Genomic DNA, 114627 nt, shown 5'->3' on the forward strand with positions numbered 1-114627 from the left:
AAGGCCGAAATCGTGTGGAGCATTTTTCCCGTCCGTGTGGTTCTTTCATCGAGCGAGCGTTTTTGTGAGCGTCCGCTCACAAAAGTCAAACGGATTGGAGTTTTTGGTGTCGGAAAACCTTGAGAATTGGCAACCGCGCCCGCGGCCCGAACGCAAAGTGTTGGAGGGGCGCACTGTCACGCTTGAGCCGCTCAACGCTGAAAAGCACGGCGACGGCTTGTTTGAAGCATCTTCGGTGCCCGACATAGATGGCCGCTTCGCCTGGCTGCCCGACTACCCACCGCAGACCCGTGCCGCCTTCCAGCCTTGGCTGGACAAGGCCGAAGCCAGCGAAGATCCGCTGTTCTTCACCGTCATCGACAAGGCCAGCGGGAAAATTGCCGGGCGCCAGACACTGATGCGCATCGATCCGGCCTATGGCGTGATCGAGATCGGCAACATCTATTGGGGGCCGCTGATCTCGCGCAAGCCGGCGGCGACGGAAGCGCAGTTCCTGTTCACGAAATACATCTTCGACGAGCTTGGCTATCGCCGCTACGAATGGAAATGCAACAACCGCAACGAGCCGTCGAAGCGCGCGGCGGAACGTTTCGGCTTCAAGTTCGAGGGCATTTTCCGCCAGCATCTTGTGGTCAAGGGCGAAAACCGCGATACCGCGTGGTATTCGATCATCGACAAGGAGTGGCCGGCATTGCGCAGAGCCTATGAAGCATGGCTCGATCCGGCCAATTTCGATGGTGACGGCCGACAGAAGCGACGGCTGGAGGATTTCCGCGCCGAGTTCGGCGCGTAGCGGGAGTTCGTGAATGGCGCATACCCATGATCACCGTTCGCAGGGGCACGACCATAGCCACGCCGCCGGTCATGTGCACGGCGCCACCGACAAGAAACGAGTGCTGATCGCGGCCTGTCTGACCGCCGGCTTCATGGTCGTGGAAGCGCTTGGCGGTCTCTTCACCGGATCGCTGGCACTGCTGGCGGATGCCGGCCACATGCTCGCCGATTGTATCGCGCTCGGCCTTGCCTGGTATGCTTTTCATCTGGCCGGCCGGCCGGCCACCGTTCGCCTCACCTATGGTTTCGGCCGGGTCAAGACGCTGGTCGCCTATACCAACGGCATCGCAATCTTCGGCATTGCGCTGTGGATCATCTATGAGGCCTGGGAACGTTTGCTGACGCCCGCGCCCGTGCTCGGCGGGCCGATGCTGGTCGTTGCGATCGCCGGCCTGCTAGTGAATATCGCCTCTTTCCTCGTGCTGCACGGCGGCGACCGCGACAGCCTGAACATGCGCGGCGCCATCCTGCACGTGCTCGGCGATCTGCTTGGCTCGGCGGCAGCGATCATAGCTGCGCTGATCATCCTGGCGACGGGCTGGACGCCTATCGATCCGATCCTGTCCGTCCTTGTCTCGCTGCTGATCCTGTCCACGGCCTGGTCGCTGATGCGCGAAGCAGCCCATGTCCTGCTCGAAGGCGTGCCGGCGAGCCTCGATCGCGACCTGATCGCCAGGGACATAGAGAAGACGGTCAAGGGCGTGCGCGAGGTGCATCACATGCATGTCTGGTCGCTCGACGGGTCAAGCAACATGGCGACCTTGCATGCCTGCCTCAATGATGGCGTCGATGCCCACAAAGCGGTCAGCGCCATCAAGAAACGGCTTGCCGCCGAGCATGGCATTGCCCACGCCACCGTAGAACCGGAATTCGGCCAGTGTGCCGATGGCCATCAGGAGCATGATGGCGAGCACGACCATGCGCACGATGCGGCTCCGCATCATGGCCATTATCACTGACGCCGGGAGTTCCATGGCATTGGTAACGAACTTGATGAATTCCCGCCGAGTCGGGACCACTTGATGGACCGCGACACGCGCAACGCGGCGATAGGCGCCCTCTGGGTGCTGCTGCTGTTCGGCATCGCCGCCTACTATTTGCCAACCGTGATGCTGGCAGTCGGCCGCGTCTCGACCATTCTTGCCGCTGTTGTTGCCGCCATTTTCATGGGGGCCATTTTCGTCGTGTTCTGGTTGCGTGGCTGCAGCCAGCGCAAAAGGGATCATTGATATGCGTGTTTTGATAACCGGCGCGGCAGGTATGGTCGGCCGCAAGCTCATCGCCCGGCTGGCGAAGGACGGGACGCTCAACGGCCGGAAGATCGCCGCGCTCGACCTTCACGACATCGTGCCGCCGCAGGCGCCGGTCCTCGAAGGCGTCGATGTTGCCATCCACACCGGCGATCTTGCTGCGCCGAGCGCGACAGAAAGGTTGGTCGCATCGCGCCCCGACGTGATTTTCCACTTGGCAGGTGTGGTATCGGGCGAGGCGGAAGCCAATTTCGATCTCGGCTACCGCGTCAATCTCGACGGCACCAGGGCGCTGTTCGATGCCATAAGGCTGACCGGGTTTGCACCGCGCATCGTCTTCACCTCGTCGATCGCCGTGTTCGGCGCGCCATTTCCGGACGTTATACCAGACGAATTCCACCCGACACCATTGACCTCCTATGGCACGCAGAAGCTGATGGGCGAAGCGTTCTTGGCCGACTATACGCGGCGCGGCTTCTTCGACGGCGTCGGCATCAGGCTGCCGACCATCTGCGTCAGGCCCGGAAAACCGAACAAGGCCGCCTCGGGCTTCTTCTCCGGTATCATCCGCGAGCCGTTGAGCGGCCAGGAAGCGATATTGCCGGTGCCGCGCTCTGTCTTGCACACCCATGCCAGCCCGCGCTCGGCGGTGAATTTTCTGATCCACGCAGCAGGGATCGACGGCAGCGCCGTCGGCCCGCGTCGCAATCTGACGATGCCCGGCGTCGCCGTCACGGTCGGCGAGCAGATCGAGGCACTGGAACGCATTGCCGGCGCCAACGCGATAAAACTGATCCGCGAGGAGCCCGACGATACGATCTGGGCGATCGTCAAGGGCTGGCCGACGCGATTCGAGGCGCGGCGGTCGAGGGAGCTTGGCTTTGCCGCCGAAGCGAGCTTCGACGAAATCATCCGCGCGCATATCGAGGACGAGCTGGACGGAAAAGTCGCGAGCTAGAGTGCGTCCAGTCGAACGCGCCAAAGCGTCATCCGCCAGCCGTCAGGCTCGCCGAAAGCAGCAGCAGTCCGAACAGGAAGACGAAGGCCGCGCCGCCGATTTCGACGATCGAATGGATGCGATTGCCCATGCGGCCGTCGCCGGCGAAATAGACCGCCCAGTTCTTGGCCGTCACCGCCAGCGTCGCCAGGACCGAGACGGTGATCGCGGTGCCGAGCGCCATGGCCAGCACCGACAGGATGCCCCCGAACCATAGCCCGTTGAGCATGGCAAAACTCAGCACGATCAGCGCGCCCGAGCAGGGCCGGATGCCGACCGCAGCCACCGCCGACCAGGCAGTGCGCCAGTCGAAGCGGTCGCCGGAAAGCAGCGCCGGGTCGGGCGCGTGGGAATGCCCGCATGTCTCGCAGATCTCGCCCGCCGCGTGGTGATGATGATCGTGCCCACCATGGTGATGGTCGTGTGCGCCGTGATCGTGGTCATCATGATCGTGGCCGTCGTGGCCATGCGCGTGAAGCGCATGGGAATGCACCGAATGCGCATGTGCAGAATGGCCTGCGTGCGAATGGCCGGCATGGGCGGCAGAGAGGCTGTAGGCAGGGTTGGCGCCGAACAGGCGAAGGATAGCAGGACCGGCCTTGCGCCACAGAAGCCAGGCGCCGAACAGCGTGACGAAGATATAGCTTACAATTTCGAGGAACCATGCCGCGTCGGTCATTGATATGGCGGTGCCGCGCAGGACGAAATAGGCGAGCATCATCACGAGGATGGCCGTCAGCGCCTGCAGCAGGGCCGAGACGAAGGACAGCATGATGCCGCGCCTGAGCGCAACCTCGTTGGCCACCATGTAGGACGAGATCACCGCCTTGCCGTGACCGGGGCCGGCGGCATGAAAGATGCCATAGGCGAAGGACAGACCGATAAGCAGCCACAGCTTGCTGCCGTCCTCGCGCATCGCCTTCATCGCGCCGGCAAGCGCGCGATAGAATTCCTGCTGGCGCAGATTGATCCACATCAGGACATGAGCGAACGGGCCGGTGGTGGGAGCTATCCCGTCATTGGTGCCGATGCCAAGCGAGCTCTGGGCGTGGGCGGCGCCGAGCAAGTGCGTCAGCACGAGTGCGACGGCCAAAAGGCCGAACGCCAAACGCAGGGACGGTTTCGTCACCGGATTATCCTTCTCGCTGACAGTTCATTTCAAGCTTGGTCGCAAAAATCTTGCTCATATCCGTGCCCGTCGGATCGTTGAAGAAGGCGTCCGTCAGCGTCTTCTGGTTCTCGGCGATCGCCTCGTCGGGGTTCGGACGAACGACCTTGCTCGTGCATGTCGGCGGCATGCCGTCGACCTGCAGATTGGCATCCTCGGTGAAATCGATCGCCGTGTAGAAGGTTGGGTCGTAGACGCCGATATCGATCTTGCCGGCCAGCTTCATCGGCGCCTTCGGTTCGGATTCGAACAGGATGATGAGTTGGTCGTTGTCGAAATTGGCCATCAACTGCGGCGGTGGGTTCATCGCCTCGTCCTTGCCGTCGACGGTGACGAGCTGGAAGTAATTGAACTCCGCCAGCGAAGCATGGACGGTGTCGGCGACTTCCTTCAACTCCTTGTCGTCGAGTTTCAGGTCGGAATTCTTGTCGAATTCCATCATCACTGTGCTCGAAAACAAATCGTCGAAGCGCCAGAGATGGCGCAACGCCTTCACACTTTGGTGATCCGGGCTGAGAACCACTTCGAGGCGGGCCTCGGCGAAGACGTGGGGATGCACTTCGGCCGGCACGACCATGGCAAATGTCGTCGCCATGGCCGAAGCCATCATGATTGCTTGCCGTTTCAGATGCATTCTCGGTCGCGATTCCATCGACTTCGGTAAATATCGAGAGTTACCAGAAAGGGGGCGAAAATGGGACCGCGAGGCGGCTGAAAGGCTCATGCGCTGTCATTCGTCTTGAACCACTGCACCAGGAAGTCGACAAAGACGCGAACCTTGGCAGGCAGATAGCGTCGGTGCGGATAGACGGCGAAGATGCCGCTACCCGAAAGGATGCGGTCGTCCAGCACAGTCACCAGCCGGCCGCTTTCGATATCAGGCGCGGCGATGAAATCCGGCAGGATGGTAAATCCCAACCCAGCCACGGCAGCGGCCCTTGCGGCCATCGGACTGTTGACCTCGATCGGACCGGAGACCGAAACGATCACCGTGTCGCCGCTGTCGCCCTTGAACGGCCAGTTGGTCATCCAGCGGCCATTTGTATCAATGATGCAGGGCATGCGGCCAAGGTCCTGCGGCCGCACCGGCATGCCGTGCTTGGCAATCAGCTCGGGAGATGCGCAGAGCCGCACCGAAAACGGCGCTAGCCGCCTCGCGATCAGCGAGGAGTTTTCCAACCGCGAAATGCGCACGGCGAGATCGAACCCTTCCTCGACCAGATCGACGAAGCGGTCGTCGAGATGAATGTCGAGCACGATGTCGGGGTGCTGCTTGGCGAAGTCGATCAGCGACTGTCCGATCGGTGCGTCGGCAAATGTGCGCGGCGCTGAAAGCTTGATCCTGCCGCGCACGTCGCCTGAGGATTCGCGCACCGCATCGGCGAGGCTGTCGACCTCCCGCACGATTTCGGAGGCGCGGCGGTAATAGGTGTGGCCAGCCTCTGTCATCGAAAACTGCCGCGTGGTGCGGTTGAGCAGAAGTGCGCCGAGCTCGTCCTCCAACTCGCGCACATATTTGGACAGCAGCGCCTTGGAGCGGCCGATCTTGCGCGCCGCCGCCGAAAAACCTTCGGCCTCGACCACGTCGATGAAGGCGCGCATGCGGGTCAGCGTATCCATGTCATGCGCTCCCCATGGTGTTCGCTCCTTGGTTGGCTGAAAGGATGCGCGCGGCAAGCGTCAGCAACTGCCGGTCGCTGTTCTTTGGTCCGAGCAGCGACAGGCCGAATGGAGCGCCGTCGACTTTACCGAGCGGCAGGGTGATCTGCGGAAAGCCTGACAGGCCGGAAAGACACAATAGTCTCAGCGCGCGTTCGCGGTACGTCTGTAGATCGTCAAAGGAATTGGCCTTGAGCGGGGCGGCGCCCGGCACGGTCGGCAGCACAAGAACGCCGTCCTCGCCAAGACACTCGGCGAGTTCGAGGCGGAAGGCGTCGCGGCGCTGCGTTTCATGTCGCGCCGTCGCGGCGTCGATGGTTGCGCCATGCTCGAAGCGTTCCTTGACGCCGGGGCCCAGCATCCGGTTTTCCTGCGAGATCCAGGCACCATGATTTTGCCAGGCCTCGTATCCCTGCAGCTTGCGGAAGCACCAGTAGAGATCGTCGGTGGAATGCGAGAGCGGGCCGGTGGTCTGCGGCGCGCCGATCACCGAAGAGACATGCCGGATCATGCCGCGATATGCATCGGCTTCCCGCGGGCCGAGCACGAGCCCGTCCAGCGCATCGAGCGCGAGGGGGCGCTGTAGTTCACGACGGTGCAGATCGTCGCCGAGCAGTACTGCGCCAACCTTGTCATAGGTGGCCATATCCTTGGCAAACCACCCGAACGTGTCGAGGGAAGGGGCCAGCGGCATGGTGCCATCGAGCGAAACGCGGTCATGCGTGATCCTAAGGCCGATCAGACCGCAGAAACTTGCCGGCGCGCGGATCGAGCCGCCGGTGTCGGATCCGGTGGCGATGTCGGCCAACCCGCCGGCGACCGCCGAGGCGGATCCGGACGACGAGCCGCCGGTGATGCGGTCGGGTGCGGCCGGATTGACCGGCGAGGGGAAATGCGCGTTCAGCCCCATCAGCGAAAAGGCGAACTCGTCGGTTTGCGTCTTGGCGACGAAGCGCGCGCCAGAATCAAGCAGCGCCTGGACGGCAGGTGCTGTTGCCGTGGCGGGCGAGGCCTCGCGCTGTCTCTGCGGATTGCCGCAGCCGGTGCGGTAGCCGGCCACGTCGAAGATGTCCTTGACGGCCAGCCGCAGGCCGGCAAGCGGGCCTGATTGCCTATTGGCACCATGTATCTGCCCAAGAACTGGGATCTGGTCGAGGTCGAGAAAAGCGTTCAAAGGGCCGCGAGTGCCTGTCATGCGTTCAATATCCGGATACAGTCTGTCCAACATTGTTCGTCGCTGGAAATTTTACAACCTTGCCTGTCGATTTTTATTGATTGTGAAATCCTTCGACCTTATATCGCGTTTGCCCAAAGTCGCACGTGCCTGTGGGTGTCCGCCGATCCTCAAAATGGTGAGGGATATCGGTAAGGTAACTGGAGCCAACCCCTCCAGTCGGTTTAGTGGCCAACCACCAAACCGAGGACACCTTGAAGCAACGACGGTGCGGGCCTTTCTGGTGTTCTGCCGGTCGTCCAAAGACCGGGGTTACTGAAGAGGCACACCTTCATTGCCGGCAGTGCGGACGGGTCTCCCATCCAAGCCAAGGCAGACAAAGCGAACCGAGGCCGGGCAAGGCCAAGGTTTACCGCCGCGAGACGGCGCTTCATGGTTTCGGGGTCTCCACCGGCTGGTTCCATGGATTTTCGTCCCGCCTTTGTCCACCGCGTGTTCGCGAGGCCGAGAGCCCGCGTCCCGCAGCCTTTGTGCGCGCCGAAAGGCGCTGATGGAGATACCCCGATGGCTACCCAGCGCATCCTTGACTTCCTCGCCACCCGACGTCCGAACGGCCCCTGCCTCGTCGTCGATCTCGATGTCGTGCGCGACAATTTCCGCGCCTTCGAGAAGGCGCTTCCCGATTCCAAAATCTACTACGCGGTGAAAGCAAACCCGGCGCCGGAAATCCTGCGCCTTCTTGCTGCGATGGGCTCGTCCTTCGACACCGCTTCCGTTGCCGAAGTCGAGATGGCGATGGACGCCGGTGCGCCGGCGGACCGCATCTCCTTCGGCAACACCATCAAGAAGGAGCGCGACATCCAGCGCGCCTTTCAGCTCGGCATCCGGCTGTTCGCGGTGGACTGCGTCGAGGAGGTCGAGAAGATCGCTCGCGTTGCACCCGGCGCCCGGGTGTTCTGCCGCGTGCTGACCGACGGCGAAGGCGCCGAATGGCCGCTGTCCCGCAAGTTCGGCTGCGTGCCTGATATGGCGGTCGACGTGCTGCGCCATGCCAGGACGCTCGGCCTCGACGCCTATGGCGTGTCGTTTCATGTCGGCTCGCAGCAGACTGATCTGACCGCCTGGGACCGCGCGCTCGGCGATGCCAAAAAGGTATTCGCGTCGCTCGCCGAGGAAGGCATCGTGCTCAAGATGGTCAATATGGGCGGCGGCTTCCCGACCCGTTACCTCAGGGATGTGCCGGTGGCACAGGCCTACGGCCAGGCGATCTTCTCGGCGCTGCGCAAGCATTTCGGCAACGCGCTGCCCGAGACCATCATCGAGCCGGGCCGCGGCATGGTCGGCAATGCCGGCGTCATCAAGTCGGAAGTCGTGCTGATCTCGAAGAAGGCCGACAACGACAATGTGCGCTGGGTGTTCCTCGACATCGGCAAGTTCGGCGGTCTCGCCGAGACGATGGACGAGGCGATCCGCTACCCGATCGTCACCGCGCATGACGGCACCGAGACCGCACCTTGCGTGCTCGCCGGCCCGACCTGCGATTCGGCCGACGTGATGTACGAGAAGACGCCATATCCGCTGCCGCTGTCGCTGACCATCGGTGACGAGGTGCTGATCGAGGGCACCGGCGCCTACACCACGACCTACGCCTCGGTCGCGTTCAACGGCTTCGAGCCTCTCCGATCCTACGTGATCTGACGGTTCGAAAGAGCCGCTCAGATCATCCCAGGTGGGCGCCTGTCGCCCGTCCGGGCTCGCCTGTGGAACAATCCGCTCGTGAAGGATCGCGGAAATGGACGTTGTAGATTTCATTGTTGAAGACGCTGCGCGCGGAATCTCCCCCCTTGAGGGGGAGATGGCCGGCAGGCCAGAGGGGGTCGGTTCGGCTGACGCGACCTCTCTTGGACCGCACGGCGTCGGCGCTTCACGCGCGGCGACCCCCTCTGTCGCCTTTGGCGACATCTCCCCCTCGAGGAGGGAGATTGCTGGCGCTTTTGCCATCGTCGCCGAAACCGCTGCCGACGTTCCGGCGCGCGAGGCTTTGCTCGATCGCGCCATGGGGCCGAAGCGCAGGAAGAAATCATCGGAAAAGCTACGGCGTGGCCGCCGGCCTTCGGAAGGCCTGGCCTTTGTCGCGCGCGACGCTTCGGGCGCTGTCACCGGCACGGTGCGGCTATGGGATGTCGTGCTGGGCGAAGTCGGTCGGGCAGCCCTTCTGCTTGGCCCGCTCGCAGTCGATCCGACAATCAAGAACGCCGGCATCGGCTCGGCGCTGATGCGCCATGCGATCGCCGAAGCCGCGCGTCTCGGTCACGCTGCGGTCCTCCTGGTCGGCGACGCGCCCTATTATGAACGCTTCGGGTTCTCGGCGGAGAATACCGGTTCGCTCGCCATGCCGGGCCCTTATGAACGGCACCGGTTGCTGGCCCTCGAACTGGTGGAAGGCGCGCTCGCCGACGCGCAGGGCACGCTGAAGGCGGCAGGGCGCAAGCTGAAGGCGCAGCGGCTGCCACTCGCTGCCTGACGGATCGGAAACAAGCCGCCGCCCGACGGGCGGCGTCTTCTTTTTAGCCCGGATTGGTGTGGATCAGCCGATCAACTGGCTCAATGCCATGGCGACGCTCATGTCGCCTTCGACCTTTATCTTGCCGGACATGAACGCCATGGTCGGGTTGAGATCGCCTGCGATCAGCGACTCCAGATCATCAAGCGAAAGCTTAATGGTGCAATCGGCCGGCGCGTCGGTGGTCGACACATCAGCGCCGTCGATGACGATGACACCGTCACCGCCGGTATCGAACTTCACGGAACGGTCGAACCCGGCACTCGCCACGCGCGCACTGATCTTGTCGGCAATTTCCTGAACGCCCATGGCCGTTCTCCTCGTCTCGTTGCGTTTGTCGCACATTGTACTGGGGCACATCGATCTGGCCGAAATCGCGCCTTGTGCATTTCGCGATCACGGTCGCTGGCGCATATAGCTTTGGGTTGACGTTTACGTCAACGCGGTTTGCCGAGATGGAGATGGGTTTTATCGCCGCAGCGTAGCCGGCCGTCCACGCTACCTGTGGCGGCCGGTGTTGCGGTTGCCATGCGATGTCGCCCAGCGTATCAGGCCCACTCCCCATGAATTTTCGGCGAGCCGCTCCGGTGCTTTCCAGAAACGACCCAAAAGTCTATGCCCGCCGGCTTCGCGCGGTGCTGATCAGATCGCTGCCGCTGCTCGAAGCGCGCGGCATCGTCGTCGTCATTCTGGCCGGCTTGGTCGGCGTAATGGCTGGCGCGCTGGTCACGGGAATGAGCCAGCTGGTATTATACCTGCACGAACTGCTGTTCGGCGTTCAGCCCGGCGGGCGGCTTTCTGCTATGTTTTCGCTGCAGAAGCCGGTACAGGCGCTGATACCGGCGATCGGCGGTATCCTGCTCGGGCTGACGGTGATCTGGCTGCGAGTGCGAAAGTTCCGCACCCCTGTCGATCCGATCGAAGCCAACGCGCTCTATGGCGGGCGCATGTCGCTGACCGACACCTTCATCATTGCCGGACAGACGATGATTTCGAGCGGCTTCGGAGCGTCAGTCGGGCTGGAGGCCGGCTACACGCAGGTCGGTTCCGGCCTGGCGTCGCGGCTGGCGCAGTTCTTCAGGCTGCGCCGCAATGATGTCCGCATCCTGGTTGGCTGTGGTGCGGCCGGCGCGATCGCCGCTGCCTTCGACGCGCCATTGACCGGGGCGTTCTACGGCTTCGAGCTGGTCATCGGCATCTACTCGGTCGCCAATGTCGCGCCTGTCATGACCGCCGCAATCTGCGCTTCGCTGACCGCCGAGGTCTTTGGCGGCGTTCCGTTTCCGCTGGAGCTCTCCGGTCTGCCGGAGCTCACCGCCAGCCAGTATTTGCCGTTCCTGCTGCTGGGGCTCCTGGGCGGCGGCGCTTCCATAGCGGTCATGCATCTGGTGACACTGGTCGAACGCGGCTTCGCGCGATTGTCGATCGATGCCTCTCTGCGCCCCTTCATCGGCGGCTGCATCGTCGGGCTCCTGGGGTTGATTACGCCGCAGGTCCTGTCCAGCGGCCACGGCGCGCTGCATCGCGAATTCGCGATGAACTACGGGCTGGCCGTGGTCACCAGCGTTTTCCTGCTCAAGCTGGCGGCGTCGGCCGTCTCGCTCGGCTCGGGCTTCCGCGGCGGATTGTTCTTCGCATCGCTGTTTCTTGGTGCTCTGCTCGGCAAGATGTTCGCCGAGGTCATGGCCGTCGTCTCGCCTGCGACCGGCATCGATCCCGCGGTCGCGGCTGTCGTCGGCATGACGTCACTTGCCGTCGGCGTCGTCGGCGGCCCGTTGACGATGACGTTCCTGGCGCTGGAATCGACCCGCGACCTGACACTCACCGGAGTGGTGCTGGCGGCCTCGATCATGGCGGCGATCCTGGTGCGCGAAACCTTCGGCTATTCTTTCTCGACATGGCGTTTCCACCTGCGCGGCGAGACGATCCGCAGCGCGCATGATGTCGGCTGGATGCGCAGCCTGACGGTCGGAAGCATGATGCGAAAGGATGTCCGTACCATCGATGCCTCTGCGACGCTTGCGACATTCCGCAAGGAGGTGCCGCTTGGTTCGGCCCAGCGCGTCATCGCGGTGGATGCGGGCCAGCGCTATATGGGCGTGCTGATCGTCGCCGAGCTGCACAGCGATCTATCCGACGGCGAGACGCCAGTGCTGTCGCTCGCCAGGTTCAAAGACGCCGTGCTGGTGCCAACCATGAACGTGCAGTCGGCCGCCGAGACCTTCCAACGCGCCGGCGCCGAGGAACTGGCGGTCGTGGAGGATTTCACCGACCGCGTCGTCGTCGGGCTGCTGACCGAAGGCCATTTGATGCGGCGCTATGCCGAGGAGCTCGACAAGGCAAGGCGGGATCTGTCGGGCGAGGGCTAGGACGGGCCGAGCGGCATGCCTGGGCTGTCACGTCGTGAACAACACGATGATGATCGCAGATGTGACGGTCGGTAGCCGTCGTACCAAAGTCTGGAGCTCTAGCGGACATTCCTCCGGTGGCTTGTTTGCCCAAACCGGCAATCAGGGCAGCTATGGCCACCAATCAGGGCAGTTATGGTTTGCGTCATTTAAACAGACGAGGACATTGGCCAAGCCTGTCCCTAGCGTGGGCTTGGCCTCATGCGCTCGGAAGTGATGCAAACGGGACCATGACGGCAGATTTCAAAGAGCGGTCATCTCACGCGGCGACCGCACGTTCAGGGGACGGTGGATGGCCCGTATTCGGGAGGCGAGGATCGAGACCCCCCTGATGGCGCTACAATCGGGGATGTTCAGTGATGAAAATTAAAAGTCTGATCAAGCGTGCCGAGAAGGTCGATAGAGCGTTCAAGGAGCTCGAAGCCGATTTGGCGGATGCGTTCGATGAGTGTCTCAACCTGGACGACCAGTCGTCGGTCGAGGCCGGCCCGCTTGAGAATCTCGCGGCAAAAAATGACAACTCTCAGTCTGACGGTACGGACGAGACCGCACGGCGGCTGACTTCCCATGCACAGACCCGATTGGCTGCATTAAACGCGGTCGATGGGCTCTTCGACGATGCCCGGGAGTATCTGGACGAGATCAACACGAAATTGTCGGAGATCGCGACCTCGCATCATCTGACAGGCGAATTCCTGAAGCTGCTTCACGGGGACATTCTTCGCGCCAACGAACTGGAACTGGCAAATGTCAACCTGACAACGCAGCAAAGAGTGCTGTCGGAGCAGCTCCATGATGCGACCAAAAGGCAGCGCGAGCGCGAAAGCGCCGTCGAGACCCTGCAGCAGCGCGAGACGAGCCTGGTCGAGGACAAGGAGGCACTTCGCGGCGCGCTGGCTGCAGCGAGGCTGGAACTCGTCGTGGCAGGCAATGCGAGCGCAGAACGCGAAGCCGAGTTCGGCGATCTCGTCAAGACGCTTTCGGCCAGAACGGCCGAGGTCAACAGATGCTCACGCGAGAACGAGATACTGCGGGAAAAACATATCAGCCTTTCTATCGACCTCGACAAGGCGCAGAAACGGGAAGCTGAGGCGCGGCACAGGCTGGATGAACTCTCGGCGATTCATGCCAGTGATGCCACGCGACTTTCGGAACTGCTGGCTGCGCTCGGCAAGAGCGAGAAAGAGGAAATGCGGTTGCAGAAATCGCTCGATGTCGCGCAAGCGAAGCTGTCGGAAATGACGGAAGCGGCCCGCCTCGTGGAGGGTGACAGGGAAGCGGAGCGTGCACGTAGTTTCGCCGAGATCGGCGGCCTGCGCTCTGAAATCCGCAATCTCCAATCGCGATTGGAGATTGCATCGAACGAGAACAGTCAAGCCGCCAGCGAGATCGCCAAGCTCAAGGCTCAATGGGCTGACGCTGTGACCGAAAAGCAAATTGCGGAGGAAAGGTTGTCTGCTCTCAGAAAGGAGCACGAAAACGACAAGATGAATCTTTCTACGGTGAGCGCGAATTTTTCGCAGCTTTCCCTGCAGCAGGCATCGGAACAGATACAGTTCGATGTCCAGAGGCAGGAGTGCGAAGATCTGCGAGCCGAAGTCGCGTTGCTCGATGCCCGGGTCAAGGAGCTGTTGCCCTATGAGCGCCTCCACAAGGTCACAAACGCCAGACCGCATGAAGACAGCGTGGTCGAGCTCACCGGCGTCGTGGCGGAGAAGGCCCGCGCCACAAGCCGGCGGCGCGTTCGCACGAGCCTGCGCGCCGCATCCTGACGCGCAGGGTGGGCTGCCCACATAAGGCGGTTCATCGACTCACGGAAACGCCGGACCGGCCTATCTCTTGTTTATACGTAATTCCCCGGGCAAAGCGCAAAGCGCTTTTCCCTGAAAAACCGTTTCACATTTTTCCTGGAATTGCTCAGTGCTCGATCGGTCCTTTGGGCATGACGATTGCCGTGCCGGCGGTTGTCGGACGCTCGATCATGCGGCGGACGCGCGGCGGCTCGTCACCGCTATGGAGCGCCCGTATGCGCTCGCCGATGACCGCGTCGGCATGGGTGGCCCGCTTATTGTGGCGGATGTATTCGAGCCATGTCGGCGTGTGATAGTGCTCGATCCATATTGCGGGATTCTCGAGATCGCGCGCCAGCGTCCAGTTGCGGGCGCCGTCACGGCGTCGGATGCGGCCGCGTTCGGCCATGGTGGCTAGGAATTCGGGCACGTCCTCCTCGCGGATGATATACTCGATCATGATGGCGATGGGGCCGCTGCGCGGCTTGAGGTCGAGCCCAAGATGCGGCTCCTTGAAGCGATTGAGTGGATCGAGGTTGAGCATTGCCTGCTGCGGCAAGGGCAGCAAGAGGCCGATGGCGCCGCCTGCCAGCATCGCCACGCTTGCCGCGATCAGCGCGGTTTCGGCGCCATGCGCGTCGGCGACGACACCCCAGATCCAACTGCCGAGCGCGATGCCGCCGAAGGTTGCCGTCTGATAGACCGAGAGCACCCGGCCGACCACCCAGCGCGGCGTCGACATCTGCACCGTGACGTTGAAATGCGACAGCGCGAGCACCCAGCAGGCGCCGCCGATGAGCAGTCCGAGCGAGGTCTGCCAGGCTTGGTCGCTGACGGCGGCATTGAAGGCGCAGAGCGCGAAGCCGCCGAATGCCATGCGCACCATCGTCTCGCTGGACAGGATCTGCCTCAGCCGGACGCTGATCAGCGCGCCGCCGACGGCGCCGATACCGAAAGCACCGAGCATGATGCCGTAGGTCAAGGCGTCGCCCTTGACGACATCGCGCGCCACCAGCGGCAGCAGCGCCAGAACCGCGCCGGCGCTGAAGCCGAAAGCCGCACCCCTGACCAGCACCTTGCCGATATTGGGCGACATGGCGACGTAGCGCAGGCCGGCGCCCATCGCCGCGCCCAGCGTCTCGCGCGGCAGTGTCGAGGCCGGCAAGTCCGGCTTCCAGCGGGCCAGCACGATGATGAGACCGACATAGCTCAATGCGTTGGCGGCAAAGGCCGCGGCGGCACCCGCAGCGGCAACGATGATGCCGCCGATCGCCGGTCCGACGCTGCGCGTCAAGTTGAAGCCCAAGGAGTTGAGCGCGACGGCCGCAGGCAGCTTGGCGCGCGGAACCATGTCGCCGACCGACGCCTGCCACGACGGGTTGTTGAGCGCCGTGCCGCTGTCGATCAGGAAGGTGAAGGCGAGCAGCGTCCACGGCGTTATCAAGCCAAGGTAGGTGAACACTGTCAGCAGAACCGAGACGACCAGCATGAAGATCTGGGCAATCAGCATGACCTTGCGCCGGTTGAAGCTGTCGGCGATCGCACCGGCAACCAGCGCAAACAGCATGATCGGCAAGGTGGTCGAAGCCTGGACCAGCGCAACCTGGTAGGGCGAGGTGGCGATGGTGGTCATCATCCAGGCGGCGCCGACGCCCTGGATCAGACCACCGAAATTCGAAACCAGACTGGCAGACCATACAGCGCGAAAAATGCCATGCCGGAACGGCGCCAGCGCCGAGACGCGCTCGCTGTCCGGCTCGTCGTCGATCATGGATGCTTCCCCGACTTCAAATGCCGCCTTCTTCCAGAATCGATGCCCTCATTCCATTCTTTCAAAGTAATGCATGACTTGGCAAAGGGCGAACGCCTTTTCAAAGAAGATCATGGTCCAACAACAGGATAGCGGACGCTGGAACAAGTCAGCGGCCATCCTTGCAGGCAGCGTGAAGCGCTTCGGTGAGGTGGCCGACGCTGGGCCTGCCGATGTGAGGACGCAGGAAAAGTTCCATGCCGATCAGCCACAACCTGGACCGTTCATCGCGCCTCGCTGCGGCGTCAATGCAGCGGTCTGCGTTCTGGGCTGCGCGCCGAGCACTGGTGCGCCCGTTTAGTGGGCCTGGTGCCGGCTTACTGCTTGTCTTCGAATCCGGTCAGCACGCCGACGGCGTTGATGCCGATTTCCTCGACGGCATAGCCGCCTTCCATGACGAACAGCGTCGGCAGGCCAAGCTTGGCGATGCGGCGGCCGATCTTGGGATAGTCGGTGCTTTTCAGCTTGAACTTGCTGATCGGGTCCTTCTCGAACGTGTCGACGCCGAGCGAAACGACGACGACATCGGGAGCGTAAGCCGCAAGTTTCGATCCGGCGTCTTCCAGCGAAGCATTCCAGGCGTCCCATGAGGTGCCGAACGGCATCGGATAATTGACATTGAAGCCCTCGCCGGGCCCGGCACCGCGCTCGTCGGCATGGCCAAGGAAGAACGGATACTCGGTCATCGGGTCGCCATGCAGGTTCAGCACCTGCACGTCGTCGCGGCTGTAGAAGATCTCCTGGGTGCCGTTGCCATGGTGGTAGTCGACATCGAGAATCGAGACGCGCTTGGCGCCCTGGTCGCGGAACCATTGCGCGGCAACGGCGGCGTTGTTGATGTAGCAATAGCCACCCATGAAGGAAGCGCCGGCGTGATGGCCTGGCGGACGGCAGAGCGCGAAGGCGGAGGTCTCGCCGCCCTTGACCAGCGCGGCCGCGGTCAGCGCCACGTCATAGGACGACTTGATCGCATCCCAGGTGCCTTCGACGAAGGTGGCGCCACCGTCGAAGGAGTAAAAGCCAAGCAGCGCGTCGATGGTTCTGGGGCGCACATCACCTCGTAGGCCACGCGTCGGCCAAGTGAAGGGGATGGCCGAGCCCGCCCGGCCGGACGCCTCCCAGAGCGGCCACACGGTTGGCAGGAAATCGATGTAGTCGCTGGTGTGCACCTTCCTGGCGGCAGCGAGATCGTGAGTGTCGGGTGGCAGGATCGGGCCGAGCTTTTCGCTCTCCAACCTCGCCTTGATGAACTCGGCGCGCGAGGGCTTCTCGAAGGCCGGCACGATGGCGCCTGAAATGAGTTCGAAATTGCCGGCATGACCGGCGTGGAGAGGGGAGAAAACAGTCTTCATCTTGCGGGCCCGGTTCGCTCTTCGAGTTGCGTATTGTCATTGACGGACTGCTTTGTGACAGAGAGTTTCAGCGCCGCCAAGAGGCATTCCAGACCGTTGTTGAGAGTGGCAGCGGACGGCTTGCCAGACGCCAATACTCTGTTAGCCTAGGCTCAAACGGGAGAAAATTATGCCGCCATCGGCCGATCTGATCGTCGAGAACGCCAGCATATTGACGATGGATCCCGATACTCCCCGCGCCGAAGCCATAGCCGTCAAGGATGGCGAAATCATTGCGATCGCAGATCGCGCAACCGTGCTCAAGCACAAAGGCCCCGGTACGCGTGTCATCGATGCCGGCGGCGGCTCCGTTGTGCCAGGCTTTATTGAAGCGCATATGCATCTCTTCGGCGGCGCGGCCGAGCTCGACCATCTCCAGCTGATGGGCGTCCACGGTTTCGAGGCGCTTTGCGACGCTGTGCGCCATTATGCCGCAAAGCGGCCGGACCTGCCCATCCTGCAGGCGCAAGGCGCCGACTACACCATCCTGTCGGCGGCCGAGCGGGTCAGCCGCCATCACCTCGATCGTATCCTGCCGGACCGGCCCTTCGTCATGGCGGCGCCGGACCACCACACAATGTGGGCCAACACCAAGGCATTGGAATTGGCCGGACTGCTTAGAGGCAAGCAGCTTGGCCCGGGCAACGAGATCGTCATGGGCGACGATGGGCTGGCCAGTGGCGAATTGCGCGAGGGCGAGGCTTTCGGGCCGTTGATCGGGTTGGCCGGCGAGGATCGCGTGCGGCTCGGTTTGGCCACCGGCGGTGAGCCGGACCCAAAGCCGACGCCGGCGGAGCAAGCTTCGGACCGGGCGATCATGCGCCGCGGACTGGAATGGTGTGCCAGGCACGGCATCACATCGATCCAGAACATGGACGGCAATTTGCACCAACTCGAACTCCTGTCCGAGATTGAGGCCGAAGGTGGCTTGCTGTGCCGCGTGCAGGTGCCGTTCCATTACAAGAACTTCATGACGCTCGACATGCTCAAAAAGGCGTCGGCGATGTCAGAGCGCTACAAGGGCGAATGGCTGTCGTCGGGCATGGTCAAAGTGTTCTATGACGGCGTGCTCGATTCATGGACGGCGGTGATGGTCGAGCCTTATGCAGACCGTCCGGATTGGGTGGGCGAGCCGCTTTTTACCCCGCAGCAATTCATCGATCTTGCCGTGGCCGTCGACAGGCGCGGACTGCAGATGGCGGTGCACTCGATCGGCGACGGCGCTGTGCGCGCCGTGCTCGACGGCTACGAGGCGGCACAGAAACAAAACGGCAAGCGCGACAGCCGGCATCGGGTCGAGCACATCGAGGTGGTCACCGCCGCCGACGTGCCGCGCTTCGCCAAACTTGGCGTCATCGCCTCGATGCAGCCGCCGCATCCGCCGGGCAGCATGGGCTTGCCGCTGGAGCCGACGGTATCGCGCATCGGACGCGCCCGCTGGCCGTTGAGCTATGCGTGGCGGACGCTGAAGAATGCCGGCGCGCGCGTCGTCTTCGCTTCCGACTGGCCGGTATCGCCGATCGATCCGATCCTGGGCATTCAGGCGGCAGTGCTGCGCAAACCATGGGCAGACGGCGATCCCGACCAAAGCTTCTCGCTGCACGAATCGCTCGCAGGCTACACGGTGGAAGGCGCCTATGCAGAGTTCATGGAGCATCGCAAAGGCCGCCTGAAGCCAGGCTATATGGCCGATCTCGTGGTGCTCTCGGCGGATATCGAGGCGACCGCACCGGAAGCGCTGCATACAGTGCGGCCGGTGACGACGATCTGCGGCGGCAAGATCACTTATCAGGCATGACGGTGGCATAGTAATTGCGTTCTGAATCGACATTCAGATGTACGCTTGCCAAGCTGCGCACCGTGTGCTGACAATCGAGTGGGAACTGGATCCGCCATAGAAGCGGACACAAGAATGGGGTAATCGTGCCGGAACAACCGGGTAAAAGTGCAATTGAAATTCGTGGCGTCCGCAAGGTATTCGGTACCGGGGAGTCACAGGTCGCCGCTCTCGACACGGTTTCGGTGTCGATCCGCGAAAACGAGTTCTTCACGCTACTTGGTCCATCCGGCTGCGGGAAGACGACGCTTTTGAGGCTGATTGCCGGCTTCGACTTTCCGAGCGCCGGCGAGATACTGCTGCATGGCCAGGACATCGCCCCGCTGCCGCCATTCAAGCGGCCGGTCAACACCGTGTTCCAGAACTATGCGTTGTTCCCCCATATGACGGTGGCCGAGAACATCGGCTTCGGCCTCGAAATGCTCGGCAAGCCCAAAGCCGAAGTGAAGGCGCGGGTCGCCGAGATGCTGAAGCTGGTCAAGATGGAAGCACTCAGCGGCCGCCGCACCAGCCAGATATCGGGCGGCCAGCAGCAGCGCGTGGCGCTGGCCCGGGCGCTGGCGCCGCAGCCGAAGGTGCTGCTGCTCGACGAGCCGCTGTCGGCGCTCGACTTCAAGCTGCGCAAGGAGATGCAGATCGAGCTGAAGCGGCTGCAGCACGAGACCGGCATCACCTTCATCTTCGTCACCCACGACCAGGAAGAAGCGCTGACCATGTCGGACCGCATCGCGGTGATGTCGTCGGGCAAGATCCTGCAGGTCGGCACGCCTTGGGACATCTATGACAAGCCGGCGGAGCGCTTCGTCGCCGATTTCATCGGCGAGACCAATTTCCTGACCGCGGCCATAACAGGCATGGCCAACGGCAAGGCACGAGCAACGCTCAAATCCGGCGCGATGATCGACGCGACCGTGGCTGAGGGCTTTCAGCCGAAGGACAACGCCACCGTTGTGGTCAGGCCGGAACATGCCAAGCTGACCAACGGCAAGGGCGACCTGTCGGGCACGGTCGAAAACATCGTCTATTTCGGCACCGACACGCATATCCATGTTCGCCTGGATAGCAGCGAGGCCTTCACTGTGCGCCAGCAGAACACGCGCAGCGCAGGCTGCGGTTTCGAACGGGGAGACAAGGTCGGCATTTCGATCGGCAACGATGCCGCACAAGTGCTGAGGGACTGATGGCGAGCGCGGAAGAAGTCGCCAAGGACGCCGAACGCAGAGATATCCGCGATCGCTGGCTTCTGTCAGCGCCGGCACTGATCATCATCTTTCTGGCGGCAACCGGCCCGCTGCTGATCGTCGTGATCTACTCGTTCCTGACGCCGGGGCCTTATGGCGACGTGGTGTGGAAATTCTCCACCGACGGCTGGCTGTCGGTGGTGATGCAGCGCGACATCTTCGACGACACTCTGGCCTTCGCCGACGCGCATCTGTCCATCTTCTGGCGCTCGGCCAAGCTGTCGTTTATGACAACGATCTTCACGCTGCTCTTTGGCTTCCCGACCGCCTATTTCATCGCCACCCGGCCCGCGCGGCAGCGCGAGATCTGGCTGTTCCTGATCACCATCCCCTTCTGGACCAATCTGCTGATCCGCACCTTCGCCATCCAGGAGGTGATCCGCAACGAGGGCATCGTCAATACGGTGCTCATCAAGCTCGGCATCATCAGCCAGCCGATCCAGATGATGTTTACCGATTTCGCGCTGATGGTCGGCATGACCTATGTCTATCTGCCGCTGATGGTGCTGCCGCTCTATGCCAGCATGGAAAAGATCGACTTCCGGCTGGTCGAGGCGGGTTACGACCTCTACGCCAACCGCTTCCAGGTGCTGAGGCGGGTCATCATCCCGCTGGTCAAGCCTGGCATCATCGCCGGATCGATCCTGGTCTTCATCCCGGCGCTGGGCGCCTATGTCACCCCGCGCGTGCTCGGCGGGTCGAAGAATATGATGCTCGGCAATCTGATCGAGCTGCAGTTCGGGCAAGGCCGTAACTGGCCGCTCGGCTCGGCGCTGTCGATCTCGCTGATGGCGATCGTGATGGTCGCGCTGCTCTTCTATGTCCGCTCCGCTGGGCGTCAGGGCGGCACGCATGGGTAGCCGCTTCGACATCCGCCGGCAGACCGGCTTCACGGCCATCGCGATGATCTGCTTCTTCGCGCTCTACCTGCCGATCGTCACGGTTGTCGTCTATGCCTTCAACGCGGGCAGTTCGATCGCGATCTGGGAAGGCGTGTCGCTGCGCTGGTTCTACCAGGCCTGGAACAACAACCAGGTTGTCGACGCCTCGATCCGGTCGCTGCAGATTGCTTCAGTCGCGGCGACTATTGCGACGATCGTCGCCACCATGGCCGCGCTTGCTACGACCCGGACGAAGCCATATCCCGGCCTCGGCTTCAAATACGCCTTCATCAACCAGCCGCTGATGGTGCCGGAAATCGTCACCGCGGTGGCGCTGCTGATCTTCTTTTCGCGCATCAAGATCTGGACCGGCTATTCGGGGTTGGGCTACCTGATGGCCGCGCATACGGCCTTTTGCATCCCCTTTGCCTATCTGCCGATCCGGGCGCGGCTCGAGAACATGGATCTCACGTTGGAGATCGCTGCGGCCGACCTGTACGCGACACCCTGGAAGGCTTTTCGGCGCGTCACCTTTCCGCTGCTCTGGCCAGGCATCCTTGCCGGATTGATGCTGGCCTTCGTCATCTCGCTGGATGATGTCGTCATCACGGAGTTCGTCAAGTCCGGCGGCCAAGATACGTTGCCGACTTACATGCTCGGCCAGTTCCGGCGCGTTATCACACCGGAAATCAACGCGATTTCGACGGTGTTCCTGCTGATCTCGATCTTGATCGTCACCGTCTTCTTTTTCATCAGCAGGAAAAAGGATCAGGAATGATATCAGCTGTAACAGGAGAGAAACGATGAAGTGGAAACTGGCCGCGACGGCGCTCGGCGCCGCGCTCCTCGCCTCGGCGGGTATTGCCCGCGCCGATGGCGAACTCAACATCTACAATTGGGGCAATTACACCAGCCCCGATCTCATCAAGAAATTCGAGGAAAAATTCAAGGTCAAGGTGACCGTCACCGACTACGATTCCAACGACACGGCGCTCGCCAAGATCAGGCAGGGCGGCAGCGGCTTCGACATCGTGGTGCCCTCGGCGAGCTTCGTGCCGATCTGGATCGAGGAAGGGCTGCTCCTGGAAACGGAGCCCAACAAGATGGAGAACTTCAAGAACATGGACCCGAAATGGGTCGATGTTCCCTTCGATCCAGGCCGCAAATACACCGTGCCATGGCAATGGGGTACAACCGGCGTCACGGTCAATACTTCCGTCTACAAAGGTGACCCCAACACCTCGGCCATCTTCATGGATCCGCCCCAGGAATTGGTCGGCAAGGTCAATGTCGTGCCCGAAATGGCCGATGTCATGCATCTCGCCATCAGATATGTCGGCGGTGAGCCCTGCACCGGCGACAAGGAGGTGCTGAAGAAGGTGCGGGATGCACTGATGGCAGCCAAGCCGAAATGGATTTCCATGGACTACGGTTCTGTCGAGAAGTTCTCCAAGGGCGACTTCGCGGCCGGCGTCGACTGGAACGGTGCCTCCTTCCGGGCCCGCTTGCAGAACAAAGACATCGTCTATGGCTATCCAAAGGAGGGTTTTCCGATCTGGATGGACAACGTCGCGGTGCTGAAGGACGCCAAGAACGTAGAAAACGCCAAGCTGTTCCAGAACTTCATCATGGAGCCCGAGAACGCAGCGCTGATCTCGTCTTTCGCGCGCTATGCCAACGGCATCAAGGGATCGGAAGCCTTCATGCCTGAGGACATGAAGACGGCGCCGGAGGTCAACATCCCCGCCGAGTTCGCTGACAAGGGCAAATTCATGCTGAGCTGCGCACCCGACGTCCAGGCGCTCTACACCAGGATATGGACCGAGCTGCAGAAGTAATCGCAGCATCGTGGGACCCGGCGGGAAGCGCCGCCGGGTCTTCAAAGCAAAAACCTTCGACAAGACCCGACGTCCGGCCTGTGGCTGGACGCAGCTGGAGTTCGCCTGGAATGACCGATCTCGATCTTTGCTACATGCCGGCAAGCGAGGCGCTCAAGCGCTTTAAGGCGAAGAAGCTCTCACCGGTCGAGTTGATGGAAGCGGTCATCGGGCGCGCCGAGGCGACGAAGGACAAGATCAACGCTTTCACCAACACGCATTTCGACGAGGCGATGGCGCTTGCCAAGAAAGCCGAGGCGAAATACGCCAAAGGTAAGAAGACCGGCCCTCTGGAGGGGCTGCCCGTAGGCATCAAGGATGAAAGCTATATCAAGGGCAGGCCGACCACCGGCGGCTCGCTGATCATGAAGAACTTTGTAGCCGATACCACCTCGACCATGAACGAACGTATTATCGAGGCTGGCGGCATCGTCCATGCACGCACGGCGACGCCGGAATTCTCCTGTGCGGCCTATACCTGGTCGAGGCTGTGGGGCGTCACCCGCAATCCGTGGAACCCCCAGTTCACGCCCGGCGGCTCGTCGGGCGGCTCGGCCGCCTCGCTCGCCTCCGGCACATCGTCGATCGCCACCGGTTCCGATATTGGGGGTTCGATCCGCATTCCGGCATCGGCCTGCGGCGTCGTCGGTTACAAGCCGCCCTATGGCCGCAATCCGGACGACCCGCCGTTCAATCTCGACTTTTATTGCCACACCGGGCCGCTGGCGCGGACGGTCGAGGACGCGATCCTGCTGCAAAATGTCATGACCGGCCCCAGTCCGCTCGACATAGCCTCGCTCCGGCCAAAGCTGACGCTGCCGACCAAATTCAAGCCGATCAAGGGCTGGAAGATCGGCTATTCGATGGATCTCGGCGGCTTCGAGGTCGATCCGGAAGTGGTGAAGAACACCAAGAAAGCGCTCGACGTGTTCCGCTCACTGGGTGCCGAGGTCGAGGAGGTCGATTTCGGCTGGGGACCGGAGGTCCTGGAGGCCGGGCTCGCCTATTTGAACCATTTGTTCGGCGCGTTCCTGTCGAAACTGCTGCCCGACCATGCTGACGAGATGACGACCTATGCCCGCAAATTCGCCGAGGAGGGAGCGGGTTCCAAGGCGACCGATTTCGTCGCCAGCCTCGAGGTGGCCGGCCGCATGTACATGACGCTTGGGCCGCTCCTCGAAAAATACAATGTGCTGATCTGCCCGACCACGGCGCTGCCGTCAGTCCCGGCCGAGCATGACCAGTCGAAGGACGAAATCAGGATCAACGGCAAGCTGGTCAATCCCTCGCTTGGCTGGGTGATGACGACGCCGTTCAATATGATGAGCCGCTGTCCGGTGCTGTCAATTCCATCCGGCCACGCGAAGAACGGCGTGCCGACCGGCATCCAGATCATCGGCCGCACCTACAGCGACGAAGATGTGTTCCGCGCCGGTATGGCCTATGAAAAAGCAGTTGGTGGCTGGTACGGACAAAAGGCGCGTCGGCCGAAACTATGATGGCACGACCGCACTGAGAGCAGAAACCGTCGGGACACCGCGGGCGACACTTCCCGGAGCATGCAATGACATCCTACCGCAATAGCGAACCGGTGCCGCCGATCATGCAGGGCTCGCCGCCCAACATGGTGCCGCCGAGGCTCGACTGGGACAGGGGCCCCTGGAACCGGTGGGCGTTCCAGCACATCCGCGAAATTCTGCCGACCGTCGAGGTCTGGCGCGGCAATGGTCATCGCCGCCGGCTCGATCGGGCCGACGTCGATCTCGATGCGCTGCGGGTGGGCGACAGCACAGGTCAGCCGACGACGCTGGACGGGCTGCTTGACGAAACCTATACGGACGGGTTCCTCGTGCTCAAGGACGGTAAGATCGCCTATGAGCGCTATTTCAACGGCATGACCGACCGCACGCTGCATCTATCGCAGTCGATGGCGAAATCGGTCACGGCTTCGGTGTTCGGCATACTGGTCGGGCGCGGCCTGATCGAACCGGCCTTGCCGGTGACGACCTATCTGCCGGAGCTTGGCGCCACCGCCTGGGCCGGCGCCAGCGTGCAGCATGTGCTGGATATGACGACAGGCGTGCGTTTTTCCGAGGAATATACCGACCGCTATTCCGATATCGGCCAGGTCGATGTCGCCAGCGGCTGGAAACCGGTGCCGCCGGGCAGCGATCCGACCTTCGAGTGGCCGTCGCATATGTTCGAATTGATCCTGGGGCTGAAGGAGACTAGCCGGCCGCATGGTGCCGCGTTCGAATACCGTTCGATCGAGACCGACGTGCTTGCCTTCATCATGGAGCGGGTAAGCGGCAAGCGGCTGGCGCAACTGGTTTCGGAGGAACTCTGGCAAAAGCTCGGGGCGGATGAAAGTGCCTGCTTCACCGTTGACAGCGCCGGCTACGCCATCGCCGATGGCGGCTTCAATGCCACGCTGCGCGACTATGGCCGTTTCGCCCAACTGATCCTCGACAATGGCGCCGGCGTGATGCCGGCCGACTGGATCGAGGCGACGCGCAGCGGCAGGCATGGACCGGACTTCAATCCCAGCCTGCCGGAAGGCAGCTACCGCAACCAATTCTGGATCGAGGACCCGCGTTCACGCGCGCTGATGTGCCGGGGCGTGTTCGGGCAGCTGATCCATATCGACTGGGACACGAGGATGGTCGTGGTGAAGCTTTCGAGCTACCCGGATTTCACCGACATCGCCTATTCGGTGGCGACGATGAAAGCCGTCCACGCCATCGCCGCCGCGCTGGCCTAAGTTTCAAGAAAATCGGAAGGAAAGGCCATGGCCGGCAAGACCGCATTCGAGACCAGATATGGTTTTGCCCGCAACCAGGTGCTGCTGGGCAACTGGCGCCAAAGCCCGTTCAGCCGGTGGTCGTTCCAGAACGTCGGAGAATTGGTGCCGAGCACCAGCGTGGCCGCAGCGCCAGGTAGCAGCGAGGCGCCGGCACAGCACCTTAGCTGGCTGGTTGGCGAGAAGATCGCTCTGGCTGGCGGTCCGGAGACGGTCGCGGCCTTTCTCACGCGCTCCGACACCGACGCGCTGACGATCATGAAGGCCGGCAAAATCGTCGGCGACTGGTTTGCACCGCATATGGAGTTCGGCGCTCGCCACATCATCTTCTCAATCAGCAAGTCGTTGACCGCCATCCTGGCCGGCACATTGGAAGGCGAAGGAGTTTTCGATCTGCAGACATCGGTGACCAAATACATCTCCGAGGCCGCCGGCTCGGCCTATGGCGACGCCAGCGTGCGGCATGTGCTCGACATGACCGTCAGCCTCGATTTTGAAGAAGCCTATCTCGATCCGGAGAGCGCCTTTGCCCGTTACCGTCGCGCGACGCTGTGGAACCCGGATGGCGGCAGCGAGGGCCTGGCTGCCTTCCTCATGACCTTGCAGCGTCTGGCCGAGCCGCACGGTCAAACGTTCCGTTACCGCTCGCCCAATTCCGACCTGCTTGGCATTCTGCTAGAGCGCGCGTCGGGCCAGCGCTTCGCCGAGCTGATGCAGGAGAAACTATGGCAACCGCTCGGGGCGGGCAGTGAAGCGTCGGTGACGGTCGACAGGGAAGGCACGGCGCGTACGGCCGGCGGCATTTCGGTGACGCCGCGCGACCTGGCGCGGATTGGGGAGATGATGCGGCAGGGCGGCATGGCCAATGGCCGGCGCATCGTGCCGGAAGCCTGGGTGCGCGACACTGTCAGCACAGGCGGAGACACTGAGGCCTGGCAGCGTGGCACGATGGCTTTCCTCTTCCCGCAAGGCCGCTACCGAAACAAATGGTATCAGACCGGAGCGGCAAGCGGAGCCTTCTGCGGCATCGGAATCCACGGCCAGTGGCTCTATGTCAATCCGACGGCCGAGGTCGTGATCGCAAAAATGTCGTCGCAGCCGGAGCCGGTCGACGAGCCGCTCGATGTCGATACGGTCGCTTTCTTCGAAGCACTGAGCCGGATGGTCTGATCCGATCCAGGCAACCCGCAGCACTGCAGCTTTCCTGTGGACCTGTCGGCGTGATCGAGAACGATGCGGTTGGCGGAGCGACGCCCTGCGCCTATGGTCGCCGCTCTTTTCGATAAGGACAACAGGAACGATATGGCATCCGACATCAAGCGCATCTCAGTAATCATAGCAGCCGAGATCGCCGCCCGGCCCGAACAGGCCGCGGCCGCGATCGGGTTGCTGGACGAAGGCGCGACAGTGCCGTTTGTTGCGCGCTATCGCAAGGAGGTCACCGACGGTCTGGACGACACACAGTTGCGCCTGCTTGCCGAGCGGCTCGCCTATCTGCGTGAACTCGATGCACGCCGCGACACCATCCTCGGTTCGATCCGTGAACAGGGTAAGCTGACCGAAGAGCTCGAAACCAAGATCGCGGCGGCCGCCACCAAGGCGGAACTCGAAGACATCTATCTGCCCTATAAGCCGAAGCGTCGGACCAAGGCGGAGATCGCGCGAGAGCGTGGCCTGGGACCTCTGGCCGAGGCCATCCTTGCCGACCGCGCGGCTGTGCCCGGCGAACTGGCGTTGGCCTATGTCGGCGGCGAGGTGGCCTATACCAAGGCGGCGCTTGAAGGCGCGCGCGACATCCTGTCAGAACAGTTCGCCGAGAATGCCGACCTGGTCGGCAGACTGCGGACATACATGAAGGAACGTGCCTTCATGCGGTCACGCGTCGTCGACGGCAAGCAGGAGGCCGGCGCGAAATTCTCGGACTATTTCGACCATGTCGAGCGCTGGGCCAACGTGCCGAGCCATCGCGCGCTGGCGATGCTGCGCGGCCGCAACGAAGAGGTGCTGTCGCTCGACATCGAAGTCGATGCCGACGATGCGTCGCCGGTGAAGCCGGTCGAACGGATGATTGCCGACGCCTACGCAATCGGCCGCCAGTTGCCGGGAGACCGCTGGTTGATGGAGGTGGCGAGCTGGACCTGGCGCATAAAGCTGTCGCTGCACCTGACACTCGATTTGATGCGCGATCTGCGCGAGCGGGCGGAGGAGGAGGCGATCCACGTCTTCGCCCGCAATCTGAAGGATTTGCTGCTCGCTGCCCCGGCCGGCTCGCGGGCCACGATGGGACTCGATCCCGGCATCCGCACCGGCGTCAAGGTGGCCGTGGTGGACGGCACCGGCAAGCTGTTGGCGACGACGACGGTCTACCCGTTTCCACCAAGGAACGATGTGCGTGGCACGCAGGCCGAACTGGCGAAGCTCATCCGTCTGCACAAGGTCGAGCTGATTTCGATCGGCAACGGTACCGGCAGCCGCGAAACCGAAAGGCTGGTCGCTGACATGCTGGCCGACATGCCGGCCGAATCCGGGCCGAAGCCGCTCAAGGTGATCGTCAGCGAGGCGGGCGCCTCGGTCTATTCGGCTTCAGCGACCGCGGCGGCCGAGTTTCCCGGCCTCGACGTGTCGCTGCGAGGCGCGGTGTCGATCGCGCGGCGGCTGCAGGATCCGCTGGCCGAACTGGTCAAGATCGAACCGAAGTCGATCGGCGTCGGCCAGTATCAGCATGACGTCGATCAATACCGGCTCGGCCGTTCGCTGGAAGCGGTGGTCGAGGACGCGGTCAATGCCGTCGGCGTCGACCTCAACACCGCCTCGGCGCCGCTGCTGGCGCGGGTTTCGGGCCTTGGCGCATCGCTGGCCGAGGCGATCATTGCGCATCGCGATGCGACCGGCCCCTTCTCCAGCCGTCGAGACCTGCTGAAGGTGGCTCGGCTCGGACCGCGCGCGTTCGAGCAATGTGCCGGCTTCCTGCGCATCCCGAACGGCAGCGAACCGCTCGATGCCTCGGCCGTGCATCCGGAAGCCTATGGTGTGGCCAAGAAGATCGTCGCCGCCTGTGGGCGGGACCTCCGCTCGCTGATGGGCGACAGTGCGGCACTGAAGGCGCTCGATCCGCGTGTCTTCGTCGACGAGCGGTTCGGCCTGCCGACTGTGCGCGATATCCTGGCGGAGCTGGAAAAGCCCGGCCGCGATCCGCGGCCCGGTTTCAAGACCGCGACCTTCGCTGATGGCGTCGACGACATCAAGGATTTGAAGCCGGGGATGCTGCTGGAAGGCACCGTCACCAATGTCGCCGCGTTCGGCGCCTTCGTCGACATCGGCGTACACCAGGACGGATTGGTGCATGTCTCACAACTGGCCGACCGTTTCGTCAAGGACGCGCATGAGGTGGTGAAAGCCGGCGATGTGGTCAAGGTGCGTGTCGTCGAGGTCGACATCAAGCGCAAGCGCATCGGCCTGTCGATGCGTAGGGATGGTGACGGCGGTACACCGAAACCGCGCGACAATGGCAGCAGACCGGTGCCGCGCGCGCCGGCGCCGCAGCGTCAGCCGGAGCGCCCGGCAGGGCAGGGTGCATTCGGCGCCGCGTTGGCGGATGCGTTGAAGCGGAAATAACTACTTCTCCGGCAGTACATGGCCCAGCAGCCAGTCGCGAAAACTGGCGACCGGCGGATGGCCACGCTTGTCGTGCGGCACGACGAGATAGTAGGCGCTGCGGCTCTGCATCGGCCGGCCCGGAGCCGGCACGAGCTGGCCGCGCTGTAGCTCGCCTGCGATCAGGATCTGCGGCAATAGCGCCACGCCGAGCCCGGCCATGCAGGCCTGGGCGGCGGTGCCGAATTGTTCGAACTGCATGCCCGGTCCGGTCGGCGCGCTCAGGCCCTGATGCTCGAACCATTCGGTCCAGGCGCCGGGGCGGGTCGCCATATGCAGCAGCGGCAAGCGGCCGATATCGGCCGGCGTGGCAATGGCGCGGCCGGCCAGAAATTCGGGCGAGACCACCGGCGCCACAGTCTCGCGGACCAGCAGTGTCGAGTCGGCATCCGGCCAGTCTGGCAGGCCGTAATGGATCGCCGCGTCGAGCCTCTCGCGGGTGAAGTCGAAGCGGCCGATGCGAGTGACGAAGTTGATCGTGATATCAGGGTTGTTTTCGACGAAATCTGGGATCAGCGGCATCAGCCAGCGCGTGCCGAAGGTTGGCAGTATGGCCAGGTTCAAGATGCCAATATGCCGATTACTCATCAATCCGAGTGCAGCGTCACGCAACTGGCCAAGGGCGGCGCGCACTGCTTCGGCATAAATCTCGCCTGCCGTCGACAGCCGGACATTACGGCTGTCGCGTTCGAACAGCCGGCGGCCGAATTGGTCTTCCAAGAGCCTGATCTGCCGGCTCACGGCGCCCTGGGTCAGATCGAGCTCCTGCGCGGCGGCGGTAAAGCTGCCCAGCCGGGCCACGGCCTCGAAGGCGGCAAGGGCGCTAATACCAGGTAAGAGGCGGCGCTGGACACTCATGATCCATTACTAACGCTCATTGATTGGCGACGCAATTTCGTTTGATTTTTTTGAGACGGCGGCCGATAAGCCGGGCACTTCAAGATTTGTAGGGACCGAGAGACATGGCCGCCGAGAAGAACGCTTTCGTCTGGAACGATCCTTTCCTGATCGAGGACCAGCTTTCCGAGGACGAGCGCATGGTGCGCGATGGTGCGGCGGCGTTTGCCGCCGACAAGCTCGCTCCCAGGATCGAGGAAGCCTATCTCGAGGAAAAGACCGACGCCGGGATCTTTCGCGAGATGGGCGAGGCCGGGCTGCTCGGCATCACCATTCCGGAGGAATATGGCGGGCTCGGCGCCAACTACGTCACTTACGGGTTGGTGGCGCGCGAAGTCGAGCGCATCGATTCCGGGTATCGCTCGATGATGAGCGTGCAGTCGTCGCTGGTGATGTATCCGATCCATGCCTATGGCTCGGAAGCTCAGCGCAAGAAATATCTGCCGAAGCTCGCCAGCGGCGAATGGATCGGCTGCTTCGGCCTGACCGAGCCGGATGCCGGTTCCGACCCGGGCGGCATGAAGACGCGCGCCGAGAAGACCGCGAACGGCTATAAGATTTCCGGCTCGAAGATGTGGATTTCCAACGCGCCGATCGCAGACGTGTTCGTCGTCTGGGCGAAGTCGGCTGCACATGACAATGAGATCCGCGGCTTCGTGCTGGAAAAGGGCATGAAGGGCCTGTCGGCGCCGAAGATCGGCGGCAAGCTGTCGCTGCGAGCATCGATCACCGGCGAAGTGGTGATGGAAGGCGTCGAGGTCGGCGAAGACGCGCTGCTGCCCAATGTGTCAGGCTTGAAGGGGCCGTTCGGTTGCCTCAACCGCGCGCGCTACGGCATCTCCTGGGGTGCGATGGGCGCGGCGGAAGATTGCTGGCACCGAGCTCGCCAATATGGCCTCGATCGCAAGCAGTTCGGCAAGCCGCTGGCCGGCACGCAGCTGTTCCAGAAGAAGCTAGCCGACATGCAGACCGAGATCGCGCTTGGCCTACAGGGCAGCTTACGCGTCGGGCGGCTGATGGATGAAGGCAAGATGGCGCCGGAGATGATCTCGATCGTCAAGCGCAACAATTGCGGCAAGGCGCTCGACATTGCCCGCCAGGCTCGCGACATGCATGGCGGCAATGGCATCCAGATCGGTTATCATGTGATGCGCCACGCGCAGAACCTGGAGACTGTGAATACCTACGAGGGTACGCATGACGTGCATGCGCTTATCCTCGGGCGGGCGCAGACCGGCTTGCAGGCGTTTTTCTAGGCGACGTCGGACCGTTCGACACTGCTTAAATTAGGTGCACCGCAACATCTGCTTGGAGAATGCCCGCCAGATGTGTCAGGGTTCGGCGAATTCGTTTGAAACGCCGACTTTCGGGGTCCCATGGCAATTCTGGCAGCCGTATACCACCTGACCCATTACAAATATGACCGGCCGGTCGTCCTTGGCCCTCAGATCATCAGGCTGCAGCCGGCGCCGCATTCCCGCACCAAAGTTTTGAGCCATTCGCTGAAGGTCGAGCCGGCGAACCATTTCGTCAATCTGCAGCAGGATCCCTATGGCAATTTCCTCGCCCGCTTCGTGTTTCCGGAGCCGGTGAGCGAACTGAAGATCGAGGTCGACCTCGTCGCCGACATGACGGTCTATAATCCGTTCGATTTCTTCGTCGAGCCGTCGGCCGAAACGTTTCCCTTCGAATATCCGGAAGAGATCAGCGCCGATCTCGCCATCTACCGGACGCCGGAACCGGCTGGACCGCTGCTGGCGACGTTCCTGCAAACCATCGATCGCCACCCAACCAATACCGTCAATTTCGTCGTCGATCTCAATGCGCGCCTGCAGCGCGAGATCGCCTATATCGTGCGCATGGAAACCGGCGTCTTTTCGCCGGAGGAGACGCTTGCTGCCAAGAACGGTTCGTGCCGCGATACGAGCTGGCTGCTGGTGCAGATCCTGAGGAACCTCGGCCTCGCCGCGCGCTTCGTCTCGGGCTATCTGATCCAGCTCAAGCCCGATCTCGTTGCGCTCGATGGGCCGCCGGGGACCGCTGTCGACTTCACCGATCTGCATGCCTGGTGCGAGGTCTATCTTCCCGGCGCCGGCTGGATCGGCTTCGACCCGACTTCCGGCCTGCTCACCGGCGAAAGCCATGTGCCGCTGGCGGCGACGCCGCATTTCCGCAATGCAGCACCGATTTCCGGCATGGCAAGCTTCGCCAATGTCGAGTTCGGCTTCGACATGCGGGTCGATCGCATCGCCGAGCACCCGCGCATCACCAAGCCATTCTCGGATGAAAGCTGGCAGGCGCTTGACGCGTTGGGCAATCAGGTCGATGCCGCGCTCGAAGCCGGCGATGTCAGGCTGACCATGGGTGGCGAGCCGACCTTCGTGTCGATCGACGATTTCGAGGCGGAGGAATGGAATACCGCAGCCGTCGGACCGACAAAGCGCGAAAAGGCCGATGCGCTGATCCGCCGGTTGCGTGAGCGTTTCGCGCCGGGCGGCTTCCTGCATTATGGTCAGGGCAAGTGGTATCCGGGCGAGAGCTTGCCGCGCTGGACGTTCTCGCTCTACTGGCGTACCGACGGCGAGCCGGTGTGGAGCGACCCATCGCTGATCGCACGAGAAAACAGTGAAGCAGATGTTGGACCGAAGCAGGCTGAAAGCCTGCTCGCGGCAATTGCCGATGAACTCGGCATCGACCAGACCATGGTCAGCGAAGCCTATGAGGACCCGGCCGAGTGGCTGCTCAAGGAAGGCAAGCTGCCGGAGAATGTCGATCCGTCGAATTCGAAGCTGGAGGACCCCGAGGAGCGCAGCCGCATGGCGCGGGTGTTCGAGCGCGGCCTGACCAAGCCGTCGGGCTATGTACTGCCTGTCCAGCGCTGGAACAGCCAGGCGTCCGGACCGCGCTGGCGTTCGGAGAAATGGAAGACGCGGCGCGGCAGGCTGTTCCTGGTGCCGGGCGATTCGCCGGTCGGCTACCGCCTGCCGCTCGGTACGCTGCCCCATGTGCCGCCGGCGCAGTTTCCCTATATCGCGCCGGTCGACCCATCGCTGCCGCGTGGACCATTGCCGGCGCGCGAGGCGATCTTGTCGGGAGCTGCTGCTGTGCCAGGGCCTGCTCCGGCCGAACTTGAAGGCGCGGACGAAATGGCACGGCGCCAGCAGCCGGCTTCCTTCACCGCCGTGACCGGCCAGCAGGATCGTGTCGAACAGAAAATAACCGAGATCGGCGGCGCGGTGCGCACCGCGCTGTCGGTCGAGCCGCGCGACGGACGACTGTGCGTGTTCATGCCGCCAGTCGAGGCGCTGGAAGACTATCTCGAACTGGTCGCTGCGGCGGAGAACGCGGCAAAGGCTATCGGCCTGCCGGTGCATATCGAAGGCTACGGGCCGCCGCACGATCCCCGCCTCAACGTCATCAGGGTGGCTCCGGATCCCGGCGTCATTGAGGTGAACATCCATCCGGCTGCGAACTGGCTGGACTGCGTGGCGACGACCACAGCGATCTACGAAGAAGCGCGGCAAACACGGCTTGGCGCCGACAAATTCATGATCGACGGCCGCCACACCGGCACCGGCGGCGGCAATCATGTCGTCGTCGGCGGCGCGACGCCCAACGACAGCCCGTTCCTGCGCCGCCCCGATCTGCTGAAGAGCCTTGTGCTGCAATGGCAGCGCCGTCCGTCGCTGTCCTATCTGTTCTCGGGCCTGTTCATCGGCCCGACCAGCCAGGCGCCGCGCTTCGACGAGGCGCGCCACGATTCGCTCTACGAACTCGAGATCGCGATGGCGCAGGTGCCACATCCGGACAGCGGCAGCGCGCCGTTGCCGTGGCTGGTCGACCGGCTGTTTCGTAATCTTCTGACCGACGTAACGGGGAACACCCACCGTTCGGAAATCTGCATCGACAAGCTGTTTTCGCCGGACGGACCGACCGGCCGGCTGGGGCTAGTCGAATTCCGCGGCTTTGAGATGCCGCCCAATGCACGCATGAGCCTGGCGCAGCAATTGCTGGTGCGCGCCATAATTGCGCGCGCCTGGAAGAACCCGCTCGATGGCCGCTTCGTGCGCTGGGGTACGTCGCTGCATGACCGGTTCATGCTGCCGCACTATGTCTGGGCTGATTTTCTCGACGTGCTGGACGACCTCAAACTGAACGGCTTTGAATTCCGTCCCGGATGGTTCGACGCGCAGCTCGAATTCCGCTTCCCGTTCTGCGGCGAGGTCCAGCATGCCGGCATCAAGCTGGAGTTGCGGCAAGCGCTGGAGCCGTGGCATGTCATGGGCGAGCAGGGCGCCATCGGCGGCACCGTGCGCTTTGTCGATTCCTCGGTCGAGCGGCTGCAGGTGAAGACCGAAGGGCTCAACCCGGAGCGTCACGCCGTCGTCTGCAACGGCCGCATCGTGCCGATGAAGGTGACCGACACCAGAGAGATCGCGGTGGCGGGCGTCCGCTTCAAGGCCTGGCAGCCGGCATCGGGCCTGCATCCAGCGCTGCCGGTCAACACGCCGCTGGTCTTCGACATCTATGATCGGTGGTCGGGCCGGGCGATCGGCGGCTGCGTCTACCATGTCGCGCATCCCGGTGGGCGCAGTTACGACACCTTTCCGGTCAACGGCAACGAAGCGGAGGCGCGACGGCTTGCGCGTTTCGAGCCGCGCGGGCATACGCCGTCCGGCTACGTGCTGCGCGACGAACAACCCTCTGAAGATTTCCCTATGACCCTTGACCTCAGGCGGCCCGCAAGATTCTGATCAGTGATGGCAAAGGGGAATCAAAAACAAGTTCGCGGCAAGCCGCAAACTCATAGTCTGCTGGAGCACTACCAGCCGATCGACGGCATCGTCGACGAGATGGTCGATGCCTCGGGCAATCCCCGTCCAGTCTGGAAGGACTTCATTGAGGCACTGGAAGAACTTGGGCCTGAAAAGCTCGCCCAGCGCTTCGCCCGCGCCGACCAGTATCTGCGCGATGCCGGCGTCTACTACCGCGTCTACGACAAGGCCGGCGCCAATGAGCGCGAATGGCCGCTGGCGCATGTGCCGCTGCTGATCGAGGAGCAGGAATGGGCCGCGATCAGTGCCGGCCTGGTTCAGCGGGCCGAGCTGTTCGAGGAGACGATCGCCGATATCTACGGGCCGAACCGTCTGGTCGAGAAAGGCATCCTGCCGGCCGGGCTGATCGCGGCCAGCCCGGAATATTTGCGGCCGGTCGTCGGCACCAGACCGGCCAGCGGCCATTTCCTGCATTTCTGCGCTTTCGAGCTCGGCCGTGGACCGGACGGCCGCTGGTGGGTGCTGGGTGACCGCACGCAGGCGCCGTCGGGTGCCGGCTTCGCGCTGGAAAACCGCGTCGCCACCACGCGTGCGCTGTCCGACATCTATGGCGAGATGCACGTCCATCGTCTGGCCGGCTTCTTCCGCCGCTTTCGCGACGCGCTGATCGGCATGGCGAAGGAGAATGACGGCCGCGTCGCCATCCTGACGCCCGGACCGCTCAACGAAACCTATTACGAACACGCCTATATCGCGCGCTATCTCGGCATCATGCTGCTTGAAGGCGAGGACCTGGCCGTCTCCGGCGGCCGGCTCATGGTGCGCACCGTTTCGGGGTTGATGCCCGTCAGCGTGCTCTGGCGACGGCTCGACGCCGCCTTCGCCGACCCGCTCGAGCTCAGGCCGGAGTCGCAGATCGGCACACCAGGGCTGGTCGAAGCGATCCGCCAGGGAGCCGTTTCGGCCGTCAATGCACTTGGCTCCGGGCTAATGGAAACGCGGGCGATGTCCGCCTTCTTGCCGAAGATTTCGCGCGAATTGCGCAACGAGGAACTTCTGCTGCCGAGCGTCGCGACATGGTGGTGCGGGCGGGGCACGGACCGTGACCATGTGCTGGCTAACCTCGACCGCATGGTGATCGGTCCGGCGCTGTCGACGCGGCTTGCCTTCGAGGATGACGATTGCACCAAGCTGGGCTCGGCGCTGGTTGCAGGGGAGCGGGCCGAACTGATAGCCCGGATCGAACGAGACGGCGGCGACTTCGTCGGACAGGAAGCGGTGACGCTTTCGACCACGCCGGTCTATGTCGGCGGCTGGCTGGAGCCGCGGCCGGCAAGCCTGCGCGTCTATCTGGCGCGAACGCCGGAAGGCTGGACGGTGATGCCTGGTGGTTTTGCCCGTGTCGGCTTTTCACTCGACCCGACGGCAATCGCCATGCAGCGCGGCGGCCAGGCAGCGGATGTGTGGGTGGTCAGCGACAGACCGGTGGAGCGCGAGACGCTGCTGCCGCAGGAGCATGACAGCTTCACCCGCACCTTGCCGGGCAGCCTGCCTAGCCGCGCGGCCGAAAACCTGACATGGCTCGGCCGCTATATCGAGCGATCCGAAGACACCGTGCGCATCCTGCGCGCCTATCACGTTCGGCTGGCGGAAACTTCCGATCCGGACATGCCCTTGCTTGCCGATGTCAGGGACTATCTCGAACCCTTCGGTATCGACGTCGCGGCGGCGATGCCGCCGGGGCTGATCGGCACGCTGGACAGCGCCGTCTACAGCGCCGGACAGATCCGAGACCGCTTCTCGCCCGATGGCTGGCTGGCGCTGAAGGATCTGTCGAAGACCGTTCATCAATTCGCGGCGACAGTGGCGCCGGGCGACGACGCGACGCGGGCGATGACGGTCATCCTGCGCAAGCTCGCCGGGTTTTCGGGGCTGCTGCATGAGAATATGTACCGCTTCACCGGCTGGCGCTTCCTGGAGATCGGTCGGCGGCTGGAACGTGGCATCCAGATCGCCCGCACGCTCGCCCGGTTGACCGGGGCTGCGGCGCCGGACGGCGCGCTCGACATGATGCTGGAGATCGGCGACAGCGTCATGACCCACCGGCGGCAGTATTCGGTGCAGGCCGGCCGGCGCACGGTGATCGATCTCCTGGTGCTCGATCCGCTCAATCCGCGCTCAATCCTGTTCCAGCTCGAAAGGCTGAAGGCCGAAATCGCACTGTTGCCTTTGGTTGGCGGCGAGGGACATATGTCGCCCGCGGCAAAGGAAATCCTGCAGCTCAACACTGCGATCGCCATCAAGGAACCCTCCGACATGACGGCGAAGGCGCTCGACGATCTCGCCAACGAGATCGGCGGCCTCTACAACAGCCTCGCCAAGGCCTATTTCGGGTGAGCATGCTCTACGACATCAGGCTTCATCTCAGTTACGACTACGATGCGGCAGCCGGCGGCGGCCGCCATCAGGTGCGCGTGCTGCCGCCGACGCTACCAGGCGTGCAGCGCGTGATCGCCGCTTCGCTGTCCTTCGCGCCGGCGCCGAGCGAACGTTCGGATTTTTCCGATTTCTTTGGCAACAGCGTCACGTCGATTGCCTTTCGCGATGCCCATGATGGGCTCGACATCAAGATGAGCGCGCGCGTCGCGGTCTCGCGGCCGGAGCCTGGGCTTGACGTATCGCCCGACATTCACCGGCTGAGGAAGGAGCTCGACGCGGTGCGGTCGTTGTCGCCTGATACACCGCATCACTTTCTGTCCGACAGCGACCATGCAGGTGTTGACGCCGCTATCTCCGCCTATGCGCGCGGCAGTGCCGGCAGTTCGACAGTCGGCACGGCCATGGACTTGTGCAACCGCATTCATCGCGATTTCACCTATGACGGCAAGGCGACCACTGTTCGGACCAGAGCGAGCGACGCTTTCATCCTGAGGCGGGGCGTCTGCCAGGATTTTTCGCACATCATGATCGCCGGCCTGCGCGGCCTAGGCATCCCCGCCGGCTATGTCAGCGGGTTCCTGCGTACCATTCCGCCGCGCGGAAAACCGCGGCTGGAAGGGGCCGATGCCATGCATGCCTGGGTCAAGGTGTGGTGCGGGCGCGATACCGGATGGCAGGAATTCGATCCGACCAACGGCATGCGGGCAAGCAACGACCACATCACCGTCGGCCACGGTCGTGACTATTCCGATGTAGCACCGATCGTCGGCGTGCTGAAGACGACCGGCGGGCAGGTCGGCGAGCAGGCAGTCGACGTCATTCCGGTCGCGCTGGAAAAGGCATGACGGCCAGCAATCGATTTATAGGCGCCGAATGTAGGCAGAAGACGGCTCGTCGAACGCGCACGCGGTGAGCCCGGCATCATTCTGAAAGCCTTCGCGGAACCAGCGGCGGGTCCGGCGCTTATCTACGGGAAAATTTCCTCGTGGAGAGAACATGCTGGACAAATCCGGGTCGCCGTCCGGCCGATTGGCTGCCGGGAAGGTCTTACCAAAGAACGGGGCGCCGAAAAACGGGTCGCAGGCCTCTGCCGATCGAGCCTCGCTTACCTACATCACTGATACCGAGCCCGGTATTCGTCGTCTGAGGGCTGGCAGGGGATTTTCATACAAAGGACCTGGCGGGCAGGGCGTCGACGAGGACACTATGGCCCGCATCAAGCGGCTCGCCATTCCGCCGGCGTGGACGGATGTGTGGATCTCGCCGAATGCTGACGGTCACATCCAGGCGACAGGCCGTGACCAGCGCGGACGCAAGCAATATCGCTACCATACGCTGTGGGCGGAGGAGCGTGACGGCGTCAAATATTCGAGCCTGGTTGCCTTTGCAGAAAGCCTGCCTGAGCTGCGACGCCAAATCGATGCCGATCTTCGCCGTCACGGCCTGCCGCTGGAGCGGGTCGTCGCCGCTGTGGTCTGGCTGCTCGACAACACGATGATCCGCGTCGGCAATGCCGCCTACGCTCGCGACAATAACAGCTTTGGGCTGACCACGCTGCGCGACCGCCATGTCGACATCAATGGCTCGAGCCTGCGTTTCGCTTTCAAAGGCAAGTCCGGCAAGGAATGGAAGCTGAAGCTCGTCGATCGCCGGATCGCCGGGATCGTGCGCGGGGCGCAGGACCTGCCGGGCCAGAAGCTGTTTCAATATCTCGACGAGGACGGAAGCAGGCGGCCGATCCGCTCCGACGACGTCAACCGCTATATCAGGGAGACAGCAGGGATCGATTTCAGTTCCAAGCATTTCCGAACCTGGGGCGGCACCATCCATGCTGCGTCATTGTTTGCGCAAACCGAACGACCCGAAAGCCGGGCACAACAGAAGCGGGTGATGAACGGCGTCATCGACAAGGTCGCCGAGCGGCTGGGCAACACCCGCGCCATCTGCCGCAAATGCTACATCCATCCGCAAGTTTTCGATGCCTGGTCCGAAGGACGGCTGCTCAGCGAAATAGCGGATGCGAACAGGCGGAAACGATCGATACCCGGCCTCGATGACGAAGAGGCCCTCGTACTCAGATGGCTGAAGGCGCAGGAGAGCTGAACCGAACGGAGCAGCCGCGGCATCCGTGCAGGACGTAATTTTTTGTCGACGTGATGTCGGAATAGGTCCTAGTGTTTCGTCCTTTGACAGAGAAAAAGGACGACCCATGCTCTACGCGATCCTGTGCTATGCCTCCGAAGACGTCGTCTGCTCCTGGAGCAAGGAGCAAGATGACGCTGTTATGGAAAAACTCCTGGGTGTGCAGGAAAAATACGCTCAGGCGGGCCGGCTCGGCCCGGTAGCGCGGCTGCTGCCGACAACCGCTGCGACAACGCTGAGAAAGGTCAAGGGCGAAGCGGTCGTCATCGATGGACCATTTGCCGAAACCAAGGAACAGTTCCTCGGCTTCTACACGCTCGAATGCGCAGATCTCGACGAGGCCGTCGACTTTGCGCGCGAACTCTCCGACGTCAACCCGAGCGGCGGCTCATACGAGATACGGCCGGTTTCGCTCTTCAATCCTGCCAAGGTTTCCGCATGACCGACCTTACCTGGATCAGCACGGCGATCAGCACCGCCCGCCCCCAGGCGATGGGCGCGCTGCTGCGCTACTTCCGCGATCTCGATGCGGCGGAGGAAGCCTTCCAGGACGCTTGCCTGCGAGCCCTGAAGAACTGGCCGACAAACGGCCCGCCGCGCGATCCGGCAGCCTGGCTGATCTTCGTTGGCCGCAACAGCGGCATCGACGCGGTGCGCAAGCGTGCCAAGCAGGCGCCGCTGCCGGAAGAGGACCAGATCTCCGATCTTGAAGATGCCGAGACCGATATCGCCGAGCGGCTGGACGGCGCGCATTACCGCGACGACATATTGCGGCTGCTGTTCATCTGCTGCCATCCCGATCTGCCGGCGACGCAGCAGATCGCCGTGGCATTGCGCATCGTCTCCGGCCTGAGCGTCAAGCAGATCGCTCGCGCCTTTCTCGTCGGTGAAAGCGCCATGGAGCAGCGCATCACCCGTGCCAAGGCGCGCATCGCCGACGCCGGCGTGCCATTCGAGACACCAGGTGCGGTCGAACGCTCCGAACGGCTCGCCGCGGTCGCCGCCATGGTCTATCTGATCTTCAACGAAGGCTATTCGACCAACAGTGGCGAGGCGCCGGCCCGCGCGCCGCTCTGCGAAGAGGCGATCCGGCTGGCCCGGCTGCTGCTCAGGCTGTTCCAGACCGAGCCGGAGATCATGGGTCTGACGGCGCTCTTGCTTCTCCAGCATGCGCGTGCGCCGGCGCGTTTCGACGAGAACGGCGAGATCGTGCTGCTCGAGGACCAGGATCGCAGCCTGTGGAGCCGCAAGATGATCGACGAGGGGCTGGCGCTGGTCGACAAGGCATTGCGCCACCAGAAGCCTGGTCCCTACCAGGTGCAGGCGGCGATCGCCGCCCTGCATGCGCGGGCGGCAAAACCCGAGGATACGGACTGGACCGAGATCGACCTGCTCTACAGCCTGCTCGAACAGATGCAGCCGTCACCGGTGGTGACGCTCAATCGCGCGGTTGCAGTCGCCAAGGTGCGCGGGCCGGAAGCGGCGCTTGCCATGATCGAGCCGCTGGAGCAAAGGCTTTCCGGCTATTTCCATTTTTTCGGCCTCAAGGGCGGCCTGCTGATGCAGCTTGGTCGCGGCGAGGAGGCGCGCGTCGCCTTCGACCGCGCCATCGCGCTTGCCAACACGGCCGCCGAGGCCGCCCATATCCGCATGCATATCGACCGGTTGATGAAGGAAGGCGCCGCGCGGGGAACCGCGCAGACAGCGCACTAAACGACTGGTTCAACGGTCCGACTTCGGCTTAGACCATGCCGGGGTGGCGATTTTTTCCCGAAACGAGTAATGCCACGCCATGACAATGCCTGAGGTGCCGTAGGCGCGGGCAGACGTGGCGCATGGTTTGACCGACGCCATATCATGGTGACGGGATCTGAAAGGGACAAAAATGACGATTGCGAAGGAAACGGCCGGGCTTCTGGAGAAACTGGGCGTCGCCGGGGACGCGCTTTCGGGCGGCGATCTTATCGTGCGCAGCCCGGTGACCGGCGAACAGATCGCGGCGCTGAAGACGATCTCGCCGACCGATGCAGCGAAGACCATTGACAAGGCCCACACAGCCTTCCAGGCGTGGCGTCTGGTGCCGGGGCCGAAACGCGGCGAACTGGTACGGCTGCTCGGCGAGGAATTGCGCGCACACAAGGCCGAACTTGGCCGGCTGGTGTCGATCGAAGTCGGCAAAATCCCGTCCGAAGGGCTCGGCGAAGTGCAGGAGATGATCGACATCTGCGATTTCGCCGTTGGCCTCTCCCGGCAATTGTACGGCCTGACCATCGCCACCGAGCGTCCCGGTCACCGCATGATGGAAACCTGGCATCCGCTGGGCGTCGTCGGCGTCATCTCGGCCTTCAATTTCCCGGTGGCGGTGTGGTCGTGGAACGCAGCACTGGCGCTGGTCTGCGGCGACGCGGTGGTGTGGAAGCCATCGGAAAAGACGCCGCTGACGGCGCTCGCCTGCGAGGCAATCTTCAGGCGCGCGGCAAAGCGTTTCGGCGATGCTCCGGAAGGGTTGACGTCGGTGTTGATCGGCGACCGCGCCGTCGGCGAGGTCCTCGTCGACCATCCGAAGGTGCCGCTGGTTTCGGCCACCGGCTCGACCCGCATGGGCAGGGATGTCGGTCCGCGGCTGGCGAAGCGATTTGCCCGCGCCGTGCTGGAACTCGGCGGCAACAATGCCGGCATCGTCTGCCCGACGGCAGATCTCGACATGGCCTTGCGCGCCATCGCCTTCGGTGCCATGGGCACGGCCGGCCAGCGCTGCACGACGCTGCGGCGCCTGTTCGTGCATGAGAGCATCTATGATGCCTTGGTTCCGCGCCTGAAGAAGGCCTATGAAAGCGTCTCGGTCGGCAATCCGCTCGAGACATCAGCGCTGGTCGGACCGTTGATCGACAAGGCTGCCTTCGACAATATGCAGAAGGCGTTGCAAGAGGCGACCTCGCACGGCGGCAAGGTGACCGGCGGCACGCGAGTCGAGAACGGCCATCCCGACGCCTATTATGTGCACCCTGCATTGGTCGAAATGCAAAGCCAAGTCTCGCCGGTGACGGAAGAGACCTTCGCGCCGATCCTCTATGTGATGAAGTACTCGGATTTCGACGCCGTGCTCGACGAGCACAACGCGGTCGGAGCGGGCCTGTCGTCGTCGATCTTCACCCGTGACCTGCAGGAATCCGAGCGCTTCCTCGGCGTCGACGGGTCCGACTGCGGTATCGCCAACGTCAACATCGGCACCTCGGGGGCCGAGATCGGCGGCGCCTTTGGTGGCGAGAAGGAAACCGGCGGCGGCCGTGAGTCGGGCTCCGATGCCTGGAAGGCTTACATGCGGCGCGCCACAAACACGGTGAACTATTCGAAGGCGCTGCCGCTCGCCCAAGGCGTGTCCTTCGACATCGACTGAGAACGCCGATCGTGGTGGTCGCAATGGCCGCCACGATCGCCATGCTGCTCTCTATTCAGGGGCTTCTGGAGTGCGAAAGCAATTCTGGAAGGCCGCATCGATGATCGCGAGCTTCACGGCCTGGGCGGTCATGTATTCCTGATAGAAATGGTTCGACACCCACATGACCGAATGGCCTCGCTGACCCAGCCAGCCGATGCTGCAGAGATTTTCGGCGTCGCGCAATTTGCGTGAAAGATGGGTCCGGGAAAGCTTGAGCCAGTTTGCGAAGTCTCCGATCGAGACGATGCCGGTCGGAATTCGATCGAGGCCGGCATGGTCGGGATCGACGCCGGATATGAGCCAATCCATGACGACGCCACCATTGTTAAGCCAGGTGAACAAGGAAAAGGTATGTTTCGGCTCGCGCACGGCGTGGGACGAAAGCAGGCCATCCGCCACCAATGGCTGCAATTGGGCAAGCCCGTCCGGCCTCGCGGCGAATGTAGTCAGTCGACTTCCGCCGTCGAGACTGTCCAGCGTCGCAAGATGGGCCATGACCCAACCAGCCACGGCTTCCTGCGTGGTCACTGTCGGCAACAAGGGGCGGCTACGCCCGTCCCTGCTCGGCAGATGCTGGACGAATTTATAGTGCAACATCTCCTTGATGAAGGCATCGGCGGTGTTGCGGCTGGCCACCGAATGCCGTCCTATCATGTCGATGAAACGGGCGGCCGTCAGCCCCGTACGGTGGTCATTTGCGTGCAGCCTGAAGTGCAAAGCAAGACCGATGTGGGCCATCAGCCAGCGCTGCTGCGTGGCGAATACGGAAGCCAGCCGCGGGTTCAATTCATAGGCCTGAAGCAGTGCCTGCGATTGAGCTCGGACAAAGCGATGCAATGCCGGACGGCCGGCGATGTATTCCAAGTTTAGCGCCACCCTCGCCGAACCCCATCAAGCCTTCCAATGGCGAAACACCAACGCCTTCAGCCTTCACGGCCATGTCCAGAGGCTGGCGGATAACTGCCATATCGCGCAAAAAGTTGCCAACCATTATGGCTGTCACGCTAAAACTGAAACGAGGGCCATGACGATAGAATTGGCGCGTGTGGCTCTATGGAGTGGTTGATGTGGCCCACCACATGTCGTTGAAACGTCACTTGCGCCGACCCATATAGGTATCGCGTCGGATGTTTTCCTCCCATTGCGTCCGGCGCGTTCCCCTCTGGAGGTTTTGAACCTTCATGCTTGGCCGGACTTTAACAGTCCGGCCTTTTTTCTATCGCCCTGTGAAGCTGCGCGACGGCGAGCGAGCTGTAGAACCGCCGTGGTCAGAGCATCCACGGCCAAGCAGGCCGCGGAGCTGACCAGCGCACGGACGCCCAACCGCATAACCAATTTTGCCACGCTCGATAGCGGCCTAGGCGTAGGGGTCGGCAACGGTTAGCTGCCATTTCATCAGGAAATCCACTAGGCTCTCTTAGTTTGCGAGACGGCGAGAGAGGCCTGACCGGAAAAGATGCCCGATATAAAACAAATGAGATTGCTCGGCATCGTGGCAGCGACGGCGATTGGTTTGTATGTCTGCTATCTCTTGGCGTTGCCGTTTTTGCCCGCATTGACCTGGGCGCTGGTGTTGGCGATTATCTTGTACCCGGCTCATCGGCGGGTCGAGCAAAGGCTCAGGAATAAAAACCTGGCCGCGCTGATATCGGTGAGCGTCGCGGCTGTGGCGGTCGGCCTGCCGCTCATCTTCATTGCACAGCAGCTTGTTGGCGAGGCGGTAAACGGCGCTACCTACATGGAGGGAGTTATCCGGGGTTGGAACACGGATGCCTTCCTGTCGGGCTATCCCAGGCTATCGGCCGTTGCCCAGTGGGTCGAGAACCAACTCGATCCGGCCGGCACGGTCGCCGCGTTTGTACAATGGCTGACGGGACAAAGCACATCGCTGTTGCGCGGCTCGATCAATCAGGCCGTGATGTTCGCGCTGACGTTCTATCTGCTGTTCTATTTTCTGCGGGACCGCGAACCCGTGCTACGGGGAATCGAGGGTCTCTCGCCGCTGCGTGCAGCGGAGACGGCATATATACTGTCCCGCCTTGCAGAGACGGTGCATGCGATCCTGATTGGCACCGTGCTTGTCGCCGCCGTGCAGGGAACGCTGGGCGGCCTGATGTTCTGGTGGCTGGGCCTGCCCACTCCGGTCTTCTGGGGCCTGGTAATGGGACTTCTTGCCATCGTGCCAGTGCTCGGCGCATTCGTGATCTGGGTGCCGGCAGCGATCTATCTCGCCCTGGAAGGGGCTTGGGTGAGCGCGGCGATACTGACGATCTGGGGTGGCGTCATCGTCGCCGGCATCGACAATCTGCTCTATCCGATGCTTGTCGGGAGCCGCCTGCGGCTCCACACAGTGGTGGCCTTTATCGGCGCCGTCGGTGGCATCGTCCTTTTTGGAGCATCCGGGCTCGTACTTGGCCCTGCGGTGATAGCTGTCACCATTAGCCTCATTGACATCCTCAAGAAGCGATTGAACGACAAACCCGAGGCGGAACCGGCGTCAAAGCGCGACACGAAGTCATCACATCAGTCCGGAGCCGCGCCCAGTCGTGAGTAGGCACCGCCGCGCGCGACCAGCTCATCATGCGGACCTTGTTCGACGATGCCCGTTTCGGCGACCACGACGATACGATCGGCGTTGCGGATCGTCGCCAGCCGATGCGCGATCACCAGTGTTGTTCGGCCCTGCGCAAGCTCTGCCAGCGACTGCTGGATCTCCCGCTCGGTCTGCGTGTCGAGTGCCGACGTCGCCTCGTCCAGGATAAGGATAGTTGGGTTCTTCAGGAACATACGCGCGATTGCCAGGCGCTGCTTCTGACCGCCTGACAGTTTTACGCCACGCTCGCCAATGATCGTATCGAGGCCTTCCGGCAGGGAAGTGATAAGTTCGTGGAGGCGCGCGCGGCGCGCGGCCTCGACGATCTCGCTCTCGACCGCGTCCAGCCGGCCATAGGCGATGTTCTCGCGGATTGTGCCGCCAAACAGGAACACGTCCTGCTGCACGATACCGATCTGGCCGCGCAACGAGGCCAGCGTTATGTCGCGGATATCCAAACCGTCGATTGTGATGGCGCCGCTGTCGACTTCGTAAAAACGCGGCAGCAGCGAGCACAAAGTCGTCTTGCCGGCCCCGGACGGCCCGACGAAGGCGATGGCCTCTCCTGCTGTTATGTCAAGATTGATGTTGTTCAAAACCGGCCGTTCGCCGCTATAGCCGAAGGTGACATCGCGGTAGCTGATGTCACCTCGGAGCGTCGGTGCATCAACAGCGCCAGGCCGATCCGCGATGTCGGGCTCAGTGTCGAGGAGAGCCGTATAGCGGCGGAAACCGGCGATGCCTTTCGGATAGGTTTCGATCACCGAATTGATCTTGTCGATCGGCCGGAAGAACACATTGACCAGGAGCAGGAAGCCAACGAAGCCGCCGCTGGAAAGTTCGCCACGCAGCACGAGATAGCTTCCGGCGATCATTACCACCAGCTGGATCAACCGCATGCTCATATAGCTCAGCGACGTGCTGGCAGCCATGATGCGATAGGCATCGAGTTTGGTCTTGCGGTAGCTGGCGTTGTCACGCGCGAAAAGATTGCGCTCGTGGTCCTCATTGGCGAAAGCCTGCACCACCCGCATGCCGCCGACATTCTCCTCGATGCGAACATTGAAATCGCCGACCCGCCCGTAAAGCGCCTGCCAGTTGCGCGTCATACGCGCGCCATAGCGGCTTGTCACCCAGGCGACCAGCGGCACAATTGCCGCTGTGATCAATGCGAGCTGCGGATTGACCAGGAACATCAGTGCGAAGGCGCCGAGGAAGGTCATGATCGCGATGAACAGGTCTTCGGGACCATGATGGGCGACCTCGCCGATTTCCTCCAGGTCCTTGGTGACGCGGGCGATGAGGTGGCCGGTCTTGTGGTTGTCATAGAAGCGGAACGAGAGCTTCTGCAGGTGATCGAAGCTCTTCCGGCGCATCTCGGTCTCGATGTTGATGCCGAGCATATGACCCCAGTAAACCACGACCGCCATCAGCCCGGTGTTCAACACATAGATGGCAAGCAGGCCAGCCGACGCAGCAAGGATCAGCAGCCACTGCTGGGTCGGCAGCAGTTCGTCGACGAACACCTTGACCGCCATCGGAAACCCGAGTTCCAGCATGCCAGACAGAACCGCGCAGCAGAAATCCAGGATGAACAGACCCTTCCAGGGGCGGTAGTAGGAGAAAAATCTAAGAAGCATTGGAACCGCTTTTCTGGTTCGAAGGTCTGAGCTGCCAGGAGCATGGCTATGCGAGGGTGTCAATTCCGGCATTCTCAAAAACGGCGGCACATAACGCTGCAAGCGGACGACACCGGCGCATCGACCGAACCGGATTGTGCAGGAGAATCGATGTGACGGTCGACGGTGATGACCTGTTCGCGCAGGCAAAGCAGTGCCTGACGGCTTACGGCGCTCTCACCGGACGAACAGGATTGGATCTGGATTCTGGGCCTGAAGACTTGGAAGACCGTATCGCTCGCGAAGGGTGCGGCCACCGTCGAAAATATCCGAACGCTCCAGCAAAGGCATCACATCGTCGATGAAGCTTTGTAGGTCACCGGGCATGGCGGGCGCCATGACGTTGAAACCGTCGGCCGCTCCGCCCTCGAACCATTGCTGCATCGTGTCGGCTATATCGCGGCCATTTCCGACGGCGAGCAGATGACCGCGGCCGGCTGCGAGGCGCATGAGCAATTGTCCCAGCGTCAGCCTGTCCCGCCTTGCGATTTCGACCAGCACGCCGACCCGGCTCTGGCTGGACTGGTTCGGCCGTGTGTTCAACGGGGGCGGTAGCGGCGCATCGAGATCGGCATTGGTTAAATCCTCGCCGAGGAATTCGCCGAGCTTGGCAAGTACGTGATCGGTGACTGTAGAGCCGTTCAGCTCTGCCAGCCGCTCTTCGGCTGCTTGCCTGGTATGAGCGACGATTGACACGATCCCCGGAAAGACAAGGATCGTATCCGGATCGCGCCCGGCGGCGGCTGCTCGTGATTTGATGTCGCGATAGAAATCCTGCGCTTCCGCCAGCGTCGCCTGAACGGTGAACACGATGTCAGCGTAACGAGCGGCGAAGGCACGGCCTGCTTCCGACGAGCCGGCCTGTGCCAGGATCGGCCGACCTTGAGGCGATCGCGGCACGTTGAGCGGGCCAGCGGTGCGCACGAACGGACCGGCGTGATCGACCGACCGCACCTTGTCAGGATCGAAGTATCGCCCAGCGGCCTTGTCCGGCTTTCTCGCATCGGGAGCCCAACTTTCCCAGAGCGCTATGGCTGCGTCGACGACGTCGGTTGCGCGGGCATAGCGTTGGTCATGCTCCGGCATGGCGTCCAGTCCGAAATTACGGGCCTCGAGCACGTTGGACGAGGTGACGATGTTCCAGCCCGCACGGCCTTTGCTGATGTGGTCGAGAGAGGCGAAGCGCCGAGCCAGGTGGAACGGGTGATCGAAGCTGGTCGATGCAGTTCCGATCAGCCCGATCCGGCTGGTGACGGCTGCGAGCGCCGACAGGATGACCAGCGGATCCATGGCGTCGGAAAGATGCCGATCAGCGCCGCTCTGCAAGGCCAGCACGTCGCCGAGGAACAGGGCGTCGAAGCCGGCAGCCTCGGCGCGGCGGGCGATATCGAGCCAATAATCGAGGCTGGTCGAGGCAAGCGGGTCGCTTTCGGGCATGCGCCAACCGGCCTCGTGACTGCCGAGGCCAAAAATCACGGCATTGAGATGCATGCGCCGCGGCAGGCTCATTTCTCGTCGGCCAGGTAGGCGTTGCTGTAATAGGCTGCGAAATCGGGTCGTTCGCCGACCGGGTTTCCATCGCCGTCGCGCAGGATTCCCGCCTTGAACAGGTAGTCGCCAATAGCCTCCATCTTTGCGGGATCGATCGTGCCGATCGCGCCAGTGGGGCTTTGCAGATAGTGGCCGTCGACCAGCGCCTTCAGTGATGACTCGATCAATGGACGGTCGGTCAGCATGTCGCTGTTTGCTGCGATCAGCATCTCAGCCGCTTCTTGCGGATGTTCGACGGCGAAGGCATAGCCGCGCCTGGTCGCGGCGATGAACGCGGATGCCGTGTCCTTGTTCTTCTCGAGGTAGGCTCGGCTCGAGCCAATGAAATTGGTGTGTTGGTCGGGCACGCCGAAATCCGCGTAGCGGAAGGCGCGCTGGGCCTTGCCCTCAAGTTCCGCCTTGATCCCCTCCCAAGTATAGACTTCGAGGGTAAAATCGACTGCGCCATTGGCCAGGGCCTCATAGGCGGAGGTGCCCAGCGTCACTGTCTCGAATTTGCCGTCGCCGCCATCATGGCGGATGACGTTGCCGATCAGCGCATTCTCCCAGGCGCTGCCGAAACCGCCATAGGTCAGGCCGTCCAGGTCCTTGGGGGAGCGTATATCGGCGCGGTCGGCATTGAACACCAGCCTGCCGGTTTCTGTCTGCATGATGGCGTAGGTGGCGACGAGGTCGGCGCCGGCCGTGCGTTGGGTGAACAATCCTATGGATCCCAGTATACCGAAATCGGCCACGCGGTTGGCGATCAGCGTACCGGCCGCTGTGTCGGTGTAGGGCAGGATCTGCACGTCGAGCCCGGCCTCGGCGTAAAAGCCTTTCGCCTGGGCGACATAGAGCCCGACATGATTCGTGTTCGGCGTCCAATCTAGCGCGACGGTGACAGTCTGCTGGGCGCAGACGGACGTGACGGGTCCGAGCCCGACGATCAACGCGGCAGCAATGAAGAGGCGTCTGGAAAGCATGGTTATGTCCTTTGGGCGGGCTGTTGATCGAGAAGAGTGTCGAGGATGTCGGCTTCGATGGCGCTGGCTTCCGGCGAGGCAAGATCCTTGCGCGGGTGCGGAAGAGGTATGGCGATTTCGCGCAGCACGCGGGCAGGGCGGCGGCTCAGCACATAGATGCGGTCGGACAGGAAGACTGCCTCGCGGACATCGTGGGTGATCAGCAGGACGGTCCAGCGGTGCCGGTCCCACATCGTCTGAAGCCAGCGCTGCATGCCGGTGCGCGTGAGGGCATCGAGTGCGCCGAACGGTTCGTCGAGCAACAGCATGGCGCGGTCCTGCACGACGGTGCGCAGCAGCGCGGCGCGTTGGCGCATTCCGCCCGAGAGCTGTGCGGGATACTTATGCTCGAAGCCCGCAAGGCCGAATTCTCCGAAGAGCGGTGCTACTTTGCTGCGGGCCGCCTTGCGGGACATGCCCTGCACTTCAAGACCGAGCGCGGTGTTGTCGATAACCGTGCGCCAAGGCATCAGGGCATCGCGCTGCGGCATGAAGGCAAATGGTCGTCGCGCTTCGGCCAGTGGCCGGCCGTCGAAGTCGACCTCGCCGCCGTAGCCGTCGAGATCGCCCGTCAGCAACCTGAAGATCGTGGATTTACCAGCTCCGGAGGGCCCGAGGATTGAAACGAATTCGCCCGCCTCGACATGCAGGGTGATGCCGGCAAGCACGTCGACATCGCCAAGACTCTTGCTGACTTGGCGCAGCTCCAGCCGCCTGCTCATGGTTTTCGTGCGGTATCGAGCCGCTCCCATGGCATGGCGGCGCGCTGGATCAGCACAGTCGCGGCAAACAGGGCCAGCGTGAGCAAGGCGCTGACCAGCACAGCCGCGAGCACGAGATCGGGCCGGAAATTGTTCTTGGCGTTGAGCATGTAGATGCCGAGCCCTTTGGCCGCACCGGCATATTCCGCGAAGATGGCGCCCACCACTGCATAGGTGATCGAGATGCGCAGTCCGGCAAAGAAATAGGGCAGCGAGGAGGGCAGGCGGGCCAGCAGGAAAATGCGCATGCGCGAAGCGCCCATCGAACTTAGAAGCGCCGAGATATCCCGATCGGTCGATTCATAACCCTGCACCAGCGCGACCAGCATGGGGAAGAAAGTCACGAGCGCGACCAGCATGATCTTCGGTGCCAGCCCGAAGCCGAACCAGAGAACGACCAGCGGGGCGATCGCCACCAGCGGCAGGGTCTGGCTGATGATGAACACCGGGAACAGGGCGCGGCGCAGCAGCTTGAAGAAGTCGATCAGCACCGAAAGGATGAAGGCAACGGCCAGCGAGCAGGCAAAACCTGCCAATGTGGCGCTGATCGTCGGTATGGTGTTGTCGAATAGCGCCTGGCGCTGCTGGATGACCTGGGCGAGGACACGTGAGGGTGTCGGCAAAGTGGTGGGCGAGATGCCCGAGATACGCGCATAGAGCTCCCAAGCCAAGACCAGCATGCCGACCGACAGCAAGGCCGGTCCAATCTTGGCGAACAAGACCGCGATTCGCGGTGCGGCGCGGAAGGGCTGGGACATGCGGGACCTCCGGCGCGAGATATCAGCGCGGGGTCGGGCTGTTGGCCGAGACCGCGATCGTGACATGGCCCTCGAGCGGGCCGACGAAATCGCCGGACATCGGAAAAAGAAAGATCTGTGCGCCAGAAAACATCGCCCGCCTCGCTCCGCTGGTATTATCCAGATCAGCTCTAGGGTTTACGGGCTTGCAGCCCATCTCTCAGCCCCGACGATACGGAGCACCCCTGTGGATGGCGGCAATTAAACAGATAAAGCGTGGGGCTGCAAGTCTGCGTCCAGCGTGAAACCTCAGGTGAGAGTTTGAGGTACCGTCAGGGACATTTGAGCAAAACAGAAAAGCCGGCATCCTGTCGAGATTTGGGAAAAGGCATCGGTCGAGCGGATGTTTTCCGTTCGTCGCCACCATTATCGATGCCGCGCGTTTGATGAATTGTGGAAGCGTGAAGATATAATTGCATACGTTGTAGGCAACGGGTTTCTCTATCGCCAATTGCGACCCGCGCCTCGGAGAGCCAAATGCAAGAATTCATTCTTTTTGCGATCGTGGGGTTTGTAGCCCAAGCTGTAGACGGGGCTCTCGGCATGGCCTATGGGGTGGTTTCCTCGACGACACTACTGGGGTTTGGCGTGTCTCCTGCGCACGCTTCGGCGTCAGTTCACGCGGCTGAGCTGTTTACCACCGCAGCCTCAGGTTCGGCTCATCTCTATCACCGTAACATTGACTGGAAGCTCTTCTGGCGGCTGATGCCATTTGGCGTGCTCGGCGGCGTTCTCGGCGCTTTTGTGCTCACCTCGTTCGAGGGAGCCGTCATGAAGCCATATGTGACCACATATCTTGCGCTTGTCGGAGCTTGGCTCCTGTTCCGTTCATTCCGGCGAATCCCCAGTAACCCGGCCCTGCAGGCGCGGTGCCTCCTCTTGGACTTGGTGGTGGCTTTCTGGATGCCGCAGGCGGTGGCGGATGGGGACCCATCGTAACGACGGGCCTTCTCGGTTTTGGCGGAACGCCCCGCTACGTTATTGGTACGGTAAATGCCAGCGAGTTCCTCATCACGCTCTCGGTGTCTCTGACCTTCTTGTTTGCGCTGCTGACGGGCCATTGGGAAGAGGCAGGAGAGCTGACCGAAAATCTGGTCGCCGTTGCCGGCTTGGTTCTTGGCGGCGTGATCGCAGCGCCGATGGCCGGATTGATGGTGAAGTCGATCGCTGAAAAGACGCTCCTCAGACTCGTTCGAGGTGTCATCATACTGCTGGCAGGCTGGCAAACCGCGGAACTTTTCGAATTGGTGTAAATGTCGTGAGGTTCCAGTTCCCATGACACGCAGACCATCGAGTTCCACGCACTGTCTTCGTTTCTCCGGCGGCCGTGCCGGAGACAAAAACTCACTTCCAAAATGGAACGAAGAGTCCCCTTTGTTGTTTGGCACGCTTGGACAACCGGAGGCCGAGTCTATGAAAAAATTGCTTGCGACAACAGGATTGGCGCTGGCGGTTGCGATGCCTGCAGCGGCTCAGGACACCGCGACCGCGAAAGCCGAATTCGTCAACATGGCCGGCGAGAAGAACGGAACGGCCACGTTGACCGAGACGGCCAAGGGTGTGCTGATAGAGTTGGAGGTAACAGGACTGCCGGCGGGTGAATGGGTGGCGTTCCATGTTCATGAAACCGGAAAGTGCGACCATCAGGCCGGCCATGAGTCGGCAGGCGGGCACTTCAATCCGACCAATGCCGAACATGGGTATCTCACTGAAAAAGGCCCGCACGCAGGCGATATGCCAAACCAGCGGGTCGGCGCCGACGGCGTTTTGCAGGCCCAGGCTTTCAACAGCGTGGTCAAGTTGGATGGTGGAGAAACGGCGATACGAGGCAAGGCATTGATGATCCATGGCGGACAGGACGACTATAAAAGCCAGCCTGCCGGTGATGCCGGAAATCGTCAGGCCTGCGCCGTGATCGAATGAAAAGCCCAACATGAGTAGAAACCTGCCCGACATATGATCTGACCCGCTCTTCAGCCTCGGCGGTCAGGTATGGTACATGGCCGGAGCCTCTGGCATGAGGATAAGCCGGACGCTCGTGCGCCTGAAGAGGATTGACAACGCAGCCATCACGCCGAAATTGGCGCTCATTCTGTGACTGCCGGATGATTGCATGAACGATACTTCTCCCATGGGTGTGCCCTCGACGGGTCTTGCCCAGTCGGCCATTTCTGCCCGCGGCCTCGTCAAAACCTTCGGCAAGCTGCGCGCGGTCGATGGTATCGATCTCGAGGTGCCGCGTGGCATGATTTTCGCTATTCTGGGTCCGAACGGCGCCGGCAAGACAACGCTGATGCGTATGCTCGCGACGCTGTCGCGCCCCGACGCCGGTTCCGCGACCGTGATGGGGCACGACCTCGTGCAGGCCCCGCATGAGGTCCGTGCGGCTATCGCGATGACCGGGCAGTTCGCTTCGCTCGACGAGGATCTGACAGGTCGGGAGAACCTCGTCCTGCTCGCCCGGCTCTGGGGCTTTCGTGGCCGCGCCGCGAAAGCCCGTGCGGACGACCTGCTCGCGGCTTTTGGCTTATCCGAAGCGGCGACGAAGCAGGTGAGGGACTATTCAGGGGGCATGCGAAGGAGGCTCGACATAGCCGCGTCGCTGGTCGTCACGCCGGGCGTGCTGTTCCTCGACGAGCCGACCACAGGCCTCGATCCGAACGCCCGCAAGGATGTCTGGGGCATGATCCGCGGCCTCGCCGAGTCCGGCGTCACCATCCTGCTCACCACGCAATATCTCGAAGAAGCCGATCAACTCGCAGCGCGCATCGCCGTCATCGACCACGGCAGGAAAATCGCCGAGGGTACCAGCCGCGAGTTGAAGGCGGCCACCGGCTCCGGCTTTCTCCATGTCGCGCTCGCCGATGTTGCGCGGCTGGACGAGGCGGCGGCCATCCTGGAGCGACGGCTGGAACATCCCGTCCAACGCAGCGCCGAAGGCGGTGAACTCTCCGTCCTTGCCGGCACGGCGAAGGCCGCCAACGAGGCGCTGGCCGATCTGGTCGCCGGCGGTATCGAGCTGTCGGATTTCTCCATGGGCCAGCCCAGCCTCGAGGAGGTCTTCTTTGCGCTGACGAGCCAGCCGGGCCTGGGTGAAAGCCGCAAGGACGACAACCCATGATCGACACGACATCCTTGCAGCGGCTGCAAAAGGTCGCCCGGCCCAGAGCTCCATCAGCCCTTTCCAACGCACTCGTGTTCGGATGGCGTGCGGTGCTGAAATTCAAGCATGTGCCGGAGCAGCTCTTTGATCTGGTGATGACTCCGATCATGTTCACGCTGCTCTTCACCTTTGTCTTCGGCGGCGCGCTCGCCGGTTCGCCTGGTGAATACCTGCAGTTCTTCCTACCCGGCATCTTGGTTCAGACCGTGGTGTTCAACGCAGTCTATTCGGGAATGGGATTGTCGACCGACCTCGGCAAGGGTTTGTTCGACCGCTTCCGATCGTTGCCGATCTGGTCGCTCTCTCCGTTCGCCGGCCTGATGGTGGGTGACATCCTGCGCCATTTGATTGCCGCATCGATCATTCTCACGATCGGGCTGATCCTCGGCTACCGGCCTGAAGCGGGCATCCTCGGGGTGCTTGCCGCCTTTGCCATGCTGATCGCCATCGGGTTCGGCATGGGCTGGGTATTCATCGTGCTCGGCCTGCTGATCCGCACGCCAACCACGGTGATGACGCTCGGCTTCACCTTCCTGTTCCCTCTCGTCTTTGCCTCCAACATCATGGTCGACCCCGGCACCATGCCGGACTGGCTACGGGCTTTCGTCGACGTCAATCCAGTGTCGCTGATGACGACGGCGCTGCGCGGGCTGATGGGTGGCGGGGCGACACTCAGTCAGGTCGTCCTCGCCCTGATCGCGCCGGCGGCGCTGACCGCGATCCTAGCGCCGACGACACTGTGGCTGTATCTCAGAAGGTGAGGGGGCCGAACGGTCGCGATCCCGATCGCCTGCGCATCGACAATGCGCCCCGGATGGATCTGCGCTTCTTAAAAATCGACGCAAGGCGTGTCCTGCATCTGGCGCTCGATCAGAAGCCAGAACGGCGGTCCCCGGTTTCGGCACCCAACATCGTTCGTTCCTGTGAACCTGCGCGCCTGGGGCGATACCAGCGACTGCTCTGGGCACGGAGGGATCACGGCTCGTTGAGCTCGAACTTCATGGCGCGAAGTGGCAATCGCGCGCGTGAGCCGCGGCCTCATCCTGAGGCCACTCGCTGCAGTGGTGCACGTCACGCAGATAGGGAGCGGCGATAGCTGACGCTGCGAAGTCATCCGGCCGGATGTCGGCGACAAGCAGTGCCTCGGACCTGCTGTCGGCAGTGGCCAGAAGGGTGCCGTCGGGGGCGGCGATCGCCGACAGGCCAGCATAGCAGAAAAGATCGTCGGCGCCGCAGTGGTTCACATAGGCGACGAAAACCTGGTTCTCGAAGGCGCGGACCGGGATCATCTTGCGGGCAATGAGCTCGGCGTGGCCAGTTGCGGGCAGGGCCGTCGGCACCGCGATGAGATGCGCGCCGGCGAGTGCCAGGCGGCGCACGTTTTCGGGAAATTCGACATCGTAGCAGATGAGGATACCGATCCGGAGGCCGCCATACTCGATGATCGAGACCGACGGGTATCCGGCAGTAAAGATGCCGCGTTCGTAGTCGCCGTAGAGGTGCGTCTTGCGGTAGACGATGGGAGGATTCTGGCCATCGACGAAGACGGCGCTGTTGTGGATCTCCTCCTCTGCCATTTCGGCAAAACCGGCAATGATGGCGATCTTCAACTCGCTCGCAACCAGGGCAAGCCGGGTGACAAGATCGCCACCGGGTGTTTGCGCCAGCATGCGCATGTCATCTCCCGCGCCGTAGCCGGGGAGCGCGAGTTCGGGCGCGATCAGAAGACTTGCGCCGGCGGCAGCCGCGGCGCGCGCGGCCTCTTCGATCCGCGCAAGGTTGGCTTCCTGATCGCCGGCCACCGCGCGCGTTTGAATGGCGGCGATACGCATCAGCTCTCGTCCAAAGCGCCCAGCAGCTTGCGCAGATCGCTGAACCTCGCAACGAGCGCGAAGACCAGCGCGGCAATCGCCGCAAAGAACACTGAGACCGAAGCCATGACCGGCGTGTAGCCGTAGCGCAGCGCGTTGAAAATCTTGATGGGCAGCGTTTCCACGGTGAAGCCGACCGTCATGTAGGCCACAATGTATTCGTTGAGAGACAGAACGAAGGCGAAGGCATAGCCGGAAATCAGATAGGGCAAGATCAGCGGCAGCACGACGGTTCGAAGCGCTGTCCGGCTGTTTGCGCCCATGGTCGAAGCCGCCTCCACCAGCGAGCGGTCGATAGCGGAGAAGCCGAGCGACAGCGTGACCAGGGGTAGCGTCACAAAAAAGATCGCGTGGCTGATGACCGCTGTCCATGGCGCGCCGTAGGAGCCGGCCATCGCCCAGAAGGTCAGCATGCCGAGCGCCGTGATGACCGGCGGCAGGATGAAAGGCGCCACGCCGAGAAGACGGAAGATATTCGCCCACGGCGCCATGTGCCGCCAGACAAACCAGGCGAGCGGCAGTGCAACGAGCACGGCGAGCGCAGCGGAAAGCCCTGCCAGCACGAGCGATGCGACGAGAGCTGCCCGCCAGCCCGGATCGGTGAAGATCTCGCCGTACCAGGCGAGCGAGAAGCCCTGAGGCGGGAATGTGAGAGATCGCTGCTCGTTGACGGATACGCCGGCTACAACCGCCAGCGGTGCCGCCAAGAAGACCGCGACCGGGGCGAAGCTGAGCCCGCGCAGGAATTTGCTGGTCATATCGTGGCCTCCTTGCGGCCGCCGATGAGCAGGGTCAGCCCGACCAGCGCCAGCGAGATCAGCACCAGGAACACCGCCATGGCGGCAGCAAATGGCATGTTCGACTGATAGATCGCCTGGTCGGTGATGAGCACCGACAATGTCCAATGCTGCGGCCGGCCGAGGATCTGCGGCAGCAGATAGCAGCCGAGCGCAAAGACGAAAACCATGACCAGCGTGGCGACGATCGTGTTCCGGAGCGCCGGCACGATGATGCCGAGGAAGCCTCGGGCAGGCGAAGCGCCAAGGGTGCGAGCGGCTTCGAGGAGTGTCGGGTCGAGCCTGACCAAGCCGGGGTAGAGAACCAGGATCGTGTAAGGCAGCGCCTGGTACACCATGGCCGTCAGCACGGCGCCGAAGCCGGGCAGCAGCGCCCGCGGTTCGGCCATGAGGCCGGCCGCCACAAGCAGGTTGGTGACGCCCGCCGTACGCGAGAACAAGATCGACCAGGCAAAGCCGGTAATGACCTCGGACAGCGACAGCACCGACAGCAGACAGACGAGCCACACGACCTGCACGCGCCGGGATGTCTGCGTGAGCAGGTAGGTGAAGGGAACGGCGATCACCACGCAGGCGATGGCGACAGTGACGGCCAGCATCAGCGAGAAGCCGAGCACGCCTGCGAAGAACGCGCTGACGAAGCGGGCGTAATTGTCGAAAACGAAATCGGGTGTGTAGAACCCGCCCTGCTGCCGCTGGAAGAAGCTGACGGCGATCATGGTCGAGAAGGGCACCACGAAAAAGACGATGAGCATGATGGCCGGGAAGACCAACGGTGCGCAGTCGGCAACGGTACGGGGCGGCTCGCGTTTCATTGCTTGAGCACCACGCAGCATTCGGCCGGCAGCACGACTCCGACGTCCCCGCCGGCTTCGAAACTGCCGCGCTCGCGCGGCGTCGAGACTGCGACGATGGTCGTCCCGCTCACATCGATGAAGGTCTCTATGGTCCCGCCGAGGTCGCGCACGAAGGTGACCTTCCCGGACATCGCGCCATCGGTGCCTCGTATGAGGCGCACGTCCTCCGGGCGGATCGAGACAAGGCCACTCGCCATTCCGTCCGGCAGCGATAGGCCCGGAATGGTGTGGCCGAGAGCGAGTGTGCGTTTGGCGGCATCAGCCTCGACCTGAAGCAGGTTGGTCGAGCCGATGAAGTCCGCCACGAATGCATCGGCAGGTTTGCGATAGATCTCGAGCGGCGAAGCTATCTGCCGGATCCTGCCGTCGCCCATGACCACGACCAGGTCAGCCATGGTCATGGCCTCGCGCTGGTCATGCGTGACGACGATGGTGGTAATGCCGAGCTTTCGCTGCAGCTGCCGAAGCTCCACCTGCATGGCTTCGCGCAGCTTGGCGTCCAGGGCCGAAAGCGGCTCGTCGAGCAGGAAGAGAGACGGCGACACCGCCAGCGCACGGGCGATCGCCACGCGCTGGCGCTGGCCGCCCGAAAGCTTGGAGACTGATCGGTCGGCGTAGCCGCCAAGGTGGATGGAGGCGAGGAGTTCCTCGACCCGCTGCTTCTGCTCCTGCTTTCCCGCGCCGCGGATGCGCAACGGATAGGCGATGTTCTGGCCGACCGTGAGATGCGGGAACAGCGCCAGCGACTGGAAGACCATGCCGAGATTGCGCTTGTGGGTAGGCATCCGCGTCAAGTCCTCCCCATCGAGACGGATGGTGCCGACGGTCGGCTCCTCAAGGCCTGCGATCATGCGCAGGAGCGTGGTCTTTCCGCAGCCCGACGGTCCGAGTAAGCAAACGAACGTGCCGTGCGGCACATCGAGGTCGACCTCATCTACCGCGGTGACGTTGCCGAACTGCTTCGACAGCTTGTCGAGTTTCAAACCGTTCATGACCAATCCCCGCCTCGCGTGATCATTCCTGTCCTTCCGACCCGCTCTGCGGACCGGAAAAGATGCGTCGTCAGCCGGCGATCAGTTCCGTCCACTTTTGGTTCAGCCAGTCGGATTTCGTCTGATAAAGATCGTAGCGCGGTACCACCGGGTCTATGTCCGACGCCACGGCTGCGAATTCCTTGTCCGTCAGGTCGAGCGTGTCGCGCTTCAATGTCGGCGCGGTGCCGACATTGCGCGACAACAGCGCCTGGGTCGCCGGCCGGCTCATGTAATCGATGAAGACATGGGCCTCATCGACCTTGGTCGATGCGCGCGACAGCACCCAATTGCCGGAGTCCTGGATGCCGCCCTCCTTCGGGAAAGTGGAGCGGACCGGATGGCTGTCGGCGGCGGCAAGGCCGGTGACGTCATGATAATACTGGCCCATCGGGATCTCACCCGACTTCAGCGCCTGCTCGAACTGCGCCTCGTCGCGATACCACAGCCGCACGTTGGGCTTTAGCTCGGCGAGCTTTTCGAAGGCTTTGAGCAGGCCAGCCTCGGTGTCGAGCGCACTGGTGCCGCCCATGAAGGTCTTGGCCGTCACCTCCAGCAGGAAGGAGTTCGTAGCCAGCGCCAAAAGGCCGAGCTTGTCCTTGTTGGCCGGGTCCCAGAGTGCAGCCCAGGAATCGGGCGCTTGCGGGTAGGTGTCGGTGTTGGTCACCAATGTGACGTACCATGCGACTGCCCCGACGCCGGCGATGCGGCCATCCGGGTATTTGGAAATGAAACGGTCGAGCAGGTCGCCGTAATTCGCGATCCTGGACGGGTCGAGCGGCGCCCAAAGCTCGGTCTCCAGTCCCTTCAGGGTGGGCACTTGCGCCATCATCGAAAGGTCGGCCGGGGCTTGTCCTGCCCGGGCGGCCTGCTCCATCTGCACCAGCCAGGCCTCGCCGGTGGGCTCGGCGATCGATTCAACCGCTATGCCGGTGGCCTTGCTGAATTCGGGAAAGATGTTCTTGTCGAACGAATCCTTGAAGTAACCGCCATAGACGCCGACCTTCAGCGATTTCTCCTGGGCACGCAGGACCGCAGGCATGGCCAGCATGCCCGCAGCGGCCAGGCCCAGCCTCAGGACAGAACGCCGGCTGGCGTGATTTGCATAAATATTCATTTTGATTTTCCTCTACAAAGATTATGTTTCTTGTCGCCGTTGTCGCGCCAAATGCCTTCTTTAAGCCCGCCTGCACTCGCGGGTGGGTTGAAAAGCCATCAAGCTCGGAAACTCTTAGGGGCGCGTCTTCGATATCGGGTTCGATTTGCAAGGCGTCAGAAATCCAGTCGTTTTCTGGCGCCACCATTGGCGGTGAGATGTTTCACTGCTTTGTCGGATTTCCACGCCACGGTTTCATTTGTGTCATTCCGTCGGTGAAGTTGGTTCTGAGCATCCGCAGACCCGCCGATCCAAATGAAACCGTCGAAAGCCCGCTGGCGTGATGTGCGCCTCGGCTCTTGATCGCTAAGCGCCGTCTTGCAATGCAGATATTCGCTACGCGACATGCACCGTGCGCTGTCTCGGCTTGATCGCGGTGGCCAGCAGCAAGCCGGCGACGATAAAGGCTGCGCCATCTCGATCTGTTATGGCGTCGGAAGTCCGAGCCAGACGGACCTCATGACCGGGCGTCGGACACGAAACTTTTTTCGATAAAAGCTCGACCCGCTGTCGGGCTGGTAAAGTTCCGTTCGTCCTTAGGGGCGTCAGTTCCGTCAATCTAGAAGGGATAAATGATTATGCCGAACACCGTACGCTTGCACCGCGTTCTGGCTACCAGCCCAGAGAAAGTTTATCGTGCATTCATCGAGGCGGACGCGCTCGCCAAATGGCTGCCACCCAACGGCTTTACCTGCACGGTGCATCACTTCAAGCCAGAAGTGGGCGGCACGTTCAAGATGTCTTTCCGGAATTTCACAACGGGCGAGAGCCATGCGTTTGGCGGCGAATATGTCGAGCTCGTTCCGGGCGAACGCCTGCGCTACACGGACAAATTCGACGATCCCAACTTGCCTGGCGAGATGCAAGTGACCGTGACGTTAAAGAGAGTATCGGTCGGAACCGAGCTCGATGTAACGCAGGCAGGTATACCGGACGTCATTCCGGCCGAGGCTTGTTATCTCGGTTGGCAGGAATCGCTGCGAAACCTGGCAAGGCTGGTTGAGCCTGAGATCAATCAATAGCCGCATCACGATAGCGCGAAGGCCAGGTTCAGATCGTGTCGACAACGACTTGCGCGATCCGTTCCGGGACCTTCAGCCTCGCTGAGGTGTGCACCTGCTATGCCGAGCGATCTTTAGGCCAAAGTCGCATAGGATGCTGCAGACTATATCCGGTTGCGCACCGACATCATCGTGCGGCTGCCGACCAAGGAAGAGGCACGACAGCTCGCGCAATCCGAAACGCAGCCGATCGTGCTTCTGAAAAAGATCGACGTGGACATGAAAGGCACGCCGATCGCCTATTCCGAGACGGTCTGGCCCAGTGAGCGCGTGCAATTCTCGATAGACAACACCAGCCAGCTTTTGAATGTGCTTGCGCAGGCTTCGAACTCTCAAGAGTGAGGCTCTCTTCATCCTGCTCGGCTCGGCAGGGGAGCGGGACGACCAATTTGCCCGTTCAAAAGGTGGTTGGAATCCGACCGGGAGCGGCGTTCACCGGTGGACGTGGCGGTTGCGTCATAAACTGATGATAGCGGTCAGCTGCTCTAGCATCCGCTCTGGGATCAGAACCTGCCGCAGATGATCGCCGGCATCGCATATGCCGTAGAAGACGAGAACGCTCGTCAAAACGCAACGCGATCGGCTCCCTTGAGTTGAAGGATCTCGCGCGCCTCCGTGGGTGTGGCGACCGACAGGCCCAGCCCCTCGACGATGCCTCGCACTTTGACCACCTGCTCCGCATTGGTCTTGGCGAATTGGCCCGGCCCGAGCCATAGCGAGTCTTCCAGCCCGACACGGACGTTTCCTCCCATCGCAGCCGCCTGCGCCGCAATGCGCATCTGGTTCGCGCCCGCCCCCAACACCGACCACGAATAGGCATCGCCAAACAGCCGGTCGGCGGTTCGCTTCATGTGCATCACGTCCTCCGGGTGAGGACCTATTCCGCCGAGGATGCCGAACACGCTCTGCACGAAGAAAGGCGGTTTGACGATGTCCCGGTCGACGAAATGCGCAAGCGTGTAGAGGTGGCCGATGTCGTAGCATTCGACCTCGAAGCGCGTGCCGTTTTCGGCGCAGGTGGTCAGGATGTGCTCGATGTCCGCAAAAGTGTTCTTGAAGATGCGATCGCGCGAGCCTTCGAGATATGGCCGCTCCCAGTCGTGCTTGAATTCCGTGAAGCGATTCAACATGGGGTAGAGACCGAAGTTCATCGAGCCCATGTTGAGCGAAGCTACCTCCGGCTTGAAAGTGACGACAGGCTTCATGCGTTCCTGGATGGTCATGGTGGCCGCACCGCCGGTTGTGATGTTGACGACGCAGTCCGAGCGCTGCTTGATCACTTTCAGGAACGGCTCGAAGGCCTCCGGCGACTGGTCCGGTCGGCCGTTCTCGGGGTTACGCGCATGCAGGTGGACAATTGCCGCACCGGCATTCGCCGCACCGATGGCAGCGTCTGCGATCTCCTGTGCGGTCACCGGGATATGCGGCGACATCGACGGGGTGTGGATCGAGCCGGTCACGGCACAGGTGATGATCACTTTCCGAGTAGTCACGATGCTCTCTCCTGTCAGTGCATTGCAGTGACTGCGTCAGGCGCCCTTGGCGCCCACCGCAGAAATGTCCGAATAGGCCTTTTGTCCGGCCTGCCGCATGAACCCCTGGTCCGACGCTACGATAAAGGTCGTTGCGCCCATAGCGTGAAAGCGCGTCGCGTCTTCCGCGTTGGCCACCATCATCGCGACCGGCTTGCCGACTTTCCTGGCTGCCGCGATGATCCTCTCGCAGGTCGCCATGATCTGGGGTGCGTCCATGGCCTCAGCGCCGAGTGCCACCGTGAGGTCGCCACGTCCGATAAAAACACCGTCGAGACCGTCCGTCGCGACGATCGCATCGATCTCATCGAGCGCCTCGGGGTCTTCGATCATGGCAATGAAGGTGACAGCAGCGTCCTGAGCCTCGACATGCGGCCAGACGCCGGTCGCGCCGAAGTTGCCCGGCCGCTGTCCATCGGCCTGACGAGAAAAATCAAGTGGCCGATCGGACTGGGCGTTCTCGATGACGACGCAATCGAGATCCTTTATTGGACCGGCACGATCAGCCCTGTCGTGCATACCAATACCGTTCTGCGCAAACGCGCAGATCTGTTCAAGTCCGCAATGGGCCGCGCCTACATGGCCTTCTGTGATGACGAAGAACGAGAACGGCACATCGTTCGCATCCGGAAGAGCTTTTCCATGGAGTTTGGCGCCAAGGAAGAGCTGGCGTTTCGGAACCGCCTGGACCGTGTCCGGCGCGCAGGCTACGCCGTGCGTGACCCGCGCACTGAACCGCTTCGAATGACGACTCTCGGAGTTCCCATCATAGAAAGGGACAAGGTCGCGGCAGTGATGTCCGTATCATTCTTCAAGTCGTCGGTGGACCCCGGCAAGATCAAAGAAAATGTGCTGGCCCCCCTTCTCGATACGCGGACCAACATCGAGCATGCGCTGGATTTCATCCGCAATCGTGCCGGTCTGGATGCTTCGGTGCATCGCGAATATTCCGTTGCGCTGTAGCCAGGCCAACTTCACTTGCTTTCAAGGACCGGGTTGGTCGGCGGCGTGCCGCCTTCGAACCACGGCTCGAAACGCCGATAAGTGACTTTCCAGCCCCGTGGGGTGTTGACGAGCCGATCGGTCATGTAGGCGATCTGGATAGGAGGGTGCGTCGGGAGCACAGGTTTGCCATCCGCGGCGTACAGCATCAGTACCCAATGGCAGAGCGCCGTGTCGGGACCGCCGTCGAACATCGCCTGGAAATTTTGCACCGAATGGACAACCGTGCGAGCGCCCCGATCTTCCCGCCACTTGTAGAATGCGCGAATTTTCTCACGCCCTTCATAGGTCGTCGCCGACCCCGCGAATGTCGCATCCTCGGTGTAGTAGTCCGGTGCGTTTCGTCCCCAGTTCGTGTCGACGTCATGCCAGTAATCGACGATTAGCGCGTAGAGCACTTGCGTCAATTCAAGGCGCGCTTTCTCGATTTGCATGCTCCTGCCTTTTGAATCACGTCCGCGGCCGGGCTGGCCCCCGGTCGTTGCCAACATTTGTCCTGGAGACGAAGGGTTGGAACCTCCCTTTCCCCGGCTCGTCCTGGAATCTGCGATGCAGCAGTTCGCTGCGCGCCACTCCTTACGCCTGGTATCAGACGCGTCCCGCTCGCGCGGCTGTAACAGCCTTTGTTTTCGGTCCGTGAAATAGCTGTTTCAAGCACGTTGCCGGCACCGGATTGGTTTCGCGTCTGAGGCTCAGCGATAACCTGTCGCCGTTCACCGTCGACCGCGCTCGGACTTCAGCCCGAACGACTGCTCGTGGCGGATATGAGCATCCTGTTGCGCCGATCGTTCAGCATTGAAATTGTTGAGAAATTTACCCGATAGCGCTACCACAGATCCGTGGTAGCTAATCATTTCAACTACTTATTTTGATTTTGGTAGCGGGAGAGGGAAATGCACCCCGACCAAGTAAGCTGTTGATATCACGAGTCTATTCTCGCGACGATAGGTACCAAATGGTACCGGCTTTAGCAACCGGCGGCTCTGCGCCACTCCGATTTCCAGCAGTGAACGCAAGTTGAGAAATCAAACCACTCTGCACTAGCGGACAACCCATCTGCCTGCGGCGTCGAAATTAATCAGATATGCATCGGCATTTGCAAAGCCAACTGAATTGAAGAGTGCGTCCATCGCGGGACGAATGGCCTCGCGGTATGATTCATTGTCGCCAAAGTTATCGATCTGTTGAATTGGAAGCTCCAGGTCACTTCGATCTATCGGCCTTTGATCCTCCAAAAGAGGATCGTCGCGCAACCCGAGAAAAACGCCCCGCACTTCCTGCAGGCTAATCATCAGGGCAAACGGCGGTGATACCTCCAACTCTTCCAACGCGCGAATGTAAAGCGGGATACTCGGAAGCAGCGCTTCTCCGAAAGTCCGCATCGGTATCCGATGCATATGAGGACCACGCTCTCCAGCTCGTCCGTCGCGCGAGATTGGTACTTTCGTTGCCTCAATAATCCCGTTGCGAAAAATCTGTGTGTAACCGAAGCATTGATCCCCGCCGCGAATGTTGGCGAAGCCGTCAAAATTGATCGTCGGGGTATGTCCGGCCGCCCCCATAGGCAAAAGCAAATGATTGTTCTCCAGCGCTCTCACAAGGTCGATTTGTTGTTGGTTCGCAAAAGCCGACAAAGGCACGACGTGCAGCACCAGCCTTCCCAGGTCGTGGGCGAGTGGTACGATACCGTCTTTGGCAGCTAACCGTGCCAAGCGATTATTTCGATAAGCTACTAGTCGGTCTTGAAGGGTGGCGCCTGTGCCAAACAACGCCCGTAACTCTTCCACGCTGGCTTCGTGTGCGCCGACAGAGGTTCTAACAAAAAACCTGTTTGTCCCTTGCAACGTTACGCGGTGTGGGGGATTCCAACTCTTGGGAATGCGAGCGACGAAGACGTGTCCACCTGCTGCGATTGGGACTGCCTTCATTCGAATGCCGATGACACGTGGTTCAAGGCCCGCCCTGATGAGGTTCTCCATTCGTTGAAGTTCCTGATCGGCATCGCCTCCGTAAGGCGATTTGCGGATGGGGAGGCCAGCATTCTCCTCAATACCTATGACTAGATGACCACCGGAGGAGTTTGCGAACGACGACAGGTCTTTGAGCAACTCGCGCCGATCTGCGTCGGCATTTCCGTAAGGGTCGCGTTTGTATTCAATCAAAAGGCCTTCCCGAACTGTATCACGCACCAGTTCATCAAGGTCTGCTTCACTGATCTGATCAAAGTCTGCACGCGCAATCGGCATGGGTTCCCTCGATTTCGTAGGCGCCAGACGCTCAGTCCTACGCTCGTCCCTCTAGTGCTACAACTCCGCATTGCTTATGCTTCCCGGGATTCGCAAAAAGGCTGAGTTCCGATGAAGTCATACGAAGAGCTTTTCACTATTTCAAAGCAGCTGGCTGAGGCCGCTAGCCTCGGCGACGACGACGCGCTGATAGCGCCGTTAGAACTCCTTGATAAGACCGCTAGCGAAGTAGGCCGCTCCTTCTCAGGATCGTGGCTGGGGTATCATTCTCGCGTTTACTACAACGACTTGCAGCCCCCGCCGCCCGGGGCCAATTTCAGCCAAGAGTGGGGTTTGAAAGAACTTTACGGAGGCACACTTGGTTCGAAGGGGAATTGGCGTCAGTTTGATGCCGAAGATGTGAAGGCCAAGATACGCGATATGGCCAAGAATCCTGACCTAAGCCAAGCCCGAGAGGCCGCCGACGCTGCAGCCGCGATATTTGACAATGCAAAATCTGACATTTTGTCAATTCTGGAAACGGAAGCAGATCGCGCGGATGAATTTCTTAGCGTGCAAAAAAAACTGCTCGAACAAATGGGGCCTAGGTCGCCAGTAGAAATCCAACAGATTTGGTCACCCAATGCGCAAATCATGACCCGCGATACGACTGCTCTTGGACAAGGTACGGAGGCTCCGCCTCATATCCAGATCATGTCTGAGGTCAAATCGATTCGTAATGCCTTCGATATTTGCAAGAAGGGATCGACAATAAGCGCAAAACTGGCTTCGCACTTAGAGCGGAGAAGCAAGAAGGCAGTTGAGGCGGCACGAGTGGGTACGAACGTATTTATTGGCCATGGCCGCTCCTTGTTGTGGCGCGAATTAAAGGATTTCGTCCAAGACCGGCTACGCCTGCCCTGGGATGAGTTTAATCGTATCCCCGTTGCTGGCTTCACTAACATCGCCCGTCTTGCCGAGATGCTAGACGCTGCGGCCATTGCGTTTTTGGTGATGACTGCGGAAGACGAAATGGCGGACGGAGAAATGCAAGCCCGGATGAACGTCATTCACGAGGCGGGCCTGTTCCAAGGTCGCCTCGGATTTTCCAAAGCGATTTTGCTGGTGGAAGAAGGGTGTGCAGAGTTCAGCAACGTTCAGGGCCTAGGCCAGATAAGATTCCCGAAGGGGAAGATTGCTGCTTCGTTTGAGGAAATCCGCCGGGTAGTCGAGAGAGAAGGCTTGCTGGATTAGGGCAAAATGGTGCCAACGAGCGATTCTACGAACGATAACCAACCTAGAGCAGTCAAGGTTTCTCGCCCGGCATCGTTCGGCTGATAGAGTCGAGCCGATCGGTTTGTTCCTTGAGTTGGGCAAGCGTCGTATAGCCACGGGTACTCAGCGCCACAATTTCGATAATCATCCAAGCGACCCATTGGCTAAACTGGGCAACGTTTTCCTCCGTTACGTGGTGATGTGCGGCGCTGTGGACAGCTTTTGATCTGACGTCATAAAGTTGGCTGATTTGCTTTTTCAGGGATTTGTACTCCGAGAGGTTCGCATACCGAAAGCCACCATAAACTAGTATGCTGGCAAGTCCCGCCGAAACCGAATACGTTATTTCTTCCTTTTTCAGCGAGAAGAATGCTTCGACACAACTCCAGTATTTAACGATTCTCATGACAAGTGAGGAGTCTCGGTGGGCGTCCGAAAACCAGAAAATGGCTCTCACGATGGCATCTTCGAGTGGAGTTTTCTTCTCTTTTTGTAACATTGCAAACGCTATCTGCACCATTCTAATATCAGCCGATGCGGAAGACAGCTCTGTATCCACGGCAAACGGCTGACCTTTTGCGAATTTGTAGTGCGTTGTAAGACTGTTATCGATTTCGTCCCAAGACATCCACGCCGCTCGTCCCAAGGCGTCTTCCGGCGACATACTTATCCCCATCCGGAAAGCTGTGGCGCCTCCTTCGTATCTGGCTGCCGCCGCAATGGCGATCAGACCAACGGTCAAAGTAGCCTCGTTGGAAAACACCCGCTGAGCCACATTCGGAGTGCCGTGCGCAGACCCGAAGAGCCAAAGATTGCCGAGATTTATCTCCTGGATGGAAGAGATAGCGTCGGATTTGCGCGAAACGCCCATTGTATCTAGCAGAGGTTCTGGGTCTCGCAATATCGACATTGACCCGACTCGAAAGGGCTCATTCTTGTCGAGTGTGAGACCAAAGATTGGAACGATGAAATTATGTTTTCGAATAGTTGGGGTCAGACGATCCACTATGGCGTCCAGAACTTCACGGCCATTCTCTGGCCGAAGGCGATCCGAGAACCAATGTTCGACCGCTGCCTTCCATGCGCTCCAGATACTAGAGAATTCCGCTTTGCCGGAAAAAGTGTCTCGTTTGTCGAGCAGCTCGACGACGCTGATGAAATTCTTGAGCCCAATATCAGTTAAATACGCATACTTATTCTTGCCAAACTTTACCTCACGAGCAAGAGTCTTATCCTTCGGAATTTCGGCAAAAGAGGCAGGAACGGTAAAAGACTTCTTGTTGAATAAGGCATTCGCGTGGGAAAATAGGGTTCTTAGCTCCTTAGCCGTGAGGTCCCTCATTGATGCATGCCTGACGTCGTCAGTGAACGGTATCGTCTTAATGTCCTGGCGACCGATGTTGCGTGCCAGTTCCCGCCCCCGTAGGCCAGTATAAGACGTTCGTTCAGGAGCTTACACATGGATCTGATTGAGATGCCCTCTCTGTCATGAAGAGCGAGTTGCGGACCAATTTGCAAGGCGAAAAGATCGGCCTGTCCGGCGTATTTCGCTGCGAGCGAAGCAGCATTTTTGCCAAGTTTGGTTCCGCGAGCCTTCGATGCAGCGAGCGCATCCTTGGTTCGTTGGCTTATGCGGCGCGCTTCCTCCTCAGCCATTGCCGCGTATACGTGAAGCATGAACCTGTCGGCTTGTGGCATGTCCAGCGCAATGAAGTTGACACCTGATTCCATGAGGCCGGAAACGAAGAAAACGTTTCGGGCGAGGCGGTCGAGCTTCGCGATCAGTAGAGTTGCCTTGTGCTTTCGGCCATATGCGAGGGCATGGCCTAATTCAGGTCGGTTCGATTTCCGTCCGCTTTCAATTTCGACAAACTCTCGCGCCATTTCGCCGCCGTGACGGTCGATGAAATCGCGGACGGCGAAACGTTGGGCCTCTAGCCCCAATCCGCTTTCCCCCTGCTTGGCCGTCGAAACCCGGAAATAAGCTACGAATGTGTTATGTTGCTTGTCGGTGGCGGTTCCCATCCGATGCTCCCGTTAGAATCGATTATAAGAAGCCCGTATCACGCAAACGAACGTTTGCTTGTGTACAGATAATCACATTTTTGAGTATGTATAGGCTTCTGCTCTCCTATTTGATGCGCGAAGAGCCAATAGGCTTAAATCGACAAAGGTGACACTAACAGATTGATATTAAAGGATGAACTTGGCTGTCCGTGATTTATCCACACTCACAGAAGGCATATAAAGGGCAAAAATTGGAATTTCCTTTTGTTTACAACTGCTTATTTCTCAATCTGTTATGCTGTTGGGCTCTATAGCGATGATCGAGTGCATAAGGTGCATCTTTGAAACCGCAACCTAACAAATTGGTGGCAGATGGCGGATAAAGACGCGAGCGAGCGCATATTGGAGTTGCTTTGGAAGCATCTTGATGCTGTCCGAACGGATAAGCCCCTTTCAAGAGCTGAGATTGGAATTCTTTTACTGCTTCACCATGAAGCGGAGCGCCCCGGGGATTTCGTTACATTGAAAATAGCGGACATCGCAAAAAGGCTTGGCCGCACTAGCCCCGTCACGGTTCAGAAGGCGATTGGTTCGCTATCGGAACGTGGATTGCTACAAAGGGAGGGCTTCCGGGGAAAGCCTTACAAATTCAGAATACGCCTGCCCCGCGAACCTATGCGGCGGGTGCGGCGGATCAAGGTCAAAGGCCAATCCTAAACTGAGATATTCAGGAAACTGAGCATCCATGCCTCGCGCGCGTGCACGTATTCCTTATATGGTTCGAACAGGACTAGACGCTCTGCCCACATCATAAATATGACTATGTAGAGTGGAATTATGTATACGGCCAAATTCTCATGGAGAGAGCGAAGCGAGTGAAATGAGAATTTGGGGTGGATAGACCTCGCTGCGCTCCCGGAGGCCAGCGGACTTCTGAAATTGTCTTTCCGAAAAACCTGCCCAATATTTTCCGACATCAGGAGGATAGGGGGGTAGGTCCGCGATTTGCGATGAAATATTGGACTTCACAACTGAGGCTTCTAAACCCGACCATTCGGAACGACTGAGGTCGACTCCAAGCAGACCGATCGCTTCTCGCTATGCCCCGCCGATGGCGAAGTCGCCGTTAGGTGGACGCATAAACTTGACTGGTCGAGCGGATCAGATACCTTTCCATCTGTGCCTTGAGAAGAAGCGGCGCCAGGCATTGAGGACAGCCGCACCATAACCGACGACGGGTTTAGGTCCCTTACGTTGATGATAAGAAGAACCAGCGCCAGCTCAGAGCTGGCCATGCTGCAGAAACACTCCTCGAAAAGAAACCGGCTGTCACCCGTAGCGGCGTGACCGCGAATCTATGGAGAAAGTTATGCGGTTTGCATTGGTGAATGACGAGCGGCGCGAGGCCTCGCCTGGATTGGTAGGTTACTGTCAGGGTTGCTCGCAGGAGATGGTAGCAAAGTGCGGCACGCAGAGGGTGTGGCATTGGGCGCATCACGGCAACAGGAACTGCGATCCTTGGTGGGAGCCGGAAACCCCTTGGCACCGTGGGTGGAAAGACCAATTTCCTTCGGAACGGCAGGAAATTATCAGGCACGATGAGAAAGGTGAGAAGCACATCGCGGATGTGATGACCGAAAATGGTCTTGTCATTGAATTCCAGCACTCGCATTTGCCTTTGCAAGAGAAAGGTGCACGCGAAGGCTTTTATCGAAACATGGTTTGGGTCGTGGACGGGGCACGGCTAAAAGGAGACCACCCCCGATTTCTCAAAGGTGGCAGGCTTTTTAGCCCCACGTTTCTGAAGGGCGTTTTCACCATACGTAATCCAGGGGACTTTTTCCCAGTTGCTTGGCTTAGCTGCACTATGCCGGTGTTCTTTGACTTTGGGGTCGCCGTGAAATCGGACGATGCATCGGCTGCAAATGGTGAGACACTCTGGTGCCTGTTGCCCGGACGCGCGGAGGAGCACGCAGTGATAGTGGCAGTCTCACAGGCCAGCTTCCTGGACGCGGCTCGGAAGTGGGCCTGGATCGTTCCTGTTCGAGCAGTAATGGAAACGGTGGCCGCCAGGTTAAGGCAGGAACGGGCGCTTGCCGAGCGCGAAGCTCGGCTCTGGGCCTATGCACAACCTCCGTTCCGGAAACGAAGGTCGCGGTCGTTCCGTGGGCCCCGGCGATCGAGATACTAACCGCGTGCTGGAACTGACGCCCGAAGGCATCCACACCTATGGCTATACCGAATATGTCGAGCGAATGGGCAGGAGGCGCCGAGGTTGAATCCCGTTCGCAAGCTGCGCCGGGAAGCGCAAGTGGCGAAACCCTCGACTATGGGCCATTTCCGGTCCCGTGGGCACGCGTTTCAAGGTCGGGTGGTGTGCAGATGCCCTTGGGGCCCTTTGCGGCCGTTGGCGGGCGCTGAAATGGCCGTGGGCGCTGATTTGTCCTCGGCTTAGGCGGAAGGTCACTTGGCCCCCGTGAGGAATTCTAGCGAAAGGCCAGGGTATTGAACCTTCGAAATATGCTCGAAAAGGACATCGATGCTCGGACCGTTTCCGTATCGCTGGTCCATTGACTTCCGTTTCTGCCATCCGTTGATCGCTTCGCGAAATTCGACGGGCACGTTCGCGGCGCGCAAGGCGTCGTTGAAGTTGTTCCGCAAGCTATGGAACACCTGGCGTCGCGATTCCCAGATACCGGCGGCCTTGAGATTGGTCCGAAACCGTTTCGAGTAGACATCCGAAGGTTTCTCGCCCGCGCCGGCCGTCGCTTCAGGAAACACTCTGCCTTCCGCTCGCTTATCGAGCCATTCAAAAAATCCGCTTTGTTCGAAGATCGGATGAAGCGGAATGTTCCGAATAGCGCTTTTGCTTTTGACGCGCTTTCTGACGCCTTCCGAGTAGTCGCCGTGCTCCTGGTCAGTGACATGCACATATCTCACGCCGGTTTCTGTTATGCCGAAATCCGCTTTCTCAAGCTGCAAGATTTCGTTCATGCGCATTCCCGTCCAGAGCGAGATAATTGGTGCCCAATATCGATGACGCTTGATGATATTTGGTCCTGGCTTGTGGCAACCATGTTTGTCGTCAACGCAACCTTTGAATAGCGGTAGCGCAAAAAGTCGATTGAGTTCGACGATTGAAAACGTCTCGTACGTGGCTTCCTTCGAAAGATGCTTCTTACGTTGCTCGCGCGGGACGGGTATGGCTATCCCCAACCACGGATTGCTGGTTAGCCACTGCTCATTCAGGGCAAAATCGAATACGAACTTGATGACCTGCAGATGCTTTTGGGCTTCAATCCATCTGTTGGCGGGTGCGCCGGTAGCCTCCTCGTGCCGAGCGGCTGCGTCGGCCAAGCTGCAGCCTTTGTGGTGCTGTGTAGCATGCGATGGAATGCGAGGCAGAAAATCGGCGACCTTTCTGGCGTCGTCGCGGTTAATCATGTCCAACTCGAAGTTCGTTCCCAACAGCTCTTCCAGAACCCGGAAGGGAAGTCGATATTGGGCGGCGCGTGACTTCGTGACCATCCCTTCCCGCTGCGCCATGAAAGCGGATTTCAGATCGGCGAGAGTCTTGCCGCTGACTGCAGAACGCGGATGTCGCGGCTGCACGATATAGCCGCTTGGTGCGTCCAACGCGCAATAATCGATTCTAGGCGGGGAGCCGGTTGCCCATGACCGATAGCGACGATTGGCGAGCGCCAAATCGGCCCGCTCAATCAAACGGCAAAAACACTGAAAGCCGGGATGCTTCGTTAGTTCGTCCGGCCATCCAGACGCATTCAGTTGGTCTGCCTTCGACCGCGATAGCACGCCGTGTTCAACCAGCAATTCAAGTGCGCGGGGGTCCGTGGTGCGCGTTGTCCCGGACGCTTCTCTCATTGCCTGCTGGCAATCTTCTGCCGCTGCGTCCAATAATTCGTTGTAGTCGGGGTCTTCGGGGTCGAGCAAATAGGCACCTGTTTGCTGGTTCTCTTGATCGCGCTTATTGAAATACCAAAGGCCAATTTGCTGTGCCCGCGTCGTGTCGAGATTGAGGGCCGATGGTTCATTGACAGCGCCGCGGTCGCCGTGCGCGTAAAGGTCTTCCAACTTCCGCAATTCGGTATTGGTCCTAACCGCAAAGAGGCCAGCACGCTCCTTAGCTGTCTTTGCGTCAGAGTGAGATATGCGCTCAATCCAAGCCGTCTTCCCCGCAAGGCGGACAAGGTGCTTCGGGACGTTGCGTTTGAGCTTCTGTTCGGAGCCGGTGCCGACGAGGTATAGGGGTTTCGCCATGTCTTCCATTCCTCGCAGTGTACCGGCAAAAGGTACCGGGGGCGAGAACGGAATCTTTTTGAAATCAATCGCTTATAATCAGATCAATCCCTTAGGGTGGGATTGGTAGCGGGAGAGGGACTTGAACCCCCGACCCCAGGATTATGATTCCCGTGCTCTAACCAACTGAGCTACCCCGCCAGGGCGGCGAAGGCCCGAAATCCGCCTTAAATCAGAAGGCATGTCGAAGCGTTCGCCAAGGTCGGGCGGATATAAGGTTGGGAGGCCAAGCCTGTCAAGCATCGATGCAGCCGGCATATTCTATCGCTTCGGGCCGGATACCGGAATCGATTTCGGAAAGCACGATGCGAAGGTTCAAAGTCGTGAGGCGCGAATCTTTGTGCGTCCAAGCGGACGCGGGTCGCTCCAATTGCCGAAAAGCTTTGCCGGGCAGGAATTTGAGCTGAAATGCCGGGGTTGAGTTCGGCGGAGTGCGCCGCTATGTCTCGGCCACGAAATTCTAGAGTTGGAATTGATGAAACCGCGCATTGCAGTCCTCGGTTGCGGATACTGGGGCAGCAACCACATCCGCACCCTCAAGGCGCTCGGCGCGCTATATGCGGTTTCGGACGTCAACCCCGCCCGCGCCGAAGGCTTCGCCAGTGAGCAGGATTGCCTGGCGATCGAGCCGGAGGCGCTGTTTGCTCGAAAAGACATCGACGCGATCGTCATGGCGCTGCCGCCGCAGTTCCATGCCGATATGGCGGTGAAGGCAGTCAAGGGCGGCAAGGACGTGCTTGTAGAAAAGCCGATCGCGCTGACGGTGGCGGATGCCGAGCGTTCGGTGAAGGCGGCGGCCGACAATGGCCGCGTCTTCATGGTCGGCCATGTGCTGCGCTTTCATCCAGCCTTCGAGACGTTGAAGGCGCTGATCGACAATGGCGAGCTCGGCGAAGTGCGCTATATCCATTCGCATCGGCTCGGGCTCGGCAAGTTCCACACCGAGAACGACGCGCTGTGGGACCTGGCGCCGCACGATCTGTCGATGATTCTCGCCATCACCGGTACGGAACCGATCGAGGTGCGCGGCGAGGGGGCAGCGCTCCTCGACAATCTCAGCGATTTCGCACATCTGCATATGCGCTTTCCCAATGGCCTACGCAGCCATCTCTTCGCGTCGCGGCTCAATCCTTACCGGGAGCGGCGGCTGACCGTGGTCGGCACCAAGGCGATGGCGGTGTTCGACGATGTCGAGCCGTGGGAACGCAAGCTCGCCGTCTACCGCCACGCGGTATGGCAAGACAGCGGCCAATGGGCTTTCACCACCAACGAGCCGTCCTATGTGGCGGTGGGCGAGGGCATGCCGCTGACGCGAGAGCTCGAGCATTTCATCCAGTGCATCGAGACGCGGGCAGAACCGCGCACCAGCGGTGAGGAAGCCATCAGGGTGCTGCGCATCCTGACCGCCGGCACGATTACCCACACCGGATCATCTTCCCGAGAGAACAGTGCCGCTGTATTAGAGCCTGGTCCGTCCCGATAGAATCGGGATCGTGGTCTATTCGGCGGGAACCTGCGCCGGCCGGATCGCCAGCCGCGTCAGCATCGCCTCGGCCTCGGCGCCACGCTCGGAACGCTCGATGAAGCCGCCGCCGAAGACGCGGGCCTCGTTGCCATCGTCGGAATAGAGCACGCAGGCCTGGCCGGGCGCGATGCCGGACTCGCCATCGACCAGTTCCACCCAGGTGATGCCGGCATTGTGATGCAGCACGGCTGGGCGCGGCGGGCGTGTCGAGCGGACCTTTGCGAAAAGCTCAAGCCCGGCCGCTGGGATGTCTGACAGTGCAGCGTCGCCCAGCCAATTCATGTCGCGCAAATAGATCTTGTGCGTCTCCAGCGCCTCGCGCGGGCCAACGATGACACGGGCCTGGTCGGCGTCGAGATGGACGACGTAGAGCGGCTCGCCTGAGGCGATGCCGATGCCGCGGCGCTGACCGATCGTGTAACGCAAAATCCCTTCATGGCGGCCGAGCACGCGGCCATCGATATGGACGATGTCGCCAGGATTGGCAGCAGTCGGCTTCAGCTTGGCGATGATGTCGGAATATTTGCCCTGCGGCACGAAGCAGATGTCCTGGCTGTCCTGCTTGGCGGCGACCGTCAGCCCCATTTCCTCGGCGATGGCGCGAACCTGCGGCTTCGACAGGCCGCCGAGCGGAAAGCGTAGATAGTCGATCTGCGCCTGCGTGGTGGCGAACAGGAAATAGCTCTGGTCGCGGTCCGCGTCGACCGGCCGATACAGTGCGCGATGAGCGCCGTTGGCGCCGGAGCGGATATAATGACCGGTGGCCAGCGCATCGGCGCCGAGCTCCTTAGCGGTCGCCAAAAGATCGGCGAATTTCACCGTCTGGTTGCACGAAACGCAAGGGATCGGCGTTTCGCCGGCCACATAGCTCTCGGCGAAGGGGTCGATCACCGCCTTGCGGAAACGCTCCTCATAATTGAGCACATAATGCGGAATGCCGAGCGTCTCGGAGACGCGGCGGGCATCGTCAATGTCCTGGCCGGCACAGCACGAGCCGGCCCGGTGCGTTGCCGCGCCATGGTCGTAGAGCTGCAGCGTGACGCCGACGACATCATAGCCTTCGCGCTTCAGAAGGCCGGCAACGACCGACGAATCGACGCCGCCCGACATGGCGACAACGATGCGGGTGTTTTCGGGACGTCCGGGAAGATCGAGGCTGTTCATGGTTCTTTCGTTCTGCACGGCACCTGAATGACGACGCTTGAATGCCAATGGCAGGAATATAGGTCAAGCTTTCCAGCTGCGCCAGCTTGGCGAACTGGCCGATTTTTTTGAACGGATTCGGCGCCTGTGGGCAGATATGTCAAATGCCGACGAAAAGACTAACGCGGCGTTCATGATCCTTACCTAGCTATTAGGGTCTGCTTAGGCAAATTTTAAAGCTGTGGCGGTAATGTGGTGGGGATTGGGTCTTTGAGTTTTTAGTAGAGAGTACGATGACCGATCTTGTTAGACCGCGAGTCAAATATGTTATCGGGCCGGACGGCAGCCCCCTTACGATTGCCGATCTACCGCCGACGAACACACGCCGCTGGGTTATCCGGCGCAAGGCGGAAGTGGTGGCGGCCGTGCGTGGAGGGCTTTTGAGCCTCGAAGAGGCGTGCCAGCGCTACAAGCTGACCACCGAGGAATTCCTGTCCTGGCAGGCGTCCATCGACGAGTATGGCCTTGCCGGACTGCGCACGACGCGCATCCAGCAATATCGGCATTAAGGCTGGTTCGAGGAAGTCAAACGGCGCGAAAAATCCGCGCCGTTTTGTTTTGCCGGAACGGTTCTCTCTGCTGCCACGGGACGGTAAGCTTCCCCGGTTCGACAATCTTGCCACGTTCCACAACGCCTGCGAGACGACATCCGCTCGACGCGGATGTTTTACGCCCGGCTCTCGACTTGGTGGCATGGCCGACGTTGAGCAAGGCTTACCACCACCCGTCTTGAGCACCTTCAGCGAGCGCTGCGCCTGCGCGCCGCAGGGTGGCCGCGGAACATGAACGGGTATGGCACCGTAAGCCTGGCAACTGCTCGACCAATGAGCGGCGAAATGAGCAACGCCTGATCGCTGGGCGTTGATTGACCTCGAAGGCTTGTTTTCAGCCGATCATGGCGCTGCGGCCGCCGGTTTCGGCGTCGCGGATCTTGGTGTCGCGCGATTCGAGCATTTCCGCTTTGGAAAGCTCCGCTTCGGCTTCGCCGAGCAGTGATTCGGCAACGCTTCGCTGCTGGGCGAGGTCGCTTTGCGAATTTCTGAGGTTGTCACGGCGCAGGCGCGCTGCCTTGGCGAAGGTCGGATAGGCAAAATGGTTGATGTCGGTGATGCCGGCTTTCTTTTCTTCGGCAGTGATCTGAAGCTCCAGTTCGACAGCCATGCGCTCAAATTCAGCGATCATCATGTCGAGTTGCAGCAATTGCCGCCGCTTCTCGTTCACCTGAAACTGCTTCAGCCGAACGAGATTTTCACGTGACTTCATGATTCGGTACTCCTAGAAACGCACACCTGCACATATCGTCCAATCCACCTGGCAAACCGTAGGCTTCACCGTTTCCACCGACTTTACCGGAACTATGGGAAACAAATTCCTAAAGTTTTTTGCCGGCGGTAACCATTCGTTTACGGGCATTGTTAATCATACGGCTCAGGACTTAAGGCCGGGTAAAAATTCCGGCTCTCGACGCGGAAGCACGGCCGGCGAGTCCCTGGAGTCACTTAGTCTGGCTTATTAATGTTTTGCATTAGCGGTTTGGTTCTGTGATTCACTATTAGATTCAACAAGGTGTAGAAAGGGGTTAAAAAATCTGATACCGTCAGCGGCACGGAATTAGGTTTTGTTAACCATTCGATGGCAGCCTCTGCTCAGGCAATCACTGCTCCGGTCCTGGACGGGTCGTGAAATGGTCCGGCAGCAGAAAAGGGGAATGAAATGCGTGTTCTGCTGATAGAAGATGACAGTGCAACCGCACAAAGCATCGAGCTGATGCTGAAATCGGAAAGTTTCAATGTCTATACCACCGATCTTGGCGAAGAAGGTGTCGATCTAGGCAAGCTCTACGACTACGATATCATCCTTCTCGATCTCAATCTTCCTGACATGTCGGGATACGAGGTCTTGAGAACACTCCGCCTTTCGAAAGTTAAGACGCCGATCCTTATCCTCTCCGGAATGGCCGGCATCGAGGACAAGGTGCGCGGCCTCGGCTTCGGCGCAGATGACTACATGACCAAGCCGTTCCACAAGGACGAACTGGTCGCCCGCATCCACGCTATCGTCCGGCGTTCCAAAGGCCATGCCCAGTCGGTCATCACCACCGGCGACCTTGTGGTCAATCTCGATGCCAAGACCGTTGAGGTTGGTGGCCAGCGCGTGCATCTGACCGGCAAGGAATACCAGATGCTGGAGCTGCTCTCGCTGCGCAAAGGCACCACGCTCACCAAGGAAATGTTCCTCAACCACCTTTACGGCGGCATGGACGAACCGGAGCTGAAGATCATCGACGTCTTCATCTGCAAGCTGCGCAAGAAGCTCGACGCCGCTTCCGGCGGTCAGAATTACATCGAGACGGTTTGGGGCCGTGGCTATGTGCTGCGCGAGCCGGAAGATATCCGCGTCAGCGCCTGAACCTCCGATCCGATCATCGACAAAAATCCGGCTCCGGCCGGATTTTGCGTTTATGTCGCAGATAAACCGTTAGGCGAAAAGTCTCTTGATCAATGCTTGGTGCCAATGCAGACGAGAGGCCTATTTCATTCGACTGTGATGGCGTGGGTAAAAATCGTCTGCAAAAATACTTGTCTGTTCTTTTCGATCAGCTTAGCAGCGTCAGGCCGCCGAAAGCACGATTTCCTCCGCGGTCGCGTGGATCGATATCGTCATATTAGCCTCGCGTGCCAGAAGCAGCGTGTAGTAGGGCTGCACCGAATGCGCATCGATCGGTTCCTCAGGCTTGTTGCCGGAATGGAGCTCCAGGAATTTGGGCGGCACGCGAAGCATCGGACCGCTGGCGGCGAGCGCAAAACGTGGTTCGGTGTCTAGGTTCTCAAGCGTGACCGTAAGCTTGCCGCCGCGCGGTATGGCGGCGTTGGCGACCAGAATGAGATTGAGCAGCAGCTTGACCTTGTTCTTGGGCAGCAGTGCTCGGGTTCCGTTCCAGATCAGTTCCGGCTTCTCGTTCTTCAGGAAGGCGATCGCAACCGCCTCGGCGTCCCCGGTGTCGATCATCATGCCGGCAGAACCGGCTGCGCCGAAGGCGATGCGGGCGAATTGCAGGCGCGCCGAAGCGTTTCTGGCGCTCTGGCGAATCAATTTCATGGCGTCTTCGTCGGCGCCGCCTTCATCAAGCAGCTCGAGCCCGTTGTTTATGGCGCCGACCGGCGAAATGATGTCATGGCAGACCCGGCTGCACAAAAGCGCTGCGAGATCGGGTGCTGAAAGGGTGAAAAGCTCGGCCATCGGCGAAAGTCCCTGCAAAATTTCACTAGAAATGGCCGGGCGATCGATGATCACGCCTGTCCATACGAATCACACTCTCTCCCAAGGCCTACTGAATACACAGCGCCTGAGCGTGCAGCAACAAATCCGGAATTGTCGTTATCGAAAATGGTGTGTTCACGCAGGATGCAGATCCTGCACAGGCGACGCGAAACCGGCTCGAAACCAGCCTTCTAACCGCCATCTTCATGTGAGAGCTTAATGGTTGAAAAAGGATTACGGCATAGTTTGCCCATAACAGTCATCCTTAACGGCCGCCAAAGAGCCGCACAGATGCGAGGCGTCGGCGAAAGTGCTCCCTGACGGAGATTGGAAGCATGTTTTCCCGATACTACGACCGGAATTTTTTCCGTGTCATCTCAGACCGGAATTTCTTCCGTGTCATCTCAATGGCAATCGCTCTCATGGGCCTTGTCGTCTTTTCAACCTCGGCCTCGCGGGCGCAGGAATACACCGCTCAGGAGATCGTCGATTCCGGTCATAAATTCTTCGGCGCGACGTCGGGCGGGCTCGCCACCGTCGTCGAGAAGATTTTCGCCTCATATGGCCTGCCCAACGGCTATCTGCTTGGCGAGGAGGGCTCGGGTGCGCTGATCGGTGGCCTGACCTACGGCGAAGGCACGCTCTACACCAAGAATGCCGGTGATCACAAAGTGTTCTGGCAGGGGCCGTCGCTTGGCTGGGATTTTGGCGGCGAGGGCTCGCGGGTGATGATACTGGTCTATAATCTCGACGATGTGACCAGCCTCTACAACCGTTACGGCGGCGTTGCCGGCTCTGCATACCTCGTGGCTGGCGTCGGCTTCAACGTGATGAAGAACAACAATGTGCTGCTGGTTCCGATCCGTACCGGCGTCGGCGCCCGGCTTGGTGTCAATCTGGGCTACCTCAAACTTACCCAGCGGGCCACCTGGAATCCGTTCTGAGCAAGCGGTGCCTCGTCTTCTTGATTGATTCCAAGGCCGACGATCCGAACATCGCTGCGGCAGACCCTTGCCGCAGCACCGGAATTCCGTCATGCGGAGGTGGCACAGTCCCCAACGGTCCATAACGGATAGTCATCTTGGTTCAGTCGGTCCTGTTCTTCGTCCTCGGCTTTCTCTGCGCCGGCTTTCTGGCGCTGATGATTGCCCCGGCCATTTGGCGCCGGGCTGTGACGTTGACACGCAGACGCGTCGAGGGCTCGATGCCGCTGACGCTGGCCGAGATCCAGGCCGAGAAGGATCGCATCCGCGCCGAGTTCGCCATGTCGACGCGCAAGCTTGAGATGAGCGTCAAATCGCTGCGCGAGAAAACGGCCGAACATCTTGTCGAGATCGGCCGCGGCCGCGAGGCACTAAAGGAACTGGCGGTCGAGCGGAAGGATAGGAAACAGGCCCTTTCCGATCTCGAGGCCAAGAGCAAAGAATTTCGGCAGCGCGAGGATCAGTTCCAGCTCTTGTCGGATCGCCTCGCTCAAACCGAGCATGCCCTGGAAAAGCGTGCGCTCGAGCTGAAAAAGCTGGAGCACATGTATGACGACGCCAGCTTTTCTTCCAGCAGCCGCCAGATCGAACTTGTGGCGCGCGAATCCGAACTGCAAAAGCTGGCCGACAACATTTCGCTGCTGCGCGGTCAGCGCAGGGAGGCAGAGAGACGCCAACAGGAGATCGCGGCCGAAAACAAGGCGACGCAAGACGCGCTCAAAGCCGAAAAGAAAAAGACCGGCGAACTGGACAAGAAGGTCGAGCGCCTGCTCGCCACGCTTGCCGATCGCGAGGATAAGCTTGGCCGCTGCGAAAGGGAAATCGCGCGGCTTCGCGAAAAATCGAAAAGCGAACGTGCGGAAAACGCGTCGGCGGTGCGTCTCGTGGCAGCGCAAGGCAGCCAAGCCAATGCGGCCGTCAAGGGCGACGATATCGAAAAAGCCATCGCCAAGCTCGACAGCGATCGGGAGCAGTTGGAGGCCAAACTGATGGCGCTGGCCCGCGAGAACAAGAGGCTGAAAACGGATCTTGCCGCTTCCAAATCCGGAGAGGGCGACGATGCGCGCCGCGCCAGCGCTGCGTTGCGCGACCAGATGAGCGACCTGGCGGCGCAGGTCGTGGCCCTGACGGCAAAGCTCGACGGGCCGGAGTCGCCGATCGCAAAGGTGCTTGCGGCGCCTAGGGAACCGGGGAGCGGTGAACGCAGTCTTGCAGATCGGGTGCGAGCGCTGCAGAAGGCCGAATCGATGCAGGAACCCAGGCAGTGATGCTGCTTTTCTGCGGCTCAGGTCTGGCCCGTCGAAAAATGATGCAAGGCGATGGCTGACGCGGCGGCGACATTCAGGCTGTCGAAGCCTTCTGCCATATCGATTCGCACCGTCCGCAGGCGGGCGAGCAGGCTCTCGGGCAGCCCTTCGCCTTCAGTGCCGAGGTAGAGCGCCAGCCGTTTAGTCCTTTTCACATCGCGAATATCGGTTTGGCCACGCGGCGACAAAGCGAACTGGCCGAAGCCCAACCGGTCGAGCGCCGTGGTGAAGCCGACGGTCTCAGTGAACGAGGCAAAGGGAACCTTCAGCGCGGCACCGACCGAGACCCGGATCGCCTTGCGGTATAACGGATCGCAACAGGTCGCGTCCAGAAACACGGCATCGGCACCGAAGGCGGCGGCGTTGCGAAAGATCGAGCCCATATTGTCATGGTTGGCGATGCCGACCAGCGCGACGACTAACGCGCGCGCAGGCAGGGCGTCAAACAAAGCCTCTGCAGGTTGCGCCTCGCCCTTGCGGCCGATCGCCAATATGCCGCGATGCATGTGAAAGCCGGCAATCCTGTCCATGACCTCGCTGGTAGCCACGTAGACCGGAAGGTCCGTGGGCGCCTCGCGCAGGGTTGCGTCGAGGCCTGCCAGCCGATTTTCGAGCACCAGCACCGATTCGGCCGAAAAGCGTTTGGCCGCGAGCAACATCTCGAGCACCACCTTGCCTTCGGCAACGAAACGGCCCCGCCGGCCGGCAAGATCGCGCTCGCGGATATCGAGATAGGCGGTGACGCGCGGGTCTTGCGGGTCGTCGATACGAATGTGACGCATGCATTCCTCGGCAGACGAAAAGGTCAGCGAGGGAAGGAGAACTTAGGCCGGCCGGTCAAGTCCCGGAGCGACGCAGGCGGTACGTCATTTGCGACAGCTCACCCTCGCCGAAAATCCCGTCTAGCGTCTTGAGAAGTTCGCGCACGGCATCGGATTTGCAGGAATAGTAGATCATCTGCCGATCGCGCCGGGTCTCGACGAGATCGAGCGCCCGCAATTTGGCCAGATGCTGTGACAGCGCGGATTGGCTGAGCAGAACCTTCTCGGCGATAGCGCCGACCGACATTTCGCCGTCGGCTAGATAGTTCATGATCAACAGTCGTTTCTCGTTGCCCATCAGCGTCAGAAACGCAGCCGCTGATTCGGCATTGGCGATTAGCTTTTTCGAGACCATCGATCCCCCATACCTTCCTGCTCATCCGGCGCTATGGGGGCAATAGCGTCTGATTCCATAGACTCACTCGCGAATGTGCGCTGGCGATTCAACGCTACCGGGAAAGGGTAGAACATTTCACTCAAATCTCAAGACTTGCTTTCAATCCGACGCGATTTACTGTCGGGCTGTGTTTTATCCGCCGCTCGGCCGGTCTTTGCCATGTCGACCAGAACATGCCTGAGCTCGCGCGCCGTCCTCAGGGGCTCAGGGAAGAAGACCCGGCAGACATCGTCGCCCAACGCCAGGTCCATGCCGTCGGCGTCGAAGCCGGTGACGACCCAGTCGTCGGCTGCGGCCTTGGCGAAATGGCGCGCATAGACGGCAATTGCGTCGCTATGATCGGCGTTCATGTGGTCAAGAGCGGATTGTTCACTGACGGCAAGTTCTTCGACGATCGACGCGGCCGTGATCAGATCGGTGCGCTCCAGCAAATAGGCCTTGCCAAAGCCGCCGTTGAGACTGGCGCGCTCCGGCTCGAGGTGGAAGATCGAGAAGTCGCCAAGTCCGGCATAGAGTTTCGCCTTGGGGTTGCGGTTGAGATAGCGCCGTTCGGCGCGGGCATGCTCGCCGGATCCGCGCTCAAGCCGCGCTGCCCGACAGACGAGCGTCAACCGCGGGTGCGCCAGCGGGTCGCCCTTACCAGGCTCGCCGACCAGCAGCGAACAGCGCGGATCGGCGAGGATCGCACCGGTATGGGCGGACAGCATCGATACGAGGATCAGCGGCGTGCCGTCGATATCAGTGGCGACACCGACCCTGCTGGCCAGCGGCGAACCGGTGCCTGGCTCGATCACTGCCAGCGCGCCGAAACGGGCGCTGCGGATCAGCGTCTTCGCCAGTCTGATCGCTTCGGCGTCGGTCTCACGGATCACGTCCTTCTTTCGGTCTTCCAAAATGCTCACCGTTTAAGCCGATCTTTCTTCTCCAGTTATCAATCTATCGCACCGGACTTGACAAGGGCCTCGGCCTCGCTTTTCGAAAGGCCGAAGCGTGCCAGCACCGTAGCCGCCGCCTGACGATCGTGATCGGCCGGCATGGCGGCAAGCGTCGGCTGCGAGCGCGAAAAACGCGGCGCAGGGGCAGGGCGATCAAGCACACCTGACGTCACAAAGGCGTTGCGAGCGCGATTGTGCGGATGAGCCCTGGCTTCCTGCAGCGACAGAACCGGTGCGACGCAAGCATCGGTCGCGGCAAAGAGATTGGCCCAGTCGTCCCGTGTCTTCTGCCCGACCCGATCGGCAATGGTGGCGCGCATGTCCGGCCACAACGTTCTGTCGTATTGGCCACTTACAAAACGCTCGTCGAGCGGCAGCAATCTTGCGAATTCGGCGAAGAACCGGGGTTCAAGGCAGCCGACGGCGATATACCGTGCGTCCGCCGTCTCATAGGTGTCGTAAAACGGCGCGCCGGAATCGAGCAGGTTCGCGCCGCGCGTATCACTCCACAGGCCGGCCGCCATCAAGGCGTGAATAGGTGTCGTCAACATCGAAGCACCTTCGGTCATTGCCGCGTCGATCACCTGCCCCTTGGCGGTGCGCGAACGCTCAAACAGGGCGGCCAGCGCGCCGGTAATCAGCATCATGGCGCCGCCGCCATAGTCCGCGACCAGGTTGAGCGGCGGGACTGGCCGGCTTCCTTCCTGGCCGATGGCGTGCAGCACACCCGAATAGGCGAGATAGGTGATGTCGTGGCCGGCACGACCCGATAGCGGTCCATCCTGGCCGAACCCCGTGATGCGACCGTAGATCAGTACCGGGTTTCGCGCCAGTACGGCATCCGGCCCAAGACCAAGCCGCTCCATGACGCCAGGACGAAACCCTTCGACCAGCATGTCGGCCTTTTCGGCAAGGCGCAGCACCAGTTCGGCGCCTTCCCTGCGCTTCAGGTCGATCCGCAGGATGGTGCGGCCGTGACGATCGATGTCGTATTCATCGGATAGCAACAGAAACGACTCGGTCGAACCGGTCCGCTCGATGCGCAGCACCTCGGCTCCCATCTCCGACAGCATCAGGCAGGCCAGCGGCACCGGTCCAATCCCTGCCATTTCGATCACTGTCAGACCGGCGAGCGGGCCGGTCTTCGCCTGCGGGAAGACTTCGGCACTCATGGTCGGGCACTCATGGTCGGGCACTCATGGTCGGCTACTTCGGCGCCATGCGGATGGCGCCGTCGAGGCGGATGGTCTCGCCGTTGAGCATCTGGTTTTCGACGATGTGCAGCGCAAGGGCTGCATATTCGGAAGGCTCGCCGAGACGGGAAGGGAAGGGCACCGCTGCGCCTAGCGAATCCTGCACCTCTTGCGGCATGCCGGCCACCATGGGGGTCTTGAAGATGCCGGGCGCGATGGTGCAGACGCGAATACCCGACCGGGCAAGGTCGCGCGCCACCGGCAGCGTCATGCCGACGACGCCGCCCTTGGAGGCTGAATAGGCCGCCTGGCCGATCTGACCGTCATAGGCAGCGACCGATGCCGTATTGACGATGACGCCGCGCTCGCCGCCCTCCAGCGGCTGAAGCTTGGCGGTCCGGTCGGCGACGAGGCGGATCATGTTGAAGGTGCCGATCAGGTTGACCTCGATTACCTTGCGGTATTGGTCGAGCGGGTGCGGACCGTCCTTGCCGATCGTCTTCATGCCGATGGCGATGCCGGCGCAATTGACCAGGATACGGGGTTCGCCGAGCCTTCTTGCCACTTCCGCTACGCAAACGGCACCGCCGTCGGCGCTGCTCACGTCGCATTGGATGGCGATGCCGCCGATATCGGCCGCAATCTTCGCCGCACGGTCGATGCCGAGGTCGAGGATGGCAACCCCGGCGCCCTTCGCGGCCAGCGCACGCGCCGTCGCCTCGCCGAGGCCGGAGCCACCGCCGGTGACGATCGCAATCTGGCCGTTCGGATTCATGCCAGCGTCCTCCTTCCTGCCGCGCACATGCTACGAAGCCCGACAGGACGGCGCAACAGCATCTGGATGGTCACGCCATCGCAGCGACATGCGCGGCAACTCTTGCCTGATCGGCGTGGCAAACCTCCCCCACCAGCCTTGCCACCGCACCCGGCACGATCTCATGCGATAAAAGCCGGTCGAGATCGACCGGGCGCGGCATGGAGATTTGCCCACGCGGGATTCTCTTGAAGCCGAGCGGGCCGTAATAGGGCTCGTCGCCGACAAGCATCACTGCCGGCATGCCGGCCTTGGCGGCGGCTTCCAGCGCGATCGCGACCAGCCGGCGGCCGATGCCGAGATTCTTGAAGGCCGGCCGCACGGCAAGCGGTCCAAGCATCAGCGCGCGGCCGGCGCCGGCCGCGATACGCGTCATGCGCACCGAGGCGACAACGATATCGCCATCGACGGCCACGAAGGACAGGGTGCGTTCATGCGGGCCGCCCTCACGGATCTTGTAGGCGCCCAGCACGAAACGGCCCGGCCCAAAGGCTTCGTCGTTGATGGCTTCGATTTCGGGGTCATGCGCCGGAGTTTCCGGCAGATATTTCACGTCGGCAAGGCTCATGGTCTTTGCGTTCCGGTATACGGGGAAAGGTTTGCTGCAAACGGCAGCGTTCGCCAGTCAGCGCTTCATTAAGCGCGGGCGCCCTTTCGTCGTCGGTCGAACCGGATCAAAGCAAAGTCGAACATGCGGATTGTCCGCTAGCATCAATCCTCAGCCACTGCAATCGGCCGTTTTCGGGTGCCGTTTCGCCCAAGTGACGGTCTGTTCAGCACATGGCGACTTCGGCAGCGCCGCCTTGCGCCTAAATGGTGAAGAGGACGCAAGGGAGATTTAGTATGGGACTGCTGGTCGACGGTAAATGGCAGGACCGCCGGTACGACACAAAGGACAGCGGCGGCAGGTTCGTGCGGGCGCGGTCGCAATGGCGCGACTGGGTCACGGTCGACGGTGTGCCGGGCGAAGGTCGCAAGCGCGGCTTCAAGGCCGAGCCTGGCCGCTACCATCTCTACGTCTCGCTTGCTTGCCCCTGGGCACACCGGACGCTGATCTTTCGAGCGTTAAAGAAGCTTGAGGATGTGATTTCGGTCTCGGTCGTCCATCATTTCATGGGCGCCAATGGCTGGACATTCCTGGCGGAGGACGGTGCCACCGGCGATACGCTCTACGGCCTCGATTTCCTGCATCAGGTCTACACCAAGGCCGATCTCGCCTATTCCGGCCGCGTGACGGTGCCGGTTCTGTGGGACAGGCGAGAACTAACGATCGTCTCCAACGAGTCCTCCGAGATCATCCGGATGCTCAATTCAGCCTTCGACGAGTGGGGTGATGCCAGCCTCGATTTCTATCCGCCAGCGCTGCGCGGCGAGATCGAAGCGGTCAATGCGCTGGTCTATCCCTCGATCAACAACGGCGTCTACCGCGCCGGCTTTGCCACCACGCAAACGGCCTACGATGAAGCGTTCGGCGAACTGTTTTCTGCGCTCGACCAACTTGAGGGCCGCCTGTCTCGCCAACGCTATCTCGTCGGTGTCCGCATGACCGAGGCCGATTGGCGGCTGTTCACGACGCTGGTCCGCTTCGATCTGGTCTATGTCGGCCATTTCAAGTGCAACCTGCGCCGCGTCGCCGACTATCCCAACCTGTCGAACTATCTGCGCGACCTCTATCAGGTTCCAGGCGTTTCAGGCACGGTGAACCTGCATCACATCAAATCGCATTATTACGGTAGCCACGAGACGATCAACCCGACACGCATCGTGCCGGTCGGACCAGAACTGGACTACGCGGCGTCGCATAATCGAAATCGGTTCAAGAAGGCGGCGTAATCACCAGTAGAGCGAGGGCGGTTCGCCGTCAAAAATCTCGGCAAGCCGCCGCAACGTGGCCGGCGTCGTTCCTTCCGGCAGGCGGTCGAGCGGAAAGAAACCGGCTGCGGCGATCTCGCGGTCCGGCAGCTTCGGCGCCGTTTGATCGTACTGCTCGACCAAGTAGAGGCCGACATGGTCGCGGCGGCTGGCCCGCCGGTTGAAATGCATTGATTTCAGCACCGGCGGCGCGGTCAATGCAATGTTGCCCTCCTCGGAGAGCTCGCGCGCCAGCGCCTCGATCATCGTCTCGCCCAGCTCGACGCCACCGCCTGGAAGCTGCCAGCCCGGTACATAGGTGTGGCGAATGAGGAAGACGGAATTGGACGTGCGGTCATGGATCAAACCGCGCACTCCGAGCGTCATCGGCCTGCGCAGCACGAAATACAGATGAAACAGCCTTGCCCTCAGACCCGGCCAGCCGGTCTGGCGTAAATCTTGCTCGGGATCCGGAGATGTCATCACCCACGAAACCGTGGGTGGAAAGCAGCGCGCGCGTCGCTTATGAAGAGAGGATGTTCAGGCTCGCGCATATTTCCGATATCCATCTGGGACCGCTTCCCGGTGTAACCTATCGCGATCTCGCCTCCAAGCGGGTGGTCGGTTACGTCAACTGGCAACGCAACCGCCGCCGCCACATGCGCGACGCGGTCATCGACACGATCGTCGCCGATATGAAGGCGGGCGCACCAGATCACCTGGCTGTCACCGGCGATCTGGTCAATCTGGCGCTCGACGGCGAGATCGAGATGGGTAAGCACTGGCTGGAAACGCTGGGTTCTCCCGATGATGTGTCGGTGGTTCCGGGAAACCACGACGCCTATGTACCGGGCGCCTTCGACAAGGCTTGCCGGTCGTGGGCGGCGTGGATGACCGGCGACGGCGTCAATACGCCGGTCGATCGCGACGCCTTCCCCTATCTGCGCGTGCGCGGCAACGTCGCGCTGATCGGTGTCACGACGGCACGGGCCACGGCTCCGTTCATGGCCAACGGCTTCTTTCTGGAAGATCAGGCGGAAAGGCTGCGCGAAGTGCTCGACGCCACTGCCAAGCGCGGGCTGTTCCGGGTGATCATGATCCACCATCCGCCGGTGCGCGGCGCCGTTTCGCAGCCCAAGCGACTGTTCGGCATTGCCCGCTTTCACAAGATCGTTCAGCGACACGGAGCCGAGCTTGTGCTGCATGGCCATTCGCACGAGCCGACGCTGTTCTTCATCGGCGGTCGCGGGGCCAAAATTCCGGTGGTCGGCGTCGCCGCCGCAGGGCAGGCGCCTGGCGGCAGGCACCCGGCGGCGCAATATAATCTGTTGGAGATCGACGGCGAAAAGGACAAATGGCGGATCAAGCTGACGCGACGTGGCCTGACCGGGCCGGCCATCCCGCCTTCCGATCTGGAGGTTCTGGAACTTGGCGCGGACGCTATGGCCTAGAGATCGTTCCGTCCCGATGGAATCGGGACGGGCTCGATCTCAGTGTTTGACCAGGATCTTTTCCGAAAACCGCATTCCACTTTTCGCTGCGCGGACCTTCAGTTCAGGATCATGGTCCAAAGCTCAGTCCCATCGCAACGAGGCGGTCCCAGAACAACACGACCGATACAGCCAACCCGACCAGGGCCCCGGCGGCGATCAGGCCGATAGCGGAGAAGAAGGCAGACCAACCCTTGCTGCGTGAGACAGATCGTAGTGGCGGCTCGGCTTCCGGGACCAACGCACGTTTCAGTCCGGCGACAGCCTGCTCGACCCCGCCTTCCATCATTCTCTGCCGTTCGACGACGCGCTCCGCGACGTAGCGCGTCACCTGGTCGGCCACCGGTTTCATCTCGGTCGATTCGGCGAGAACGACGCGCCCGATCCGCGTATCCCTGAGGAAACGATAGGTGCGGCGGTCGCGTCCCATGGCGACATGGCTGACGGCGTCGATCCATAGACGCGGCTGCAGCCCGGACGAGACGGCGAAGTCGAAATTATCCATGTCGGCGGGCACGTCGGCAAAGATGGGCGCGAGTTCGGCAGCAAGCAAATCGAGCCGCATACGATGCGCCTCGCGCATATCGACCACGACGTCGTCGCGGTCGGCGAATGCATTCTTCACGTCGCGGATGGCATCGGACAGTTTTCGCGACTGGTCGATCTGGGTGATGTTCTCGCCTGCATCCTTCATCGGCGTTTGCCTCGCGGGTTTGGTTAACACCGAGTTAACACAGCCGCCGGCAAAATGCACTTGCGAGATCGATAGGCCTATAAGCGGCTTACCGGACGAACCCGGCTCCAACACGCGCTTTGGCAGGGGCGATCAGTTCGCCGCAGCGGCGGAGTTCGGACGAAACGACCTGCTGCGTCGTTTCATATTGCGGCGGACGATCTCGGCGATCAGGCCGGGCGCTTCCTCGACCAGCATATGGCCGGCCTGCAATACATGGTGCAGGTGGAAATGCGCCGGCAGATCATCGGCCTGGGTGAAAGGCAGCACCGCGTCATCCGTCCCCCAGACCACCATTACCGGCATATCAAGCGTCTCGAGCCGCTCGCGCGGGATGACGCCCTGCCGATCGCCTTTGGTCATTGCAGCCGCGATCTCGACAAGTTTCTGCAACTGGCCGGGACGCGCACGCATTTCGCCAAGGACATCCGTGATGCGCTCCGGGGGCAGGCTTTGCGGTCCGGACATGGCTTCGAGGCAAGCACGGATTTCATCTTCGCCGGCAGCGGCGGCATAACGGCGCAACAGCGGTCCATTGATCTCAGTCCCAAAACCGCCCGGCGCCAGAAGCGTCAGCGACGCTATCCTTTCGGGTTCGGCTAATGCCATCAGCACTGCGGCTGCTCCGCCCATCGAATGGCCGACGACATGCACTTTCCTAACCCTGCGTGCGGCGAGGTCTGCAAGAACAGCCCGAGCGGCCGTCTTGGCTGGGCCACCACCGGAGAAATCGAGGGATAGCCCATGGCCCGGAAGATCATAGGCCAGCGTCCGTGAACCAGGCGTTAGTGTCGAAATCACCTCGTGCCAGCCGTCGTGGCAACCGCCGAAGCCATGCAGGAAGACAACCGTCTTCGATCCGGTGCCCCGTTCGGCAGCGTAAAGGGATGAAAACATGGGGGTTTATGATTTTATTGCAGGATTAACAGGGGCGAAATTCCAGATTGTGGCTGGATTGCGCCTTGTCCGAGCCGATGGCCAGTAAAATTTTCGCGATCAGCCGTGTTAGCTCAAAGGGGCTTAGCTGGCATTGCCGAGCCCGGCAGCGCGCAAGGCTTCGACCAGGCGGTCGGTCAGATCGGCGGGATATCTCCTCTCGACAAAGGTCGCGCGCGGATCGGCAGCGAATTTCGGGAATCTGGCAGTCATCTCGTCCACGAGTTGGTGCGCCAGTTGATCGCGGCCGCCTGCTTTCGCGCTGATCAGCCGCGCAGCCAGATAGTGCGATTTCGTCGGCGTCGCTTGCAACGCATCGCTGGCAAGCGCGGCCTTGTTCATATCACCGGCCATGAACTGGCCGACGAAAAGCCCGTAGTCCCACCAGGTCGGATGGGCGCTGGACGTTTCGGCGGCGTGGGCAAGGATCGGTGTTCCTTCCCTGTACCTGCCGGCGAAAATCAAACCATAGGCGTAAGCTGCCGCCATGCTGAGGTCGTAAGGGTTGAGTTCGTAGGCCTTGTGCATCCAGCGGATCGATTCTTCCGAATTGCCGAGGCGGGAGTTGAGATAGCCATAGGCACGATGCGCATAGGGGCTGGTCGGCCCCATCTGCACGGCGCGACGGGCAAGCGACATCGCCTGTTCGATCGTTGCGCCGGCTGGATAGGCGTAGTGATCGGTGGCCGCCTCGAGGTGCAGGGTCGCGAGTTCCGAATAGACGAGCGACGATTTCGCATCCCGATCGACCAGGTTTTCGAGACAGCGATAGGCAGCCTCATGGGTTTTGGGGCCCTGGTCGAGATAGTACTTGTCATTGAGCAGCAGACACTCCGTCAGGCCGGTCTGAAGGCCGCTCTGTTCGATATAGTTGTAGATCGTGCCCGAGGCGGTGACGGCCGAACTCAAAATGCTGGCGACATTGTCCTCGACGGTGGAGGGCGTGCTGTCGGCGGCAGTCAAATTGCGTGACAGCAGGACCCGTCCGGTCGCCATGCTTTGAAGCTCGAGGGTGACGTCGCCTGCCGTTGGTCCCGGCAGAACATCGAATACGAAGCTGATTGCATCGGTGACCGGATCGGGCGGGCCGTCGGCGTCCCGGCCGATGAAGTTGACCGTATCGAAGCCGCTGAGGCCGGCGCGCAGCGATGCCGCTACGCGGGCAGCCTCCGCGCTGTTGGCTTTCACCCCAATGTGGACGAGCGGAAGAGTTTCGATCGGAGCCCATGGCGCTATGCTGCCAGTGGCCACTGCGTTCTCGATCGTCGACGCGGTATCGCTTCCCGCCAGCAAGGCGCCGCCTCCCTGACGAAGGATCAGTACGCTCAACATGGCGATGACCAGCGCGATCGCCAACCAGAAAAACTGGAGATGGCGCATCAGCGAAGGTGCCGGCTCGCGAGCGACAGGCGACATCAACGATGCGGCACGTACGGCCAGGCCCGGCTCTTCGAGCGATGCCGACAAGGTAGCCGCCGCTTCGATGTGTTCCTCCGGCACCGACTCGGCCGGCAAGCGAATGGCGTTGAGCTCATAGGATGGGACATAGCCGCCACGCGGAATGGCGATGCGGATCGGCTCGGCAACACCCTCATTGGCGAAGTAATGCTGCAGAAGCTCGCGCAACCTGCCCGCCTGCACCCGCACGACGGCATCGGTCGACGGATCGAAATCACCGTCCTTGCCGAAAACATCCATCGCAATGGAAAAGCCCTTGAGCTTGTCGGCTTCGCCTGCCTGCTCGCGCTCGACCAGATAGCGAAGCAGTTTACGCGCTCGCTCGGATCGTCCGAACGTCTCGCTGGCTAGCAATCGCTCCAACGTCTCGCGCACTGCGGGGGCGGCAGGCGTGGCATGCTGCAAGTGTCGATCCTTTCGAAGTCGGCACAGGTTGAGACGCAATCATATAACGCCCGCACTGCCATACAAGCATGCATCCATTATGCGATCGCGTACCCCACTGGATAATTCTCCGGTGGTTAATGGTGCGAAAGACCAGAGCAAGACGATACCATCAGGGTTCATCTTGCTCCAGCTGTTAGCTTTCGACAGTTTGCCTAGTCGACCTCTCGGCCGACAATGCGGTTGGCGGCGGAAACCACGGCTTCCAGCGACGCGGCCACGATGTTGGTGTTGATGCCGGCGCCGAACAGCTTGCCGCCGGGATGCTCCATCTCGACATAGGAGATGGCCGAGGCATTCGAGCCGCGCTGCATGGAGTGCTCAGAATAGTCGAGCACCGACATCGGCACGCCGACATGGCGCGACAGCGCGTCGACGAAGCCGTCGATCGGACCGGTTCCGGAACCTGAAATCGTCACCTCCTTGCCGCTGTCGAGGATGACCGCTTCCACCACGCGCCGCCCCTTGACCTCGGTGTCGGGATAGGTGTGGTGGTCGAGGAACTTCAGCCGCCCGCCGGGCTGGTCGACATAGGTGTCGAGAAAGCGCTCGTGGATGCGCTTGGCCGGCACTTCCTTGCCTTCGGCATCGGTGATCGCCTGGATAGCCTGGCTGAATTCGATCTGCAGGTTGCGCGGCAGGTTGAGGCCGTAGTCCGCATGCAGCACATAGGCAATGCCGCCCTTGCCGGATTGCGAGTTGATGCGAATGATCGCCTCGTAGCTGCGCCCGACATCGGCCGGGTCGATCGGCAGATAGGGGACTTCCCAATGCGGCGTGTTGGCCTTGCGCAACGCCTTCATGCCCTTGTTGATGGCGTCCTGGTGCGAGCCCGAAAAGGCCGTGTAGACGAGCTCGCCGACATAGGGATGGCGCTCGGGGATCTTCAGCTGGTTCGAATATTCGTAGACGTCTTTCATCCGGTTGATGTCGGAGCAATCGAGCTCGGGATCGACGCCTTGCGTGTACATGTTGAGCGCCAGCGTGACGATGTCGACATTGCCGGTGCGCTCGCCATTGCCGAACAATGTGCCTTCGACGCGGTCCGCGCCAGCCATCAGGCCGAGTTCGGTGGTGGCGATGCCGGTGCCGCGATCGTTGTGCGGATGCAGCGAAATAAGCAGGTTTTCTCTGATATCGAGGTTGCGGCACATCCATTCGATGCGGTCGGCATAGATGTTGGGTGTCGACATTTCGACCGTGGACGGCAGGTTGATGATCAGCTTGTTTTCCGCCGTGGGCTTCACGATCTCGGTGACGGCATTGCAGATTTCCAGCGCCACTTCGAGCTCGGTGCCGGTAAAGCTTTCCGGCGAATATTCGAAGCGGTAGCCGCCGCCGGCCTTCGCCGCCATGTCGGTGATCATCTTGGCCGCATCGGTGGCGATCCGCTTGATGCCGGCGACGTCCTTCTCGAAGACGACGCGGCGCTGCAATTCGCTGGTCGAATTGTAGAAATGCACGATCGGGTTGGTGGCGCCCTGCAGTGCCTCGAAGGTGCGGGTGATCAGTTCCGGCCGGCACTGCACCAGCACCTGCAACGAGACCTCGGCCGGCACATTGCCTTCTTCGATGCACCAGCGGGCGAAGTCGAAATCGGTCTGCGAGGCCGACGGGAAGCCGATCTCGATTTCCTTGAAGCCCATGTCGAGCAGCAGGGCGAACATGCGCGCCTTGCGCTCGTGACCCATCGGGTCGATCAGCGCCTGGTTGCCGTCGCGCAGGTCGACCGAGCACCAGATCGGCGCCTTGTCGATGACCTTCGACGGCCAAACGCGATCGGTGAGACCAACGGTCGGGTAAGGTTGGTATTTCCGGGCTGCCTCCCGCATGCCCCGGGCTGCCTCTGGCATGCCCCGAGTTGCCTCCGGCATGACCTTTGCGGTCCTGCCCATCTCCCCGCTGCCTGCGCGGATTTCTTCTCGTGCGTTCATTGTCGTCTCTCCCGGCGGCTCGCCGGATCCGCCTTCAGGCGGATTTGGTGCCGAGCGGCGCCTTTACCAGATGTTCATTCGCTTAATTGACTTGCCAAGGAGCATGCGCGTGAGCGGCGGTTCGACCGCCGGGCGCTCCTTTAGCGAACCCGGCGATCGCCGATAAGGCCGAGAAGCAGCAGGGTGGAAGCAAGCGCGCGCACGGTCTCACCGGCAAAGCCGGTCTGACGGGAAGCGACTGATATGGCGCGGTTGGTCATGGCGGTTTTCATACAGGAGCGGCCAAGGAGAGGCAAGTGGGCCGAACGACCTGGGCCGAACGAGTGGCGTTCCTTTAGCCGACACCTTCTTGAGCACTGGACGCCCCCGGCGTGTCAGCAGGCCTTGATTACCCTTTTATTCCCTCAGACTTCGCGCCACCAGCCGCGCAACGCTCGGCCCGATCAGCAGCACGACTAGGAACCGGGCCGATTGCAGCGCCATGACGAAGGAAATGTCGACGTGCTGTGCGGCGGCGGCGATGATCGCGACGCTGTCCATGCCGCCGGGGCTGGTCGCCAGATAGGCGGTAAGCGGATCGATGCCGAGCACATGGCTGATCATGAAACCGAGGCCGCCGCAGAAAGCGATGAGGATGATGATCGAGCCGACGATCTGCGGCAGCGCCCGGGTCGCGTGCCGCAGAATTGCCCTGGTGAAATTCAGGCCGATGGTCCAACCGATCATCGTATAGCCGAGGGCGAGCAGCCAGGGCGGCAACTGCATCGTCACGCCTAGTCCGAGATGCACCGCAGTGCCGAAAATGAAGGTGCCGAGGAAGAAGGGCGACGGCAGCCTGAACAGCTTTCCAACGAGGCTGCCGACGAGCGCCACGCCCAGTGTTGCGGTAAAGGCTGTTGGATCGATCGGCGGGAACCAGACGATGGCCGGAATCTCAATACCTGATGTATCGACCCACATCTTTGCGACAAGCGCCGCAGTCATCGAGACGAAGATGACGCGCAGATATTGCATGAAGGCGACGAGGCGCTGGTCGGCTCCGAAGGCGCCGGCCATCAGCACCATGGCGGTGGCCGCGCCCGGCGATGAGCCCCAGACCGCGGTGGTGCCGGGCAGAATGCGCCAACGGCTGATCAGCCAGCCGAGCAGGCTGGATGCCGCAACGGTCGCTACCACAGTGCCGAGGAACAGCGGCCATTCCTTGTAGAAGATCGGAAAGATATCAGCGGAGATCGAAGCGGCGACAAGGCAGCCGATGATCGCCTGGGCGGCGCCGAACAAAGGACCCGGCACGCGCACAGTGGCGCCGTTGGTGCCGGCCAGGATCGCCGCCAGCATCGGTCCGATCAGCAGCGCTGCCGGCAAGGCGGCGAATTCCAGTGCGCCGGCGAAAAGGATCGAGAAGATCAGCAGGGCCAGCCACTGCCAGACTTTGGGCATCCGCGCCATGCGTTCGACGGTCGGCTGGTCTGGCAAAGTGTCCATATTCGCGTCTTAGACTCATGCAGGAAGAATGCGAAGCCCGCTGCCGGAGAAATCCTACGGCTTGTTCGTCGCGGTTTTGGATTTTGCGACAAGTATCTATCGCATCAGGATTGCGTAAGGGCCTCAGCGTGATCAACTACCTTGCATAAACAGGTAGCATGCTATATACACGCCTCGAAACCGAGACCTGACATGACCGACTCGATCCAAGTGCAGTTGCGAAAAGGCGCCCTTGATCTGTGCGTCCTGGCCGTGCTGTCGCGGGGCGAAAGCTACGGCTATGAAATCGCCAGCACGTTGGTCGCTGCGGTGAGCATGGGCGAAGGCACGATCTATCCTTTGATGCGTCGGATGCAGAACGACGGCCTGGTCGCCACCCGCATCGTCGAGTCGAGCAGCGGGCCGCCCCGCAAATATTACCGGCTCACGCCTCTGGGCCGGACGGCTTTCGAAGCTCATCGCCGCGACTGGCGCGCTTTCTCGGGCGCAGTCGATAAACTTCTTGAGGATCTGCCATGACTAGGGATGCCTTCCTGCGCACGCTTAGATTGGGACTCGCCGGTCTGCCGTCTCAAGAGATCGAGGACATTGTTGGCGACTACGCCGCCCATTTCGCCGAATCCGACGCGTCGGGCCGAAACGAAGCGGAGGTCGCCTCTGCATTGGGCGACCCGGCCAGGCTCGCCCGCGAGTTGCGGGCCGAGGCTGGGCTGCGCCGCTTCGAGGCCCACTGGAGCGTGTCTAACCTGTTGGCGGCCACGGTGGCTTTGGCTGGGCTTGTCATCGTCGACATCCTTTTCCTGCTGCCGCTGCTTATCGCCACGATCGTCATTGCGCTCGGCCTTGCCATTGCGCTTGTCGCCGTCGGTGCGCTCGGCCTCAAGATCATCCTCACAACGCTGCTATTCGACAGCGGCGGCATGTTCACGGCGACCTTGGGACGCCTCTTCATCGGTGCCGGGCTGGTAAGCTGTCTTATGGGCGGCGCCGCTCTGCTGCTGCTGGGGCTGGGCGCGGGCATACGCATACTCGGGCATTACGCGCGGCTGCATTCCCGCCTGGCTCAACCGGGCCATGACCGCGTTTGAGCGTTATTTGTCACCATTTTGAAGGAACCAGACAATGACCGGAAAATTGGCATTCGTCGCGACGGCAGGGCTGATCGGCGCAGTCGTCTTTCTGGTGTTGGGTATCAGGCTTTCCGGGCCAGATTGGGCCAATGCCGGAGGTTGGTGGATTTCGGGGCAGTCCACCTGCGGGCCGGCCACGTCCACCAGACAAGAGGCTATTTTGCCTTTCACCACCGGCGATAGTTTGACCATCGATCTGCCGGCCTCGGTCCGCTACCAGCCGGGGGACAAGGCGGAGGCCGTCGTGAGCGGCGCTCTGCTTGACCATGTGAGGTTTGAAGGCGGCAGGCTCAGCCTGGATTGTGAGCCGGGCTGGTTTGGGTCCCGGCTCGACATCAGCCTGTCCGGACCGGCAATAGCCGACTGGAAAGTGCTCGGCAGCGGCGACCTCACCTTGTCGCAGATCAATCAGCCTGAGCTGCGGCTGACCATCCGGGGAAGCGGCAGTGTCGCCGCCACCGGGGTCGCACAAACTGTCGACCTGGATATCTCCGGTTCGGGCAGCGGGAGGCTCACGGGCCTGATCGCCCAATCCGCACGGATCGAGATTCGCGGCAGCGGCGATGCACAAATTACCGCACAGGCGGATGCGGACGTCTCGATTTACGGCAGCGGTGATGTCGAACTGTACGGGCACCCAACCATGCGGCGTTCGCAGGTAAGAGGCAGCGGCAGCATAGTGCAAGTGCCGTAGCCCCTGGGTGTCAACCGGTTTTGACGGCGGGCAGGCCGAAGCCGCCTACGGGCTGCGTCTCGACTTGAAATTCGAAGCCGGCGATGATCGGCCGCGCCTTGGCGATCGCCGCCTGGACTTCCGGCAGTTGCAGCGACGCCTTGTGACTTGCCTGGTCGGTCCACACCTCGGTCACCCAGATCGCGTCAGCATCGGCCGGATCGGTGGCGATAATGTAGCTCAGGCAGCCCGGCATTGCGCCGGTACTGGCAAGCAGGAGGTCCATCATCGCGTCGCGCTGGCCGCGCGTCGCCCGCATCTTGCCGATCAGACCGTACATTGCCGTTTTCTCCGTTGGCTTGCGTGACAAGTATGCAGGTCGCCGCTCACGGCATCAACTGGCCACCATTCACGTCGATTACCTGGCCGGTGATGTAACCGCTCAACAGAGCGGATGAGAGGAACAGATAGGCGCCAACGCAGTCCTCGGGCGTGCCGGCGCGGCCCTGCGGAATGGTGGCCACCATGCCCTTCATCTGCTCGTCGGTCGAATAGCGCTCATGGAAAGGTGTAGCGATGGTGCCTGGCGCCACCGCGTTGACGCGGATGTTGAAGCCGATCAGCTCCTTGGCCATGCCGCGGGTCACATTGGAGACGAAGGCCTTGGCAGAGCCATAAAGTCCGGCGCCGCCGCCGGCGCCATTGCGCGCGGCGATCGACGAGGTGTTGACGATGAAGCCGCCCTGACGCTTCAGCCATGGCATCGCCTTGCGCGATGCGGTGAGCACGGAGCGGGCGTTGAGGTCCATCACCGCGTCGTAATGCGCCTCGGTCTGCTCGGCATAAGGTACGCGCCCAAGCATGCCGCCGGCATTGTTGACCAGGCCGTCAAGCCGGCCGAAGTGTTGCGCACTGTCCTCGACGACGCGCTCGACATCGGCGGGGATCGAGAAATCGCCCTGGACCGGGAATACCTCGCCGCCGCCGTTGCGGATGGTCCCGGCCAGGTTTTCGGCAGCCGTCCGACTTGAATTATAATGCAACGCGACGCGGCATTTCTGCGCGGCGTAGGCCAGTGCAAGTGCGGCCCCGATGCCGGTCGAAGCGCCGGTGATCAGCACCGCCTTGCCGGCAAGGTCGGGGATGACCAGGGTGGGGGTGACAAGGCTGGTTGTGGTGGCTGGCACGTTTATTCCTCCGGGACTCCGACTAGTTCTTCGTAGGGCCTCGCAGCCCTCGTTCAAGTCCGCAAGGGCTCAGGGTCGCAAATAGGCATAGCCTGGCGCTGCAATTCGGCGAGCTTGACCACGCCGTCTGTCTCGGCGGCATGGAAGCCGTCGAGCAGAACGGTAAGTGCAAGACCAGGTCCGACGACAAGGTCCATCGGTTGAACCCGTTGGCGCAATCCGCTTGCGCTCCTTGAGATTTGTGGCAGGCCACCTTGTCTATGTAGCGAGATGGTATATATCTTTGCCATATATCACCGAGGAGATTGGTACGATGGAAAAAGCGAAGGTGTTCTGGTCAGGCCGCTCGCAGGCGGTGCGGCTGCCAAAGGAATTCCGTTTCGAAACCGACGAAGTTTCGATTCGCCGCCATGGCCAGAGTATAATCCTCGAACCGCTCCCGAAGGATTGGGCCTGGCTCGACCAGGTGATAGATCCGATCGACGACGATTTCGCCGAGGCAGCACTGGAACGTCCAGCCGAGCAGGATCGGCCGGCTTTGGATGACGTTTTCAAGTGATCTATCTGCTCGATACCAATGCCGTCATCGCGATCATGAAAGGCGACGCAGACCTGCGGGTGCGGCTCAAGCCACATAAGCCGCAGGATTTCGCACTTTCGGCCATCGTCGTGCACGAACTCTACTATGGTGCTCAAAAGAGCGAGCGAAAGGCCGACAATCTGGTGCGCATCGAAGCGCTCCAGTTTCCGATACTCGAATTCGATCGGGAAGACGCAAGGCATGCCGGCGAGATTCGGGCGACGCTTGCGGCGTCGGGGGCCCCGATTGGTCCCTATGATGCGCTGATTGGCGGGCAGGCGCGTGCCCGGAACCTCACACTGATAACCCGCAATATACGGGAATTCGAGCGGATCAAAAACCTCACAATCGAGACTTGGTGAACAGCCTCACGCGAACGGCACGGCTGTCGTGCCCTTGGGCAATTTTGCCTCGTCGTCGGGCTCGACATGGATGGTGACGCGCACCGAAGGGATTTCTGCTTTCAGCGCATCCTCGATGCGGTCGCAAATGACGTGGCTGGCGCCCACCGACATGTCGGCGTCGACGACCAGGTGGAACTCGATAAACGTGGCGCGGCCGGCAATGCGCGTCTTCAGATCATGGACCTCCAGCGCCCCCTTACAGTTGGCCGAGATGATGTCGCGGATCTGCATGTGCTCCTGCGTGTCGACGGCGCGGTCCATCAGCCCGTTCATCGACGAGCCGATGACGTGCCAGCCCTGCCACAGGATGTTCAGCGCGACGATGACGGCAAGCGCAGGATCGAGGACTTGCCAGCCGGTGAGCACGGCACCGACCAGGCCAATGAACACGCCAACCGAGGTCGCCACGTCGGTCATGATGTGCCTGCCGTCGGCGACCAGAGCCGGCGATTTCTCGGCACGTCCGGCACGGATCAGCGTCCAGGCCCAGAAGGCGTTGATCACCGTCGCGACGCCGTTGATGGCAAGGCCGGTCCAGGGCTGTTCGAGTGGGGCGGGATGGCGCCAGGACCACCACACTTCGTTGAGGATCAGAAGGGCTGCCAGCACGATCAGCACGCCTTCCAGAACAGCCGAGAAATATTCGGCCTTGTGATGGCCGAACGGATGGTCCTGGTCAGCCGGCTTGTAGCTGACCTGGATCGCCCAATAAGCGGCGGCTGAGGCAATGACGTTGACGATCGATTCCAGCGCGTCCGAATACAGCGCCACGGAACCGGTGACATACCAGGCCGCCAGCTTGAGGCCGAGCACGACGAACGCGACGATGATCGACCAGAAGGCGAGGGCGGCGACTTTGCGCTTGGCGGCGTTTTTCGGATCAATTGGGGTCATTGATTGCTTCCAGCCGCGGAAGCCGGAGCTAAGCCGCCTTCTCCCTCGCCTTGCGCGGCAGATGCGCAACGATGTTCTCGATGATGCGCATGCCGGCATTGTGGCCGAGCGTCATGATCGATTCCGGGTGGAATTGCACCGCGGCGATCGGCTCCTTGTTGTGCTCGAAGGCCATGATGATGCCGTCCTCGGTCTCCGCCGTGACGATGAAGCCGTCGGGCAGGCGGACCGGATCGGCGAAGATCGAATGATAGCGGCCGACGGTCACGTCTTTGGGCAGGCCGGAGAAGATGATGCCCGGCTTCGACACGCGAATGCGCGACGGCTTGCCATGCATTGGCACGTGCAACTGCCGCAATTCTCCGCCATAGGCCTCGGCCAGCGCCTGCAGGCCGAGGCAGACGCCGAAGATCGGCAGGTCGCGCGCGCGGGCCCGTTTGATAGTGGCGGCGCAGTCGAAGTCCTTCGGCGTGCCAGGGCCGGGTGACAGCACGACGAGATTGGGTTTCAGCCGGTCAAAGACCTCGTCCGGCACTGGTGTGCGTACGGTCGAGACATTGGCGCCGGTCTGGCGGAAATAATTGGCCAGCGTGTGGACGAAGGAGTCCTCGTGGTCGACCAGCAGGATGTTGACGCCGTCGCCGACCCGCGCAGTGGCGCGTTCGGTGTCGGCGGCATTGCCGGATTTGGCGTCGCGGATGGCGGAGATCATGGCGGATGCCTTCAGTTCGGTTTCGGCTTCTTCTTCCTCGGGAATGCTGTCGAAGAGCAGCGTGGCGCCGGCGCGCACCTCGGCGATGCCGTCCTTGATGCGGATGGTGCGAAGCGTCAGGCCGGTGTTCATGTCACCGTTGAAATTGACCATGCCGATCGCTCCGCCATACCAGGCGCGCGGGCTCTTCTCGTTCTGCTCGATGAAGCGCATAGCCCATAATTTCGGCGCGCCGGTGACGGTGACCGCCCAGGCATGCGACAAAAATGCGTCGAAGGCGTCCATGCCTTCGCGCAGCCGCCCTTCGATGTGGTCGACGGTGTGGATCAGGCGCGAATACATCTCGATCTGGCGCCGGCCGATGACGCGCACCGAGCCCGGGTCGCAAACCCTCGATTTGTCGTTGCGGTCGACGTCCGAGCACATGGTCAGCTCGGATTCGTCCTTCTTCGAATTGAGCAGTTTCAGGATCTGCTCGCTATCGGAAATGGCGTCGTCGCCGCGCTTGATCGTGCCTGATATCGGGCAGGTCTCGACACGGCGGCCGTTGACGCGCACGAACATTTCGGGCGAGGCGCCGATCAAATATTCGCCCTCGCCGAGATTGATGAAGAAGGAATAGGGCGATGGGTTGATGGTCTTCAGCTTGCGGGAAATGTCGGAGGGCGGCGTCTCGCAGCGCTCGTAGAACATCTGGCCGGGCACCACTTCGAACAGGTCGCCGCGCTTGAAACTCTCCATCGCCTTGCGCACCAGATTGGCATATTCGCCGGGCTCATGGTCGCCGCGCGGCGGGATGCGGTCGGCGGTCTTGAACGGCTCGACGATTTCGTCGCGGGGCAATCCCTCGGTCGAAAACCCGTCGCCCGAATAGTCATAGCGGTCGGTCCAGGCCTTGGTCGAATAGTGATCGACGACCAGGATCTCGTCGGGGAGGAGCAGCACGAGGTCGCGCTGGCTCTGCTGGCGCTCGAGCTTGTAGTCGACCGGATCGAACTGGAAGGCGAGATCGTAGCCGAAGGCGCCGTAGAGGCCGAGATTGGCGTCTTCCTCCGTCTTGAACAGGGCGGTGATGGCGCGCAATACGGTGAAGACGGATGGAACGCGGCTGCGTTCTTCTTCGGTGAAGACTCGGCCGGGCTTGGCCACGTCGAGGCGGATCAGTCTTTTCGACGTCTCGGCGATCGTCACGTCGTCAAGGCCGCCGAGCGCCTTGCCGATCACCGGCAGAAGCACCTCGCCACGGCCGTTCAGCGCCTCGATGCGCATGGCGCGACCGCGCGCCGAGATCACCAGCGGCGGGTCGATGATGGCGGTGTCCCAGCGCGTGTAGCGGCCGGGATATTCGTAATTCGAAGAAAACACAGCGCCGCGGCGCGCATTCAGCCCGTCGATATAGGCGTCAATCGCGCCTTCGTAAGGCCGGTCATGGCGCTCGCGGGTAATTGTCACGCCACCCGCCGTGACGAAGCGCTCCGCCCCGTTCTCCAGAATTTTCGTCGTCATTGCCGTCTCCATCAGCGTCTTGGGTGTTCAGCGTCTTGGGGCAACGGACCCGGGTATGGCTTGAAAAAACAAATGGCCGCCCGGACATTCCGTTGCGGCCACCTTCTATTGTCACGCGCACGCGTTCGAACAGGCCGCTGTCAGCGAGCCCACCACCAAACGGTCTTGATCGAGCGCATGTTCATGGCGAAATCCATAGCCGCGAAAGACAGGATGCGCAACAGGTTTGAAAAGTCTGTTCGGTGGCTGCCGCTTGTACGGTTCATGGCACATCGCCAAAGCTGCCGGCCGCGTCTATCTTGGCCCCCCAACAGCAGGAAGGCGCGAAAAATGACCGAGCAGATCAACCGCGCGCGGGCGTTCCACTCCCTCCACGTCAAGGGAAACCCGATCGTTCTCTACAATGTCTGGGATCCTGGCTCGGCCAAGACCATCGAGAAAGCAGGGGCCAAGGCCATTGCGACAGGAAGCTGGCCGGTCGCGGCGGCGTTCGGATTCGCTGATGGCGAAAAAATACCGCTGGAGCTTGCGCTCGAAAATATCAAACGCATCGTCGCGGCCGTTGACCTGCCGGTGACCACGGATATCGAGGGCGGCTATGGCAGCGCTCCGGAAATCGTCGCCCGTACGGCGACGCTTGCCTTGCAGGCCGGCGCCATCGGCTTCAATTTCGAAGATCAGATTGTCGGAGGCAGCGGCCTGCACGGCATCGCCGTCCAGGTGACAAGGATCGAAGCCGCTGCCGCAGCCGTGAAAGCCTCCGGCATTCCGGCATTCCTCAATGCTCGAACCGACATCTTCCTCAAGGCCAAGCCCGAAACGCATGACAAGGCGCTGCTCGACCAGGCGATCGAGCGGGCGCATGCCTATGAAAAGGCCGGAGCGCACGGCTTCTTTGCACCGGGTCTTGGCGATGAAGGCCTTATCGAGGCGCTCTGCAAGGCGATTGCGTTGCCGGTCAACATCATCGCGCTGGCGCATGTGCCGCCGCGTCAGCGGCTTGCGGAGCTCGGCGTTGCTCGCATCAGCCACGGCCCCGTCCCCTACCGGCAGATGACCGAATGGCTCGAGGCCAAGGCGCGCCAGGCTATCTCCGGTTAGCCCGGCAGGCCTCCTCAATCCTCTAGCGTTCCCGATCTTGCATTGGCGCTTTTCCTGTCGCCGACCAGCTTCAGCAGATCTTCGCCGGCACGGATGATGCGCCGGGAACGCCGTGTCAGGATGACCCCCGCTTGCGGTGCGAACACCTCCGTGCGGCCACTGGCTTCGCCCGGTGCATGGACGATTGTGGCAAGCCGTGCGCCGTTCGCCACACGGTCGCCTGGCTTCACGTCATAGAGAACCGCGCCCGCGCGGGGTGCCGGCATCATGTCGATGTTTTCGAGCGGTGCAACGGTCCCGGTGAAGTCACCGGGCGCGGGCAGGGCCTGATCCAGAATCACGCCGCGCGCCACCAGCAGCCGATAGAGCCCTTCGGCATCGGCGCCGGCCAGAGCGCCGTCGACATCGAGTATGCCGCGATACTCGACCGTGGTGGCGACGCGCCGGTCGAGGCGCGCCACCTCGGCGGGAACGTTCTGATAAGGCATAATGGAAGCGCCCTCGAAGGTGCCGTCGGTGTCCTCATCCCACAGGATCACCGCATCGACGCCCATGGCCGCCGCACAGTCGGCCATGTCAGGCCACAGGCTGGCGTGGACGTAGAGATAGGCGAGGCCCTCGTCGTCGCAGTGCAGGTCGAGAACGATGTCGTGGCCGATCGACAGCTGCAGCAGCCGCGTCTTCAGCCGCTGATCGGCCGTAGCGAGGGTGGTGTCCGGCAATAGCGTCGTATCCGGCGCGGCCAGCAGCGGAAAGCCGCGGTTGAAGTTGGTGCGGGTGCCCAGGTGAAAACGGCCTTGATGCTCGCCGAAATGGTACTGGGCGCGGCCGATCGGATTGGCTTGGGGCACCACGGTGATATTGCCCTTGATGCGGCCTTCCGCTTCGGCCTTTTCAAGTAGCGGCATCAGCGCATCGATGGCGACCACGCCCGGCAATTCGCCGGCATGAAGCGCTGCCTGCAGATAGGCCGAAGATGCCGACTTATCGCTGCCTTCAAGGCGGAACCCTTCGAAGCGAAACACTGGGAATTCGTAGAAAGCGCCCTCGCTGTCGCCGGCTATGCGCTCGATCGATTTCTGCATGATACTCCTCCAGGAAAGAGGCCAAACACATGCCCCTTCGCCGGTACGCTGTCGACTGGTCCAGTCTGCTGCGCTATGGGCGCAACTATTGCGCGGGGTGCGTCACCAGCAGCTGGCGGTCAAGCGTCTGCGACATCACGGCGACGGCGACCGCCAGCAGCGCCAAAGCTGCGCCGACCAGCGGCAGATTGGCATAAGACACGCCTAGCGAAAGCGCCACGCCGCCCACCCAGGCGCCGGCGGCATTGCCGATGTTGAAGGCGCCCTGGTTGAGCGTGGCGGCGAGGTTCGGCGCCTCGGAGGCCGCCTCGACGACACGGATCTGCAAAGGCGGCACGATGACGAAGACGAGCAGCCCCCACAGGAAAACGATGAAGATGGCCACGGCTGCGATGGCGCCGAATTCGGCAAAGCCGACAAGCAGCAGCGCCAGCATCAGCAGCGTGCCGATCACCGTCGGCATCAATTTCCAGTCGGCCAGCCTGCCGCCGATGATGTTGCCGATGGTCATGCCGCCGCCGAACAGCAGCAGCACCCAGGTCACGGTCGCGGTCGACAGGCCGGACACGTCGGTGAGATAGGGCTTTATGTAGGTGAAGACGGCGAACAGGCTGGCGGAAGCCAGCGCCGAGATCAGCATGGAGAGCCACACCTGCAGCTTGCCGAGCACGCGTACTTCGCCGAGCAGGCCGCCGCCGCTCGATTCGGCAACATTTGATGGCACCAGCCAGGCGATGGCCGCGACCGAGATGAGGCCGATACCCACGACGGCCACGAACGTGGCGCGCCAGCCGTAGACCTCGCCCAGCGCGGTGCCGCCGGGAACGCCGAGGATGTTGGAGAGCGTCAGCCCGGCAAACATCAGCGCGATGGCGCTGGCCCGCTTGTTGCGCGGCACCAGGCTGGCGGCAACGACCGAGCCGATGCCGAAGAAAGCGCCGTGGCCGAAAGCGGTGAAGACGCGGGCGGCCATCAGCGTCCAATAATTGGGCGCGATGGCGCAGAAGAGATTGCCGACGACGAACAGCATTGCCAGCCCTACCAGCACCGGCTTGCGCGGCAGATGCGCGGTAGCCACCGCGATCACCGGCGCGCCGAAGACGACGCCGAGCGCATAGCCGGTGACCAGAAGACCAGCCGAGGGAATGGAAACACCAAGATCGGCGGCGACCTCGGGCAGCAGGCCCATGATGACGAATTCGGTGGTGCCGATGCAGAAGGACGCGATGGCAAGCGCTAGGATTGGCAAAGGCATGGGGCGTCCGGGAATGAATCGGTTCAAAAGTTAGACTGTCCGGAGATGGGGCGGCCGCACAAGCGCGATTGCTGCAATGCAGCATTGCAGAAAGCGGGGAGCAGATCGCGACTGCGGTGTGCCTTTGCGCCTGCGGGGATGCAGAGTGGGGGCCCGAAGCCTATGCCAGCGGCTTCAACTCCTGGGCGATGGTGGGCAGAAGTTCCGAGACATTCGGATGGATGTGCATTGCCCGCGCGAGCGTGCTGGCCGGCGCCTTGGCGTACATCAGGTCGAGCACGCAGTGTATCGCCTCGTCGCCACCGGGGCCGAGTACCGAACAGCCCAGGATTTCCTTGGTGTCGGCGTCGACCAGGATCTTCATGAAACCTTGCGTCTCGCCTTTCTCGATGGCGCGGCCGACCCGGGTCATCGGCCGCTGGCCGACCAGCGCGCGCCGGCCGGACTTCCTTACCGCCGTCTCGGTCATGCCGCAGCGGCCGAGCGGCGGATCGATGTAGAGCGCATAGGCCTCGATGCGGTCGCTCACCTTGCGCGGATCGTTGTCGAGCAGATTGGCGGCGACGATCTCGTAGTCGTTGTAGGAGGTGTGGGTGAAGGCGCCCTTGCCGTTGCAGTCGCCCATCGCCCAGATGCCGGGCACGCTGGTGCGCAACTGGTCGTCGACGACAATGAAGCCGCGTTTGTCGACTTGGACGCCGGCCCTGTCGAGACCGAGATCGTCGGTGTTGGGCGTCCGGCCCACTGCCAACAGCACATGCGAGCCGACCGCCGGCGCCTTGCCGGCGGAAAAGGTCACGGCAATTTCGTTGCCCTGCCTGGCGAAGCTGATGTCGTCGGCGCCGAGATGCACCGTAATGTCTTCGTTTTCGAGGATGGACAGGATAGCGTCCGAGACGTCCTCGTCCTCGCGGCCGATCAGCCGCGGGCTCTTTTCGATCACCGTGACCTCTGAACCGAAACGGCGGAACATTTGCGCGAACTCGAGCGAGATGTAGCTGCCGCCGACGACGACGAGATGGCGCGGCAGCTCGTCGAGATCCATCATCGACGAGTTGGTCAGGTACGAAATGTCGTTGACACCGGGCAGGTCGGGCACCGAGGCGCGGCCGCCGGTGTTGAGAAATATTTTTTCGGCGGTCAGAAGATCATCGCCGACGCGCACGGTATAGGCGGATTCGAAGCGCGCGTGGCCGCGATAGAGCGTGCACTTGTCCATGCCGGCGATCCAGCTTTCGAGGTTGCCGCGGGCGTCGTTCGACACCTTGTCCTTGCGAGCCTTGATCGCCTTGTAATCGACGCCGACCGGACCGGAGAGCGTGACGCCATAGTCGGCGGCGCGGCGGGTAAGGTGTGCTGCATAGGCGCTGGCCACCATGGCCTTGGTCGGCATGCAGCCGGTATTGACGCAGGTGCCGCCGACCAGTTTTCGCTCGATCAGCGCCACGCTCATGCCGGCTGCCGTCAGCCGGCCGGCCAGCGACGGGCCGGCCTGTCCGGCGCCGATGATGATGGCGTCGAATGCCTTTGCCGTCATGCCACTGCCGCCACGATCAGCAGGCCGCCGACGATCGCCACCGCGTCCTCGATGAAGGCGGCAGGTTGGTCTTTGCCGAAAGCGATGGCTAGGCGTTTGCGCAGCTCCGCGCCGCCCAGCGTGCCGATCACCGCACCGATGGCGCCGGCGATGAGGCCGCTGATGATTGCGCCGCCGGTCGTGCCGATCACTGCGCCGGTGAAGGCTCCCGAGACGATTCGCGCGCCGAACTGCTGCGGCACCTTGCGGCTCGGCGTCGACGGCAACTGATCGGCGACCAACTCGAGGATGGCCAGGATGGTGAATATGCCGACGGCGATCCAGTGACCCATGAAACCAGCCCAGGTGCCGGCGACCGGCAGCCAGCCGAGCCAGGCGCCCCAGGCGACGGCAGCGGGCGCTGTCATGGTACGAAGGCCGGCAACGACGCCAATCAGAAGTGCGAGAATAAATAGCATGATTGATCCCCTCGATCACCGGGCCTGGGACAGCCCTGTGGAGGCAGGCTACCATAGGTCGAGCATTTGACCAGAGGCGGCGCAACGCTGGCGTTTTTTCCTAGCTGATCTCTGTGCGTTGGCAGCAATTTCAAACAGGAGGCATCGGCATGGCCGCAAGTGAGCGCACAAAAATGGCGGCGGGCGGGTGGTACACTTGCCTCGACCCGGAGCTGGAGGCACTGCGGGTCATGGCGCGCGACGCGGTCTTCGAGCATAATTCGCTGCCGCCCCGGCAACGCGGCGACATCGGGCCGGCCCTGAAGTCGCTGCTTGGCGCAGTGGGCGAGGGTGTCCGGATCGAGGCGCCCTTCCACTGCGCTTATGGCTTCAACGTCGTCCTCGGCGAGGGTGTCTTCCTCAATGCCGGCTGCACCATCCTCGATACGGCGCGAGTCCGCATCGGCAAGCGGACGCTGCTCGGTCCCAATGTGCAGATCTATTGCGCTGAGCATCACAACGAGGCCGAGGGTCGACGAGCTGGTCTGGAGATCGCCAAGCCGGTCAAGATCGGCGACAATGCCTGGATCGGCGGCAGCGCCATCATCCTCGGCGGCGTTAGCATTGGCGAGGGAGCCATTGTCGGCGCGGGTGCTGTGGTGACGCGCGACGCGGCGGCAAACACGACGGTGGTCGGCAACCCGGCGCGGCTGGTGACGCGCGGCTAATCCGAGTCAACGCAAGGCAGCGTGCTCCTCCTGAGCGTTCTTCGAGAATTCGCGCCGGTACTGCGCGGGCGTGGTCCTGAGCCGCGCCGCGAAGTGCTGGCGCAGCGAGGTGGCGCTGCCGAAACCGGCCTCGAAGGCCACCGTATCCATCGATTTTTCCGTTGCTTCCAGCAGCCGCTGCGCCAGCGCAATGCGCTGATCGATCAGCCAGTCGCCGAAGCTGGTGCCGATCGATTTATGAAAGCGGCGCGTGAATGTCCGGCGGGTGAGGCCGGCAGTAACGGCGACGCTGTCCAGGCTGTGCGTCTCGCTCAGCGTTCTGCGCACCGCGTCGAGGGCCTGTGTGAAGCGGTCCGCATTGCCGGTCCTGGCGATCGGACGTTCTATGAACTGCGCCTGCCCACCTTGCCGATGAGGGGACAGCACGATTTGCCGGGCGAGCCGGAGTGCAGCCTCCGCGCCATAGCGGGCCCGTATGATGTGGAGACAGCAGTCAAGCCCGGCGGCGACGCCGGCAGATGTCATGACATCGCCATTGTCGATGTAGAGCACGTCCGGGTCGACGAGCATGTCGGGATAAAGCGCCTGCAGCTGCTCGGTATAGGCCCAGTGCGTCGCGGCGCGCCGTCCCGAAAGCAGTCCCGTCGCCGCAACAGCGAAGGTGCCGAGGCACAATCCGACAATCAATGCGCCGTTCCGGTGCGCTCGCCGCAGCGCCTCTATCAGAAACACAGGTGGCGGGTCTTCGAGATCTCGCCAGCTTGGGACGATCACAATGTCCGCGCCGTCGAGGCCGTCCAACCCATGCGGCGCAGTTACGGTCAACCCTGCTTCGGTATGGATAGGCCCGCTTTCGATTGCACAGATGCGGAAGTCGAAGCGCGGCAAGCCGAGCGCGGCGCGATCCTCTGCGAATACAAGGCACGGCACGGAAAGGTGGAACGGACTGATGCCATCGAAGGCGATGGCGGCAACGATCGGATCGGCCATGATGAGTACCAATGGGGGGCTAAATCTGGATTGTCCCAATTCTTTCGAATAATGTCAATTGGGACACTGTTTGCAATCCGACGGCAGGCCTATCCTCGACCAATCAAAGCCGAACAGGAAAGGAAAACTCCATGTCTGAAGCAGCCACCCCAGCGCCGCGCCGTGCCCTCATCGTCGTCGACATCCAGAACGACTATGACGGCGGCAACCTCGCCATCCAGCACCCGCCGTTTCGCGACAGCGTCATCAACGCAGCACGAGCAATGGACGCGGCCGCCGAGGCAGGCGTCAAGGTGGTGGTCATCAAGCAGCTGGCGCCCGAAACGTCACCGGTTTTCGCCAAAGGCAGCCACGGCGCAGACCTGCATCCCGAGATCGCTAGGCGAAGCCGCGATCATTATGTCGAAAAGACCCTGCCGAGCGCCTTCACCGGCACGGACCTCGAAGATTGGTTGCGCGTCAACGCCATCGATACGATCACCGTCGTCGGTTACATGACGCATAATTGCGATCTCTCGACCATCATCCACGCCGTCCATATGGGCTTTGCGGTGGAGTTCCTGTCCGACGCCACCGGGTCGGTGCCCTATTCCAACAGCGCCGGCTACGCCTCGGCCGAGGACATCCATCGGGTGGTGACTGTTATCCTACAGTCGCGCTTCGCCGCCGTTCTCAAAACTGCCGAATGGATCGACTGCCTGAAGACCGGCATGCTGCCCGAGCGCGACACGATCTACGCTTCCAACCAGCGCGCGCTGGCACGAAGCGCCGCTTAAAAATTTGTCGCGGGCAAGCAAAAGAGGGCGCCGCAGCTATGCGGCGCCCCTCTTATTCTCCGACGTTCAAAACTCTCAGAACAGACCTTCGATCTGGCCCATTTCGTTCAGGAAGATCTTTTCCGAGGACGGCGCCTTTGGCAGGCCGGGCATGGTCATGACCTCGCCGCAGATGACGACGATGAAGCCGGCGCCGGCAGACAGCCTGACCTCGCGCACCGGCACGGTGTGGCCGGTCGGCGCGCCGCGCAGGTTCGGGTCGGTCGAGAAGGAGTACTGCGTCTTGGCCATGCAGACCGGCAGGTTGCCGTAGCCGGCGTGCTCCCAGGCGTGGAGCTGGTCGCGCACCGACTTGTCGGCGATCGCTTCGGAACCGCGATAGATACGCTGGACGATAGTGTTGATCTTCTCGAACAGCGGCATGGCGTCCGGATAGAGCGGCGCAAACTGCGACGCGCCGGATTCGGCAAGCGCCACCACCCTGCCGGCGAGTTCCTCGATGCCGGCCGAGCCGTGGGCCCAGTGCTTGCACAGGATCGCCTCTTCGCCCATCGAGGCTACGTAGTCCTTCATCGCCTGGATTTCAGCGTCGGTGTCGGAATAGAAATGGTTGATGGCGACCACCGCCGGCACGCCGAACTGCCTGATATTCTCGACGTGACGGCCGAGATTGGCGCAGCCCTTCTTGACCGCCTCGACATTCTCCTTGCCGAGATCTTCCTTCTTGACGCCGCCATTCATCTTCATGGCGCGCACGGTAGCGACGATGACCGCCGCCGACGGCTTCAGGCCCGCTTTGCGGCACTTGATGTCGAAGAATTTTTCCGCGCCGAGATCGGCGCCGAAACCGGCCTCGGTGACGACGTAGTCGGCGAGCTTCAGCGCCGTCGTGGTGGCGACGACCGAGTTGCAGCCATGCGCGATGTTGGCGAACGGGCCGCCATGGACGAAAGCCGGGTTGTTCTCCAGCGTCTGCACGAGGTTGGGCTGCATAGCGTCCTTGAGCAGCACGGCCATGGCGCCGTCGGCTTTGAGGTCGCGGGCATAGACCGGCGACTTGTCGCGACGATAGGCGACGATGATGTCGCCCAGGCGCTTCTCCAGATCCTTCAAGTCGGTGGCGAGACACAGGATCGCCATGACTTCGGAAGCGACAGTGATGTCGAAGCCGCCCTCGCGCGGGAAACCGTTGGCGACGCCGCCGAGCGAGCAGATGATCTCGCGCAGCGCCCGGTCATTCATGTCCATGACGCGGCGCCAGACGACGCGACGGGTGTCGATACCGAGCTCGTTGCCCCAGTAGATGTGGTTGTCGATCAGCGCCGACAAAAGATTGTGCGCGGTGGTGATGGCGTGGAAATCGCCGGTGAAGTGGAGGTTCATGTCCTCCATCGGCACGACCTGCGCATAGCCGCCGCCGGCCGCGCCGCCCTTGACGCCGAAATTCGGCCCGAGCGAGGCCTCGCGGATGCAGACGATGGCCTTCTTGCCGATGCGGTTGAGACCGTCGCCGAGGCCCACCGTCGTCGTCGTCTTGCCTTCGCCGGCCGGCGTCGGGTTGATGGCGGTAACGAGGATTAGCTTGCCGTCCTTGTTTGCCTTCACCGACTTGATGAATTCGGCCGAGATCTTCGCCTTGTCGTGCCCGTAAGGCAAAAGGTGCTCGCTCGGGATGCCGATCTTCTGGCCGATCGCCTGGATCTGCTTCTTGTCGGCGGCGCGCGCGATCTCGATGTCGGACTTCACTTCGGCCATGGCGGCTTTCCTCTGGATTGGACGGTGGAGGGGACGGGTTTGATCAGTGTGGTCGCAAGCCTGTTCGAAACAGCCCGGCACTGCAGGCGAGGGTACGTTCTAACCCTGTCGCTGCCGTGGCGTCAACTCGCATGCAACTATGTTTCCTCTAGAGAAAGACGGCTGTGTTTCCCGGTCGACCTGTCCCGGATCTTGGCGCCCGGTTGTCGCGCGGTATAGAAGCCAGAGCGCGCGCCATTCTGCCGTCTCAAAACAGCCGCGGAATGCACGGAATGCGACAGGGTTCGAGCGCTGCTCGGCGCTTCGAGCAGTCGCGCTAGAATGCGCCGATCTGGTGCATCAGCCCCAAGCCGTCAAGCTGGCCGAAATGTTCGACCACGACGCCGTTCTCAAGACGATCGATATGGATCACGCCAACCGAGACTCGGTTTCCGCTCGCCTCGACGCCATGGAAGATGCCGGTGTGCGTGCCCTGAAAGCGGCCGCGCGTAACCACCTTGTCGGCATCGCTGAGATAATCTTCGATGACGTGGTGCCCGTCCGGGAATCCAACAAAGAACTCGCCCAAGGATTTTCGCCAGTCGTCGTAGCCGATCGGGCTGGCGCTGCCGAGATGAACGACGAGATCTGGAGAGACCAGCCCAGCCAGCTTATCCCAGTCCTGCGCGTCGATCGTGGCATAGAAATTTCGAGCAACTTCCCGGATATCCATGTCGTGTCCTCGCTGGCTGCCGCCCAGCGGTTGAACGACGACGAGACGATCAGGTTCCTCCGCGATGCGCAGCCGGACTACTGCGACAGCACGTTGCTGATCTCGACCATGTTCGAGCGCACCCTGAGTATGTAAAAACCCATCGTCGTCAGATGCGTCGGCAACAGCCAGCCATCCTCGCGGCCATTGGCGATGATGAAAGGCTGGATGCGCAGCGCCGAGACGAACTGCGAGTCCATCGTGTCCCACAGGTTCTGCAAGTGCTTTTCCTTGATCACGTCCTCGAAGTCGGCCTCGGCGCCCTTCATCAGCCCGTAATAGGCATAGAGCTGGCCATAGGCGAACCAGAAGCGGTCGTCGGCGCGCGTGTCGAACCAGCCATTGTTGTGGTTTTCAGCGCGCTCCTTGAGGATCGCCGAAGTCGAGCCAATATCGCTGGCGATACGGTCGATATATTGCTTCAGATTGTCGGCGCGGGCGTCGAACGTCGTTTGGCAAAGGGCCAGCCGGGCATTGAACGAACGCAGCTTGCGCACCGCGTCGCGATAGTAGCTCGGCGTCGGCGTCTTCGGACCGAACGGGCTGATGCCGAAGTACCATGTGTATTCATCGAACTGCAGGTTGCCGCGCGCATCCTGCAGATCGGCATCGATCTGCGAGGTGGTGCGGACGCGGCCGAGATTGTCGGCAAGC

At 61.6% G+C, this 114627-nt stretch carries 104 protein-coding genes, 1 tRNA gene, 2 pseudogenes and 1 riboswitch (2 of these 108 running past the window's edge); of the genes and pseudogenes, 50 read left to right on the forward strand and 57 right to left on the reverse strand.

Annotated elements, in window-relative coordinates:
• Positions 1-23, reverse strand: partial view of a pyridoxal phosphate-dependent aminotransferase gene (locus AC0L26_RS00240; protein ID WP_473630729.1) — the beginning only. The gene continues 1162 nt to the left of window position 1, outside the view; 23 of the gene's 1185 nt are visible here — the first part of the coding sequence; it begins with the start codon at positions 21-23; its stop codon lies beyond the left edge, outside the window.
• 83 nt (positions 24-106) lie between these two features.
• Here AC0L26_RS00240 and AC0L26_RS00245 point away from each other — a divergent pair, with 83 nt between their 5' ends.
• The 4 genes from AC0L26_RS00245 (at position 107) to denD (ending at position 3042) form a co-directional block, all read left to right on the forward strand.
• On the forward strand, positions 107-793 hold the full coding sequence (locus AC0L26_RS00245; RefSeq protein ID WP_473630730.1) for a GNAT family N-acetyltransferase: 687 nt from the start codon (positions 107-109) through the stop codon (positions 791-793).
• 13 nt (positions 794-806) lie between these two features.
• Positions 807-1793, forward strand: coding sequence for a cation diffusion facilitator family transporter (locus AC0L26_RS00250; RefSeq protein ID WP_473630731.1), 987 nt, complete (start codon positions 807-809; stop codon positions 1791-1793).
• A gap of 63 nt (positions 1794-1856) precedes the next feature.
• A complete protein-coding gene (locus AC0L26_RS00255) occupies positions 1857-2063 on the forward strand; it encodes a hypothetical protein (protein ID WP_473630732.1) in 207 nt (68 codons plus the stop codon).
• Position 2064: 1 nt separating this feature from the next.
• Complete coding sequence (gene denD, locus AC0L26_RS00260; protein ID WP_473630733.1) at positions 2065-3042, forward strand: D-erythronate dehydrogenase; 978 nt, start codon at positions 2065-2067, stop codon at positions 3040-3042.
• A gap of 28 nt (positions 3043-3070) precedes the next feature.
• Here denD and AC0L26_RS00265 read toward each other — a convergent pair whose 3' ends face one another.
• The 4 genes from AC0L26_RS00265 to AC0L26_RS00280 form a co-directional block, all read right to left on the reverse strand.
• Positions 3071-4210: a nickel/cobalt transporter gene (locus AC0L26_RS00265; protein WP_473630734.1), complete on the reverse strand. Its 1140-nt coding sequence runs from the start codon at positions 4208-4210 to the stop codon at positions 3071-3073.
• Positions 4211-4214: 4 nt separating this feature from the next.
• Positions 4215-4883 (reverse strand): DUF1007 family protein, encoded by a 669-nt coding sequence (locus tag AC0L26_RS00270; RefSeq protein WP_473630735.1) that lies wholly within the window; start codon positions 4881-4883, stop codon positions 4215-4217.
• 86 nt (positions 4884-4969) lie between these two features.
• Positions 4970-5869, reverse strand: coding sequence for a LysR family transcriptional regulator (locus AC0L26_RS00275; RefSeq protein WP_473630736.1), 900 nt, complete (start codon positions 5867-5869; stop codon positions 4970-4972).
• 1 nt (position 5870) lies between these two features.
• Entirely contained in the window at positions 5871-7103 is a 1233-nt protein-coding gene (locus tag AC0L26_RS00280) for an amidase (RefSeq protein ID WP_473630737.1), read from the reverse strand.
• Positions 7104-7646: 543 nt separating this feature from the next.
• On the opposite strand from AC0L26_RS00280, the gene odc2 reads away from it, so the two are divergent.
• The gene (odc2, locus tag AC0L26_RS00285) at positions 7647-8780 is read left to right on the forward strand and encodes an ornithine/lysine decarboxylase (protein WP_352933171.1); all 1134 of its coding nucleotides are present in this window, start codon (positions 7647-7649) and stop codon (positions 8778-8780) included.
• 157 nt (positions 8781-8937) lie between these two features.
• A complete protein-coding gene (locus tag AC0L26_RS00290; protein ID WP_473630738.1) occupies positions 8938-9606 on the forward strand; it encodes a GNAT family N-acetyltransferase in 669 nt (222 codons plus the stop codon).
• 63 nt (positions 9607-9669) lie between these two features.
• Here AC0L26_RS00290 and AC0L26_RS00295 read toward each other — a convergent pair whose 3' ends face one another.
• Positions 9670-9954, reverse strand: coding sequence for an SCP2 sterol-binding domain-containing protein (locus tag AC0L26_RS00295; RefSeq protein WP_127293338.1), 285 nt, complete (start codon positions 9952-9954; stop codon positions 9670-9672).
• 278 nt (positions 9955-10232) lie between these two features.
• Here AC0L26_RS00295 and AC0L26_RS00300 point away from each other — a divergent pair, with 278 nt between their 5' ends.
• Both AC0L26_RS00300 and AC0L26_RS00305 read left to right on the forward strand, forming a co-directional pair.
• A complete protein-coding gene (locus AC0L26_RS00300; protein WP_473631501.1) occupies positions 10233-12014 on the forward strand; it encodes a chloride channel protein in 1782 nt (593 codons plus the stop codon).
• A gap of 398 nt (positions 12015-12412) precedes the next feature.
• The gene (locus AC0L26_RS00305; RefSeq protein ID WP_473630739.1) at positions 12413-13825 is read left to right on the forward strand and encodes a coiled-coil domain-containing protein; all 1413 of its coding nucleotides are present in this window, start codon (positions 12413-12415) and stop codon (positions 13823-13825) included.
• A gap of 145 nt (positions 13826-13970) precedes the next feature.
• Here AC0L26_RS00305 and AC0L26_RS00310 read toward each other — a convergent pair whose 3' ends face one another.
• The gene (locus tag AC0L26_RS00310; protein ID WP_473630740.1) at positions 13971-15614 is read right to left on the reverse strand and encodes an MFS transporter; all 1644 of its coding nucleotides are present in this window, start codon (positions 15612-15614) and stop codon (positions 13971-13973) included.
• Positions 15615-15970: 356 nt separating this feature from the next.
• Complete coding sequence (locus tag AC0L26_RS00315; RefSeq protein WP_473630741.1) at positions 15971-17005, reverse strand: histone deacetylase family protein; 1035 nt, start codon at positions 17003-17005, stop codon at positions 15971-15973.
• 169 nt (positions 17006-17174) lie between these two features.
• On the opposite strand from AC0L26_RS00315, the gene AC0L26_RS00320 reads away from it, so the two are divergent.
• The 9 genes from AC0L26_RS00320 (at position 17175) to AC0L26_RS00360 (ending at position 29295) form a co-directional block, all read left to right on the forward strand.
• Positions 17175-18842: an amidohydrolase gene (locus AC0L26_RS00320; protein WP_473630742.1), complete on the forward strand. Its 1668-nt coding sequence runs from the start codon at positions 17175-17177 to the stop codon at positions 18840-18842.
• Between the two features lie 125 nt (positions 18843-18967).
• Positions 18968-20062: an ABC transporter ATP-binding protein gene (locus AC0L26_RS00325; RefSeq protein ID WP_473630743.1), complete on the forward strand. Its 1095-nt coding sequence runs from the start codon at positions 18968-18970 to the stop codon at positions 20060-20062.
• Positions 20062-20982: an ABC transporter permease gene (locus AC0L26_RS00330; protein ID WP_473630744.1), complete on the forward strand. Its 921-nt coding sequence runs from the start codon at positions 20062-20064 to the stop codon at positions 20980-20982. The genes AC0L26_RS00325 and AC0L26_RS00330 overlap by 1 nt, the downstream gene beginning before the upstream one ends.
• The gene (locus AC0L26_RS00335; RefSeq protein WP_473630745.1) at positions 20975-21781 is read left to right on the forward strand and encodes an ABC transporter permease; all 807 of its coding nucleotides are present in this window, start codon (positions 20975-20977) and stop codon (positions 21779-21781) included. The genes AC0L26_RS00330 and AC0L26_RS00335 overlap by 8 nt, the downstream gene beginning before the upstream one ends.
• A 25-nt stretch (positions 21782-21806) precedes the next feature.
• Positions 21807-22841, forward strand: a complete 1035-nt coding sequence (locus AC0L26_RS00340) for an extracellular solute-binding protein (protein WP_473630746.1) — start codon at positions 21807-21809, stop codon at positions 22839-22841.
• A gap of 110 nt (positions 22842-22951) precedes the next feature.
• Positions 22952-24379: an amidase gene (locus AC0L26_RS00345; RefSeq protein WP_473630747.1), complete on the forward strand. Its 1428-nt coding sequence runs from the start codon at positions 22952-22954 to the stop codon at positions 24377-24379.
• Between the two features lie 65 nt (positions 24380-24444).
• Positions 24445-25641: a serine hydrolase domain-containing protein gene (locus AC0L26_RS00350; protein WP_473630748.1), complete on the forward strand. Its 1197-nt coding sequence runs from the start codon at positions 24445-24447 to the stop codon at positions 25639-25641.
• A gap of 27 nt (positions 25642-25668) precedes the next feature.
• Positions 25669-26850 carry a serine hydrolase domain-containing protein gene (locus AC0L26_RS00355; RefSeq protein WP_473630749.1) on the forward strand — a complete coding sequence of 394 codons (1182 nt, stop codon included), beginning with the start codon at positions 25669-25671 and terminating at the stop codon, positions 26848-26850.
• A 132-nt stretch (positions 26851-26982) separates the two neighbouring features.
• The gene (locus AC0L26_RS00360; protein ID WP_473630750.1) at positions 26983-29295 is read left to right on the forward strand and encodes a Tex family protein; all 2313 of its coding nucleotides are present in this window, start codon (positions 26983-26985) and stop codon (positions 29293-29295) included.
• Here the strand turns inward: AC0L26_RS00360 and AC0L26_RS00365 are convergent, their stop codons facing one another.
• Positions 29296-30192: a LysR family transcriptional regulator gene (locus AC0L26_RS00365; RefSeq protein ID WP_473630751.1), complete on the reverse strand. Its 897-nt coding sequence runs from the start codon at positions 30190-30192 to the stop codon at positions 29296-29298. It abuts the gene before it with no gap.
• A 104-nt stretch (positions 30193-30296) separates the two neighbouring features.
• Here AC0L26_RS00365 and AC0L26_RS00370 point away from each other — a divergent pair, with 104 nt between their 5' ends.
• From AC0L26_RS00370 to amaB, 8 genes are all read left to right on the forward strand, one after another.
• Positions 30297-31487, forward strand: coding sequence for an acyl-CoA dehydrogenase (locus AC0L26_RS00370; RefSeq protein WP_473630752.1), 1191 nt, complete (start codon positions 30297-30299; stop codon positions 31485-31487).
• Positions 31488-31607: 120 nt separating this feature from the next.
• A complete protein-coding gene (locus AC0L26_RS00375) occupies positions 31608-34985 on the forward strand; it encodes a transglutaminase family protein (protein ID WP_473630753.1) in 3378 nt (1125 codons plus the stop codon).
• A 6-nt stretch (positions 34986-34991) separates the two neighbouring features.
• On the forward strand, positions 34992-37403 hold the full coding sequence (locus AC0L26_RS00380) for a circularly permuted type 2 ATP-grasp protein (protein WP_473630754.1): 2412 nt from the start codon (positions 34992-34994) through the stop codon (positions 37401-37403).
• 2 nt (positions 37404-37405) lie between these two features.
• On the forward strand, positions 37406-38290 hold the full coding sequence (locus AC0L26_RS00385) for a transglutaminase family protein (protein WP_473631502.1): 885 nt from the start codon (positions 37406-37408) through the stop codon (positions 38288-38290).
• Positions 38291-38441: 151 nt separating this feature from the next.
• Entirely contained in the window at positions 38442-39548 is a 1107-nt protein-coding gene (locus AC0L26_RS00390) for a DNA topoisomerase IB (protein WP_473630755.1), read from the forward strand.
• A gap of 106 nt (positions 39549-39654) precedes the next feature.
• Entirely contained in the window at positions 39655-40029 is a 375-nt protein-coding gene (locus tag AC0L26_RS00395) for a YciI family protein (RefSeq protein WP_473630756.1), read from the forward strand.
• On the forward strand, positions 40026-41300 hold the full coding sequence (locus AC0L26_RS00400; protein ID WP_473630757.1) for an RNA polymerase sigma factor: 1275 nt from the start codon (positions 40026-40028) through the stop codon (positions 41298-41300). The genes AC0L26_RS00395 and AC0L26_RS00400 overlap by 4 nt, the downstream gene beginning before the upstream one ends.
• Before the next feature lie 172 nt (positions 41301-41472).
• Complete coding sequence (gene amaB / locus AC0L26_RS00405) at positions 41473-42984, forward strand: L-piperidine-6-carboxylate dehydrogenase (protein WP_473630758.1); 1512 nt, start codon at positions 41473-41475, stop codon at positions 42982-42984.
• Positions 42985-43035: 51 nt separating this feature from the next.
• On the opposite strand, the gene AC0L26_RS00410 is transcribed toward amaB, so the two are convergent.
• Positions 43036-43902: a hypothetical protein gene (locus AC0L26_RS00410; protein ID WP_473630759.1), complete on the reverse strand. Its 867-nt coding sequence runs from the start codon at positions 43900-43902 to the stop codon at positions 43036-43038.
• 580 nt (positions 43903-44482) lie between these two features.
• Here AC0L26_RS00410 and AC0L26_RS00415 point away from each other — a divergent pair.
• On the forward strand, positions 44483-45580 hold the full coding sequence (locus AC0L26_RS00415) for an AI-2E family transporter (RefSeq protein WP_473630760.1): 1098 nt from the start codon (positions 44483-44485) through the stop codon (positions 45578-45580).
• Here AC0L26_RS00415 and AC0L26_RS00420 read toward each other — a convergent pair.
• The 5 genes from AC0L26_RS00420 to AC0L26_RS00440 form a co-directional block, all read right to left on the reverse strand.
• A complete protein-coding gene (locus AC0L26_RS00420; RefSeq protein WP_473630761.1) occupies positions 45550-47259 on the reverse strand; it encodes an ABC transporter ATP-binding protein in 1710 nt (569 codons plus the stop codon). The genes AC0L26_RS00415 and AC0L26_RS00420 overlap by 31 nt on opposite strands.
• Before the next feature lie 216 nt (positions 47260-47475).
• Positions 47476-48807: an LLM class flavin-dependent oxidoreductase gene (locus AC0L26_RS00425; RefSeq protein WP_473630762.1), complete on the reverse strand. Its 1332-nt coding sequence runs from the start codon at positions 48805-48807 to the stop codon at positions 47476-47478.
• Complete coding sequence (locus AC0L26_RS00430) at positions 48804-49817, reverse strand: ABC transporter substrate-binding protein (RefSeq protein ID WP_473631503.1); 1014 nt, start codon at positions 49815-49817, stop codon at positions 48804-48806. Before AC0L26_RS00430 ends, AC0L26_RS00425 begins: the two co-directional genes overlap by 4 nt.
• Entirely contained in the window at positions 49814-50572 is a 759-nt protein-coding gene (locus tag AC0L26_RS00435; RefSeq protein ID WP_473630763.1) for an ABC transporter ATP-binding protein, read from the reverse strand. The genes AC0L26_RS00430 and AC0L26_RS00435 overlap by 4 nt, the downstream gene beginning before the upstream one ends.
• Positions 50569-51369: an ABC transporter permease gene (locus AC0L26_RS00440; RefSeq protein WP_473630764.1), complete on the reverse strand. Its 801-nt coding sequence runs from the start codon at positions 51367-51369 to the stop codon at positions 50569-50571. Before AC0L26_RS00440 ends, AC0L26_RS00435 begins: the two co-directional genes overlap by 4 nt.
• 123 nt (positions 51370-51492) lie before the next feature.
• Positions 51493-51605, reverse strand: a riboswitch (TPP riboswitch).
• A gap of 280 nt (positions 51606-51885) precedes the next feature.
• Between AC0L26_RS00440 and AC0L26_RS00445 the strand changes: the two are divergent.
• From AC0L26_RS00445 to AC0L26_RS00460, 4 genes and pseudogenes are all read left to right on the forward strand, one after another.
• A pseudogene (locus tag AC0L26_RS00445) lies at positions 51886-52661 on the forward strand (sulfite exporter TauE/SafE family protein).
• Positions 52662-52821: 160 nt separating this feature from the next.
• Complete coding sequence (locus AC0L26_RS00450) at positions 52822-53331, forward strand: superoxide dismutase family protein (protein ID WP_473630765.1); 510 nt, start codon at positions 52822-52824, stop codon at positions 53329-53331.
• Between the two features lie 190 nt (positions 53332-53521).
• Positions 53522-54529, forward strand: a complete 1008-nt coding sequence (locus AC0L26_RS00455; protein WP_473630766.1) for an ATP-binding cassette domain-containing protein — start codon at positions 53522-53524, stop codon at positions 54527-54529.
• Complete coding sequence (locus AC0L26_RS00460; protein ID WP_473630767.1) at positions 54526-55332, forward strand: ABC transporter permease; 807 nt, start codon at positions 54526-54528, stop codon at positions 55330-55332. The genes AC0L26_RS00455 and AC0L26_RS00460 overlap by 4 nt, the downstream gene beginning before the upstream one ends.
• 237 nt (positions 55333-55569) lie before the next feature.
• On the opposite strand, the gene AC0L26_RS00465 is transcribed toward AC0L26_RS00460, so the two are convergent.
• From AC0L26_RS00465 to AC0L26_RS00485, 5 genes are all read right to left on the reverse strand, one after another.
• Positions 55570-56406, reverse strand: a complete 837-nt coding sequence (locus AC0L26_RS00465; protein ID WP_473631504.1) for a carbon-nitrogen hydrolase family protein — start codon at positions 56404-56406, stop codon at positions 55570-55572.
• Positions 56403-57200, reverse strand: a complete 798-nt coding sequence (locus AC0L26_RS00470) for an ABC transporter permease (RefSeq protein ID WP_473630768.1) — start codon at positions 57198-57200, stop codon at positions 56403-56405. The genes AC0L26_RS00465 and AC0L26_RS00470 overlap by 4 nt, the downstream gene beginning before the upstream one ends.
• Positions 57197-58054: an ABC transporter permease gene (locus AC0L26_RS00475; RefSeq protein WP_473630769.1), complete on the reverse strand. Its 858-nt coding sequence runs from the start codon at positions 58052-58054 to the stop codon at positions 57197-57199. The genes AC0L26_RS00470 and AC0L26_RS00475 overlap by 4 nt, the downstream gene beginning before the upstream one ends.
• Positions 58051-59088, reverse strand: coding sequence for an ABC transporter ATP-binding protein (locus AC0L26_RS00480; RefSeq protein WP_473630770.1), 1038 nt, complete (start codon positions 59086-59088; stop codon positions 58051-58053). The genes AC0L26_RS00475 and AC0L26_RS00480 overlap by 4 nt, the downstream gene beginning before the upstream one ends.
• A 70-nt stretch (positions 59089-59158) precedes the next feature.
• Positions 59159-60244, reverse strand: a complete 1086-nt coding sequence (locus tag AC0L26_RS00485) for an ABC transporter substrate-binding protein (RefSeq protein WP_473630771.1) — start codon at positions 60242-60244, stop codon at positions 59159-59161.
• 617 nt (positions 60245-60861) lie between these two features.
• Here AC0L26_RS00485 and AC0L26_RS00490 point away from each other — a divergent pair.
• Both AC0L26_RS00490 and AC0L26_RS00495 read left to right on the forward strand, forming a co-directional pair.
• Entirely contained in the window at positions 60862-61305 is a 444-nt protein-coding gene (locus tag AC0L26_RS00490) for an SRPBCC family protein (RefSeq protein WP_473630772.1), read from the forward strand.
• A 153-nt stretch (positions 61306-61458) separates the two neighbouring features.
• Complete coding sequence (locus AC0L26_RS00495; RefSeq protein ID WP_473630773.1) at positions 61459-61686, forward strand: UTRA domain-containing protein; 228 nt, start codon at positions 61459-61461, stop codon at positions 61684-61686.
• 221 nt (positions 61687-61907) lie between these two features.
• Here AC0L26_RS00495 and kce read toward each other — a convergent pair whose 3' ends face one another.
• Together kce and AC0L26_RS00505 are read right to left on the reverse strand one after the other, a co-directional pair.
• Positions 61908-62837, reverse strand: coding sequence for a 3,5-dioxohexanoate:acetyl-CoA acetone transferase (kce, locus tag AC0L26_RS00500; RefSeq protein WP_473630774.1), 930 nt, complete (start codon positions 62835-62837; stop codon positions 61908-61910).
• A 36-nt stretch (positions 62838-62873) separates the two neighbouring features.
• Positions 62874-63395, reverse strand: a complete 522-nt coding sequence (locus AC0L26_RS00505; RefSeq protein ID WP_473630775.1) for an aldolase/citrate lyase family protein — start codon at positions 63393-63395, stop codon at positions 62874-62876.
• Here AC0L26_RS00505 and AC0L26_RS00510 point away from each other — a divergent pair.
• Positions 63282-63839 (forward strand): annotated as a pseudogene (locus tag AC0L26_RS00510) (IclR family transcriptional regulator domain-containing protein); the annotation flags it as partial. The gene AC0L26_RS00505 and the pseudogene AC0L26_RS00510 overlap by 114 nt on opposite strands.
• An 11-nt stretch (positions 63840-63850) precedes the next feature.
• On the opposite strand, the gene AC0L26_RS00515 reads toward AC0L26_RS00510, so the two are convergent.
• Positions 63851-64312 (reverse strand): nuclear transport factor 2 family protein, encoded by a 462-nt coding sequence (locus AC0L26_RS00515; RefSeq protein ID WP_473630776.1) that lies wholly within the window; start codon positions 64310-64312, stop codon positions 63851-63853.
• A 606-nt stretch (positions 64313-64918) separates the two neighbouring features.
• The gene (locus tag AC0L26_RS00520) at positions 64919-66124 is read right to left on the reverse strand and encodes an AlbA family DNA-binding domain-containing protein (protein ID WP_473630777.1); all 1206 of its coding nucleotides are present in this window, start codon (positions 66122-66124) and stop codon (positions 64919-64921) included.
• Positions 66125-66235: 111 nt separating this feature from the next.
• Between AC0L26_RS00520 and AC0L26_RS00525 the strand changes: the two genes are divergently transcribed.
• Positions 66236-67357 carry a TIR domain-containing protein gene (locus AC0L26_RS00525; protein WP_473630778.1) on the forward strand — a complete coding sequence of 374 codons (1122 nt, stop codon included), beginning with the start codon at positions 66236-66238 and terminating at the stop codon, positions 67355-67357.
• Positions 67358-67409: 52 nt separating this feature from the next.
• On the opposite strand, the gene AC0L26_RS00530 is transcribed toward AC0L26_RS00525, so the two are convergent.
• Both AC0L26_RS00530 and AC0L26_RS00535 read right to left on the reverse strand, forming a co-directional pair.
• Positions 67410-68720 carry a hypothetical protein gene (locus AC0L26_RS00530; RefSeq protein ID WP_473630779.1) on the reverse strand — a complete coding sequence of 437 codons (1311 nt, stop codon included), beginning with the start codon at positions 68718-68720 and terminating at the stop codon, positions 67410-67412.
• The gene (locus tag AC0L26_RS00535) at positions 68717-69403 is read right to left on the reverse strand and encodes a recombinase family protein (protein ID WP_473630780.1); all 687 of its coding nucleotides are present in this window, start codon (positions 69401-69403) and stop codon (positions 68717-68719) included. Before AC0L26_RS00535 ends, AC0L26_RS00530 begins: the two co-directional genes overlap by 4 nt.
• Before the next feature lie 1351 nt (positions 69404-70754).
• On the opposite strand from AC0L26_RS00535, the gene AC0L26_RS00540 reads away from it, so the two are divergent.
• Positions 70755-71576: a competence protein CoiA gene (locus AC0L26_RS00540; RefSeq protein ID WP_473630781.1), complete on the forward strand. Its 822-nt coding sequence runs from the start codon at positions 70755-70757 to the stop codon at positions 71574-71576.
• 272 nt (positions 71577-71848) lie between these two features.
• On the opposite strand, the gene AC0L26_RS00545 is transcribed toward AC0L26_RS00540, so the two are convergent.
• A complete protein-coding gene (locus AC0L26_RS00545; protein WP_473630782.1) occupies positions 71849-73663 on the reverse strand; it encodes a site-specific integrase in 1815 nt (604 codons plus the stop codon).
• Positions 73664-73766: 103 nt separating this feature from the next.
• Positions 73767-73843, reverse strand: a tRNA-Met gene (locus tag AC0L26_RS00550).
• Positions 73844-74177: 334 nt separating this feature from the next.
• Here AC0L26_RS00550 and AC0L26_RS00555 point away from each other — a divergent pair.
• Entirely contained in the window at positions 74178-75185 is a 1008-nt protein-coding gene (locus tag AC0L26_RS00555; protein ID WP_473630783.1) for a Gfo/Idh/MocA family protein, read from the forward strand.
• A 15-nt stretch (positions 75186-75200) separates the two neighbouring features.
• Here the strand turns inward: AC0L26_RS00555 and mnmA are convergent, their stop codons facing one another.
• Entirely contained in the window at positions 75201-76391 is a 1191-nt protein-coding gene (gene mnmA, locus AC0L26_RS00560; protein WP_473630784.1) for a tRNA 2-thiouridine(34) synthase MnmA, read from the reverse strand.
• A gap of 272 nt (positions 76392-76663) precedes the next feature.
• Here mnmA and sciP point away from each other — a divergent pair, with 272 nt between their 5' ends.
• Complete coding sequence (gene sciP / locus AC0L26_RS00565; RefSeq protein WP_006203587.1) at positions 76664-76939, forward strand: CtrA inhibitor SciP; 276 nt, start codon at positions 76664-76666, stop codon at positions 76937-76939.
• A gap of 376 nt (positions 76940-77315) precedes the next feature.
• Here the strand turns inward: sciP and AC0L26_RS00570 are convergent, their stop codons facing one another.
• Positions 77316-77693, reverse strand: coding sequence for a flagellar export protein FliJ (locus AC0L26_RS00570; protein WP_029349790.1), 378 nt, complete (start codon positions 77691-77693; stop codon positions 77316-77318).
• 450 nt (positions 77694-78143) lie between these two features.
• Between AC0L26_RS00570 and ctrA the strand changes: the two genes are divergently transcribed.
• Positions 78144-78839, forward strand: a complete 696-nt coding sequence (ctrA, locus tag AC0L26_RS00575) for a response regulator transcription factor CtrA (RefSeq protein WP_006203583.1) — start codon at positions 78144-78146, stop codon at positions 78837-78839.
• Between the two features lie 201 nt (positions 78840-79040).
• Here ctrA and chpT read toward each other — a convergent pair whose 3' ends face one another.
• Positions 79041-79670, reverse strand: coding sequence for a histidine phosphotransferase ChpT (gene chpT / locus AC0L26_RS00580; RefSeq protein WP_077380165.1), 630 nt, complete (start codon positions 79668-79670; stop codon positions 79041-79043).
• Between the two features lie 428 nt (positions 79671-80098).
• Between chpT and AC0L26_RS00585 the strand changes: the two genes are divergently transcribed.
• Positions 80099-80635 (forward strand): DUF1134 domain-containing protein, encoded by a 537-nt coding sequence (locus AC0L26_RS00585; protein WP_352933800.1) that lies wholly within the window; start codon positions 80099-80101, stop codon positions 80633-80635.
• A gap of 137 nt (positions 80636-80772) precedes the next feature.
• Positions 80773-81942 (forward strand): coiled-coil domain-containing protein, encoded by a 1170-nt coding sequence (locus tag AC0L26_RS00590; RefSeq protein ID WP_473630785.1) that lies wholly within the window; start codon positions 80773-80775, stop codon positions 81940-81942.
• Between the two features lie 17 nt (positions 81943-81959).
• On the opposite strand, the gene AC0L26_RS00595 is transcribed toward AC0L26_RS00590, so the two are convergent.
• The 6 genes from AC0L26_RS00595 to AC0L26_RS00620 all read right to left on the reverse strand — a co-directional run bounded on the left by AC0L26_RS00595 (position 81960) and on the right by AC0L26_RS00620 (position 86709).
• Complete coding sequence (locus AC0L26_RS00595; protein ID WP_473630786.1) at positions 81960-82763, reverse strand: TrmH family RNA methyltransferase; 804 nt, start codon at positions 82761-82763, stop codon at positions 81960-81962.
• A gap of 55 nt (positions 82764-82818) precedes the next feature.
• Positions 82819-83157: an ArsR/SmtB family transcription factor gene (locus AC0L26_RS00600; RefSeq protein WP_352933312.1), complete on the reverse strand. Its 339-nt coding sequence runs from the start codon at positions 83155-83157 to the stop codon at positions 82819-82821.
• Between the two features lie 128 nt (positions 83158-83285).
• The gene (locus tag AC0L26_RS00605; RefSeq protein WP_473631505.1) at positions 83286-84092 is read right to left on the reverse strand and encodes a HugZ family pyridoxamine 5'-phosphate oxidase; all 807 of its coding nucleotides are present in this window, start codon (positions 84090-84092) and stop codon (positions 83286-83288) included.
• A 38-nt stretch (positions 84093-84130) separates the two neighbouring features.
• Positions 84131-85306 carry a CaiB/BaiF CoA transferase family protein gene (locus AC0L26_RS00610; RefSeq protein WP_473630787.1) on the reverse strand — a complete coding sequence of 392 codons (1176 nt, stop codon included), beginning with the start codon at positions 85304-85306 and terminating at the stop codon, positions 84131-84133.
• Between the two features lie 34 nt (positions 85307-85340).
• On the reverse strand, positions 85341-86102 hold the full coding sequence (locus AC0L26_RS00615) for a 3-hydroxyacyl-CoA dehydrogenase (protein WP_473630788.1): 762 nt from the start codon (positions 86100-86102) through the stop codon (positions 85341-85343).
• A 70-nt stretch (positions 86103-86172) separates the two neighbouring features.
• Positions 86173-86709: a GNAT family N-acetyltransferase gene (locus AC0L26_RS00620; protein ID WP_352933322.1), complete on the reverse strand. Its 537-nt coding sequence runs from the start codon at positions 86707-86709 to the stop codon at positions 86173-86175.
• A 275-nt stretch (positions 86710-86984) separates the two neighbouring features.
• Here AC0L26_RS00620 and AC0L26_RS00625 point away from each other — a divergent pair, with 275 nt between their 5' ends.
• Complete coding sequence (locus AC0L26_RS00625) at positions 86985-87974, forward strand: glutathione S-transferase family protein (protein WP_473630789.1); 990 nt, start codon at positions 86985-86987, stop codon at positions 87972-87974.
• On the opposite strand, the gene AC0L26_RS00630 is transcribed toward AC0L26_RS00625, so the two are convergent.
• Positions 87975-88475, reverse strand: coding sequence for an NUDIX domain-containing protein (locus tag AC0L26_RS00630; RefSeq protein WP_473630790.1), 501 nt, complete (start codon positions 88473-88475; stop codon positions 87975-87977).
• A 53-nt stretch (positions 88476-88528) separates the two neighbouring features.
• On the opposite strand from AC0L26_RS00630, the gene AC0L26_RS00635 reads away from it, so the two are divergent.
• The gene (locus AC0L26_RS00635; protein ID WP_473631506.1) at positions 88529-89443 is read left to right on the forward strand and encodes a metallophosphoesterase family protein; all 915 of its coding nucleotides are present in this window, start codon (positions 88529-88531) and stop codon (positions 89441-89443) included.
• Between the two features lie 109 nt (positions 89444-89552).
• On the opposite strand, the gene AC0L26_RS00640 is transcribed toward AC0L26_RS00635, so the two are convergent.
• From AC0L26_RS00640 to AC0L26_RS00660, 5 genes are all read right to left on the reverse strand, one after another.
• Positions 89553-90176: a hypothetical protein gene (locus AC0L26_RS00640; protein WP_473630791.1), complete on the reverse strand. Its 624-nt coding sequence runs from the start codon at positions 90174-90176 to the stop codon at positions 89553-89555.
• Positions 90177-90308: 132 nt separating this feature from the next.
• A complete protein-coding gene (locus AC0L26_RS00645; protein ID WP_473630792.1) occupies positions 90309-91112 on the reverse strand; it encodes an alpha/beta fold hydrolase in 804 nt (267 codons plus the stop codon).
• Positions 91113-91235: 123 nt separating this feature from the next.
• Positions 91236-93014, reverse strand: a complete 1779-nt coding sequence (locus AC0L26_RS00650) for a tetratricopeptide repeat protein (protein WP_473630793.1) — start codon at positions 93012-93014, stop codon at positions 91236-91238.
• A 194-nt stretch (positions 93015-93208) separates the two neighbouring features.
• Positions 93209-94927, reverse strand: coding sequence for a 2-isopropylmalate synthase (gene leuA, locus AC0L26_RS00655; RefSeq protein ID WP_473631507.1), 1719 nt, complete (start codon positions 94925-94927; stop codon positions 93209-93211).
• A gap of 456 nt (positions 94928-95383) precedes the next feature.
• Positions 95384-96472 carry an AbrB family transcriptional regulator gene (locus AC0L26_RS00660; protein WP_473630794.1) on the reverse strand — a complete coding sequence of 363 codons (1089 nt, stop codon included), beginning with the start codon at positions 96470-96472 and terminating at the stop codon, positions 95384-95386.
• A 192-nt stretch (positions 96473-96664) separates the two neighbouring features.
• Between AC0L26_RS00660 and AC0L26_RS00665 the strand changes: the two genes are divergently transcribed.
• Genes AC0L26_RS00665 through AC0L26_RS00675 form a run of 3 tightly spaced genes read left to right on the forward strand, consistent with a single transcriptional unit; the run spans position 96665 to position 98296 of the window.
• Positions 96665-96991: a PadR family transcriptional regulator gene (locus AC0L26_RS00665; RefSeq protein WP_352933337.1), complete on the forward strand. Its 327-nt coding sequence runs from the start codon at positions 96665-96667 to the stop codon at positions 96989-96991.
• Positions 96988-97560 (forward strand): DUF1700 domain-containing protein, encoded by a 573-nt coding sequence (locus AC0L26_RS00670; protein WP_473630795.1) that lies wholly within the window; start codon positions 96988-96990, stop codon positions 97558-97560. The genes AC0L26_RS00665 and AC0L26_RS00670 overlap by 4 nt, the downstream gene beginning before the upstream one ends.
• A 34-nt stretch (positions 97561-97594) precedes the next feature.
• A complete protein-coding gene (locus AC0L26_RS00675; RefSeq protein ID WP_473630796.1) occupies positions 97595-98296 on the forward strand; it encodes a GIN domain-containing protein in 702 nt (233 codons plus the stop codon).
• 10 nt (positions 98297-98306) lie between these two features.
• On the opposite strand, the gene AC0L26_RS00680 is transcribed toward AC0L26_RS00675, so the two are convergent.
• The 3 genes from AC0L26_RS00680 to AC0L26_RS00690 are packed head-to-tail and all read right to left on the reverse strand — an operon-like array spanning position 98307 to position 99659.
• Positions 98307-98615: a putative quinol monooxygenase gene (locus AC0L26_RS00680; protein WP_473630797.1), complete on the reverse strand. Its 309-nt coding sequence runs from the start codon at positions 98613-98615 to the stop codon at positions 98307-98309.
• Between the two features lie 46 nt (positions 98616-98661).
• Positions 98662-99462: an SDR family NAD(P)-dependent oxidoreductase gene (locus AC0L26_RS00685; RefSeq protein WP_473630798.1), complete on the reverse strand. Its 801-nt coding sequence runs from the start codon at positions 99460-99462 to the stop codon at positions 98662-98664.
• Between the two features lie 53 nt (positions 99463-99515).
• A complete protein-coding gene (locus AC0L26_RS00690; RefSeq protein WP_473630799.1) occupies positions 99516-99659 on the reverse strand; it encodes a hypothetical protein in 144 nt (47 codons plus the stop codon).
• A 116-nt stretch (positions 99660-99775) separates the two neighbouring features.
• Between AC0L26_RS00690 and AC0L26_RS00695 the strand changes: the two genes are divergently transcribed.
• Both AC0L26_RS00695 and AC0L26_RS00700 read left to right on the forward strand, forming a co-directional pair.
• Positions 99776-100021, forward strand: coding sequence for an antitoxin (locus tag AC0L26_RS00695; RefSeq protein ID WP_473630800.1), 246 nt, complete (start codon positions 99776-99778; stop codon positions 100019-100021).
• Positions 100018-100404 carry a PIN domain-containing protein gene (locus tag AC0L26_RS00700; RefSeq protein WP_473630801.1) on the forward strand — a complete coding sequence of 129 codons (387 nt, stop codon included), beginning with the start codon at positions 100018-100020 and terminating at the stop codon, positions 100402-100404. The genes AC0L26_RS00695 and AC0L26_RS00700 overlap by 4 nt, the downstream gene beginning before the upstream one ends.
• Positions 100405-100410: 6 nt before the next feature.
• Here AC0L26_RS00700 and AC0L26_RS00705 read toward each other — a convergent pair whose 3' ends face one another.
• From AC0L26_RS00705 to AC0L26_RS00715, 3 genes are all read right to left on the reverse strand, one after another.
• Complete coding sequence (locus AC0L26_RS00705; protein WP_473630802.1) at positions 100411-101340, reverse strand: cation diffusion facilitator family transporter; 930 nt, start codon at positions 101338-101340, stop codon at positions 100411-100413.
• 28 nt (positions 101341-101368) lie between these two features.
• Positions 101369-103558 (reverse strand): anthranilate synthase, encoded by a 2190-nt coding sequence (locus tag AC0L26_RS00710; protein ID WP_473630803.1) that lies wholly within the window; start codon positions 103556-103558, stop codon positions 101369-101371.
• A gap of 140 nt (positions 103559-103698) precedes the next feature.
• On the reverse strand, positions 103699-103824 hold the full coding sequence (locus AC0L26_RS00715) for a hypothetical protein (protein ID WP_473630804.1): 126 nt from the start codon (positions 103822-103824) through the stop codon (positions 103699-103701).
• A gap of 64 nt (positions 103825-103888) precedes the next feature.
• Between AC0L26_RS00715 and AC0L26_RS00720 the strand changes: the two genes are divergently transcribed.
• Positions 103889-104659: an isocitrate lyase/PEP mutase family protein gene (locus tag AC0L26_RS00720; protein WP_473630805.1), complete on the forward strand. Its 771-nt coding sequence runs from the start codon at positions 103889-103891 to the stop codon at positions 104657-104659.
• Between the two features lie 14 nt (positions 104660-104673).
• On the opposite strand, the gene AC0L26_RS00725 is transcribed toward AC0L26_RS00720, so the two are convergent.
• From AC0L26_RS00725 to AC0L26_RS00740, 4 genes are all read right to left on the reverse strand, one after another.
• Positions 104674-105744, reverse strand: a complete 1071-nt coding sequence (locus tag AC0L26_RS00725; protein WP_473630806.1) for a M14 family metallopeptidase — start codon at positions 105742-105744, stop codon at positions 104674-104676.
• A gap of 85 nt (positions 105745-105829) precedes the next feature.
• Positions 105830-106999, reverse strand: a complete 1170-nt coding sequence (locus AC0L26_RS00730) for an MFS transporter (protein WP_473630807.1) — start codon at positions 106997-106999, stop codon at positions 105830-105832.
• Between the two features lie 160 nt (positions 107000-107159).
• Positions 107160-108536, reverse strand: coding sequence for an FAD-containing oxidoreductase (locus AC0L26_RS00735; RefSeq protein WP_473630808.1), 1377 nt, complete (start codon positions 108534-108536; stop codon positions 107160-107162).
• The gene (locus AC0L26_RS00740) at positions 108533-108994 is read right to left on the reverse strand and encodes a DUF4126 domain-containing protein (protein WP_473630809.1); all 462 of its coding nucleotides are present in this window, start codon (positions 108992-108994) and stop codon (positions 108533-108535) included. Before AC0L26_RS00740 ends, AC0L26_RS00735 begins: the two co-directional genes overlap by 4 nt.
• Before the next feature lie 149 nt (positions 108995-109143).
• Between AC0L26_RS00740 and AC0L26_RS00745 the strand changes: the two genes are divergently transcribed.
• Entirely contained in the window at positions 109144-109701 is a 558-nt protein-coding gene (locus AC0L26_RS00745) for a sugar O-acetyltransferase (protein ID WP_473630810.1), read from the forward strand.
• A gap of 6 nt (positions 109702-109707) precedes the next feature.
• Here the strand turns inward: AC0L26_RS00745 and AC0L26_RS00750 are convergent, their stop codons facing one another.
• Positions 109708-110691, reverse strand: a complete 984-nt coding sequence (locus tag AC0L26_RS00750; RefSeq protein WP_473630811.1) for a helix-turn-helix domain-containing protein — start codon at positions 110689-110691, stop codon at positions 109708-109710.
• Between the two features lie 131 nt (positions 110692-110822).
• Here AC0L26_RS00750 and AC0L26_RS00755 point away from each other — a divergent pair, with 131 nt between their 5' ends.
• Positions 110823-111467 (forward strand): cysteine hydrolase family protein, encoded by a 645-nt coding sequence (locus AC0L26_RS00755; protein ID WP_473630812.1) that lies wholly within the window; start codon positions 110823-110825, stop codon positions 111465-111467.
• Positions 111468-111542: 75 nt separating this feature from the next.
• Here AC0L26_RS00755 and AC0L26_RS00760 read toward each other — a convergent pair whose 3' ends face one another.
• From AC0L26_RS00760 to AC0L26_RS00770, 3 genes are all read right to left on the reverse strand, one after another.
• The gene (locus AC0L26_RS00760; protein WP_473630813.1) at positions 111543-113222 is read right to left on the reverse strand and encodes a formate--tetrahydrofolate ligase; all 1680 of its coding nucleotides are present in this window, start codon (positions 113220-113222) and stop codon (positions 111543-111545) included.
• A gap of 316 nt (positions 113223-113538) precedes the next feature.
• On the reverse strand, positions 113539-113934 hold the full coding sequence (locus AC0L26_RS00765; RefSeq protein ID WP_473630814.1) for an ester cyclase: 396 nt from the start codon (positions 113932-113934) through the stop codon (positions 113539-113541).
• Positions 113935-114011: 77 nt separating this feature from the next.
• Positions 114012-114627, reverse strand: the 3' portion of a protein-coding gene (locus tag AC0L26_RS00770) for a DUF2333 family protein (RefSeq protein WP_473630815.1). The gene runs 509 nt beyond the window's last position; the window shows 616 of its 1125 coding nt (coding positions 510-1125); its start codon lies beyond the right edge, outside the window; its stop codon occupies positions 114012-114014.

The organism is Mesorhizobium sp. WSM4823, from assembly GCF_055811195.1.

Bases quoted from the DNA above. Each gene is read 5' to 3' on its own strand.
- AC0L26_RS00670 (WP_473630795.1), top strand. From the start codon at position 96,988: ATGACTAGGGATGCCTTCCTGCGCACGCTTAGATTGGGACTCGCCGGT.
- AC0L26_RS00475 (WP_473630769.1), bottom strand. From the start codon at position 58,054: ATGAAACGCGAGCCGCCCCGTACCGTTGCCGACTGCGCACCGTTGGTC.
- AC0L26_RS00620 (WP_352933322.1), bottom strand. From the start codon at position 86,709: ATGAGCCTTGCCGACGTGAAATATCTGCCGGAAACTCCGGCGCATGAC.
- AC0L26_RS00625 (WP_473630789.1), top strand. From the start codon at position 86,985: ATGGGACTGCTGGTCGACGGTAAATGGCAGGACCGCCGGTACGACACA.
- AC0L26_RS00600 (WP_352933312.1), bottom strand. From the start codon at position 83,157: ATGGTCTCGAAAAAGCTAATCGCCAATGCCGAATCAGCGGCTGCGTTT.
- AC0L26_RS00675 (WP_473630796.1), top strand. From the start codon at position 97,595: ATGACCGGAAAATTGGCATTCGTCGCGACGGCAGGGCTGATCGGCGCA.
- AC0L26_RS00415 (WP_473630760.1), top strand. From the start codon at position 44,483: ATGCCCGATATAAAACAAATGAGATTGCTCGGCATCGTGGCAGCGACG.
- AC0L26_RS00440 (WP_473630764.1), bottom strand. From the start codon at position 51,369: ATGTCCCAGCCCTTCCGCGCCGCACCGCGAATCGCGGTCTTGTTCGCC.
- AC0L26_RS00545 (WP_473630782.1), bottom strand. From the start codon at position 73,663: ATGGCGAAACCCCTATACCTCGTCGGCACCGGCTCCGAACAGAAGCTC.
- AC0L26_RS00750 (WP_473630811.1), bottom strand. From the start codon at position 110,691: ATGGCCGATCCGATCGTTGCCGCCATCGCCTTCGATGGCATCAGTCCG.
- AC0L26_RS00485 (WP_473630771.1), bottom strand. From the start codon at position 60,244: ATGAATATTTATGCAAATCACGCCAGCCGGCGTTCTGTCCTGAGGCTG.
- AC0L26_RS00640 (WP_473630791.1), bottom strand. From the start codon at position 90,176: ATGAAGGATGCAGGCGAGAACATCACCCAGATCGACCAGTCGCGAAAA.
- AC0L26_RS00425 (WP_473630762.1), bottom strand. From the start codon at position 48,807: ATGAGCCTGCCGCGGCGCATGCATCTCAATGCCGTGATTTTTGGCCTC.
- AC0L26_RS00385 (WP_473631502.1), top strand. From the start codon at position 37,406: ATGCTCTACGACATCAGGCTTCATCTCAGTTACGACTACGATGCGGCA.
- AC0L26_RS00615 (WP_473630788.1), bottom strand. From the start codon at position 86,102: ATGAATCCGAACGGCCAGATTGCGATCGTCACCGGCGGTGGCTCCGGC.
- AC0L26_RS00345 (WP_473630747.1), top strand. From the start codon at position 22,952: ATGACCGATCTCGATCTTTGCTACATGCCGGCAAGCGAGGCGCTCAAG.
- AC0L26_RS00490 (WP_473630772.1), top strand. From the start codon at position 60,862: ATGCCGAACACCGTACGCTTGCACCGCGTTCTGGCTACCAGCCCAGAG.
- chpT (WP_077380165.1), bottom strand. From the start codon at position 79,670: ATGGCCGAGCTTTTCACCCTTTCAGCACCCGATCTCGCAGCGCTTTTG.
- AC0L26_RS00450 (WP_473630765.1), top strand. From the start codon at position 52,822: ATGAAAAAATTGCTTGCGACAACAGGATTGGCGCTGGCGGTTGCGATG.
- AC0L26_RS00470 (WP_473630768.1), bottom strand. From the start codon at position 57,200: ATGACCAGCAAATTCCTGCGCGGGCTCAGCTTCGCCCCGGTCGCGGTC.
- AC0L26_RS00515 (WP_473630776.1), bottom strand. From the start codon at position 64,312: ATGCAAATCGAGAAAGCGCGCCTTGAATTGACGCAAGTGCTCTACGCG.
- AC0L26_RS00585 (WP_352933800.1), top strand. From the start codon at position 80,099: ATGGCAATCGCTCTCATGGGCCTTGTCGTCTTTTCAACCTCGGCCTCG.
- AC0L26_RS00555 (WP_473630783.1), top strand. From the start codon at position 74,178: ATGAAACCGCGCATTGCAGTCCTCGGTTGCGGATACTGGGGCAGCAAC.
- AC0L26_RS00610 (WP_473630787.1), bottom strand. From the start codon at position 85,306: ATGAGTGCCGAAGTCTTCCCGCAGGCGAAGACCGGCCCGCTCGCCGGT.
- AC0L26_RS00315 (WP_473630741.1), bottom strand. From the start codon at position 17,005: ATGAAGACTGTTTTCTCCCCTCTCCACGCCGGTCATGCCGGCAATTTC.
- sciP (WP_006203587.1), top strand. From the start codon at position 76,664: ATGACCGATCTTGTTAGACCGCGAGTCAAATATGTTATCGGGCCGGAC.
- AC0L26_RS00305 (WP_473630739.1), top strand. From the start codon at position 12,413: ATGAAAATTAAAAGTCTGATCAAGCGTGCCGAGAAGGTCGATAGAGCG.
- AC0L26_RS00665 (WP_352933337.1), top strand. From the start codon at position 96,665: ATGACCGACTCGATCCAAGTGCAGTTGCGAAAAGGCGCCCTTGATCTG.
- AC0L26_RS00270 (WP_473630735.1), bottom strand. From the start codon at position 4,883: ATGCATCTGAAACGGCAAGCAATCATGATGGCTTCGGCCATGGCGACG.
- AC0L26_RS00705 (WP_473630802.1), bottom strand. From the start codon at position 101,340: ATGACCCCAATTGATCCGAAAAACGCCGCCAAGCGCAAAGTCGCCGCC.
- AC0L26_RS00420 (WP_473630761.1), bottom strand. From the start codon at position 47,259: ATGCTTCTTAGATTTTTCTCCTACTACCGCCCCTGGAAGGGTCTGTTC.
- AC0L26_RS00355 (WP_473630749.1), top strand. From the start codon at position 25,669: ATGGCCGGCAAGACCGCATTCGAGACCAGATATGGTTTTGCCCGCAAC.
- AC0L26_RS00645 (WP_473630792.1), bottom strand. From the start codon at position 91,112: ATGTTTTCATCCCTTTACGCTGCCGAACGGGGCACCGGATCGAAGACG.
- AC0L26_RS00730 (WP_473630807.1), bottom strand. From the start codon at position 106,999: ATGCCTTTGCCAATCCTAGCGCTTGCCATCGCGTCCTTCTGCATCGGC.
- AC0L26_RS00320 (WP_473630742.1), top strand. From the start codon at position 17,175: ATGCCGCCATCGGCCGATCTGATCGTCGAGAACGCCAGCATATTGACG.
- AC0L26_RS00690 (WP_473630799.1), bottom strand. From the start codon at position 99,659: ATGGACCTTGTCGTCGGACCTGGTCTTGCACTTACCGTTCTGCTCGAC.
- AC0L26_RS00255 (WP_473630732.1), top strand. From the start codon at position 1,857: ATGGACCGCGACACGCGCAACGCGGCGATAGGCGCCCTCTGGGTGCTG.
- AC0L26_RS00365 (WP_473630751.1), bottom strand. From the start codon at position 30,192: ATGAGTGTCCAGCGCCGCCTCTTACCTGGTATTAGCGCCCTTGCCGCC.
- AC0L26_RS00380 (WP_473630754.1), top strand. From the start codon at position 34,992: ATGGCAAAGGGGAATCAAAAACAAGTTCGCGGCAAGCCGCAAACTCAT.
- AC0L26_RS00710 (WP_473630803.1), bottom strand. From the start codon at position 103,558: ATGACGACGAAAATTCTGGAGAACGGGGCGGAGCGCTTCGTCACGGCG.
- AC0L26_RS00335 (WP_473630745.1), top strand. From the start codon at position 20,975: ATGGGTAGCCGCTTCGACATCCGCCGGCAGACCGGCTTCACGGCCATC.
- AC0L26_RS00530 (WP_473630779.1), bottom strand. From the start codon at position 68,720: ATGAGGGACCTCACGGCTAAGGAGCTAAGAACCCTATTTTCCCACGCG.
- AC0L26_RS00480 (WP_473630770.1), bottom strand. From the start codon at position 59,088: ATGAACGGTTTGAAACTCGACAAGCTGTCGAAGCAGTTCGGCAACGTC.
- AC0L26_RS00725 (WP_473630806.1), bottom strand. From the start codon at position 105,744: ATGCAGAAATCGATCGAGCGCATAGCCGGCGACAGCGAGGGCGCTTTC.
- AC0L26_RS00390 (WP_473630755.1), top strand. From the start codon at position 38,442: ATGCTGGACAAATCCGGGTCGCCGTCCGGCCGATTGGCTGCCGGGAAG.
- AC0L26_RS00755 (WP_473630812.1), top strand. From the start codon at position 110,823: ATGTCTGAAGCAGCCACCCCAGCGCCGCGCCGTGCCCTCATCGTCGTC.
- denD (WP_473630733.1), top strand. From the start codon at position 2,065: ATGCGTGTTTTGATAACCGGCGCGGCAGGTATGGTCGGCCGCAAGCTC.
- AC0L26_RS00525 (WP_473630778.1), top strand. From the start codon at position 66,236: ATGAAGTCATACGAAGAGCTTTTCACTATTTCAAAGCAGCTGGCTGAG.
- AC0L26_RS00370 (WP_473630752.1), top strand. From the start codon at position 30,297: ATGGCCGCCGAGAAGAACGCTTTCGTCTGGAACGATCCTTTCCTGATC.
- AC0L26_RS00595 (WP_473630786.1), bottom strand. From the start codon at position 82,763: ATGCGTCACATTCGTATCGACGACCCGCAAGACCCGCGCGTCACCGCC.
- AC0L26_RS00395 (WP_473630756.1), top strand. From the start codon at position 39,655: ATGCTCTACGCGATCCTGTGCTATGCCTCCGAAGACGTCGTCTGCTCC.
- AC0L26_RS00735 (WP_473630808.1), bottom strand. From the start codon at position 108,536: ATGACGGCAAAGGCATTCGACGCCATCATCATCGGCGCCGGACAGGCC.
- odc2 (WP_352933171.1), top strand. From the start codon at position 7,647: ATGGCTACCCAGCGCATCCTTGACTTCCTCGCCACCCGACGTCCGAAC.
- AC0L26_RS00535 (WP_473630780.1), bottom strand. From the start codon at position 69,403: ATGGGAACCGCCACCGACAAGCAACATAACACATTCGTAGCTTATTTC.
- AC0L26_RS00250 (WP_473630731.1), top strand. From the start codon at position 807: ATGGCGCATACCCATGATCACCGTTCGCAGGGGCACGACCATAGCCAC.
- amaB (WP_473630758.1), top strand. From the start codon at position 41,473: ATGACGATTGCGAAGGAAACGGCCGGGCTTCTGGAGAAACTGGGCGTC.
- AC0L26_RS00275 (WP_473630736.1), bottom strand. From the start codon at position 5,869: ATGGATACGCTGACCCGCATGCGCGCCTTCATCGACGTGGTCGAGGCC.
- ctrA (WP_006203583.1), top strand. From the start codon at position 78,144: ATGCGTGTTCTGCTGATAGAAGATGACAGTGCAACCGCACAAAGCATC.
- AC0L26_RS00295 (WP_127293338.1), bottom strand. From the start codon at position 9,954: ATGGGCGTTCAGGAAATTGCCGACAAGATCAGTGCGCGCGTGGCGAGT.
- AC0L26_RS00520 (WP_473630777.1), bottom strand. From the start codon at position 66,124: ATGCCGATTGCGCGTGCAGACTTTGATCAGATCAGTGAAGCAGACCTT.
- mnmA (WP_473630784.1), bottom strand. From the start codon at position 76,391: ATGAACAGCCTCGATCTTCCCGGACGTCCCGAAAACACCCGCATCGTT.
- AC0L26_RS00715 (WP_473630804.1), bottom strand. From the start codon at position 103,824: ATGAACCGTACAAGCGGCAGCCACCGAACAGACTTTTCAAACCTGTTG.
- AC0L26_RS00375 (WP_473630753.1), top strand. From the start codon at position 31,608: ATGGCAATTCTGGCAGCCGTATACCACCTGACCCATTACAAATATGAC.
- AC0L26_RS00435 (WP_473630763.1), bottom strand. From the start codon at position 50,572: ATGAGCAGGCGGCTGGAGCTGCGCCAAGTCAGCAAGAGTCTTGGCGAT.
- AC0L26_RS00695 (WP_473630800.1), top strand. From the start codon at position 99,776: ATGGAAAAAGCGAAGGTGTTCTGGTCAGGCCGCTCGCAGGCGGTGCGG.
- AC0L26_RS00720 (WP_473630805.1), top strand. From the start codon at position 103,889: ATGACCGAGCAGATCAACCGCGCGCGGGCGTTCCACTCCCTCCACGTC.
- AC0L26_RS00765 (WP_473630814.1), bottom strand. From the start codon at position 113,934: ATGGATATCCGGGAAGTTGCTCGAAATTTCTATGCCACGATCGACGCG.
- AC0L26_RS00360 (WP_473630750.1), top strand. From the start codon at position 26,983: ATGGCATCCGACATCAAGCGCATCTCAGTAATCATAGCAGCCGAGATC.
- AC0L26_RS00400 (WP_473630757.1), top strand. From the start codon at position 40,026: ATGACCGACCTTACCTGGATCAGCACGGCGATCAGCACCGCCCGCCCC.
- AC0L26_RS00740 (WP_473630809.1), bottom strand. From the start codon at position 108,994: ATGCTATTTATTCTCGCACTTCTGATTGGCGTCGTTGCCGGCCTTCGT.
- AC0L26_RS00280 (WP_473630737.1), bottom strand. From the start codon at position 7,103: ATGACAGGCACTCGCGGCCCTTTGAACGCTTTTCTCGACCTCGACCAG.
- AC0L26_RS00540 (WP_473630781.1), top strand. From the start codon at position 70,755: ATGCGGTTTGCATTGGTGAATGACGAGCGGCGCGAGGCCTCGCCTGGA.
- AC0L26_RS00340 (WP_473630746.1), top strand. From the start codon at position 21,807: ATGAAGTGGAAACTGGCCGCGACGGCGCTCGGCGCCGCGCTCCTCGCC.
- AC0L26_RS00290 (WP_473630738.1), top strand. From the start codon at position 8,938: ATGGCCGGCAGGCCAGAGGGGGTCGGTTCGGCTGACGCGACCTCTCTT.
- AC0L26_RS00460 (WP_473630767.1), top strand. From the start codon at position 54,526: ATGATCGACACGACATCCTTGCAGCGGCTGCAAAAGGTCGCCCGGCCC.
- AC0L26_RS00680 (WP_473630797.1), bottom strand. From the start codon at position 98,615: ATGTACGGTCTGATCGGCAAGATGCGGGCGACGCGCGGCCAGCGCGAC.
- AC0L26_RS00505 (WP_473630775.1), bottom strand. From the start codon at position 63,395: ATGCACGACAGGGCTGATCGTGCCGGTCCAATAAAGGATCTCGATTGC.
- AC0L26_RS00570 (WP_029349790.1), bottom strand. From the start codon at position 77,693: ATGAAGTCACGTGAAAATCTCGTTCGGCTGAAGCAGTTTCAGGTGAAC.
- AC0L26_RS00350 (WP_473630748.1), top strand. From the start codon at position 24,445: ATGACATCCTACCGCAATAGCGAACCGGTGCCGCCGATCATGCAGGGC.
- leuA (WP_473631507.1), bottom strand. From the start codon at position 94,927: ATGCCGGAGGCAACTCGGGGCATGCCAGAGGCAGCCCGGGGCATGCGG.
- AC0L26_RS00630 (WP_473630790.1), bottom strand. From the start codon at position 88,475: ATGACATCTCCGGATCCCGAGCAAGATTTACGCCAGACCGGCTGGCCG.
- AC0L26_RS00330 (WP_473630744.1), top strand. From the start codon at position 20,062: ATGGCGAGCGCGGAAGAAGTCGCCAAGGACGCCGAACGCAGAGATATC.
- AC0L26_RS00660 (WP_473630794.1), bottom strand. From the start codon at position 96,472: ATGGACACTTTGCCAGACCAGCCGACCGTCGAACGCATGGCGCGGATG.
- AC0L26_RS00455 (WP_473630766.1), top strand. From the start codon at position 53,522: ATGAACGATACTTCTCCCATGGGTGTGCCCTCGACGGGTCTTGCCCAG.
- AC0L26_RS00635 (WP_473631506.1), top strand. From the start codon at position 88,529: ATGTTCAGGCTCGCGCATATTTCCGATATCCATCTGGGACCGCTTCCC.
- AC0L26_RS00760 (WP_473630813.1), bottom strand. From the start codon at position 113,222: ATGGCCGAAGTGAAGTCCGACATCGAGATCGCGCGCGCCGCCGACAAG.
- AC0L26_RS00745 (WP_473630810.1), top strand. From the start codon at position 109,144: ATGGCCGCAAGTGAGCGCACAAAAATGGCGGCGGGCGGGTGGTACACT.
- AC0L26_RS00310 (WP_473630740.1), bottom strand. From the start codon at position 15,614: ATGATCGACGACGAGCCGGACAGCGAGCGCGTCTCGGCGCTGGCGCCG.